The organism is Pseudoalteromonas sp. 2CM28B (assembly GCF_023161935.1).
On the sequence record NZ_JALNTH010000022.1, the window covers coordinates 1 to 115,343 of the forward strand.

Sequence of the window (115,343 nt, forward strand, 5' to 3'; positions counted from 1 at the left end):
GGTGCCGACTAACCGAGTCGAACGGTTGACCTACTGATTACAAGTCAGTTGCTCTACCAGCTGAGCTAAGTCGGCACTGCTTTAGTACGGGGCGAGATATTAGAGTAAGGTTTATTATGATGCAACTATAAAATTAAAAAAAATGTAATTTTTTAGCTTAAATGCTCACAATTCATGCAAAAGTGCTTAATTTTGCTGTTTTTCGTCGTTTTTACTTAGCTCATGCCAATAATTTAATCCTTTCATAACCAATAAAGAATCAAAAATACTGCCACTTATTTGTTGCTGTAACAGCAAACCGTAACCACCGGCGCACAAAATTTGTGGTTTTTGTTCGCCTGTTACGTGTTTAAGTTGGTATTTGGCCTGTTCAATAGCGCCTAATGTTGCCACCAGCGCGCCATTTTTTAATCCGTTGGGTGTGTTTTTACCTAGCTCGTTTAAAAAGGGGGTATTGGCATCATCAAACACGCGCTGAGTATTTTGTGTTAATGAGCGAGTCATTAAATCAAGGCCGGGTAATATCCAGCCCCCTAAGTGCTCGCCTTCGCCGCTCAGTACATCAATAGTGGTTGCAGTGCCAGCATCAACAATAATACTCGCTCTATTTGGGTAAAGTGTAAAACCTGCCACCAGCGCAAGCCAGCGATCAATACCTAAATTGCTAACCTGTTCATATGCGCAGCTTAAGCCACTGAGATTTTTACTAACATGCGCCTCAAAACACGGAATGCTTTTTTTGGCGGCTAATGTGAGCGCGCCATTTAATAATTCACTGTTACCTACACAAGCATACACAACCTCAGTTATTGCTTGCCACGGCACGTCGCTCATAGAAACGGGCGTTGCTTGTTGCTCGCGCCATAAGGCCGCTTTTAATGACGTATTACCTACATCTATTAGCAGTTTCATAATTCGGCCTTTCTTAACGAGATTTCGCCGCCATAGTAACTTTTAACTTCGCCGTCTTGGCGAATACGTATTCCACCGTGCTGATCAATACCTTCACAAATACCCCGCCAGCTTCTGTGCCCCGTATTTAGCTCTACGCATTCTCCTGCAAAGGCGTTTAGGGCGTTCCACTGTGCGTACATACTGTTTAGCCCGTCTTGCTGGTAATCTGCCAAACGCAGCTCTAAATAAAAGGTAAGCGAAGCAACTAACTGGTTTTTATCAAGCGCGGTGGTGTGTTGGCTTAAATCAGTCCATGCTTGGTCAATGTGTTCGCTGGTGTTTTGCGGCATGTGTAGATTTATGCCAATACCAATGACTAGCTGACAAGGGCCTTGCGGTTGCCCATCTAGCTCAACTAATACTCCGGCAAGTTTTTGCTTATTTATGTATATGTCGTTTGGCCATTTAAGTTCAATGTCTATATCGTAAAGTGCTTTTATAGCATCGTATACCGCAAGCCCTACTGCAATTGATACGCCCATAGCAGCTTGCAGGCCATCATCTAAGCGCCAAAAATAACTGTAATATAAATTGGCGCCAAATGGAGATTGCCATACCCGCCCTCGCCTTCCGCGCCCGGCTTGCTGCATTTCGGCAACCACAACAGTGCCAGACTCAAGCGCGACTTTATTTTGAATACGGCGCATTAGCTCGCTGTTGGTTGAATCTATAATAGGGTGTACTTCTACTTGGGCTGTATTAGCACCTAATGCATGGTAATGTTTGGTTATATCGGCTTGGTTTAGCAAACCCACCGCATTGTTTAAACTGTAACCTTTACCCGTCACTTTAAATATATCGAGCCCCATGTCTTGCAGTGTTTGAATATGCTTACTCACTGCAGCGCGGCTTATACCTAGTTGCTCGCCAAGGGCTTGGCCCGATACAAAGCCACCTTGGTTAAGTGCATTTAATATAGCTAGTTTATTTCCATCTGGTGCTTTCATTACGCGTGCTCCGTAGTAATATGGCATTCACTATTTGTGTTTATAAGCCTTACTTCGTGCTCTAGCATTATGTCGTAACGTGCAAACACCGTATTTTGTATATGCGTGATCATAGTGATTAAATCGCTTCCTTTACTATCACCATGATTAACTAATACCAGCGCCTGCTGCTGATGCACCTCAATCCCTGCTACTGTAAAGCCCTTCAAGCCCGCTTGGTCAATTAGCCAACCTGCCGCCACTTTGTGATGGCTTTCCCCATAGGGGTAATGCGGTAAATCACCAAACCGCACGAGCAGCGCTTCTACACGCGCATTGCTAATAATCGGATTTTTAAAAAAACTACCCGCATTGGCTAAAGTGTATGGGTTTGGCAGCTTAGCGTTACGAATTTCAATAACCTGCTCAAATACCATTTTAGGGGTGGGATTTTGCAATACTTTGAGTGGGCCATAACTTAAAACTGGCTGCCACTTTTTAGGGAGCGCTAAATTAACTTGTGTGATCACCGCTTTGTTTTTCAAAGCATGTTTAAAAATAGAGTCACGATAAGCAAACTCACACTGTGCGTTAGTTAAAGTCACTTTGGTTTTTGTGGCTATATCAATGTATTCAACCGACTCTACAAATTGAGCGAGCTCAACACCATAAGCACCAATGTTTTGTACCGGCGACGCCCCAACGGTGCCCGGAATAAGGGCTAGGTTTTCAAGCCCTGCAATATTTTTATCAAGTAAATAGCTTACTAGGTTATGCCAGTTCTCACCCGCAGCTGCACTCACTAATACGTCATTTTCACGCTCGGTAATAGTAATGCCCTTAGTGGCCATTTTAATTACGGTGCCTGCGTAGTTTTCTAAAAATATTGTGTTGCTACCTTCCCCTAATAAACAAAACGGAGCACTAAAACGGTGTGCTTTAAGTTGCTCAACCGAGGTTATTTCAACAAAATGCTGGCATTGATTGTTTAGTGCAAAGGTATGTAAAGGTTTTAATGAGTGCGCCACAAAGGTCTCTGAGTGTACTGGTAACTAATCGCAGTAGTTTACCTTATTGTCGCAAAGAATGTAAAAATCACTCAACCCGCTGTATCAATCATGATATAAAACCTGCACTTATTATTAGTGTTCAGGGTATTTTATGAAAATTAAACCTCTTTTTTTAAGCCTCGCTATGGCCGGTATGTGCTCGCAAGCAATGGCAAACGCGATTGATCAAAACTCATACGCCAACCTAGATGATGTGGTAACAACACACTTAAACCTTGATTTAGATGTCGATTTTGCCGACAAGCAATTAGAAGGTTTTGTTGAGCACACGCTAAAGTGGAACAATGACACAAGCAAAAAGCTGGTACTTGATACCCGCGACTTAGACATTGATAAAGTAATGTACCAAGATACCTCGGGCGATTGGCACAAAGCTAAATTTACACTTGCAGATCGCGATGATGTTAAAGGCTCAAAACTAACAATTACTTTAAAAAGCCAAGCGCCAAAAGTACGTATTTACTACAACAGTCGCCCAGAAGCATCTGGCCTGCAATGGTTAACACCAGAGCAAACAGCCAGCAAAACGCACCCGTTTATGTACAGCCAATCGCAGGCTATTCACGCTCGTAGCTGGTTGCCAGTACAAGATACCCCTGCCATGCGCGTTACTTACTCTGCCCGTATTCATACACCAAAAGATATACGTGCCGTAATGAGCGCTGATAACAAAGACGCACTATACAAAGATGGCGACTACCACTTTGAGATGCCACAAGCTATTTCGCCGTACTTAATTGCGATTGGTGCAGGTAATTTAGAATTTAAAGCCATGTCAAAACAAACTGGTATATTTGCCGAGCCTGAAATTTTAGACGCTTCGGTTGCCGAGTTTAACGACACCCAAGCCATGATCGACAAAACCAACGAAATGTATGGTGAGTATGCATGGGGCCGTTACGATTTATTAATGTTACCGCCTAGCTTTCCGTTTGGTGGCATGGAAAACCCGCGTCTTTCGTTTATTACCCCTACCGTAGTTGCTGGCGATAAAAGCTTAGTAAACCTTATTGCCCATGAGCTTGCACACTCTTGGTCTGGTAACTTAGTTACCAACGCTACGTGGGAAGATTTATGGTTAAACGAAGGTTTTACCTCTTACGTTGAAAACCGCATTATGGAAGAAGTGTTTGGCCGCGACCGCGCCGTAATGGAGCAAGCTTTAGATGCAGCAGGCTTACGCGCGCAACTTAAAACCATTGATGCACCCGATACGCGCCTTAATTTAAAACTTAATGGCCGCGATCCAGATGATGCATTTAGCTCAGTGCCATACACTAAAGGTCAGCTATTTTTAATCTACCTAGAAGAAAAATACGGCCGTGATAAGTTTGATGACTTTGTTAAGACCTACTTTAATGAGTTTGCATTTAAATCGCTGACTACTGCGCAATTTGTTACTTATTTAAAAGCTAACTTAATTGAAAAATATCCAGGCGTTGTAAGCATGGATAAAGTGAATGAGTGGATTTTTGAGCCAGGTTTACCAAGCGATGCACCTAACCCAACATCGGATGCGTTTGATAAAGTAGATACAGCAAGCGCAGCATGGTTAAAAGGTGAAACAAGCGCAGCACAATTACCTACGGCTCAATGGACAGTGCACGAGTGGTTACACTTTTTAAATAACCTACCACGTGATTTAAGCTTAGATAAGATGAGCGAGCTTGATAAGCAATTTAACTTAACGCAATCAACCAATGCAGAGCGCGCGTTTGCATGGTTTATGTTAGCCGTAGGTAATGGTTACCAACCTATTTACCCAGCGCTTGATAAGCACTTATCAGGTATAGGCCGCCGTAAATTAATTGTGCCGTTATACAAAGCACTTATTAAAAATGATAAGCGTGAGTGGGCACATGATGTATACATCAAAGCACGCCCAGGCTACCACCCGCTCGCACAAGGCACCATTGACGCTTTATTTGATAAATAAGCAACCTGTGCTACCCCTAAAGGTGTTCACACCTTTAGGGTAAAACAACAAAACCATTAAAAAAGGCCGATTTATCGGCCTTTTTTAATACTGTAATTTTCTCAAGCTAAAAACTATAACTAAGTTCAGCGCAGTTAGCACTTAAAATCAGTAGCTTGAGATAAGTTTATTATTCAGCGCCTTGGTTCGTTACCTTTTCTAAAAAGGCCTTTCGCTCAGCAATCGTGGCTTGCTGCCACCAAAATTCTAGCATTTGCGGTGCACTTGGCATGCCTTTGCCATTAATAGGCGCAATAGGCTTTATAGGTTGGCTTGGACGCGTTGGACCCGCTGGCACCGTATTTTGTAAAGCAGGCTTTTGACTTGCAAGCTGTGTATTTGAAATAACACTAAGCGGCTGTGCCACAGACGCGCCCTTTGCTTTTAAACTTACCTGTGGTGCCTCAGCAAATATTTTCGCTGATACCGCGTTATCGGCACGATTAAACACCATGTCGTAGTCTTTGTTATCGTCAATAGTAATATCGACCCAAAACGGTTCAGACTCTATTACCTCATGGTCGTCAAAGCCTAGCTCGTATAAATCGGTGTATTTTAATTTTAATCGATAAGACCCTGGGGCAAGTTCAATGTCGTCAACGCGGCTAAATAAAGAGCTTTCAATGACTCTTTCGCCGACTTGTAAAGGCACTAACTCTTCAGGAAAGTGAATATTTCCGGCACTTACTGACATACTTATCAATAGTCCCGCAGCTGCAGTTATTAACATTGGTTTACGCATAAAAACTCCTTTATTTGTTTTGAGTTTGACACTGCAAACAAAATTTGTCATTAGTGACTTTAAATTCAACCCTTACACTGAAACGATTATGAGCACAGAAACAATATTTACAAAAATTATTAACCGCGAAATTCCTGCCGACATTATTTACGAAGACGACACCACCCTTGCATTTAAAGATATAAACCCGCAAGCCCCTTTTCATGTATTAATTATTCCAAAAAAAGCAATTGCCACTATCAATGATATTAACAGCGAAAACTCACATTTAGTTGGAAATTTATACGAGGTTGCTGCTAAATTAGCCAAGCAATTTAACTTTAGTGACGATGGCTACAGAGTAGTAATGAACTGCAATAAACACGGCGGGCAAACCGTGTATCACATACATTTACATATACTTGCAGGCAAAGAAATGGGCTGGCCTCCGTATCAAGAAGCTAAAAAATTAAAAATTTAATAATAAAAATTCAATGGAATTATTAGTATTTAGCTAGTTACAAATGTTATGGTTTATCATGTATATAAAGTGAAAAACAATTACTTATTTGCAACATTTTATGTTTAAATAATCGTAAAATCGTACTTGTTCACAAGGCGAAACCCGACTTTCTAATACAAAAGGTGTGGAAGTCGTGATAAACTTAACTAGTCAGCTTTATAAAAAGAGTATAAAAACATGAGCAGTTCAGCCTTTTTGTTATTAGATCAAGAGCCAATTAACACCATTGGCATTAACGTTTTAGAACCTTTGTTAAAAACGCAAGGCCTTGACGTAACCACGGGTACAAATATTTTAGATGTACCAGAAGGGACTCGATTACTGTTCATTGAAACATCAAGTAACGATGCATGGGGTAAACTAAAAGAACAGCTAGTTAACCTGCGCACCAAGTGCGATATCGTATTATTTAACCTAGACGAAAACCCAGAGCTCGCTAACCGCGCGCTGTTGAGCGGTATTCGTGGCGTGTTTTATACGACAGATAACGCTGATGTATTAATGAAAGGTATTCGCTTACTTTTAGAAGATCAGCTTTGGTACAGACGTGACATTATGTGTAATGCATTAAACCGCATGCTGCAGTTTAATAAAGACGCACTACACAAGCTGACCGAAGGCGATATAGAGCCAATTAAACTCACTAAACGAGAAAAAGCAATAATCTCGTTAATGAGTAAGGGTTCTAAAAACAAAGAAATTGCTGAAGATTTAAGCATCAGCCCGCACACAGTTAAAACACATTTATACAGCGCATTTAGAAAAACTAAATGTCGTAACCGTATTGAGCTACTATCTTGGGCTCAACAAAACATTCCAGACGAAATTCGTTAATCAATTTCGTAATTTAAAAACAGGCACTTATGGTGCCTGTTTTTGTTTATGCTGCATGCTTGTTAAATTAATCGCTTTTTATTACTCTATTTAAAGTACCCATTGCTGGAACCTCTATGCTCGACTCATTTACCCTCTTTTTTGCCAGCATTGCCGTTATTATTGTAATGACCCTTCTTAACTTTTTAACATGGCGTACCAACAAAAGTACCCCAGGTACTCTGCTTTATATTTTTTACCCGGTTTTATTACTAGGCGCAGTAATTGGCTTTACGCTTATTGGCAAAACGCACAACCTTATTGTGATTAGTATTGCCAGCAGTATGATGTTTGGCGCATCAATTGTGCACAGCTTGGCTATATGCCAATTTTTAGATTATAGGGGTATTGGCTTTAAGCTACTGTGCTCCTTTACCGCGTTTAGCGCCGTAATGTTGGGGTATTATTCTTTTATTGACCCTTCTTTACGCGAGCGTATTTACGTCTCGGATGTACAGCACATTGCAGAAGCCACTTTTTTGCTGTTTTTATTTATTAAATATGCCCGAAAAACCTACCCAAATGGCACCATTGTTTACATTTTAATATTAACTTTAGTTGGCCTGAGCTTTATTAGCCGCTCACTATTTATGGTTAATATTGAACAACCCCTGCTATTGCAAAGCCCATGGTTTAGCAGCTTACTGTTTTTAAATGGCGTTATTGCACCTATGTTTTATGCCGCCGGTATGGCGCTTTTGTGTAATGAACGCAGAGAAAAAAACCTTAACAAGCTGGCCGACAAAGCCCAAAAAGATCTAGAGATTAGAGGCCTGTTTTTATCAACGATTAGCCATGAAATTCGCACCCCCCTTAATGGCATATTAGGCAGCGCCCAATTGGTTATGAACCAAAGCACCGACACCCGCAATAAAGCCTATTGTGAGGCCATCATTAATTCAGCCGAGTCATTAAATTTACTGGTTGATAAAGTGCTTGACTACGCAAGCCTAGATCAAAGTGATGAAGCACTTTACGAAGAAGACATTGAATTTAAAACCTGGTTAAACAATTTATGTTTATTACTCAGCCCATTAGCGGAGCAAAAGCAGCTTAAGTTTGAACTGGTATGTAATATCCCTGAACAAGCCTGTTACTACTGCGATCAGCAAAAATTAAGGCAAATTATTATTAACCTTGTTGGTAACGCCATTAAGTTTACCGACCACGGTATAGTAAAAATTCAGGTTGATTTAATAAGCGACAGGCAACTTGAGCACACCATAAAAATTAGCGTTAAAGACTCAGGCCCTGGTATCGAAAAAGACGAAATAGCCTACTTAACCGAACCCTACGTACAAAGTAGCGCCGGCAAAGAAAAAGGCGGCACCGGCCTTGGGCTTGCCATCACCAGCCGCTTACTAGAAAAGCTAGGCAGCCGCTTAGAAATAACCAGTCAACTAGGCACTGGTAGCGTATTTAGCTTTACTACCACCTTTACGCTAGGGGAGCTTAGTTTGGTAGAGCAGCGACATCAAAACAAAGACTACTTAACCGGCCTTGAAGTACTGCTAGTAGAAGATTTAGATTTAAATCAAAAAATTGCCATTGAATTTATGGCCGAAGATGAGCATAAAATAAAGCTCGCCAAAGATGGAAAAAGTGCTATTGAACTGCTGCAAACGCATCACTTTGACGTTATTTTACTGGATATGAACCTGCCAGACTTTACCGGCCAAGAAGTATTAAAACGACTGCAGCGTTTGGAGCATAAAAACCAGCGCACGCCCGTACTGGCTTTTACAGCAAGCTTAAGCCCTGACGAGGTAAAAGAATACTTAGCTCTGGGAATAAAAGACATAGTAGGCAAACCAATTAAGCAGCAAAAGCTTCGCCAAGCACTGAGTGATTCACAATCCAATCAAACTGCAAATATAGCTGTAGAGCTAGTAGACACCTTATACGACGAAACCGCAGCAGAAACGCTAACTAGCTCATTTAGTGAGGATGAAGTGTCGTCGATTTACAATGAATTTGTACTCTCAGCACGGACTAAACTAACCCGATGCCAAGAACTTATTAACCAGCAACCAGAGCAGTGCATTAAATTATTGCACCGCCAAGCAAGCACCGCGCTGCAATTAGGCTTTAACCGTTACGGTATTGAGCTTAAAAAAATAGAGCGCCGCCTGCTTGATAACAAACCCCATAACAACCTGCTAGATGAGGCGTTAGAGCTATGGCAGCGCAGCCTAGAACAATACTTAAAGTATGTGCGCGGGCAGTTGAGTTAATGGGCTTTTCAATTGCAGATTAAGCTGTTTACTCTCTTCCATACTTATCATCAAAACGCTCTATGTCACTTTCATCTAGTACGGCGCCAGTTTGTACTTCAATGACAATTAGCGGCTCTTTTTGATTGTTCGCTAAGCTGTGTATTTGTTTTGCTGCAATGTAGCAAGATTGGTCATGGCTAAGTGTTAATGCTTGCTTATCAATACGTACATCGGCAATCCCCGATACCACCACCCAATGTTCTGCACGATGCTGATGGCGCTGCGTTGAAAGTTTAGCACCGCTATTAACGGTTATTTTTTTAACTTTAAAACCACCACCTTCAACCAAAGTGCGGTAATTACCCCATGGCCGATACACAACCTGATGGTGATTGAGTTTATCGCTTTGGCTAACCGCTAATTGCTTGAGCAATAAAGGCAGACCATCGAGCTTGTTTTTATTGGCAACGAGGGTGGCATCGTGGGTATGAATAATAGCTAAGTCGCTAACTCCAAGGGTAGCAACGCTGTGATCGTTTTCGCTTATAACAAAATTATTAGTACTATTTTGCGCGGTATGGCTGTCGTTTTCATTATTGCCATGTGCATCTTTTTTAATAAGGCTAGCCAAGGCACTAAAGCTGCCTACATCACTCCAATTAAGAGCAACAGGCAGCACTGCTACATTATTACTGCGCTCTAAAATAGCGTAATCGATAGAGTCACTTGGGCAGTTTTTAAGTGGCTCACTTACCGGCCTTGTAAACCCTAAATCGTCAGAGAAATTAGCCGCCGCGCTTACACTGTGTGCAATTTTTGGGGCAAAGCGTTCTAGCTCATTTAAATAGGCTTGTGGTGTAAATAAAAACATGCCGCTATTCCAGCTATAACCGCCTTGAGTTAAATAATGCTCAGCGTTAGCCAAGCTTGGCTTCTCTTTAAATTCAGCCACTTTATAGCAATTTGAGCCTGCTATTTTACTACCTTGCTTAATGTAGCCAAACCCAGTGTGGGGCTGTGTTGGTGTAATTGAAAACGTGACCAACATACCTTGCTGGGCTAATTCAATTGCATCGTTTAGTTTAAGTGTGAGCTCAGTAAAGTTGGATATATGATGATCGGCAGGCATCACCAGTATTGGCCCAGTTATGCCTTGCTGTAAAGCGTAGTGTGCTGCCAGCGCAATAGCCGGCGCGGTATTTTTACCCTGGGGCTCTAACAAAAGTGCATGAGGAGGGGCCTGTGCACTTTGCTCAGCAGCAATAAAACGGTGCTGTTCGTTACAAACAAGTATTGGCTTTGCAAACCCCTTGCCCGACACACGCGCTAACGTGCTTTGTAATAGTGAGTGTTTGTTATCAAGCAGAGGTAAAAATTGCTTAGGCATAGCTTGGCGAGAAAGCGGCCATAACCGTGTGCCAATGCCGCCCGCTAAAATTACCGGTGTAATAAGGGTTGTATTCATAAAGCCGCCAATAAACATATCAGCGGCTATTTTAGCACTTTATTGGCTAGGCGCTAATGCTTAGCGATTTATACCAAGGTAAACGCGTCGGCATCTAAATAAGCAGGAAACGAAGCTTTAAAATCATCGAGCGGTGCTTTTTCAAGTGTTACGGTAAGCAACTCTTGTATATTGTCTTTTGCTTTGGCGATTGTATCGCCTTTAAAGTCGTACACGGCCGTGCCGCCATTGTGCGCAACACCATTGCCATCGTCGCCAACACGGTTAACGGCTACTACATAACATAGGTTTTCCATAGCACGCGCCATTAATAGCGTATCCCAAATATGGCGACGAACCGCAGGCCAGTTTGCAACGTTTATCATTACATCGTAATCATTATTGTTGCGCTGAAAAACCGGAAAGCGCAAGTCGTAACATACTTGCGGCAGTAACTTAAAACCGTTAATTTCAAACGTTTTACGCGCTTGTCCTGCGACAACGTAATCGCCCTCACTGCCTAAGCGAAATAAATGACGTTTATCGTAATAATTTACCTCGCCACTTGGGGTCACCCAATAAAAGCGATTCGCTTTTTTATCGCCTTGAGCAACCAAAACCGAACCTGCAATAACGGCTTTATGTTTATGTGCTTGGGTTTTTAGCCAGCTCAACACTTTGCCATTTTCGGGTTCTGCGCAATCAAGATTAATAGCAAAGCCTGTGGCGAAGGTTTCGGGTAGTAAAATTAAATCAGGTTGAGCGATCATCGCTGCTAATTTTTTATCAAACATGGCTAAATTGGCGTCTTTATCAAGCCAATGCAGCGCACTTTGAACGAGTGTAAGCGTTAAAGTTGACATAATATTTGCGCGGCCTCTATTAAGGTTTCATCGTTTTTAGCAAAACACAGTCGAATCACTTTATCATTTGAAGGTTGCTTATAAAACACACTTAAAGGAATAGCAGCAACCCCAGCTTGCTCTACTAACCAGTGGCAAAAATCCACATCATTAAGATCAGACACCTCACTGTAATCGAGCAATAAAAAGTACGTACCTTGGCTTGGTAAAATATTAAAACGGCTGTCACTTAAGTGCTGCGCCAGTAAGTCGCGCTTTTGCTGATAAAAATTACTCAGCTCATCGACATGCTCGCCTTGTTGTTCAAGCATGTCGGCCAATGCGTGTTGTGCAGGTGTAAAGCTTGAAAAAGTAACATACTGGTGTATTTTTCTAAATTCAATAGCAAGTGGTGCAGGCGCAATACAGTACCCCATTTTCCAGCCGGTACTGTGAAACGTTTTGCCAAAGCTTGATATAACAAAGCTTTTTTCACGCAGCTGCTCATCACAAAGCATGCTTAAGTGCTTATCGCCATCAAAGGTAATGTGTTCGTAAACTTCATCACTTATTACATATAAATCGTGGTCGCTTACTAACGATTTGAGCGCGTTTATATCATGGCTTTTAAGTATTTTTCCGCTTGGATTGTGTGGCGTATTAATAATTATAGCGCGCGTGTTTTTGCTCACTGCACTGCGAACCGTTTGCCAATCAATAGCGTAATCGGGGGCATGCAATGCAATATGAACTGTTTTACCGCCAGCAAGCTCAATGGCAGGCTGGTAAGAGTCATAAGCGGGGTCAAACACAATGACTTCATCATCGGGGCGTACTATAGTTTGAATAGCCACAAATAATGCTTCGGTGGCGCCCGACGTTACCGTAACTTGCTCAGCTGCATCAATATTAGCCGCGTATTTACGCGAAACTAAATTTGCTATTTGTTGCTGTAAACGGGGCACACCACTGGATGGCGAGTATTGATTAACCCCTTGCTGAACATAAAAATTTAGCTGGTTTTTCAGTAGTTCTGGCGCATCAAACTCAGGAAAACCCTGCGATAAATTTATTGCCGAATGCTGACTTGCCAAGCCACTCATTTGGCTAAATATACTAACACTTAAATTTGGTAATTTACTTTCAAACACGACAGGCCCTTAATGATGGTTTTGCGCTTAAAGCGATGCTATCATTGCTTAAAACAGAAGTATAGCCGTCTAAAATTAAATAGCTTTATATCAATTTGCTTAATTAACTGAGTTATTTTGAGGTAGCAAAAACGCAGCTCGCGTATGGTTTAGCGCCTCAAACGCATTAAGTATTATTACGCATTGGTATTACACTCATTGGTGAGGAATGTATGCACAACAATACCGCTATTTCGCAACTTATTGAAGCCGGAAAATGGATCAGTCAAAAAGGCTGGGTTCCCGCCACCGGCGGAAATTTTTCGGCGCGCACCGCAACAGGGTATGTGGTTACCGCTAGCGGCTTTGATAAAGGTCAACTCGGTACACACACATTCATTGAGCTTGATCATCAAGGTAATCGCACTAAAGGTGCTGGCAACCCATCGGCCGAAACGCAACTGCACCTTGGCATGTATAAGCTTATTCCGCACGCAAACGTGGTACTGCATACTCACTCAGTAGCAGCCACCGTACTATCGCGTGTAATTAAAAGCCATGCATTAAATTTAAGCGGTTACGAAATGCAAAAGTCACTCAGTGGGGTAACCTCGCATTTAGATACGCTCAGCATTCCCATTTTTGAAAACGACCAAGACATAGACCGCTTAAGCTTGCTGCTTAGTGATCACCACTTACATTCACCCATTGAACATGCAGTGTTAATTCGTGGGCATGGCGTTTATGTAGTAGGGCGTAATTACAAGCAAGCACTTCGCCATTTAGAAGGGTTAGAGTTTTTATTTAGTTGCGAGCTGGAACGGTTAAAAATAGAAGGTATTGGGGCACAGCTATAATGATAAAAGCAATTTTAACTGATATTGAAGGCACCATAACACGTATCTCATTTGTAAAAGAGGTGCTGTTTCCGTATGCAGCTAAACAACTAGCAACGTTTATGCGCTTAAACGAAAATAAAACCCATATCGCTGAGCAAATAGCGGCTGTTAAAGCCATTATTAATCAGCCAGATGCCGATATAGAAAATGTCATTAGCGTGTTACTAAAGTGGATTGAAGAAGATAAAAAAATTACCCCTTTAAAGCAAATACAAGGGCTAATTTGGCAAACGGGCTACGAGCACGGTGATTTTAAAGGCCACCTATACGCAGATGCGTTTGAGTTTTTACAAGCTCAGCATGCTCAAGGCACCGCACTCTATGCGTATTCATCAGGCTCGGTAAGGGCGCAGCAGTTACTCTTTAAATACAGCGACTATGGCGATATATGCCCTCTGTTTAACGACTTTTTTGATACCAAAGTCGGCGCAAAGCAAGAGCAAGCAACCTATAACACTATAGTTAACCAGCTCCCCTTTAGTGCTAACGAAATCTTATTTTTAAGTGATGTGGCAGGTGAGCTTGATGCTGCCAAAGCAGCAGGGCTTAAAACCTTGCACTTAATACGTGATGGCCAAGCACATAGCGCGCACCCATACGTACATGACTTTAGCACAGTTAAATTGGAGCAATTTGCATGAGCCAATTAACAATTTATGCTAACAACAATCCGAGTAATGCGCTGGTAAACACCTGCGATTTAAGCGAAATTACTCAGCAATTAGCAAAGGTAAATGTACGTTTTGAACAATGGCAAGCAACCGCACCCATTAATGAGCACACCACAAATGAGCAAATTATTGCAGCGTATAAAAATGATATAGCGCGCTTAAAAGCGCAAAATGGCTACCAAACGGTGGATGTTATTTCACTTGCAAAAGGTAATCCTGCAGCGGCACAAATGCGAGAAAAGTTTTTATTTGAGCACACTCATAGTGAAGACGAAGTTCGTTTTTTTGTAAAAGGCCAAGGGTTATTTTGCCTACATATTGATGCCAAAATTTACCAAGTATTATGCCAGCAAGGTGACTTAATTTCGGTCCCAACCCTTACACCACATTGGTTTGATATGGGGAGCGACCCAGAGTTTACCGCCATTCGATTATTTAATAATACCGAGGGCTGGGTTGCAAAAAGCACCGAATCTGAAATTGCGAAGCAGTTTCCGTTGCTCGCATAGCAAACGTAATACGCTCCACAAAGGGATAAGTGGAGCGATATTTAAAACTACTTAAGCGCTGTTAACGCGCCACTCTCTACATCACTTTTATTGTAAACACCGGTATCTAACACCCAAGCTGTTATTAGTTTTGCAGGTGTTACATCAAATGCGGGATTATACACATTGGCATTAGTGGGTGCCCACAGCGCCTCACCAAAACTGCCACTTACGCCGCGTACCTCTGCGCTATTTCGCTGCTCTATTGCTATATCGCTACCGCAAGCTGTTTGTGTATCAAGCGTAGTTAAAGGCGCGACAACATAAAAGGGAATATCATGAAAATGGGCCAATACAGCTAAATTATAAGTTCCCACTTTATTAGCAAAGTCGCCATTAGCAGCAATACGATCGGCGCCTACCACTATTTTATCTACCTTGCCTGCGGCCATTAAACTTGCTGCCATATTATCGCAAATAAGCGTATACGGTACTTGCCAGCGCTCAAGTTCGAACGCGGTTAAACGCCCGCCTTGCAACAAGGGCCGCGTTTCATCAACCCACACATGTATATTGCCGTGTTGTTGCTGCGCTTTGTAAATAACGCCTAATGCTGTACCAATACCAGCAGTCGCTAATGCGCCGGTATTACAATGGGTTAAAATATTGTCGCCGCTGTTTATAAGCTCAGCTCCGTGCGTTGCCATGCGCTCACATAGGGCAATGTCTTCAATAAAAAGGCGCTCTGCGCTGCACACCACTGCTGCTACAAAGTCATCGCTTTTAAGGGCCTCTCTTAATGTAGCCATACAATGCATTAAATTAACAGCGGTTGGCCTTGTGGCTTCAAGCTCATCAATTGCTTTTGCAAGCGCCGCTTGAGTTCCCCCCTGCTGCGCTAAATGAGCAACCAGCAAACTCGCACCTAAGCCTATTAATGGTGCGCCACGAATTTTTAAACTGATGATCAGCTCCTTCATCGTCTCAACACTATGGCATTCGTGCCATACCTGCTGATGAGGAAGTAAATACTGGTCAAGCACACTTAATGTGCCGTTTTCATATTTTAAACTGCTTGCGATTAGGTTTTGCATGGTGAGGCTGCTTAAATAAAATGCGTAAGGGTATTTTACATCAGTTTGAACAACTCTCAAGTTAGACTTGTAGACATCTAAACATTTAAAGGTATAGAATGCCCAAAAAGGTTATTTGAGAACTCACTATGGCTAACTATGTCGCGTTTGATGCGCAGCGCGCAATTGAATATGTAAATTCGCTAATTGACTCTAAGCAGTATGATTTTTTTAATACTGGCGCACACTTAACTGCGTACGAATTTGGTGACGGTAACCTTAATTTAGTATTTAGAATTAGCGATGAGCACCATAACAGCATTATTTTAAAGCAAGCACTGCCTTATGCTCGTTGTGTAGGTGAATCATGGCCGCTCACGCTTGATAGAGCCCGTATTGAGGCGCAAGTGTTACTTAACCATGGGGCTATTTGCCCACAAAACACCGCTAAAGTACTGCACTATAACCAAGCTTACGCACTTACTATTTTAGAAGATTTAGGTCACTTAAAAATATTGCGCGCGGCGCAAAATAACGCGGAGCAATTTCCTAAGTTAGCCGAGCACGTAGCTACGTATTTAAGCCATACCGGGTTTTATAATTCAGATTTTTACCTAACCGCCCAGCATAAAAAGGCCCTCGTACAGCAATTTACTAACCCTGAGCTTTGCCAAATTACAGAAGATTTATTTTTTAGCGATCCGTATACAGATCACGAACGCAATCACTTTGACGAGCAACTTACTACACATGTACACGCTTTGCGTGATAACACGGCACTTAAGTTAGAAGTTGCGAAATTAAAAGCTAATTTTTTATCTAACCCGCAAACATTGCTGCACGGCGATATGCACAGCGGCAGCATTTTTGTAGATACCAATACCACTAAAGTGATTGACCCCGAGTTTGGCTTTTTTGGCCCTGTTGGCTTTGATATAGGCTCTTTTATTGGCAATTTACTATTAAATTACTGCGCACAAGCAGGGCATATTGAAGAGTTTGTAGCACGACGAAACTATCAAACGCATTTACTTAGCTGCATTGTTGAAAGCTATAACTTATTTGAGCAACAATGGTTAGCTTTAATTGCCAACCACAGCACAGATCACACCCTTAATACCGACGGCTACCCACAGTACTTTATGAAAACCGTATTACAAGACGCCATAGGTTATTGTGGAACAGAACTAATTAGGCGCACCATAGGGCTCGCGCATGTGGTAGATATTGACAGCATTGAAGATGAAAATACGCGCCTTGCAGTACAAAAACAAACGCTGAGCTTAGGTGAGCAACTTATTTTAAATGCCAAAAACTGCGACAGCAAAGATGCCTTTTTTAGTTTATTAATAAGCCAGCTAAATTAAAAAAGGCGCCAAAGCGCCTTTTTTACTACCAATACCGTTATTGGTAGTTTTCGTAAATTTTATCGAGCGGCTCCGACAGCCCACTTTCTTGCACTATACGCACGTGTTTACGCCTTAATTCCCGCGCACTCGTTACACCACATGAGTGGGCAATTAAGCCAGCACCGTAATGAATATATTTATTATAATTGGCAACCCGCTGGGCTTTATCGGCAACATTTAAACCACGCTGTAGCCGCTCGTTATGGGTAGTAACACCGGTTGGGCAGGTGTCTTTATTACATTGCATGGCCTGTATACAGCCTAACGCAAACATATGACCACGCGCAGAAACAACAAAATCAGCACCCAAAGCAAGCGCCCATGCCACCTTAGAGGGCACAATTAACTTACCCGATACAATGACTTTTACCCGCCCTGTTAAGCCATGTTTTTCAAGCATATTAACAACCAGCGGTAAGCTTTCGCGCAGCGGTAAACCTACCGAATCTAATAAGGGTTGTGGCGCTGCGCCCGTACCGCCATCGGCACTATCAATAGTGATAAAGTCCGGTGCTGATTCAAGCCCGCGATGGTTTATTTCTGCAAATAGTGTTTCTAGCCAAGTGTAATCACCAATAACGGCTTTAAAGCCGGTAGGTTTGCCTGTGGCGTTTCGCACTGTGGCAATCATATCTAATATGTCGCTTGGCTTTTTGATCTCTGGGTGCCCATTTGGGCTAATTGAATCTTTACCCTCAGGGATGCCCCTTATTTTAGCAATTTCAGCATTAACTTTTTTACCTGGTAACATACCGCCTTTACCTGGTTTGGCACCTTGGCTTAATTTAAGCTCAAACATTTTTACGTTTTTATGCGCCGCAATTTCTTTAAGTTTATCAATACTTAGATTTCCAAGCTCGTCGCGCACACCATACTTAGCCGTACCAATTTGAAACACCAAATCGGCTCCGCCCTCTAAGTGATAAGGGCTTAACCCGCCTTCGCCGGTATTCATCCAGCAGCCGGCTAATTTTGCCCCTTTTGATAACGCTCTAACAGCCGGTTTTGAGAGCGCACCAAAGCTCATTCCCGATATATTAAACAAGGAGTTAGTGGTGTACGGCGTTTTACAATAAGGGCCTAACGTTACATTACTTGGGTCCAACGCCTCTTCATCTAAGGTAGGAAAAGCACAGTTCATAAACATCACTGTACCTGTTACCTCTAAGCTTTGCGTGGAGCCAAATGCAGCGGTACGATCGACATCTTTTGCAGCCCGATACACCCAGCTGCGCTCTGCTCGGTTAAACGGCATTTCTTCTCTATCGAGGGCAAAAAAGTACTGCCTAAAAAACTCGCCTTGGCGCTCAAAAAAGTACCTAAAGCGGCCAATAACCGGGTAATTTCGCCTAATTGCATGCTTTGTTTGAGTAATATCACGAAAATAAAAAACAATAATGGTAAGTACAATTAATCCTAATGCAACAATAAAAATACTCGCAAATACATCAATACTAAAAATTATAAAATCGCTCATCCAAGGCCCCTTGATGGCTGTTTTTAAAAATAAAAAAGGTGTTGCGTCAAAATGACACAACACCTTTCGTTGTTCAAGGTTTATACCTTTAGATAATTAGCTTTGTGCGTTTTCAAGCTCAGCTTTTATATACAAACGAACTTGCTCTTCAAGCACTGATAACGGCACAGAACCATGACGCAATACTTGATGATGAAACTCACGAATATCAAAACGTGGCCCAAGCGCTTGCTCGGCCTCTGTGCGTAAACGCTTGATAGTCAGCTCGCCAATTTTGTACGACAAAGCTTGCCCCGGCCACGAAATATAGCGGTCGGTTTCGGTTTTAACATTATGTAATGAAAGCGCTGTGTTTTCGCTCATAAAGTTCATAGCGCGCTCGCGGCTCCAGCCGTACATGTGCATACCTGTATCAACCACTAAACGAGCTGCACGCCACATTTCATAGGTTAAACGGCCAAATCGGCTGTATGGGTCTTGGTAAAAGCCTGCTTCTATACCTAAGTATTCAGAATAAAGCCCCCACCCTTCACCAAAAGCCGAAAGGTAGGCATCACGTCGGTAGCTTGGTAAGTTTTCAAGCTCTGCATTAAGCGATATTTGTAAATGATGCCCTGGTACGGCTTCGTGTAAGGTCAGCGCCTCTAATACATACAACGGGCGCTTATCTAGCGCATATGTATTTACCCAATAATAACCCGCTTGATCGCTTCGGCTCGAGCCAACATAGCGACCGGTTGTATATTTAGGGGCTATATTTGCAGGTACAGGTGCAACGCCATAGGGCATACGTGGCAATGTATGAAATAACTTAGGCAGCTGCGCGTCCATTTTTTTAGCTATATAAGCAGCTTCTTTTAATAGCTGCTCTGGAGTGGTGGCGTAAAATTGCGGATCGGTACGTAAAAAGTGGATAAAATCGGCAAACGTGCCTTCAAATCCTACTTCTTTAATTATTGCCTGCATTTCACTGCGGATACGCGCCACTTCAGATAACCCCAGCTGATGTATTTCATCAATGCTCATATTTGTGGTGGTGTAATACTGTGCGCGGTTTTTATAAAACGCCTTGCCATTAGGGGTTTGCGAAATACCAATCGTAGTGCGTGCACCTGGCTGATATTGCGTAGTAAAAAATGTTAGATACGCTTTGTAAGAGGCAATAACATCATTTTTTATGATGCGTTTAGCTTTTTGCTGTAACGCTTTAAAGTCGTTTTCGCTTAGCCCTGCTGTGTTCGTTTTAAACGGGGAGTAAAAGTCTGACTGCGTTACATCATCCACTATGTAAGCACTTATTGAATCTTCATACCCAGCTAATACCGCTTGTGGTTGAGTAAGTCCCGTTTCGAGCCCCTTTTTCATCCAATGTATGTTTTGCTCAAAAAAGCGCGGCACTTGTTCAAGGCGGGCTAAATACGTTTCTAACTGTTGCGGTTGCTTGTACTGTGAACTACTAATCATATAAGACAAGCTAGAATGGAACCCATACTCAGAAGTTAGCGGCATGTAGTGCGCATTAAATACGTATTCATCAACACTGTTTTGTACTTGCGCACGAATAATACTGAGGTTAATACTGTTTTCACTTGAAAGCTCATCGCTATCAATTGCATCTAAACGACTTAATAATGCTGTTTTTTCCTCATATTGCTGCTTTAAAAATTCAGCCGATAAATTAGGTAATAAATAGCCATCAACCCCTTTAGGCTGTGTGTAGGGATTTACACGTTTGCGGTAATCAACAATACTTTGCGCCACTTGTTCAAATTGTGTGTTTGCGTTGGGGCTTGTTAATGTACATGCGCTTAGCGTGCCAAAAAGTGATAGCACAAGCAGTGTGCGGCAAATTCGCGGGGGTAAGGAATAATTCATTTTAGTTTTACTTAACCATACAATAGATTTCACAAAACTATCGTAGGCTGAGTAAATAGCAAGATAAATGCGATTAATCTCAATAACACACGCTTAATTGGAGCGGGTAAAATAAGCTGAACCCGCCTAAATTAAGCTAATTACGTGCTCTTTGATGATAAAATCAGCTATTAGGCAGCAAAAGTAAAAATTTAAGTTCACTAATACTGGTTTTTACTTTTAAATAGCCTGGTTAACGATTATTGTAGTAAAAAAATAATAAAGCTTGGATGCATTGCCGCCTCATTGAAGAGTTATTTTAATGTGTAATTTAATGCGTACTTAGTTGGTAGTTAAAATGATGTTCCATGATTCCATGGCTGTAGCTCAAGAAAAAATGACGAATGTATGCCTGTTTTTAGAACGTCATACGCTGCCTCCCTCTCCGTTAAATTACCACGTTGCCTATACCTATATTAGTAAAGTAAATCCTCAGCTAAATAACGCCATAGACGAGGTCATTACTAATAAAGCCCAAATTGATAGTATTTTGATTGAGCAGCTCTACTTTGAGTTTTTAAACGAAGGGCATACCACGCAAGTGGCAATGATTAATAACGTAAATGGGGTTATTGATTCACTGTCGCGCAATGCGCAATCAACCGAAAAACAAATTGTTAGCTTTGCCGGCCAAGTAAGTGAGTGCATGCACACGCTTGATGAGAATAATATAGAGCAAAGCCGCCAAGCACTCGATACGTTAAACACGCAATCAGCCACGTTACTTGAGCAACACAAGCACTTCAAACACGAGCTACATAAAGCTAAAAAGTTACACGAAAAAACCCAAAAACAGCTGGCGCAATTACGTAAGCAGCACATTATTGACTCACAAACGGGGCTGTATAAACGTCATTATTTAACGCAGCAAACCCAACTATGGAGCAACCAAGACAAATCAATTTGCGCAATTGCAATTCAAATAGATAATTTAGATCATTTTGTAGATAATTACGGCGATATAATTGGCGAAGTTATTTTGAACAAAGTAGCTAAACAAGTAAAAAAATATGTTTTTCAAAGTGGTTTACCTGGGCGCACAGCAAAGGACCAATTTACCGTATTACTGCCAGATATAGACCCCGAAACCGCCAATGTTATTGCTGAAAAAGTGCGTAATGGCGTAGAAAAACTTCGCTTTGTTAGCTCAAAAAGCGGCACTAAGCTGCCTGGCATTAACTTATCTTTAGGCATAGCGCAGCAACTCAAAAATGATGACTTTAACATGTTAGCTAAAAAAGCCTCGCAAGCGGCATTTAAAGCACGCTCACTGGGGCAAAGTAGCTTTACAGCTGGCCACTAGGTTTTACGCTAAATTACCTGATAAATCATATTCAAATTGCACCTGCAGTATACAATCAAGTACACTAGTCTTTATTGCCACGATAGAGACTAACCATGAACGAAACAGAGCAAAAGACCACGCATTTTGGCTATAAAACCGTAGCCGAAAACGATAAAGCCTCAATGGTTGCAGACGTATTTCACTCGGTTGCAGCAAAGTACGATGTAATGAACGATTTAATGTCTTTTGGTGTACATCGATTATGGAAACGTCAAACTATAGCCAGCTCAGGTGTTCGCAAAGGCCACCACGTCCTTGATTTAGCAGGCGGCACTGGCGACCTAACAGCAAAATTTAGCCAGCTAGTCGGTGACACCGGCCAAGTAGTTTTAGGCGACATTAACTCATCAATGTTAAAAGTAGGCCGTGAAAAGCTACACAACTTGGGTTTAGTCGGCAATATCGACTACGTGCAAATGAATGCCGAAATGCTGCCATTTCCAGATAACAGCTTTGATGTGATCACGATTGCCTTTGGCCTACGTAATGTAACCGATAAAGACAAAGCTCTTCGCTCTATGTACCGTATTTTAAAGCCAGGTGGACGTTTATTAGTATTAGAGTTTTCCAAACCTGAGCATGAAATTTTAAGTAAAGCGTACGATTTTTACTCGTTCAATCTATTACCAACTATGGGTAAAGTAGTGGCGAACGATAGCGAGTCATACCAATACTTAGCTGAGTCGATTCGTATGCACCCAGACCAAGAAACCTTAAAAGCAATGATGGAAGAAGCAGGCTTTGAACAAACAACGTATCAAAACCTAACCGGTGGTATTGTTGCACTGCACCGTGGTTTTAAATATTAAGGCAGGCAGTTATGGCGTTTGAGCAAAAAAGCGAAAATGTGATCGCAGCAAAACCCGATTCACAGTTTTTTATGTTACCTAATTTTGTACTTTCGCTTATAGAGCGAGTGCTTAATAAGGTACTGCAACTCGACGCCACCTTAATAGATAAGCTCGGTGCCGTTAAGCACAAACCATTAAAGGTCGAAATCCGCAATTGGCAGCAGCAAATAGTATTAACCTTTGATGGTAAACTATTACACCTTTACAGTGCCAGCGTTAGAGATAGCGCAGAGTGTATGATCAGCGCAGATATAGATACACTCATGGCGCTTAAAGACCCAGCCATGCTTACACAGCTCATTCGTCAAGATAAGCTAGACCTGCAAGGCGACTTAAACGTCGCTCAGGCATACAGCGCCGCATTTTCTGGGCTAGATATAGATTGGCCTGAGCAACTATCGCACTATATTGGCGATGCGCCCGCACAACAACTTTACATACAGCTAAACGCTTTACGCAGTAAAGAGCGTAAAGCGCGTCAGCAAATTAGCACCACATTAACCAGCCTATGCCAAGATGAGCTCGCTGTAACTATTCACCCTTTAGAGCTTGAACAATTTAAACAACAAAACCGAGTGCTAAAAGGGCAAGTGGCCGCTATTGAACAACGCATAAATGCATTAATCAACTCTTCTAACACCAACAGCCGCTAAGGATTTTTTGTGTCGACTGCTCGATTGTATTACATCACTAAAACATTACTTAGCTACGGATTAGATGAGTTAATACCAAAACAAAAAATACCTTGGTACGCTAAAATTGCGCGTGGTAGCTTGTTTTGGTTACGTAACCAGCACAAAAATAAACCAGCGGGCTTGCGCCTGCGCTTAGCCTTGCAAGAGCTTGGCCCAGTGTGGATTAAGTTTGGCCAAATGCTTTCTACCCGCCGAGACTTACTTCCTCACGACATTGCGTTAGAGCTTGCTTTTTTGCAAGACCAAGTCGAGCCTTTTGAGGGCGAACTTGCCCAAAAAATAATTGAAAAAGCGCTCGAAATCAGCGATATAAACCAGTTATTTAGTGAGTTTTCGCAAACCCCATTGGCCTCAGCGTCTATTGCGCAAGTGCATACTGCTAAGCTAGTTGATGCCCATAACAATACCCAAGATGTTGTTATAAAAGTGATTAGGCCAAACATAAAAACACAAATTAATGCCGACTTAGCACTTATGGAAAAGCTCGCTAAAGTGCTTGCCAATGTACACAGCGAAGCAAAAAGGTTACGCCCTGTCGAGGTGGTGAAAGAGTATAAAAAAACCTTGTTAGATGAGCTCGATTTAATGCGCGAAGGCGCAAATGGCATACAACTTAAGCGTAACTTTGAAGGCTCTGATTCGTTATATATCCCAGCTGTTTATAGCGATTATAGCCGCAGTAACGTTTTGGTTATGGAGCGTATTTACGGAATTCCGGTCTCAGATACCGAGTCGTTAATTGCGCAAAATACCAATATGAAATTACTCGCTGAGCGCGGTGTAGAAGTGTTTTTTACCCAAGTATTTAGAGACAGTTTTTTTCATGCTGATATGCACCCTGGCAATATATTTGTCTCTCGCGAGCACCCTGAAAACCCCATGTATATTGGTATCGACTGTGGCATTGTTGGCACATTAAACAAAGAAGATAAACGCTATCTCGCAGAAAACTTTATCGCCTTTTTTAATCGTGACTACCGCCAAGTTGCTCAGCTACATGTTGACTCGGGCTGGGTTCCGCCCGATACCAGCATAGAAGAGTTTGAATTTGCAATTCGTACCGTGTGCGAACCTATATTTAATAAGCCGCTGGCTGAGATATCGTTTGGCCATGTACTCGTTAATTTATTTAACACCGCACGCCGCTTTAACATGCAAGTACAGCCGCAGTTAGTATTATTACAAAAAACGTTATTATACGTTGAGGGCTTAGGGCGTCAGCTTTATCCTCAGCTTGATTTGTGGAAAACCGCTAAGCCATTTCTAGAAGATTGGGTAAAACAACAAGTTGGACCGTTATCAGTAATGAAACAAATGTATGCTAACTTGCCATTTTGGGCTGAAAAAATGCCAGAACTACCTGATTTAATTTATCAAAATTTAAAACGTAGTCCGCAAATGCAGCATTCTCAGCCAAGTAAAGTGTCACACAAAGCGCTAGTACTTAGCCTATTTGGCAGTGCTACACTGATTGTATCGGCACTGTGTTATCTGCAGCACGACCTCATAGCGGCAGGCGTAACATTAGCGGCGTCTGCAATTAGCTTTATTGTGGCGTGGCGTAACACATAAACTAAGTGCTATTTATGCCACAGGGCGTATAATTAGTACTTAAAATAAACATTTAAGCATTTATCAGTTGGAGATAACCATGGGTTTAGGTGGCATTAGTATTTGGCAATTATTGATTGTTTTAGCGATTATCGTACTTCTTTTTGGTACTAAAAAACTACGCGGCATGGGTGGTGATTTAGGCGGTGCAGTAAAAGGGTTTAAAAAAGCCATGTCTGATGATCAAACTAAAGAGACTGAAAGCGAAAAAGCAGAGCAAATCCAAGAGTCTCAAAAAGCAGCGCCAACACAGACACAAAGCACTGAAAAAACCAAAGACGATACTAAGGTTTAAGCAATATGGGAATGTGGGAGCTCGTTGTTGTTTTTATTGTTGGCCTAGTGGTACTTGGCCCTGAGCGGTTACCGGTTGCCATTCGCACCGTAATGCGCTGGGTAAAAACCGTTAAGTCGATGGCCAACTCAGTTAAAGCAGAAGTGAGTGAAGAGCTACGCATACACGAGCTTCACGAAAACCTAAAAAAAGCAGAGCAACAAGAGCTTAAAGATTTAAGCCCTGAGCTACAACAATCGGTTGATGAACTGCAAAAAGCAGCGCAGTCGGTTACTCATAGCTATAAAAACACTTCAAGCACGTCATCTAACGAACAACTCGATGAAAAAAAGTGAAATTAATTCCCCTATTTGTGGTCAACTTATTACGTGGTATAAAAAATAATGTCTGAACAAGCTAAATCAGGGTTCGTCGCTCACTTAATTGAGCTGCGCGATCGGCTTATTAAATCACTTTTTAGTATTTTAGTGATATTTATTGGCCTAGTGTATTTTGCCAATGATATATATGAGTTTGTAGCCGCCCCTTTAGTCGCACATTTGCCAAGCACTGCCACTATGATAGCTACCGATGTTACGGCACCGTTTTTTGCACCGTTTAAACTAACGCTATTTGTTGCTTTGTTTGGCGCTATTCCGTGGATATTGCATCAAATTTGGGGATTTATAGCACCTGGCTTATACCAACACGAAAAACGCATGCTAATGCCAATTTTGGCCTCGAGTATTTTGCTATTTTATGGCGGTATCGCTTTTTGCTACTTTATAGTGCTCCCTATTATATTAGGCTTTTTTACTAGTGTAGGGCCGCAAATGATGACCCTAGCACCGGATATTAGTAGCTATTTAGGATTTGTACTTAAGCTATTTTTTGCATTTGGTGTGGCGTTTGAAATACCCGTAGCCATAATGTTGCTATGTTGGAGTGGCGCTACAACCACGCAGAGTTTAAAGCAAAAACGCCCTTATATTGTGGTTGGTGTATTTGTTGTGGCGATGTTTTTAACACCGCCCGATGTGTTATCACAAACACTATTAGCACTTCCTATGCTGCTTTTATTTGAGCTAGGGTTAATTTTAGCGAAATTTTATAGCGCTAAAGAACAACAGGAATCTGAGGAATAAAATGAAAAAACAACTACTCTCACTACTGGTTTTACTAAGCGCACCGACGTTTGCAGCGCAAGAAATTAACGTGCAAGCTTTGCAAGCATGTAGCTTTATTGAAAACGACTTTAACCGTTTACTATGTTATGACAACACAGTGGCAGGTAAACCGCTTACTAAACCTAGTGAGAAAAAAACCCTTACCCCACCAAAAGCCGTAACCAATGTATCGCCAAACGTAAGTGCACCTGTTGCAGCTGTTTCTAAAGCAGCGCCTGCTGCTAAAGCAGATGATTTTGGCCTTGAGCATAAAGAGATCACTAAAGATAAAGACGAAAATATCACAGCATTAGTATCATCAGTTAGAAAAGCTCCTTATGGCGAGCTCATTATTACCCTTGATAACGATCAGCAATGGCGTCAAATTGGTTCTGACAGTCTTAAATTAAAAGAGTCTGATACAGTGGTTATTAGCCGCGGTGTATTTAATTCTTTTTTACTTCGTAAAGATGGTCAAAACCGCTCAATCCGTGTGAAGCGCACTCAGTAATGACCTACACGTTAGTTGATGCAGGCGTTAATTTAACCAATCACCAGTTTGAAGGTGAGCATCAGGCCATTATTGCCCGCGCAAATGCCGCGGGCGTGCAAGCTATGTTACTTATCGGCTGCGATGTGCCTAGTAGCGAACAATCGCTTACATTAGCAAAACAATATAATCAGTTTTCTACTGCTGGCGTGCATCCACATGACGCTAAAGACGCCACCGATGAACTTGAAGCCACTTTAACGCAGCTTGCTAGTAACGATTGCGTTGTGGCCATTGGTGAGTGTGGGCTTGATTATAATCGCGATTTTTCTCCTCGCGATATTCAGCGCAGCGTATTAAAACGCCAGTTAGCGTTAGCTGAAAAACTAAACCTACCTGTTTATTTACACGAACGTGACGCAAGCGAAGATATGCTAAATATTTTGGCTAACTATAACGTACGTGGTGTGCTGCATTGCTTTACAGGCAATGCCCAAGCACTTAAAGATTATTTAGAATTAGGCCTTTATATTGGCATTACTGGGTGGGTGTGTGACGAGCGCCGCGGTAAAGCATTGCAACAATTGGTGCCAAGTATCCCGCTTGAGCGGTTATTAATAGAAACCGATGCGCCTTTTTTAATTCCACGCACAATAACCCCTAAACCAAAATCACGTAAAAATGAGCCCGCCTATCTTAGCTATGTGTGTGAAACACTCGCTAAGCTTTATAACGTTGAACCAAGTACTATTGCCACCCATAGTACGGCTAACTTTTATAGCTTATTTGATATAGCAGGTCGCTAATGACAAGCCCAAAGGCGCTATTTAGCCTATTTATGCTCCTTTGTTCATTTTGCAGTGTTGCAAACCCCGTAATTTCTGAAAATTTTAAATCAATAAAAATAGACACCCTGAGCTATTCGTTTACGCCCACCACAGCAAACAATGCCTACCATGAGGTTAGCGACTGGCAAACAGTAAGTGATAAGCCATTAAATTTAGGGTTTGAACAACGCCCTGTATGGGTCAAGTTTACAGTTAAAAATACCTTAAATAACAATATAAGCCCTATTTTATCGCTCGATAACCCGCTGTTAAATGAAGCGCAAATTTTTCATTTTTATAATTCAGCACTGCTCTCACACATGCAAACTGGCGATAACTTTAAGCTCTCATCACGGCTAATAAAAAGTGAATCTTTATTAGCAACCTTGAGGCTGCCGGCAAATAGTATTAGCACCGTAATAATGAAGGTTAACAACAGTGCTGGGCTACGCATCCCGCTGACTTTATGGCAACCAGATGCCTACCTAGCGCATAAAGGTAAACTTAATTTAATTTATGGCTTACTCATTGGTTTTTTATTTTCATTGGCCATAAGTTGCTTGGTTTTGTATGGGTTTTCGCGCAAGTTGTATTTTGCTTATGCAGGCATTATTACGCTGACCTTAGGTGTGCTACTGGCTTATTTATGCGGTTTTGGCGCTCGTTATTTTCATCCAAATTCGCCTTCATTACAGCAAGTAATGATACCTGTTTTACTAATGCTCACTACGCTTGCTTTTGTGCCGCTACAAAAACAACTGTGCCAACCTAAAGCCTCTAAACTACTAAAATGGCAAACCATTGTTGCTAATATTTACGCAATTAGCCTGCTGTTTATGTGGGCTTTACCTAGCACAGTGTTTACCCCATTTAGCTTACTGGCGAGCCCGATTGTTATTATTTATTGCTTGGTAAGCGCCTACATCTGCCAGCAAAATGCGCCTTCAAAACCAATTCAAGCACTACTAATTGCACTCATGCTATTTTTACTTGTTATGGTGTACCTTATTGTTGCGGTATTTGGCTTATATCCTTTAGGTAGAAGTAGCTTAGCTTTTGTTTTTATATGCTTTTTTGGTAGTACATTTTGCCTATGTTATGGCGTTATGAAGCGCTTTATTTTAGAGCGTGATGAACAAGTTATTGCTCAACAAACCTTGATTGCTGAAAATGCAGCCCAAGATACACTATTAAATGAGCGACTCGCGCTGCAAGCCCAAACACAAAAAGAATTAGAGTCGTTAGTTGATGAGCGCACCTTTGAGTTACAAGTCACTTTGCGTGAACTAGAAGATAAAAACCGCGAGCTTGAGCTACTTAATATGGAAGACGCGCTGAGTGGCGTTAAAAATCGTCGCTTTTTTGATAAAAAATTAGTGATGGAACTGCGTCGCTCTCGGCGTGAACAAACGCCTTTGAGTATGATTATGCTCGATATAGACAGGTTTAAACGCGTAAATGATAACTACGGGCACTTAACCGGCGACCAAGTAATACGCGCTGTAGCCGACATTATAAAACAACATTTAAAACGCCCGTTGGATGAAGTGGCTCGCTACGGCGGCGAAGAGTTTGTTGTTTTGCTACCTAGCACTCCAAAAGAGGGGGCTGTTGATATTGCTGAAAAAATTCGCCAAGCCGTAGAGAGTAATACCGTAAACGTAGCCGGAACATCCGTAAAAGTAACCATTAGTGCTGGCGTAAACAGCGCTGTAGTAAACGATATTAGTAACCCTGAGCTATTTACAGACGACGCAGATAAAGCGCTCTATTTCGCTAAACAACATGGCCGAAATCAAGTAATTAGTTTTCCAATTCCACAGTAGGAGCTTAGTAACATGGCCCAATCAGGACTCGACCTTTTCCCATATACCCGCATGCGTAGAATGCGCCGCAGTGATTTTTCTCGCCGTCTTATGGCCGAAAACCAACTATCGGTGAACGATTTAATTTTTCCGGTATTTGTGCTTGAAGGTAAAAACCGCCGCGAAGCAATTGAATCAATGCCAGGAATTGAGCGTTTATCAATTGATTTATTGCTTGAAGAAGCTAAAGAGCTTGTAGATTTAGGTGTACCTGCCGTCGCTATTTTTCCGGTAACCCCTGCTGACAAAAAGTCTTTGATGGCCGAAGAAGCCTACAGTGAAGATGGCTTAGCACAACGCACTGTTCGTGCTTTAAAAGAAGCTTTTCCTGAGCTTGGGGTTATTACCGATGTAGCCCTTGACCCATTTACTACTCATGGCCAAGACGGCATTATTGATGATGAAGGTTATGTAATTAATGACATAACCACTGAAATTCTTGTGAAGCAGGCGCTTTCGCACGCCGAGGCAGGCGCAGATGTGGTTGCGCCCTCTGACATGATGGATGGCCGTATTGGTGCTATTCGCGAAGCACTTGAAGCAGATGGACATATTCACACACGCATAATGGCTTACTCAGCTAAATATGCCTCTAGCTATTACGGGCCGTTTAGAGACGCTGTAGGCTCTGCAGGTAACTTGAAAGGGGCCGACAAAAAAACGTATCAAATGGATCCTGCCAACTCTGATGAGGCAATTCGTGAAGTGGCACTTGATTTACAAGAAGGCGCCGACATGGTGATGGTGAAACCCGGTATGCCGTACCTTGATATTGTTCGTCGTGTTAAAGATGAATTTGGTGTACCTACTTTCGCATATCAGGTCAGTGGCGAATATGCAATGCACAAAGCGGCAATCGATAACGGCTGGTTGAGTGAAGAGGCCACAATTATGGAATCTTTACTGGCATTTAAACGCGCCGGAGCGGATGGTATTTTAACGTATTTTGCCAAGCAGGCCGCGCAATGGCTGCAAAATAAGTAAACATGTTATCAAAGGCGGTACGCCGCCTTAATTTTTTTACAATCATTAACATATTTGTATTCTTTTTGTCATTTAGATTGCCTAAACTGGTGTCCCATTTTGGGATTTAAATACACGGGAATAATAAAAAATGTTAAAAACGAAAATAACGCCACTGGCGCTTGTATTAGCAAGCCTCAGTGCACCAGCCTCCGCCGATCTAATCATTTCTGAATACATCGAAGGCAGCAGCAACAATAAAGCGATTGAGCTTTATAACAATGCTGATACCGAGCTTTCTCTTGAAGGTTATACTTTAGGACTTTATTCAAATGGTAGTAGTTCGGTAGGTAACTCAATTGATTTATCAGGCACATTGGCTGCCAATACCACCTATATCATTTCAAACTCCGGTGCAGACGCTGCCATTCTTGATATTGCAGACATAACCAGCACAGTAACTTACTACAATGGTGACGATGCCCTTGTTTTAACTAAAGATGGTGTGGTAGTTGATAGCTTTGGCCAAGTGGGTGTTGATCCTGGCTCTTTTTGGTCTGATGATACCGTACAAACTCAAAATAAAACCTTACGAAGAAAAAATAGCATCACAACGGGTCGAACTGACTCAACTGCAACTTTTAATCCTAGCGATGAATGGGAACAGTTTGATATTGACACCTTTGACGGCTTAGGCTCGCATGCTGGCGATGGTGGTACGGCTCCTGCGCCAGACCCTGAGCCAGAACCATTAGAACCGCTTGTATGTGGCGCAGATAAAACGCTAATTAGCGCTGTGCAAGGTTCTGGTGAAGCAAGCCCGTTAGTAGATACCCTTGTTGAAATTGAAGGTGTTGTCACTGCCGATTTTCAAGGTGAAGATGGCTTAGATGGTTTCTTTGTGACCTCGCTTGCTGCAGATGTAGATAACGATCCAATGACCTCTGAAGGTTTGTTTGTTTACTTTACTGATACCGATGTAAATGTAGGTGACCACGTGCGCGTACAGGGCACAGTTGATGAATACTATGATTCAACACAACTTGCAGATGTAACACAAATTGCAGTATGTGGTACTGACGAAGTGGCCTCTGCAACCTCAATAAGTTTACCTTTAGAGAGCCAAGCTGACCTAGAAGCTTATGAAGGTATGCTAGTAAGCCTAGATCAAACACTTGTAGTTACTAACAACTACGGCTTAGGTCGCTATGGTGAAGTAGAACTAGCCACTGAGCGTTTATACCAAGGCACTCAAGTTGCATTGCCAGGTGATGCAGCCAATGCTGTTGAAGCGGCTAACTTGACTAAAAAAATCTTATTAGATGATGGCTCTACAGCTCAAAACTCAGATCCATCGGCTTACCCAGCGCCAGGCCTATCGGCAGAAAATACTCTACGTACCGGCGATACTGTAAATGCGGTAACAGGGGTAGTTACATACAGCTTTAGCACGTATCGCATTCACCCAACAGTTACACCACAGTTTATAGCGACTAATGCGCGTGAAGATGCGCCTGAGCAAAGTGAAGAAGCCGATTTACGAATCGCCAGCTTTAACGTACTTAACTACTTTAACGGAGATGGCCAAGGCGGTGGTTTCCCTACTAGCCGTGGTGCAGACTCAGAAGAAGAGTTTGTACGTCAAGAAGCAAAACTTGTAAGTGCTATTAGTGCAATGCAAGCTGATGTTGTTGGCTTAATGGAAATTGAAAATGATGGCTTTGGTGAGTTCAGTGCTATAGCAAGTTTAGTAAATGCATTAAACGATGCTGACAGCGCTAACAACTACGCGTTTGTAGATTTTAACGTAGCCCAAATTGGTACCGACGAAATCACCACAGCCCTTATTTACCGCGCAGATAAAATAGAAGAAGTAGGCACAGCCGCTATTACTACTGATTACCCGTTTGATTACAGCAACCGTGCACCAATTGCACAAAGCTTTAAGTCACTTTCAACAGATGAAGTATTTACTGTTTCTGTAGCCCACCTTAAATCTAAAGGTAGCTGTGGTGATGATAACAACGACGACCTAGGTGATGGCCAAGGCTGTTGGAATGAAATTCGTACCGAAGCTGCTGATGCGTTTACTGATTGGTTAGACAACAAACCTACTGGCGTAGATGACGAAGATATCATTCTTGTTGGTGATATGAACGCTTATGCAATGGAAGATCCAATCCGTAAGTTTGATGAAAAAGGCTATAAAAACGTAGTCGCAGAGCTTGATGGCGATACACTAAGCTACTCTTATAGCTTCTCTGGCCGTGCAGGTAGCCTTGACCATGCTTTAGCAACCGAGTCTTTACTAAGCAAAGTTGTTGCAGCAAATGATTGGCATATCAATGCTGATGAACCTATCGTGCTTGATTACAACCTAGAGTTTAAGAGCGAAGGTCATCAATCTACGCTATACGCAGAAGGCCCATACCGTGCATCTGATCACGACCCAGTTATTGTTGATATAAAATCTGAAGTAGTACTTACCCCTGAAGAGCAAACACCGGTAATTGCACCTGATCAAATATTCACAGTAGATGAAAACAGCGCTGTAGGCACTGTGATTGGCACACTTGATTTTAGTGACCCTAACGCTGATGTATCACCTGTGGTTAAATTTATCGTATCAGGTAACGATTCTGTATCAATTAACGAGCAAGGTCAGTTAATTGTTGCAAGCGAAGTAGATTACGAGTTTGAAAATCGTATTACCCTTACAGTACAAGCAGAGGATAGTGTAGGTAACGTATCTGAAGCACAAACGGTTGTAGTAAGAGTAAACAACCTACGTGGTGATGACGATAACGACTCAGGCTCATTGCTTTGGTTATCTCTTTTATTAGCGCCACTTTCATTAGTGCGCAGGTTTAAGAAAAAATAACGAGTGATTTGTTTTAAAGCCGCATTTTTGCGGCTTTTTTTATGCTTATAAAAATGTAATTCAGACAAGCTTCAGTAAACAACCCTTAATATCTTCCATACCGTTTATTAACTATTAATAGAATTAGCCGCGCAACAAATACATTAAATGAGTATTTTTTACACATAAGCCGTAGTTAAAACCCTTTTTAATAAATTTAACTGTTGAAATGTAAACACTTTATTTACGGATTAAAAGTTGCACTATAAGTTCGTCACCCTTGTGTAGTAGTTAAGTAACAAACCCTAAGCGTAAAAATAAGTCGTGTTTTTATAAAGGAATGGAAATGAAACAATTAACCCAAACACCTCCTACTTGGCAGAAAAAAGCAACGCCATTATTGGGTCTACTTTTTATTTTTTCTGGCTGGGGCTATAGCACGCAGGCAATAGCAGCAAGTGTTGATGCAGCAATTCCGCAAGAAAGCCTATTTGAAGTAATAAGCGCCCGCGCTAAAAAACTAGCCGAACAAGAATATGCACCTCCAAAAAATATAGAGCTAGAAGCATTAAATAATATTGATTACCAAGATTACCGCTCAATTCGATTTAAGCAGGACAAATCAGTGTGGAAAGATGAAGGCCTGTATGAGCTACAACTCTTTCACCCTGGTTTTTTATATAAAACTCCGGTAACAATTAATACCGTAGAAGGCGACTCAAAACGTAATCGCCTACCTTTTAGTACTGATTTTTATCAATACGATGGCACAGCCGCCCCTTTAAAAGACGAAATAGCAAAAAGCGTAGCCGGCACGCAACTAGGCCATGCAGGCTTTCGCTTACATTACCCAATTAACACAAACGAATACAAAGATGAGGTAATGGTGTTTCAAGGGGCCTCTTATTTTAGAGTTGTTGGTCCTAATCAAGTATATGGTTTATCAGCACGCGGATTAGCAATCGATACCGCCGAAACATCGGGTGAAGAGTTCCCTATGTTTAAAGAGTTTTGGCTTGTTAAGCCCCAGGCTGAGCAAACTAACATCACTATTTTTGCATTGCTTGATAGCCCTTCGGTATCAGGCGCTTACAAATTTGATATTGACCCAACAACCAGCATGTTAGTTGATGTTGATATGCAAATTTTTGCCCGTAAAGATATTAAAAAGCTAGGCGTAGCCCCTTTAACAAGTATGTTTTACCACGGTGAAAACAGCACTAAGTTTTTTGATGACTACCGCCCAGAAGTGCATGATTCAGACGGCTTGTTAACACAGTCAGCTGATAACAAATGGGTATGGCGCCCGCTTAACAACCCAACACAGTTAAGCGTTACCTCGTTTTCGTACACCAACCCTAAGGGGTTTGGTTTAGCACAGCGTGACCGTGACTTTAACAATTACCTAGATACTGAAGCGCACTACCACGACCGTCCAAGCCTGTGGATAGAGCCAAAAGGTGAATGGGGAAATGGCCGAGTTGAGCTAGTAGAAATACCAACAGATACAGAAACGAACGACAATATAGTGAGTTACTGGGTGCCTGAAAAGCCAATGAAAGCTGGTGATTCATTAAAGCTAAGCTACAAAATGAGCACCTTTAACGCCCATTTAACTCAACACCAAAAGGCGCGTGTAACACGCACACGTATTGGTAGCGCAGCGCTGCCAGGTGAAGATAATCCACCACCGCAAAGCCATCGCCAGTTTACCGTCGACTTTGCAGGCCCCGATTTAAACAACCTGTCTGAAAAGCTAACACTTGAAGCCGACATTCAGCTTACAACAGGTGAAGTAAGAGATGTAACAGTGCAAAAACTTCCTAAATCTCTTGGTTGGCGAGTAGCGTTTAAAATTGCACCACAGGACGATCAACCCGTAGATATGCGTTTATCGTTAAAACTTCGTGATAAAGAAATTAGTGAGGTATGGAGCTATGTTTGGTACCCAAATGACATCAAGTAATAAAGGAAAGGGCACACCAATGCCATTCAAAACACTGCGCGTATGGTTGTTTGCTATTGCTGCACTCACTGTTTCAGGGTACGGCATCTCCATTATGTTTGAAATTTTAAGCTCAAACGGAATGACCTTGCTTGAATATGCGCTATTGGTTTTATTTTCAATAACCTTTGCATGGATTGTTACGGCATTTTGTAGCGGCACGATAGGATTTGTACTGCAATTATTTCGTATTGACCCGCTCACCCTAAGACGCATTAAGCCTATTGAGTTTGACAATACCGCGCTTGCACAGCAAAAAACCGCGGTAGTTATGCCTATTTATAACGAAGACACGCACCGTGTTATTGCCGGCTTTGAAGTGAGCTTACAATCGCTAAAAGAGACAGGGCAACTTGCCAATTTTGACTTTTATTTACTTAGCGACACGCAAGACCCTGAAATAGCACAAAACGAGCTAAGCGCATGGCATGCTTTATGTGAGCGTTTAGGCGATAATGCAAAACAGGTTTTCTATCGTCGCCGCGAAGATAATAAACACCGTAAAGTAGGTAACTTAACCGACTTTTGCGAGCGCTGGGGCAGCCAATACGATCACATGATTGTACTTGATGCCGACAGCGTAATGACGGGTAAATGTATGCTAGAGCTGACCACAAGCATGATCAACAACCCGCAAGCTGGTTTAATTCAAACTATCCCTATTCCAGTTCGTCAAGACACCTACTTTGGTCGTTTTTTACAATTTGCCTCTGTGCTTTACAGCCCAATGCTGGCAACGGGGTCTGCTTTTTGGCAAACCGACAAAGCTAATTATTGGGGCCACAATGCCATTATTCGCGTTGAAGCATTTATTAACTATTGTGGTTTACCTACGCTTGAAGGCAACGCCCCCTTTGGTGGCGAAATTTTAAGTCATGACTTTGTAGAAGCTTCACTACTGCACAGTGCAGGCTGGGATGTTCTATTACTTAGCGATATTGAAGGTAGCTACGAAGAAGTACCAAGTAACATTTTAGATTATGCCATACGCGACAGACGTTGGGTTCAAGGTAACATTCAGCATCTTGGTTTATTAGGCTCGTCTAAATTAAAGTTAATGAGTAAGTTTCACTTTTTATTAGGCGCAACCGCTTATATTTCATCGCTTATTTGGTTATCTATGCTGGCACTAAGCACCATAGATGCGGTAACACGTGCATTAAATAGCGATGTGTACTTTAATCGGGTTTATCAGTTATTCCCAACGTGGCAAATAGCTAAAACAGACCTAATTGATTCACTACTTTATTTAACCATTATTATATTATTGGTGCCTAAATTAATGGGTGTAATTGTCACGCTAGTGCACAGAAATAAGCGCTTTGGCGGCTCGTTTAAATTAATACTAGGCTCAATAATAGAGACTGTATTTGCCATTATTGTGGCACCACTTATGATGGTGTTTCATGCTTACTTTGTAGTGTGTGTATTTTTAGGTAAAAAAGTTAAGTGGGATGCACAACCGCGCGAAGGCCGCATGGTACCGTGGAAAGAGGCGTTTAATTACACACTATTTTCTACCTTGGTTGCCATAGTATGGGGTGCTACAGCCTATTACTTTACGCCAGTGTTCTTTTGGTGGTTATCGCCTATATTACTCGGTCTATTACTTGGAGCGCCAATAATACGCTACACCAGTAGCATTAAGTTAGGTGTGCAACTGCGTAAAATGGGAATATTTATTTGCCCTAGCGAAGTTGATAACGACCCTATGCTAAACAACCTTAAAGTACATTTAAAAGAGATTTCGGTACCAGAGCCTGGGCAATACCCTAAAACGGTGCCAGCCCTGCCAAAAGAGCATTTAGTGGTTATGCCAATACAAAGCTTTAATAAGCCTCGCCAGCCAAAGATGAAAGCGCTAAGAGCTAAAGCGATTAAAAAGTTTAATTAGCGCAATGTACTCGTATTAAATATAAAAGGAGCATGAACGCTCCTTTTTATTTATAAAACGCCAATTATACACAGTTTAACATCACGCTCTGCATGAGCTATTATAGTGGACTTTACAATCTACCTTATTTTCATATAACCTAGCTATATTCGCTTTTTCATCTGCTGATAATCGCCAATTGTAAAAGTGGTAACTTTTACCATTTTCTAGCTCAACCTTAAATATGGTACTAATAAATAATGATTTAAATGAAATAGACTTTATTTCTTCGCTATTTATATATTGTTCGCGCATAAAGCGCGTATAGTTTATACCTGCTTGGTAACAGTGTAAGAATCGAAGGTGGATAAAATTAAAGATTATTATTACTCCTATTAACGGTAATAATAATAGAAAAGCCGCTTTTAGAGTAATCGCAAACACGCTTTTTATAACAAACAAAAGTACGAGTACCACAGCACACTTTGTAAATTGCAGCGGCCAGTTAGGGGTAAGTTTAATCGAGTTCATGAATTTACGTCTTATATAAAATGAAATATAGTAAACGCCTCTTCTTCTGAGACTTCCTTATCAACTTTTAGATTACTCATCTAAAAGTGCCGGTATTCTACATTAGACACTTGCACACGGCAATAAGTCTAAATAAATACAACAAGTAATAACCAATAAAAAATACTACTTTAATTACAACAATTTACGTTTGTGCATAATAAGTTAATAAATAAGGCACTTCATTTACTAATCTTATAGAATTATTAATTAAGCTAGACCCAATACTAAAAAACTATAACTTTAGGCAATAAAAAACCCGCAACATGTGCGGGTTTTTTTAAAGAGTTACAGAGCTAATTACTTAGCTGCATTTTTCTCTTTTTCTGCAGCGATTACAGTGTCAGCAACGTTTTGTGGACATGGTGCGTAGTGTGAGAACTCCATAGAGAACTGACCACGACCAGATGTCATTGTACGTAGTGAACCGATGTAACCGAACATTTCTGATAACGGAACGTCTGCTTTAATACGAACGCCTGTTAAACCAGCTTCTTGGTTGCTTAGCATACCACGACGACGGTTAAGGTCACCGATTACGTCACCCACGTGATCTTCTGGAGTGAACACGTCAACTTTCATGATTGGCTCAAGAAGCTGTGCACCCGCTTTAGGGATAGACTGACGGAAAGCGCCTTTAGCAGCGATTTCGAATGCGATTGCAGATGAATCCACCGCGTGGAAGCCACCGTCGAAAAGCTCTACTTCAACGTCAAGTACAGGGAAGCCAGCTAGAACACCTTCACCCATCATTGACTTAAAGCCTTTCTCAACTGCAGGCCAGAATTCTTTAGGTACGTTACCACCAACAACTGATGAAGAGAAAGTAAAGCCAGAACCCACTTCACCTGGCTTAATACGGTAATCAATTTTACCGAACTGACCAGAACCACCAGATTGTTTCTTATGCGTGTAACTATCTTCGATTTCACGAGTGATAGTTTCGCGGTAAGCAACCTGTGGTTGACCAACAACAAGGTCTACGCCGTAAGTACGCTTAAGGATATCTACTTTGATATCTAAGTGAAGCTCACCCATACCTTTAAGGATAGTTTCGCCTGAATCTTCATCAGTCTCAACTTGGAAAGACGGATCTTCTGCAACCATTTTACCGATAGCAACACCCATTTTCTCATTACCGCCTTTATCTTTAGGCTGTACTGCAATCGAGATTACTGGCGTTGGGAATACCATTGGCTCTAATGTTACTTTGTCTTTCGGATCACAAAGAGTGTGACCTGTTTGAACGTTTTTCATACCTACGATTGCAATGATGTCACCAGCTTGTGCTGAAGTTAACTCTTTACGATCATCAGCTTGCATCTCAACCATACGGCCAACACGCTCTGTTTTACCAGTAAACGAGTTAAGGATAGTGTCACCCTTGTTAAGTTTACCAGAGTAAATACGTACGAAAGTTAATGCACCAAAACGGTCATCCATGATCTTAAATGCTAATGCTTTAAACGTTTCATCAGCAGATACGATTGCATGCTCACCTGTTTCGTTACCTTCTTCATCCATTAGAGGTTGAGGATCAACTTCTGTAGGAGATGGTAAGTAATCAACAACAGCGTCAAGAACTAGTTGAACACCTTTGTTTTTGAATGCAGAACCACAGTATGTAGGGAAGAAAGCAAGATCACGAGTACCTTTACGGATACAACGTTTGATATCTTCAATAGAAGGTACTTCACCTTCCATGTACGCTTCCATTAGGTCATCGTCTTGCTCAACAGCAGTTTCGATAAGCATCTCGTGGTATTCTTCAACTTTGTCTACCATATCGGCAGGAACGTCTTGAATTTCGTAGTTTTCAGGAAGACCAGTTTCATCCCAAACGTATGCTTTTTTCTCTAGTACGTCTACAACACCAACGAAATCGTCTTCGATACCGATTGGTAGAGTCATAACTAGTGGAACAGCACCAAGTACTTTACGTACTTGCTCATTTACACGGTAAAAATCAGCACCCATACGGTCTAATTTGTTTACGAAGATAATACGTGCAACACCTGATTCGTTAGCATAACGCCAGTTAGTTTCTGATTGTGGCTCAACACCACCAGAACCACAGAATACACCAACACCGCCGTCTAATACTTTAAGTGAACGGTAAACTTCAACGGTGAAGTCAACGTGTCCAGGAGTATCGATAACGTTGAAACGGTGATCTTTCCAGAAACAGCTTACTGCCGCAGACTGGATAGTAATACCGCGCTCAGCTTCTTGCTCCATGAAGTCAGTAGTCGATTCACCATCATGTGTCTCACCGCTTTTATGGATAGTACCTGTAAGCTTCAGGATACGCTCAGTAGTCGTGGTTTTACCCGCATCAACGTGCGCGAAAATACCAATGTTTCTGTACTTCGATAAATCTGCCATTATTTTACTCTTAATAAAGTCGATAAATTATTCGGCGGGAGTATAGCATTACTTAAAGCGAACATCACCATGCAAGTCGCTTAAAATGCAATCAATTCAATAAAATTTTTTAAGATTTACATTCAGCACAGGCTAAATAGCACTGGCCAATATGTAACCTATTAAAAATGTTATATTTTATTCTTTTTATCTACAGTTCCTTAGTTACTTAATTATTTTTTGTAACTACCTTCATGATGCACAATGTTGCCGCCGCTCTATTCTGCCAACAACGTGTTATTTCTAATTAAACACATTCAAAAGCTTTCCATATATCATCTAACAGCGGCTATTTAATTATTTTTCCTTAAATCAAAAAATACCTTTCTCATAAACAACATTCGCCGATTTCTGATTTTAGCAAATCAAACCCGCTCCTGTTTATTTTATCTATCAATGAGAATTTTTTAACGCAGATAGCGACACGTTTAACCCTTAAAAATGATTAAGTATTATTGCGGATTGGTATTAGACGCCGACTGTAATTGTAAACATAGCTACTGAAGATTTATCGCTGAGTTTTAATAAACTAGTGAGTTTGGTTACTTGAAGTTTAAAAAGTGGTTGAAGCACAACGGTGTAGGGTTAGCTTTGATTCAACCGTACTTGGTTTAGGGCAGCATGAGAGCATTTTATTTATAAAACGCTTAGTTAAAGCTGGATAATTTATTTTACAACAACTTAAATAGTGATACCCCATACTTTATAGTTATGGGATATCACTAGTTCTACCTTTGTCGCTACAATTGCTAAATCTGGATTAGCTGTTATGAAAGCTTGTCATTAATAAGGTTATCGATTGCTACTTTGCCCGCCCCCGAAAAACCTAAAGATATACTAGCAGCAAGTAGTGAATTCATTGAGACCTATTTTAAAGCATTCTACTTGGTTGAAAATTAGTAAGATACGAACCAATAGTTCTTTTAAATAGAATGAAAGAGGTAGTATTAATGCCTGTATAATATAAACTCCTAGCTTATAGCTATTAAACAATTTAATTTTATTGTAGTACCCATATGTTTACGTAGTTAGTAAGTTATTTGATTTCTTTGTAAGGATGCTTATTTTGAAGTAGTTGATATGTTACAGCTTGAGGGTAAGGTATTCAGACTTACTTGAACGCAGATTAATGAACTAATCTCACATAAGAATGATTAAAGCTACTAACAATTAGTTCGCTGCTTAACGTCAACCTATGAAGTAATGCACTACTAATATAAGCGACTAGGACTATGTTCAATTACTCTTTGGATGATTTAAGGTACTTTTGTACTGTAGTAAAGTTAGGTAGTTATAAAAAAGCATCTGAAAGCCTAGGTGTGTCGTTATCTACCTTGAGTCGTAAAATACGTTTTTTAGAGCAAAACCTTCAATTAACTTTATTAAATAGAGACTCACGAAGAATAACACTTACTAATATTGGTGAGCTATATTACGAACGTTACGGTAAATTGTTCGATGACGTAGCTTGTATAGAGCAAGAACTTTCAGATCAAAAGCATAAGCCCGAAGGGCTAATTAGGATCACAGCACCAATATTTTTAGGTAAACACTTTTTAAGCCCAATTTTTTGTGGTTTTTTAAAGCAATACCCTGAGATTAAATTAGACTTACGCCTCACTAATACGCAGCTCGATCTCGAAGAAGAAGGGATTGATATTGCTTTTAGAGCAAGAAACTCGACGCTAGATAATTGGATAAGTAGAGAGCTTAAGCCCACACACAATATCTTATGCTCACATCCAAAGAATTCAAATCGTTTACTAACACATCCCAAGCAATTAGATGAACACGATAAGATTATTTGTTTAGGCCTAACTCCTTGGGAATTAAAAAATAAACTTACGAATGAGAAATATAGCTACCAGCCCATTAAGCAAGTTAGGTTTGAAGTTGATGAAATTGAAATGTTGAGGGTAGCTATTGAGTCGGATATAGGTATAGGTTACATACCTGATTACGTTGCACATCCATTAATTGAGGCTGGAGAGCTTGAGCAAGTTCTCCCCGAATGGCAAAGTGAAGCGCAATCTTTTTCTATGCTATACCTTAATAGGAGCCAGATACCTAAACGCGTGAGGTTATTAATTGAGTATACACTACAGTATTTTCAGTAAATACTGTAGTGTAGGGTTGTATATTAATCTCAACTAAGCCTAAGTAAGATTACGCCTATAAAAGCAGCTGATAAGCCCCAAACTTCCTGACGGCTGAATGTTTCTTTTAGAACAAGTCGAGAGTAGAGTAAAATAATTAAAATATTCATCCCTGAAATAGCAGAGACTAACCCTGTATTGCCAATAGCGAATGCAGAGATTATCGCTATCATTCCCGTCACATTTGCTAGTCCTATTAATAACCCGTAAGAGAAAGTCTTTACTTCGGACCAAGTAGCCGCTGCAGATGTATTATATAAATGATTTCTTTTTCGTTTTGCTAACCAACTAACAGCAAAAAGCATACTGCCAAAGCCAAACATAGAAGTTAACGTTGCAAGTATATCTGCGCCAATAAGTGTTGATTGCTTACCCATTAAATCATTGAAAGCAAAAAACAGTGCAGCAAGTAAGCCCCACTGAGCACCTTTTAAATTATCAATGGAAATATCTGACGAATATCTAATGAGGCAAAGTCCACAAAAAATAATAAAGAAGCCTAACAATTGAATGCCCGTTAAGGTTTCCTTCCACAATAAAAATGCAAACATTAATACAAATAAAGGTGTCAGTCCTGAGAGCACACTAATCAGTGAAGCCTTTCCTTCAGAAAAACCTTTGTGCAGACATGCATTAGCCGCAAAAGAACCAATCCCAAGCCCTAAGCCAACCGCAATATCTGACCATCCATACCAGTGCTGGTTAAATAGTAGAACCCCCAAGATGCTAATTATAAAGCCAGTAAAAAACACACCAAATAAGAGAAGATCCCGATTTAGATTTTTCTGAGATGTCCATTGATACAAAATGCCCCGTAAACCAAAAAAGAATGTCGCAAGCAATGCAAAAATAATCCACATAATTAATGAGTTCCATTTTTTACTTTCTTAATTTTTGATACAAAAAGTTGTTTATTATTTTAATTTTCTTCATGCATTAAATTAAAAATAGCAGATGTTATATTTTTAAGGTAGTGACTTGATATTTAATTAAACACCAAGGTTTAACTGGTGAGTTATTGTATTGAAAATTAAATAAAATTAAACCGCCATAAGTGAAAGGTTAAATATCAAAAATGACGGTTGACTTAATATTTATAAACCATATGATTGTTTTAAATAAAAGAGGAAGTCATGTCATTAAAGTATAGTTTTTTTCATAAAACGAATCTCACCTTCGGCATTTAAGCCGAGTGCAACCCCTGCACTCGGCAGTTTTATTGTATTTATATTTTAACTTTACTTAATCTGATTAAGGGCTCACCCATGTTTCCTTTTGTAAAAGATTATAAGAAACCTTATTTATTGAAAAGTGAATTTAATAAAGTGTCAACGTTAATGCAGCCATTAAAGTTGTTGTATTTATTACAAGAAATAGAATTTTCTCAGCGTCCTTTATCTAAATTTAATCCACATGTCCAAATTGATAGTGAAGTAGTTATATGGAATATTGCCACAGGTGATAGACGCCGTATTAATTTGGTTTCACCATTTGAAAAAGAAACAAGTCCAAATGCAGTGTCCTTTAGTTCACAACTTGGAGTTGCACTTTTAGGACATAAAATAAACCATATAATAGAGTGCACTGAAGGTGAAGTAAGTACCCTTTGGAAAATTATAGCAATTAATATTAAGGAGAAAATATAGAATAAATCATTTCAGTTTTTTATTTTTATATATTTTATTGGAGTTATTTATTGTGAGTAAAGAAAAAGCTAAAAAGCAACCTAAAAAAAACACTTAAAGAAAAAAGAAGAGATAAAGAGGAGAAATTAAAATTAAAATAAGTTAATCGATAAACTCTCTTAAAAGTCGCAAACTCGGGGTATATAACCCCGAGTTTTATAGTTATTCTATACAGTAAAAACCCACAATACAGCAAATACCATCAATACAGAAAATAAAATACGTAATATACGCCCTTGGATAGGGTTATTCATAACAGGAGTTATTAATGTGCCTAACCAAAGCCAACCAAAATCGATCATCGCTGTAAATATCAAACATATTAGTGCTGTTACAATAATTCCCAAAAACGCTGGTGTTATAGGTAATAGAAATTGAGAAACTATAGCTAAAAATGCTGCATAAGCTTTAGGGTTCAACATGCTTAATATAAGGCCGTCTCTAAATTTAGGCACATGGTTATGTAATTGTTGATTAGCAATAATAGGTGAGGTAGCTATCTTAAGAGCCAAATAGCAAATGTAGATGCCGCCTAGAAGCTGTAAAGTGCTCTCCAGACTCGGAAATTTGTCAAAAAGGGTTACTACACCAAATGATGCGAAAGCGAGAACTAATATTAAACCTATTAAATTTCCAAAATAAAATGGTAATCCTTTCTTTATTCCAAATGTTGCTCCTGCCGCAGCTAAAGCTAATGGGGTAGGACCAGGTGACCCAATTAAAACGATCGTGCTTAATACCAACGCAAGGATTGCTTCTATCACTCAATACTCCTAATTAGATCATTTATTTACATATAAGTATTCTAAAAAATTGGTTTAGACGTACGGAGCCAGTGATGGACCCGTACAATAAACCTAGCATTAATAATTTTTAGACTACTCCTTGCTCAATCATTGCATCTGCAACTCTTCTAAATCCTGCAATGTTAGCGCCTAAAACTAAATTACCTTGCATACCAAACTCTTTACTCGCCTCGTTACTTCTTATAAATATGCCTTTCATAATTTGTTTAAGCTGATCATCAACTGATTTAAAAGTCCATGATTGCATACTTGCATTCTGAGCCATTTCTAGCTGACTAGTTGCAACCCCTCCCGCATTTGAAGCTTTAGCCGGAGCATAAGCAATACCTGCTTCTATAAACAGGCTAACCGCTGCGCGACTTGTTGGCATATTTGCTCCTTCACTTACTAACTTACAACCATTTTCTAAAAGTAGTTGAGCATCATTTTCAGTTAATTCATTCTGAGTTGCACAAGGGAAAGCTGCATCTGCAGTGTAGCGCCATACAGCATGGCCATTCTTTGGATAATCCGATGTGGGCGTGAATTCAGCATCGGGGTATGTTTCAAGGTATTGTATAAGGCTTAATCTTTGAACTTCTTTTATTCTCTTAAGCAACTTTAAATCAATACCTTTACTATGGTAGATAGTGCCCGTTGAATCGCTACAGGTAATAGGTAAAGCACCAAGTTGATATAGCTTTTCTATAGCATATATAGCCACATTTCCTGCGCCAGAAACCAAACACTTTTTGTTAAGTAGTGTGTCGCCTCGTTCGTTAAGCATAAAATCAGCAAAGTAAACAGTTCCATATCCTGTAGCTTCTTTTCTAACCAATGAGCCACCCCAGGCTAGACCTTTACCTGTAAATACACCTTCATAACGACCTGTTAGCCGTTTATATTGGCCAAACATATAACCTATTTCTCTGGCCCCAACACCAATATCCCCTGCAGGAACGTCAACCACAGGGCCCAAATGACGATAAAGCTCATTTATGTATGATTGGCAAAAGCGCATAATTTCGCCATCAGATTTTCCTTTTGGATCAAAGTTTGCACCCCCTTTAGCGCCTCCTAGAGGTAGGCCTGTTAGTGCATTTTTAAAAATTTGCTCGAAGCCTAAAAACTTAATTACACTGGCATTAACCGAAGGGTGGAATCTCAATCCCCCTTTATAGGGGCCCAATGCAGAATTAAACTCTACTCTGTAGCCTTTGTTAACTTGAATTTTGCCCATGTCATCGACCCAAGGAACTTTAAAAAAAATCTGGCGTTCTGGTTCTATAATTCGTTGAATGATAGATTGAGCTTTATATGTGTCATTCTTCTCTAAAAGTGGTGACAATGTAGTTAAGACTTCTTCAACAGCTTGATAAAATTCAGATTGGGCGGGGCTGCTAAGCTTTAATTGTGAAATTGTATCCTGTATATATGTCATTCCGTTAACTCCTTATTATTAAAAGCGCAGTTATACTCTGCGCTTAAGTCATGCTAATTAATTTGTTTTTACTTCAATAACTTCCACTGTTTGCATTACCCCTTGAACTTTCCATTGTATTTTCTGTCCAGTGCTTAGACCTATAATTGCCGAGCCTATAGGTGCAAATATGGAGATTCCATCTTCATATTTATTTATATCTTTTGGTAAACATAAAGTTTTTGTAAAAGAGCGATTTGTTTCAATTACCTTAAAGACAGCCTTGCTGCCCAAAGCAACTACATCGTTTGGCATTTCTTTATTAGGAAGAATTGTTGCTCGCACAATCTCATCTTCTAAAGCATTAGCTATTTCAATAGGTAATTTTTTACTTTCAAGCTGATTTTCAATTTCAGCAAGATCTGTAAGTGAAATAAAAATTTCAGGTTTATTTTCCATTTTTCATCTATCTATAAAAGTTACGTGGGATGTGTTTCTTTTGAATCACTAAAAATATTCAATCTATAAAAAGTCTTATCTAAAATAGTCACTACCTCCTTCGTAAAACAGGTTTTTATTGTTAGCGCTCAAAGTTTAGTGAGGCCAATTTTCATTTATTCATATCCATAGCATCAAAAAATGCAAAAGATAAAAGTGGTGATTTCTCTATTTTCCACGGCAAAGAACTTCTACAAGTTTTGAGCTTTTTAGCTTACTTATAAAATTCAGAACAAACGTTTATTAGCCGATAAAATGTCAGGTTTGGTTTTATATTGAATATTTAGATATGCAAAATGACACTAAGCTGGTGATAAAAGCAAAATGGCGAAAGTCGCTGCAAATCTACGAAAAGATTTACCAAATACTGAAATATTTAAATTGAGAAATAGAATTTCTGCCGAGCGTAATGGGTACGCTCGGCTTAACTTGGGAAGGTAAGAAGATTACTCTTAAGAATGTTGATTGTTTGTTTTCTAGACATGAGATCCCTTAAATTAGAAAATTTAGTATACCGATTAAACAAATTAAAACAATATGAGATCACGCCAACTGATAGCGGTTAATGCTTTATTATTAAAAATAATCATCTTGTACATAAGCAAACTATAGCGCAAAACTTACAATTGAATTTTAGTAAGTAGGCTATCAAGAATAATTTAACTACTCTTTTATTAATTATTTCGTCACTAATTAAAGTTTAACGAGCCTTTGTATGTCAAACCTAGTCGCATGGAGCGAGTAATGTAACCTTCTCCTAAACTATTAGACTAATCATTTCTTAGCAAAACTCGGCCCTATTTTTTTGAGTGTTATTTCATTTTTAAATAGTTACTTTCTTTTAATACAAATTTCAATTTCTAGTCAATATTTGCTTATGATAGTTAGATTTTTACCCCATCAAAAGCTTTCAATTTATGTAACACAGACCAACCCGCATTAAAGAGAGAATAAAAAACGCACGAAATAAAATAAGAATTATTTGCATTTGGGTGTTGACAGTTTATTAGATCTAACTGATAATCAATATCAACAAGGCGGGAATGCATACCCTCTTGTGACGGAATGAACTAATTTGTTTCTCGACCCTGAAACAACGTGTGGCGCACGTAAACAGCTATGGTTACTTGTTATGAACCGCAACGCCCCTTGATGTTGATGATGAGTAACCGCCCTACTATTTTACTTGCTACATTGCTCATATCGGTGACGGTAGATATGAAACTAAAAAAGCCCTTACGGGCTTTTTTTATGTCTGTAATTTAGTGAGCAACATGCTCACATAAATTAATCCATTAACGGCGGTTTTTGCGTGCACGTGCACGGCGCTGTTTTTTCTCTTCTTCTTTAGCGGCTTTTTTAGCTTCTGCCGCGGCGCGAAGACCGGCAACCATTATTTCTTCTTCTTCACGCATGGCAGGGGTTTCCATGGTGATGCGGCCAATAATGCCATCACGAAGTTCATTTATGAGTATTTCAGACATTTTGTAAGTGTCTATTTGGTTACCACCACGAATGCAGCCGCGCTTTTTACCGGCCATTTCAACAAATTCCCAATCACTTTCTGGCAATTCATCAATTTTGTAGCGTGCTTTTAAAAGTTCAGGATAGGCTTTCAATAAATATTCTGCCGTATAGCTTGCCACATCTTCGTATTCAAGCGCTGTATCACGTATTGCACCGGTGGCACCTAAACGATAACCCGAGTTCTCGTTTTCTACTTTTGGCCAAAGCATGCCTGGCGTATCGTAAAGCATAATGCCGTCTTCAAGCTTAATGCGCTGCTGCGCCTTGGTAACCGCAGGTTCATTTCCTGTTTTTGCCACTATACGACCGGCTAGTACATTAATTAATGTCGATTTACCCACATTTGGAATACCCATGATCATGGCTTTAATTTGCTTATCAGCACCTACTTTGTGTGGCACCAATTTTTTACACAGCTCATTAATGCGGTGCACCTCAGCAGCTTTATCATGACCAAACGCAATCGCTTTAACGCCACTTTCTTGCTCAAAATAGTCTTTCCACGCTTGGGTCATTTTAGGGTCGGCTAAATCAGCCTTATTTAAAATTTTGATGACCGGCTTGCCTTCACGAAGCGTGGTTACCATCGGGTTTTCACTACTGTAAGGAATGCGTGCATCAAGCACTTCAATGATCACATCCATTTGCGGCATTATTTCTTTAATCTCATTACGGGCTTTATTCATGTGCCCAGGGAACCACTGGATAGCCATTTTTAACTCCTAACATATAATTTGACGCTATTTTAACTGGCAATTCATTTAATTGCGCTATACTGGCGCAAATTTTTTTAGATTAGATATTATGGCTCTTAAATCTACCATTATTAAAGCGCAATTATCGTTAAGCGATATGGACCGCCACGTGTACCAAGATTTTAATTTAACGTTGGCACAGCATCCCTCTGAAACCGAGCAACGGTTGATGATTCGCTTATTAGCCTATGCGCTAAATAGTTGTGATGGCTTAGAATTTACCAAAGGCTTAAGTGCCGACGATGAACCTGAGCTTTGGCATGTAAACTACAGTGAAGAGATAGAGCTGTGGATTGAGCTGGGCCTGCCAGATGAAAAGCGGCTTAAAAAAGCCTGCAATAAAGCTAAAAAAGTGGTGCTTTATACCTATGGCGAAAACAACCAAGCTATTTGGTGGCAAAAACATCAACCTAAGTTGTACGATTTTAAAAACTTAAGTATTTTTAGCCTTGATTACGCTGCTACTCAGGCACTTGCAGATTTAGCCGACCGCAATATAAAACTTACCATTACCGTTCAAGATGGTGATGTGTGGGTCAGTTCTGATACGGCTAATATCGAAATAAAACCACAACAGTTAATGTAAATTGTAGGTAAGGGCGTATGAAAATAAACCACGTTATTGTATTACACGGCCTTTATATGTCGGGCTTTGTTATGCGCCCGCTCTGCTCTCGTCTTGAACAGTCTGGAGTTAAAGTACTGAATCTCACTTACAATACGCTCGACCCTAACTTAAGCACCATATTTAAACAAATTGATGAGTTTATTGGTGATGAGCCCTCTGCATTAGTATGTCACTCTATGGGCGGATTAATTGCCCGCGCCTACTTAGAGGCAGGCACGCCAGCGAGTCACCATGTCACTAAAGTGATTACGCTTGGCACACCCCATCAAGGCAGCCACATAGCGCAAAAGATGAAGCAAAAAGGGTTTGAAACCTTTTTAAAAAACAGCGTCGAGTTTTTACTCACTAAAAATGGTAACTGGCCGTTTAAGGCCAAGCTTTACAGTATTGCTGGCGATTTGCCCATTGGTTTAATGCCGTTAATTGTCAAAGGCAGTCAGTCCGATGGCACCGTTTTACTAGACGAAACCAAGCTTAAAGGCATGGCTGAGCATAAAGTATTTCATTTAAGCCATACCAGTATGATTTACTCTCGCCAAGTGCTTGAGTACATTATTAAGTGCCTTAACGAAGCAGCCTAGTCTTCGCCCGCCTCTGCTATTTTATAACTGATTAAGAATATCACCCCTAAAATAAGTGGCATGGGTGCGGCAATGTAGCCAAACGTGTCGGCATTGGCAAAACTTGCGCCTGCTAAATGCGCCACCAGCCCCAATACAAATGCTATAACGGCTATACCTACCACTATTAACTCTGCTTTATTTTGTTTTACTGTTTTTGCATCCATAATCGCTCTCCAATAAATTTAAGATATTTATTTTGCTTGAGTGAATTATGCGCTACTGCCATAAGCATTTACTGATTTAGATCAATACATCAAATAGCCAATATTCAACCTTGTAGAAAACTTGTTTTAGATCATAATTTATCCATGTTTTGTCTTTATTTTATTGTTAAGGGGTAGAATTTTAATAAATTCAACCCATCTATATTGTATGAGTGATTTATTGCGCTGCACGTTATTAATAGTTAAAACCTATTGCATTGACTGGTTTAAACAATTTTACTAATTAATAGCACTGAGCAATAATGATCATCAGTTCATAAATAAACGGTTCATCAAGGAGCAAGGTATGTCACAGGTAAATGCAATTGGTTTAAACAGCGCAAAAAGCGAAGACATTGTTAAGTCACTCAATACATTATTGAGCAGCTACCAAATTCAATACATGAATGCGCGCGGTTTTCATTGGAATATTAAAGGCCGTAACTTTTTTGAATTACACATTAAATTTGAAGAGATTTACAATCTTCTGCTTGAAAAAGTAGATGAAATTGCTGAACGTATTTTAACGTTAGATGGCGCGCCACTACATGCGTTTTCTGATTACTTAGAAGTAAGTGAAATTAAAGAAGCTAAAAACATTAGCGATGGTACCGCAGCCGTAGAAAACCTATTAGCTGGCTACAGCACACTAATTAAAATGCAACGTGAAGTACTTACTCAAGCAGGCGATGCAGATGATGAAGGTACAGCGTCATTAATGGGTGATTATATTTCAGAGCAAGAAAAACTAGTATGGATGTTAAAAGCGTACTTAGACTAAGCTAAAAAATAAGCCCTCAAAAGGGGAGGGCTACAAATAGGGAGAATCGTAAATTTCTTTGCGATTCGGATACTATATTAGCGCCCCCTATTGACTAAACAACGCCACTGTTACCAGTGGCGTTGTTTTTGGTTTAAGCGGAGCATAAATAATTTTAAAGCAAACTAGCCCACCCTTTTCGCGCTTGCATTAAAAAGTCCCAGCAACGGCTGGGGCTTTTGTTAATACCAGCTCCTTAATTAAGTGAAGCTGGAAAAACTACAATTGTGCAGTATTAACTGCTTAAAATTTACTTCTAAAACCAATATAGAAGGTTTGTCCGATTGGGTCATACGTACCTGCGTCGGTTTCAGTGCCTGTGCTTGAGCCACTTACACCTGAAAGTATACGTGGAGGCTCTTTATCAAATAAATTGTTAGCGCCGGCGTATAGCTCTACCGCGTCACTTATATGATAGCTTGCTTGTACATCGTGGTAGGTTACTGAGCCAATACCCACGCCGCCAGCAGGTATACCAAAGCCACTTAAGAATTGATCATCAAAGTCAGCAGCCCCTATGTAGGTCATGCTCCAGTTAAAATCAAAGTCATCAAGCTTATAGCCTAAGTTCCAGTTAGCTTTGTGCTCAGATGCGCCAATTTCACCTGCAAACTCATCTTTATCCGCACCCGGTAACGGAATAGTGTAACCGTCAATCAAGTAAGTGTATGCAAGGCGAGTTCTAAATGCGCATGGACCAATATCGGCAGAGTAAGTTAGTGTTAAATCAACACCTTCAGTTCCTAAGCCACCACTATTTGATACACCACTGTCAATAAACTCAAGTGACCCTGCGCTATTATTACCAGAAGGGCCGCTACGACGAGTTATAAAGCTACAGAAGCTATCATCACCACCGCCATAACATTGGTCTAGAATAAATTGGCGCGGTGTAGATACAATCGCATCAGTGATTTCTATATCAAAGTAATCAAGGGTAACGTCAAGGCCCGAGATTAACTCCTCTGGGGTAAATACCACACCCACAGTCACAGAGTCGCCCACTTCTTCTTTTAAGTCTGGGTTACCACGGTTAAAACCACTAATACCCTGTAAATCAGACTGGTTAAGGGTAAACTCACCGTTTGTTGCAATATTATTTGTAACACCCGCATCGGCACGACACGCATCACCTACAGCGCCACCGCCACTGTTTGTAACACCTATACATGGATCGTTTAAACCACTTGGGAATGTTTGCGAAGGCGGTGAAAATAACTCATCAATATTAGGCGCACGTGTAGAACGAGCACGGGTAGCACGAAGGCGTAAGCTATCCATCACTTCCCAATCAACACCTACGTTCCAGCTTTCTGTATTACCTACTGTTGAGTAGTCAGATAAACGGACTGCGGCGTTCATTGTTACCGCATCCAGCACTGGAATGTTAGCCTCAACATAGTATTCAGTTACATCAAAAGAACCTTCGGTTGCAGGAATTGCATTACCGGCATTTAAGCCTGCTTGCTGTAGGGCATCAAATTCACTGCGAGAAAACTCTTCGCGGTATTCAAAACCAGCCGCAATACCTACCATACCCGCAGGCAGCTCAAATAAATCACCTGAGACATTACCGCCAATAATTTCTTGCTCTACCGACGTAGAAAGCGTACTTGGCGCACTAACAAAGTCAATTGCACCTTGCGATAGTGAATTAAATCCGTAAATGTTTACTGGCGCACAATTAAAGCCACGCGCTGTTGCATCAATACAAATCGCTTCATCGGTAATGCCATCCGCATCTAAATCTTGGCTATCAATTACCGCCTCTAAACCTTGGCGAAAGCTTTGTACATTTACTAAGCCACCTGAAACTTGCGACTCTTTCGTTTTACCGTACACATAGTAGGTATCGTAAAACCAGCTGTCGTTAATCTCACCCTGAAAGCCCACAGCTAAGCGGAATGTATCACGCTCTGCACGGGCACCACGGTTACCTACATCACTTAAACGTTTTGCAAAAAAGATATCTCTAGCACCATCACCGTCGGTGTCTGTTGCTGCATTGTAAATATCATCTGACACAAAGGCATTTCTGAGCATTTCGCCATTTACGTCAAACTCAATTGGCACGCGGCCATTGGCATAAATGTCATCTGAGGCTAACGGAAAAGGCTCTAACTCTGAAATAGTGGTACTAGATGCGTACGTCCCTTCAAAAAAGAAGCTGTGTTTATCTGTTAGCTCGTAACTACCATTTGAGGCAAATAAGTAGCGCTCTGTTGGTATAGCAATGGTACGTACGCCGCTTCGGTTAAAGCCGTTGGCATCTATACCGTCACCGCCATTGGTGCTAAACGAGTCCTGTAAGTTGTTGTTTGGATCGTAAGTAAAGCGTGTATCGCCCGCATCAAAACGCCCTTGTGGCGGAAATGATGAGAAAAACGGATTAACGGCTTCAAAAATAGAGCCCGGGTTTGCCGCCGGATCGCCTTCAAAATAAATACCTGAAAATTGGTCTACTGCAGAGCGCTCACGATCGCGTGAAAACACAGCTCCTTGGTCTGAGTAGCCTAAGTGGAACATGGCTTGACCTTTGCCATCACCCGTAGTTAAACCCGAGGTAAAAGAAAACTGGCGCGATTCATCATCGCCTTCGCTTGATTCGCCGTATTGGCCTTCAAATTCTACGCCTTCAAAGTCATCTTTTAGTACAAAGTTAACTACACCTGCAACCGCATCAGAGCCATATACTGATGATGCGCCACCGGTCATAATTTCCACGCGCTCAATAAATTGACTAGGAATGGTATTTAAATCAACTGCCGAGCTACCAGGTACACCCGATACATAACGGCGCCCATTCACAAGTACTAAAGTACGGTTTGAACCTAAGTTACGCAAATCAACAGTAGCTACACCCGCGCTTGCAGTTGAAAAGTTAGAGTTAGTACGGCTAATAGCTGGAGAACCAAATGCTGGGTTTTCTAGCAGTAGGTTTTGAATGTTTAAAGAACCCGATGCATCAATTGCCTCGCCACTTACAACCTGTATAGGTGCAGATGACATCGCCTCGGCTGAACGAATACGAGAACCCGTTACTTGCACGCGTTCTATTTTTTCTAGTTCGTCTTCTTCTGCGGCTATACCTTGAAAAGAAAAGCCAGCAAGCACTGTCGCACTAAGTGCTAAAGACAATGAAGATTTTTTAAATGTACGACTATCTAAGTTATTTATTTTTTTCATACTATAATGCCCCTGAAATGTTATTTTTGTAACTGGTTGGTTACAAACATTTCAACATTAAGTGGAATAATTTTAAGACACTATGCGCATTATTTAATAGGCACTTAGTCAGGTACAAGCAGCAGGATATATGGGATGAAGGTACTTATCCCAGATTGTTATAAATTAGATTAAATTTTTTAACATTTTTTATTAAATACACGGTCTTTATAACTACACACTCTAGAGATGGATTTTTTATGATTACTTACTTTCATGCACTAATTAGAGTTAGCACGAGCAAATTTGCAACATTCTTAACTCAGCAGGTGCAAGCTCACCGTCACTTTGATTCGCAAACGCAACTGCCCGAGCAGCGTTTAGATCAAATAGATACCTCTCGTTTTAATGTGCTTTTTTACGAATTATCTAATTTAAATGATCCTACTCAAATAGTGCACCTAACTGAATTGGCTAAAACAATGAAAGTGGTGGTGATTGCTAGGTCGGCTGAATTTGCTAATTTTGCGTTTGAAGTCGGCGCAGTCTATTTTTTAACCGTCGATGCAACCGCTTCAAGGCTTGAAAAATGCTTCGATAAGCTTATTCATTTATGCCCATTAGCCACACAAGCCGAGCGCTTGTTTAAAGCCGCATCTGAAAACGAGCAACCCATTGCTGCACATATTGTTGTTAAAGATGTAGGTAAGGTACGTTTAATAGATATTAACGATATTGTATGGATAAACGGTGCGGGTAATTATGTAGAGCTGCACTTTAATGGTAACAGCGCCCCCGTTTTACACCGTGAAACCATGAAAAACATTGAGCAACAGCTAGAGCCTGAAGGTTTTATACGTATTCACCGCTCCACGCTAGTTAGAAAACATGCCATAAAAGAGCTTATGTCAACAGACAGCGGTGACTATAAAGTGAAGCTTAAAAACAATATCTCGTTAAATTTATCAAGAAGGTACAAAAACTGCCTAGAGAGCATTATAAGCCCCGTAGCATAGGGGCTTGTAATTCTATTTACCAGTAGGTTTTAATGTATTCATCGTCTGGGTGTTGATGTAGGTAACTTTCTGAGTCTTTATAAAAGTTAACTTCAATATCGCTGTTGTTCCAGACCTTCTCGAACATATTTTTAGCAATAATGTTTGCATATAAGTAATCTACGCGTTCGTAGCCACGCTCTTTTACGCTGGCAAAGTACGCCTCTAACGAGTCCATGCTATCTACAGTTATTAACTCAAATTCTTCTAAATTAACCACAACACACTTTAGTGCGCCTTTGGGGTGCATACTTAGTTCGTTCACCACGCCATTAGTTAGTAAAGTAATTCCTTCATTATTAAAACTACCCATTAGCTTTAAATACATGGTGGGTGGCTGAGAGCAAATATAAAACTCTCCATGTGCTCTAAACATAAATAACCTTTTATATATCAGTGCTTCATTAAAGCTTAATACATTTTGCGTATTTTGCAGTTAATTTATAAGCGCAATAAAAAAGGCCATTTCGAGGGCTTTTTCTTCAAGGCTTTTAAAACGCCCAGATGCGCCGCCATGCCCTGCATCCATGTCGGTTTTGAATACCAGTATATTGTTATCGGTTTTGAGTTCTCGCATTTTTGCTACCCACTTCATAGGCTCCCAATACTGTACTTGAGAGTCGTGCAAGCCTGTGGTGACTAAAATGTGCGGGTAATCTTGGGCGCTAATATTATCGTACGGCGAGTACGCGGCTATTACATCATAAAAGTGCTCATCGTTTGGGTTGCCCCATTCATCATACTCGTTAGTGGTAAGTGGAATACTTTCATCTAGCATGGTGGTTAACACATCTAAAAATGGCACATGACACCCTACACCTAAGTAAAGCTCTGGCGCTTGGTTTAATACAGTGCCCATTAACAAACCACCTGCACTGCCGCCAGAGGCAAATACTTTGTTTTTATCACCGTAGCCTTGCTCTACAAGAGCCTTTGTAATATCAATAAAGTCGCTAAAGCTATTTTGTTTATGCTCTTTTTTACCTTGCTCGTACCAATGGCGTCCTAGCATTTCGGAGCCTCTAACATGTGCAATCGCATACACAAAACCGCGATCTAGCAAACTCAATGAGGTACTCGAAAAGCTCGGATCTATCGTGTAACCATATGCACCATAGCCATATTGAAACAGTGGGTTAGTGCCATCTTTGGTAAAGGTGTCTTTTCTATAAACTAATGAAACAGGTACTTGCACGCCATCGCGTGCTGTCACGAATAAGCGCTCAGAGGCATAAAGTGCACTATCAAACCCGCCCAGTACTTGCTGCTGTTTTAACAATGTTTTTTTGCCCGTGGCTAAATCAACATCGTACAACGTTCCTGGCGTGGTTAGACTTGAATAATAAATACGTACCGAACGCGCCTGTGGCTCGGGGTTCATCGCCACAGCGGCATAGTAACATGGGTCGCTAAATTCAAGCGCCATGCGCTCTTGAGCTTGGTTAATAACAACAAAGCGAGCTTGACCTTGCTCGCGCTCAGTTAATACTAAAAAGTCGTCAAATATCTCTACGCCTTCAAGCAATACATGCTCACGGTGCGCGGTGTGCTCTTGCCACTGCGTTTTATCTGCAATCGTTTCGCTTGTTGCCGTCATCAGTCTGAAATTTTTAGCTTGCCAGTTAGTTACTATGTAATAAGTATCGCCGTGTTTATCTATATCAAACTCATGCCCTTCTTCGCGCGGTAGTAATGCGTTAAATTCTCCTTGCGGGTTATTGGCATCAAGCACCCAGGTATCGTTTGTTTCGGTGGTGGCCAAATCTATAATAATAAGGCTCTCGTCACGGCTTTTACCCAAGCCCATAAAAAAGCTTTTATCGTGCTCTTCATACACCATGACATCTTGGCTTTGCGCTGTGCCTAGTTCATGCCTAAACACCTGAAAACCCAGTAACGTTTGTAAGTCTTTTTTAACGTAAAATACGGTTTTATTGTCGTTAGCCCAAACAACTTGCCCTTCAGTGTTTTCTAAAACATCGCTGAGCATTTCACCTGTTTGCAGGTTTTTAAAATGTACACTGTAAATTCTGCGCCCTTCGGTATCTTCGCTGTATGCCATTAATTGCTCGCATGGGCTTAGCGCGACTTCACCTAGTTCGTAAAATTCATGGTTTTGAGCTAAAGCATTTACATCAAGTAGTAACTGCTTGTTATCGGTGTTAATACTTGTGCTTCTGTAATGACGCGAATACTCATCGTCACCACGTACCTCTGAGTGATACCAGTACTTACCATCTTTAACCGGCACCGTGTTGTCATCTTTTACGATACGCCCTTTTAGTTCTTCAAAAATACTGTTTTGAAGTGGTTTTATTGCGGCTAGTTGCTCATCGCAGTATGTATTTTCGGCTGCTAAATGGGCGAGTATTTCTGGGTTTTCGCGCTCATCATCGCGCATCCAGTAGTAGTTATCGGTGCGCGTTTTATTGTGCATAGTTAATTGATGAGGTTGCTTTTTAGCAACAGGAAAACGAGCTAATGATTGAGAAGAAAATTCACTTAAAGACACAGCAAAACCGTATAAAAAATAACAATGCAGGCAGTTTATCATAAAAATAAAAAAGCCCACTCATAGAGAGTGGGCTTGAGGTATAAGTCCAAATTTTAAAATTACTGCAATCTTATTCTTGTCATTACACCCATGGGAAGATGGTTTTTATTTTAAAAGCGTTAAGAGACCTTAGTCCAGGCCATTGCCCAGCTTTTTCCGATACCAGGCTCAAAGCTTGGATCTTTATTAGTTCTGCAAAATTGGCTAAATGGCCATGCCTTACATTGGTATATATAACCGGTTTTAGGCTGCAGTACGCGAGTCCCCGCGTTGTATTGTTCACCCCCATTAGGGTATACAAAATCATATGCTTGGTTGGCGCACTTAGCGGGGGTATCGCACTTTGCAATGCAATGAAAATCAACCTTTGCCTTGTTAATACCACTACTTTCTAGGGCAAATATTTCGTTATCTCTATAGCCAACAACCAACCCTTGCTTGGTCATTCTACCTGCACTTACCAGTGGCACATGCACGTTTATATACTCAGCAACTAAGCGTGGCCAAGCATGAGGCTCACCTTGTTCTAAAGAGGTAATTTTATAATCAAACGATAAATCAACAAGCACTCCTTGCATGTCTGAAAAGGTTACACTAACCACATCCCCAATGAATAATTGAGTATGATGGTTTAAACAACCTATAGTTGACCATTTTCCACAGGCCAACGACGTATGCATAAACACAGTAACACCTTAAGAGTCACAAAATTTTATCCATATCATATGGATACACAAAAACGACACTGAGGGCAAGCAATACCGTATAAAAATCATGCAGCAGCCCCGCTATCGTAGTTTACACCTTAGACCGGAAACTTTGCGTCTTAGCCTTTCGACTAATTTGCCAACAGAAAAAAGTGATTATAAAACGTGCGCAAAGCTTATTCAAACAAAAGAATGTAACCGAGATTTTTATATAACCCTAAATAACTAAAAAGCCAACTTGTTAAAGTTGGCTTTTAATAGTTTAAGAGGTTTGGTTTATAGGGGCTTTTCGCCTAAATACTTTTCGAAAAGCCATTTTAAACACGCCGCCAATATCGCCTAAAATAATGTACAAGCACGGCACCAATATAAGGGTGATTAGTGTTGCAAACATTACCGCAAAGCCTAGCGCTACTGCCATAGGGATTACAAACTTAGCTTGTAAGCTGGTTTCAAACATTATGGGCAAAACCCCTGCAAAGGTTGTAATAGAGGTTAATAATATTGCCCTAAAGCGTGCACAACCGGCTTCTATTACCGCGTTTTTAACGCTTACACCCTCTCGGCGTACTTGGTTTACGTAGTCGGTCATTACCAGCGAGTCGTTTATTACTACGCCGGCCGCGGCTATTAAACCAAAGCCCGACATTAAGCTAATGTCTAAATCAAACCAAAAGTGCCCCCAAATAGCCCCCGTTAAACTAAACGGAATAACCGACATAACAATAAGCGGCTGGGCATAACTTTTAAGTGGTACAGCAAGCAATATATAAACTAAAATCATGCCGCCTACAAAAAACAGCAGCTGCTCATTAGCTTGCGCTTGTTGCTCTTCTATTGCGCCACCTAGCTCTGATTTAACACTTGGGTATTCTTCTTTAAGTTGCGGCAGTAAGTTTTCTTTTACTTGCGAAACCACTTCGCCTGGCTCTATAACTTCTTCATCAATACTGCCGTACACATAAACAGTACGATAACCGCCCTCACGGCGAATATAGCTAATACCCGGCGTTTCGGTTAATTCAACCACATCGCCTAAAAGTACTTCACGCCCTTGCGGTGTAGTAACTACAGTGTGTTTTAGCGATGAAAACGCTTCGCGAGTCAGTTTAGGGTAACGTACCATTACTCTTACTTCTTCGCCGTTACGTATTACACGCTGCGCTTCGCCACCATAAAAACTAGCGCCTACTTGGTTTGCAATGTTAGCAAGGTCGAGCCCTAAATCGTAAGCTACAGGTTTTAAGCTCATTTGCACTTCTTTGCTAGCAGGGTCAATGGTCGAGCTTATATCAAACAAGCCTTTTTGTTGCTGCAATAGCTGAATAAAACGACGGCCTGCCGCATTAAGCGTTTCTATATCAGAGCCAAACAGTAAATAACCAAATTCGCCTTCGCCGGTGCCGCCACCGCCGCCAACATCATCTTCAATAGTGAGTGATTTAATACCGGCAATGGTTGGCATAGCTTCTCGCCAGCGGCGCGAAAGTTCAAACGCGTTATAAGGGCGTAAATCTTCATCAACCAACGGCGCAAGTAACTGAGACTCCGTTCTGCCTTGGTTAAATACCAGTACATCACGAATTATTTTTTGGCCAAATTCACGCTCTGTTTCTTCATCAACTCTTAACACCATGGCTTCTACTTCACGAATAGCTGCAATAGTTTGTAAATCAGACACATTGTCATTCATTTCTATTTGAATTTGCGGAAAATCATGCGGCACTTTAGGAGTGGGTACAGTGCGTACTTTATTTGATGTGATCAGCGCAATGCTTATAAAAAACATAGCAATAAAGCCAAACAATACTGTCCAACGCCAATCTACACAACGCGATATAAAACGCTTATAAGGGCCATTTACAAAACCAAAAAAGCGGGTATTAAACCTATCGCGCCAGCCCCCTTTTTTAATAGGTGAAAAGTGCGTGTGGGCAATGTGCGCCGGTAAAATAAGTTTTGATTCAACTAAGCTAAATACTAAACACAGCATAACTACTACAGCAATACCGTAAAAGAAGGCGCTTTCTGGCCCGCTTGAAAGTGTAAACGGGGCAAACACTGCAATGGTTGTTAGTACACCAAATGTAGCAGGGGTTGCTACACGGTTAGCACCACGGACGACGTTTTCAACTCCGCCTCCGCTTTTTTCAACCTCAGTATAGGCGGCCTCACCTATTACTATGGCGTCATCTACCACAATCCCGAGCACCATAATAAAAGCAAACAACGAAATAATATTAATGCTTATACCAAATAAAGGCATTAGCATCATGGCGCCTAAAAAGCACACTGGTAAGCCAATCATTACCCAAAGCGCTAATTTAAAGCGCAAGAATAACGAAAGCATAATAGCGACTAATATTGCTCCTTGAAACAAGTTAGCTTTCATCATATCAAGGCGCGCATTTAGGTAGTACGTCATGTCCATTAATGGCTCTAACCTAACGCCCGGTGGCAGCTGGGTATTTTTTTGCTCAATAAATGCTTTAACCGAATCGGCAACGGGGATCATGTTTTGATCTTGCGTTGCCTTTACCGACATATACACTGCGTTTTCGCCATTAAATTTAAAGTAGCGCTCGCCTTCGGTAAATTGGTCTTTAATAACAGCAATGTCTTGAAGCAATACTTTAGCGCCGTATTCGCCTATTTTTACCGGAATTTGCCTAAACTCATCGCCGGAGTAATACTGGTTTTCAACCCGAACAGAAATAATCCCTGCATCTGTTGTTAGTTGCCCCGCCGAAAAATTAGCAGAGTAATTACGCACAGCGGTCATTACATCGCTTAGGGTTAAGTTGTATTGGCGCAAAGTGTCTGGTTCGATTTCAATGGCAATTTCATCAAGCGGCACATCGTTTTCTACCAACGACACGTTTGATAGCTGTAATAGCTCATCTTCAATTTGATTGGCAATTGGTTTGAGTTCTGTCAGCGGCAAATCAGCAACTAAGGTCATCCCTATAACATCTTGTCTAAACTCAATCTGACTTATGGTGACAGGTTCCATACCTGCAGGAAAGGTTGCAATACCATCAACGCGCAGCTTTACCTTATCAAGTACATCGGTAAGCTCTGCATCGGTGTTAATTTCAAGGCTTGCTCTACCGCCATTTCTAAAGGCGCGGTACACGCCCTTTTTAATTTCGGTCACATCCTTTAGTGATTCTTCAATTTTTATAAGAATGCTTTCTTCAATTTCTTGTGGTGAGGCACCGGGGTAATTTGCCTCAACATTAATGTAGTTAATTTCTACATTAGGAAACATTTGGCGCTGAATGGTTAAGTAACTAATAATCCCCATGATGATGATAAAAACCATCATTAGGTTGGCTGCAACAGAGTTTTTAGCAAAATAAGCTATTAGCCCTGTTTGTTTTTTTTCAATTGATTCGCTCATTAATTTACACCTTACAACTGTTGCGCATCAGCGCTACTTTCGGTGTTTGTATTAGCGTTACTTGGCTCGCCCATGCCAGCCACTTTAACCTGCATGCCTTTTTGTGGGTACTCAGGTAACGTGGTAACCAACTTATCATCGGCGTTAAGTCCGCTGCTAATATAAAAGTACTCGCCTTCTTCTCTCACTACGGTTACTTTGCGCGGTTCAAGCTCTTGGTTTTCGTTAACTATCCACACCGTTTGGTTATTAACTAATGATTGCGGCAAACGGTAAATATTATTAAGCATGGCACCTGCAAAATTAACCTGCACGTAGCTGCCAAATTTAATAGCCGGTTGCTGTGTTTTTAAGGCGTAAGGGTCTTCAATACGTACCACTAAGCTGCTCATGCGCGTCGCGTTATCTACAATACCTAAGTCGCGGTCAATCACGCCTTCACGTGTAAAACTGTTTAAACCTTTTTGAATAATAGTGGCCTTAATGCCCTTAATTCGCTCCGGTAAAAATACGCTATCAAAACCAGCAATAGGAATAATAACCTCTGCTGTTTCTATATTATTTAAATCGGCCACTTGTGCGCCCATAGCCACAAACTGGCCTACCCCCACATTGCGGCTTATAACAAGCGCATCGTAAGGTGCTTTTATATCGCAGTTTTCTAAATCGCGTTGCGCTCTTTTTAATGCGGCTTGCGCCGATTTAACCGCGGCTTGGGCGCTTAGCACCTGCGGTTTACGTAAAAACAAGTCAGTACGTGCCTTACTCGGAAAACGCTTTGCTTCGTCTTCGGCTACTTTTGCCTGCGCTTGCTCTTCAATTAAGGCCGCTTTTGCGCGCGCTAAATCGGCTTCGGCTACCAATACGGCTGCTTCGTAGTTGTCTTTTTCAATGCTAATAAGTGTATCGCCACGAGAAACCACGCCACCCGCTACAAAGTTAGGGTGCCAGCTAATTACTTCGCCCGACACCTGCGCCGCCAACTGCGTATTTTCTAATGGTTTTATTTCGCCATAGCTGTTTATTATTACTTGATGATTATTAGCTTCTACAGGCTCAACTTGCACGGTGGGGCGTGTATCTACTGCTGTTTTACTTTGATCTTCTTGTGCAATAGCGTTTATTCCCATAAAGCCCACTACACCAATGGCTAATGCTACAAATGGGAACACCCATCTCAGTGAATTTGATTGCATATCCTAATTACCTCATATTTCTACTAACACTATAATAACAGAGCGCAATAAAACATTAACCTGACATTTGTAAGCAACTGTTACAAATCAAATTGGGAACTAAATATAGCTGTGTACCCGTTAACAAACACCTGCTATTCATCGCATTTATTATATTTTGTTACAAACTTTTACTATTTAAAATCAACAAATTACAGGTTTAAGCTATTATTTCATCGAGAAGGTGTGCGAACAAATTTTAATTTACGTACAGTCACACTAAATAAATAACAGCGAAAAAGATTATTACAATGAAATTAACAACCCTTGCGCTAACACTTAGTGTAGCGCTTAGCGGCCACGCATTGGCTAGCGATAAAAAAGAAGACAAAAAACCACCAACCCTAAGCGAAATGGTCGAAGGGCAAACCGAATTTTCAGGTATTTTTAATTTATACCAAGACCCAAAAACCGGTGAGCACTTAATGGTGATCACCGAATCGCAGCTTAATACCCCTTTTGTATACTTTGCCCATACAGTCGACGGTGTCACTGATGCTGGGCATTATCGCGGTGCCTATAGAGAAACCAAGCTTATTGAGTTTAGAAAATACTTTGACCGCATAGATATAGTTAGCAAAACCCCTCGCTATAAATTTGATCAAAACAGTGCCATTGCCAAAGCAAGCAATGCCAATATTAGCGAAGCCGTTTTAGCCAGCATTAAAATAGAAAAAGAAGAACAAGGAAAAATAGCCTTTAAGGTCAACAAGCTATTTTTAAGTGAGGCGCTACACAAGGTATCGCCAACGCCAAACCCAGCCGATAAAAAAGCTAAAAAACGCTTTAAAGTGGGTAAATTAAACAGCAAAAAGTCGCGTATTGTTAAGCAGCGTCCTTACCCAAATAACTTAGATGTGGTTGTAGATTACGTATTTAGTAATGCCAGCCCCACCGTGCGTGGTACAAGCGCAGTAAGCGACCCGCGCAATGTCTCTGTAAAGGTGCAGCACTCTTTTGTTGCATTACCAAAAAACGACTATAAACCACGTAAAGATGACGCGCGCATAGGCTATTTCACCAATCAATTTGATCTAATGACCTCGACCGATTGGGCACCGTATGAAGATGTTATTAAACGCTGGGACCTACAAAAGAAAAACCCTAGTGCTGAGCTTTCTGAGCCAGTAAAGCCAATTACCTGGTGGATAGAAAATACCACCCCAGTAGAGTGGCGCGACACAATACGCGATGCCGTACTTACCTGGAATAGCGCTTTTGAAAAAGCCGGTTTTAAAAACGCACTAGAAGTTAAAGTACAGCCCGATGACGCAACCTGGGATGCTGGTGATATTAACTACAACGTATTACGTTGGACATCATCACCTAAACCGCCATTTGGTGGCTACGGGCCGGCTCTTGCCAACCCGCTAACAGGTGAAATACTTGGCTCAGACATTATGCTTGAGTTTGTGTTTATGAAAAACCGCTGGATTTACGACACGCTTTACACACAAGGCACAATGAGCCACGGCGAAAACCTGCACACAAGTGGCGATTTAAATTGCTCACTAGGCCATGAAATTCAACAAAACCTATTACTTGCTAAAGGCTTAGCAACAGGTGCCTCGATTGATGACAATGAAATGATTCGCCAAGGTTTAACTCAGTTAATTCTTCATGAAGTAGGCCATACACTAGGCTTAAACCACAATATGAAATCGTCTATTTTGTGGGATGAAAAAGAGGTTCATGATAAAACCAAAACCCAAGGCATAGTTACAGGCTCAGTGATGGATTATGCGCCGGCCAACATAGCACCCATTGGTGTGCAGCAAGGCGATATTTTTCAAACCAAGCCAGGCCCTTATGACGACTGGGCTATAAACTATGGCTACAGCACAGCCCTTGAAGATGAAGCCGCAGAGCGCGCACGCCTAAATACTATATTAGCGCGCTCTAGCGAGCATACGCTTGCCTTTGGTAACGATGCCGACGACATGCGCGCACCGGGTCGCCATATAGACCCACGGGTAATGATAGGCGACCTTTCATCAAACCCTGCAGCCTATGGCGCCGACCGTATGGCGCTAATTAATAAGTTATTTACTGAGCTAAAAGATAAAGCCACAGTAAAGGGTGAGTCTTACCAACAACTGGTTACCTCAGCTAATAGTTTATTTGGCCAATACCGCTCGCAAGCGGGCATTGTTTCTCGCCAAATAGGTGGCGTATATGTTGAACGTGCAGTTGTGGGCGACAAGCATGCTGATAAACCCTTTACCCCAGTACCGCTTGAGCGCCAAACACAAGCAATGAACATACTTGCTAAATATGTATTTGCGCCAGATGTACTCACTAGCATGCAACCACTGTATAACTATTTACAGCAACAGCGTCGTGGTTTTAGCCATTATGGTAAAAATGAAGACCCTAAAGCGCACAAAATGATTTTAGGCATGCAAAAAACAGTACTTGCGCAATTGCTGCACCCTGCTGTTATGCTGCGTATTTCAGACACCGCGCTGTACGGTAACGAATATAGCCTAACGCAATTTATGGACGACCTAACTGCCAGTATTTTTGTTGATAGCAAAGAGAGCACGTCTGTTAGCCGCAATCTACAAATAGAGTATGTAAATCAGCTTATTGCTATTGCAGGCCTAGGCAAAGCCAGTAAACACGACAATTTGGCAAAAACTGCCGCGCTCTATCAGCTAACACAAATAGCTGATACAAGCGTAGGATGGGGAGCCGATACAGCAACTAAAGCGCATAAAAAGTATATTGATCACTTAATAGCTAAAGCGTTAGAAGCTTAATTAACTAAATCAAACAGGCCACGTAATACGTGGCCTGTTTATTTATAAATAAATTGTGCCTTTTAAATACCGCACAGCGTTACCGGTTAAGGTCACTGTATTTTCGCCTACTTCGCATTGTATAAAACCACCACGGCTTGAAGCCTGATACGCATTTAATTTATTTTTACCTAATTGCTGCGCCCAGTAAGGGGCAAGGCCGGTATGAATAGAGCCCGTAACAAAGTCTTCTTCGCCGCCACTTGCTGGCCAAAAATAACGAGACACAATATCGTACTCAGCAGAGCTCGCTGTGGCGACCACATCAAGTGGATATAAGGCTTTTAACAAATCAGACTCAGTGGTCAAATCATTAATTTGTTGAGCATTTTCGTATATAGCAAAATATGCTTGGCGATTTTTAAGCACCTTAACTGGTTGTATAGACAACCCTTTCAATAGCGCATCGGGTACCGCTTGTACTTCATCTGGCGCTTGTTTAGGAAAGGTCATAGCAAAACTGCCATCGCTATTTTTATTAACAATAAGCTCCCCTACAGCCGCGGCGTTAAAGCGCACTTGGCTAAGGTTGTGCTGCTCGCATAAAACATACGCGGCAGCGAGCGTAGCGTGGCCGCAAAAATCTATTTCCATTAATGGCGAAAACCACCGTATTGCAAAACTGCCATCTGCCAAAGGGCAAGTAAACGCAGTTTCAGAAACATTATTTTCAGCGCCAATATTAAGCATTAACTCATCACTAAGCCACGACTCAAGCGGGATCACAGCCGCGTAATTGCCTTTAAATAACTCGCTGGTAAACGCATCAATTTGATGGATGGTGAGTTGCATAGGTTCCCCCCTAAATTAGTTATAAACAAGCCGAAGGTAATACATCTTTAGGTACTGTCGTTTTATTTTCACCCACAGCTTGCATCCCTACAACAGGTTCATCAAAACCACATAACCATGCAATAGGACTTGTGGGGCTATTAGTAACGACTGCGGGTCTAAAAGTTAAAACTGTATTTTGCAAAGGCTGCGAGGCTTTATTCCCCAAGCTAATGTTAATTGCACCGTTTTCTATGGAAATACCTGTCACTCGATTTCCTATTAAATATTTACTTTCAGGCACGTTTGCTTGTTTATTATTTTTAGGAAACTCTCTGTTTTCAATGTAATACGTAGTTACGTCTTCTCTAATTACTGCGGCCATAGCAAGCGGATCAACAAGTTCAGCTTTTTGCATATATTTACTGTATTGAGGTAAAGCAACGGCCGCCAAAATACCAATAATAGAAATTACGACCATCAATTCAATTAGCGTAAATCCTTTTGACTTCATAACACTTCTCCTAGCATAAAAATTGGTTGATAAGCCGCTTTCACAAATAAGTAAATTGACACAACAATGACTAATCCATACAGAATAACTAGCTTATTTATAAAGCCTTTAGCCTGCAAATTAAATTGTTCCAGCAGCTGCTCAAGTAACACTTTAAACTCTTCATGAGTTTCGTAGCCTAACGAATCACACTTAGCCAAATGTTTAGTTTCGACTATTGCGGCGTTTTCATCCTCTTTGAAATTTACCGCAAAGTTAAGCGTTGTCATTAGGCGATCGTATTTCTTAATTAAACTGCGGGGAAGTAAAGCTTTTGATAAACCAATAAAAGGCTGCGAGTCGGTTAAAGCGCATGCATTTTTAATTTTAAAAATTACTATAAAAATAATGCTTTGCAGTAAAACCAATAGAATAATTGGCACATACCAATAAGAAAAGTAATCACCTAAGGTGTGCGCGGAAGAAGCCATATGATTGCTATATATCTCTACAAATGTAGGAACAACAAAAGACTGATATAAAAGCGAAGAAAAAACATAAATAAAAAAAACAGCAGTTAAATAGCTAAAAATGCCTTTGTGCTCAAATTTATACCCGCTAACTAGCTGCGGTACACATTGATAATGCAGGGCTTGTTTTTGCAAAATACCTGCATCTTGCAGGGCAAATTTTGCTGCAAGGCAATTGGCTAATTTACTGTCTGCGTATTTATTAGCATAAACGGCTAAATACGATTGTGTGGTTAGCTCTTCTTTTTGTGCGGCACTTAATGTTTTAGAACTATAGACACGGCAAATGTAGCCAAACTGATTCCAATTCATACTTTATCCTTTTATTTGATAAAGTAACTTGCCACATATTTAGCACAATATAAATAGAAGACGATTGTTTTTTAAGCCATTGCGGGGCGCATTTTATAATATTGCATACATGCAAATTGCACGGCATTTGTAAGTAGTAGCATAACAAACATTAAAATATGCGAGGTGCTGGGCATAGCACTGCTTAGCTCTACAAATAAGCCACAGGTACCTGCTACAAACTGCAAGCTAAAGTAGCGGGCGCTTAAATTGCTAATATTGCCACTGCGTAAGGTTTTGTACGTTTGCGGCATAACCCGCACTGAGCTCATTACCAGCCCTACGTATGTAAGGGCGTTGAGCACCGATGATGTTTCTAAGCTTTTATTTAACAGCAATAAAAAAGGTAATAACGAAAAGCCAAGCATAGCCACAAGCTGTATACGTTCTGCTTTTGCGGCGTTATAGCGTGCAAAGTAATATAAAATTAAGCCACTTAGCGCCCCAGTTACAAAAAATGGTAAAGCAATAAAGTAGCGTTCAAAATAAATATTGTAGGTAATAAAGTAGAGGCTTTGCGCTAAACCAAAGGTCATCATTAATAGTGATAACCCCGACACACTGCGATTCTTTCTAATTTTGCTCAATAGCGGTAAAAAGCTAAAAACTAAAATAAAAGCCGACAAAATAGGTAGATAGTGCGCCAAAACAACCTCGCTCGTTACTTAAATGTTAATATAAAACCCGCCTGAAACAATAAATAAACATATGTTTTTAAAAGGGTTTTAAAGTGAGCGCGCATTGTAATGATGAATACATTTTACTCAACAAATTAGCGTAAACCTATATTAGGCACTGGCAAGATAGCTGTACAAAAAGCGTTACTTTAAGTGAACACCAGAGCCTCTTTGCATTTAAAAGTTACCAACCTTACACCACAGCTTAAACACATTTTACTCTAGAGATCGGCTCGCTCTAAAACAATTATTGTGCATTCATCGCACAACTATGAAATAGAACTGATAATTGTTATCATACGCAGGTCCGTGGCAATTACACAAAAAATAAACTATGAGAAAAACACTTTTTAAAATTCACAGCTGGGTAGCCCTTATAGCGCTTATTCCGCTGCTTGTTATCAGTATAACTGGTAGCGTTTTGGTATTTAAAAGCGAGATTGACGGCTTACTAATGCCAGACAGTCACTTTGTTGTACAACAACAAGCCAACCGCTTACCTATTGATACACTTATAACAAAAACTCAAAAAACCTACCCTGAGTATGTCGTAGGTAGCTGGGAAATATTTAACGATGATACTGCTGATCGGGTTTATTTAATTAAACGCGGTACAGAGGACTGGTATAAATTTCATTTAGATCAATACACGGGCAATATTTTATCGGAGCCAGTAGGCACTAGCCATTACTTTACCGACTGGTTTTTAGACTTGCATTACACCTTTTTACTTAACGATTTAAAAAGCTTACCAGGGCAAACTGGCACTGTTTTAGGGTTCTTTTTTGCGGTGTTTTTTTTAGTACTGGGTATTACAGGTCTTATTATTTATCGTAAGTTTTGGCAGCGGTTATTTAGCGTACGCTGGCGTGCAACTCTGCAAATAGTACTTAGCGACATTCATAAAATGACCGGTGTAATTGGCTCGCCAATTATTATAATTTTAGCCATCACCGGCGGCTACTTTAATGGCGCGGTGTGGTATCACGAAGTAATTGAACACGCAGAAGAAGAGCACTTTGTATTAACTAAAAATTTATACAATGAAGAGATTTCTTTTCAGCACGTACTTGATGACAGCCAAAAGCAAATACCCACCTTTAATGGTACGTTTTTAGTAATGCCGCTTGAGCCAGACGAAAACATAACGTTATTTGGTGAGGTTGATACCAGCAACCCGCTTGCCAGTGAATATGCCAATACCGTGACTTACAATAAGCTAACGGGCGAGCATATGGCTAACTGGGACATTCGCGAAGTGGGTGTAGGTTGGCAAGTAATTGATAGCTTTAGAAAACTACACTTTGGTTATTTTGCAGGGCTCATTAGTAAAATAATTTGGTGTGTTATTGGTTTAAGCCCCGTTTGGCTTGGCGGTACTGGCTTTTATTTATGGTTTACTCGCCGTAAGCGTAAAAAACAGTCTCAAAAAAACCGCTTAAGTAAACACCGCACTGTAAGTGCTTGATTAAAAAATCACCTCACTGTAATGTTAAAAATCACAGTGAGGTGATATATGAAATATTTAGTTTTTACACTTAGTTTATTGCTAACTGCTTGCAGTAGCACCCCGCCCGAAGCGCCAATTAAAAAAGTACAACTTACCCATATAATAAATCACTCGCTGTTCGAGCAGGTTAAAACACCTAGCGAGCACAGTATTTTTGAGCTGTCGGAGCCTGAAAAAAGCGCGTTTTTAGCCTACGCACACTCACGTTTAAGCAATGTTCGCGCTGATGAAATTATTTTTAATTACCTGCAAAACCAGCTCACCAACTTTAAGTATGATGGCGCCACCCTCACAGCCCAACAAGCGATTGAACGCTCAGAAGGTAACTGCATTAGTTTAGCCATACTTACGCAAAGCTATGCGCAGCTTTTAAATCTCGAAACCAGCTTTCAAGAAATGACGAGCGAACCTGTGTATGCCAAAGAAGGCAATGTAATTTATGTTGCTAACCACTTTAGAACGAAAATTTACGCCCCAAAAAAAGAAACAGATGAAGATATTATTGTAATAATTCGCGCAGGCACGTTAATTGATTACTTCCCCACACGCGGCAGCTTTTATTCAGGCAGCGCTACGTATAACGATTTACTCTCTAATTTTTATAGCAACTTAGCCGCCACGGCACTAGCCGAAAACAATCTCAATAAGGCTTACTCTTTAATTATGCAAGCCAACCGCTTTACCCCAAACGATGCAGAGCTGTTTAATATAGCCGGCGTGCTGCACCGCCGTGCAGGCGATTTAAAAAGCGCTCACATGATTTACCAAACCGCGCTTGATAGAAACGATATAAGTATAAATTTAATTAATAACTATCGAATATTAGCAAAAGAGCTGGGAGATAAAACACTAGAAAAACGCCTTACAAGCCAGCTTGTTGATAAAGAAAAAGATCCCTACGAGCTACTCGTTATTGCTAAAAATAACTTACATCAGGGCAAGGTCACTCAAGCTAAAAAACAACTCGAACTTGCCATTGCAAAAGCCCCTTATATATCGGAGCTCTATTTAGAGCTGGCTAAAATTCGCTACCAACAAGGTAACACAGCGCAAACACAAAGCTTGCTTGAAAAAGCCATCCAGTATGAGCGCAATAAAGAAAGGCTAAACGTATATCAAGCTAAGCTTGCGTCGCTAAACAAGCACAATTAACCACCTTTATTTTAAATTAGTTTAAACGCGGCTTTTGCTAATGCACTTATTACACAAGTGCATTAGCGTGTTATAGCAATTTACTTAAAGCGAGTAGTAAAAGCTAAACCAGCCGCGCATTTCATCCTCAAAGCTATCGCCTTCTACGCGGGATAATCCCATATTAAAGGTTAAATCGTTCACACCGACTGGGCCTAATCCAAAGCTAAAATTGCCTTGATACTTTAAACCATAACTTTGTGCGTATACCGCATCATCTACCTGATGCTGTTTGTAATAAAGCCATGGCATGCCTTCTTTAAAACTAAAACCACCGCCATAACCCATGTAGCGCTCAGCAGTTGTGCTATAAAATGGCAGCTCTGATGAAAGCACAAACTCACTATTTTGGTGCTCGCTAATTAGGTTTGAGTTAAACCCGCCTAGCGCTAAGCTGCTATCATCGCGCTGCTTTTGAGTAAAATTAATATAAAGCGGCACATCAAACGCTTTACCAAATACTTTGGCCGCTAAATCATAGCCATCCCAATTATTGTTTTTACTGCTGCCATCGTAATACTGGGCATTAACACTTTGCCCTATAGCAAATGCTTGGCGGTCGTACTGCCAGCTTTGTGTAATGCCTATACGTGCCCATTTATTATAGTCTTGCTTATAATCGGTATAGTTATAAGCCAGCTCTGGCGTTATGCTAAACGCCGCGTATTTAATCGGGTAACTTAAGGCTGCAAAACCACCTCGTGCAGATACATCTGCATTTTCGCTCGCTTGGTATTGTTTTGCGGTATTTAAATCATAATCAAATACACTCAATTTAAGCTTAACTGGCAGTGCATTGTATTTTGCCTGGGCGTATCCGCCATGCAAAGCATCATCATTTAAATCAACACTATAGCCCGCTTGAAGGTCTAACTGTTTAAGTAAGTCACTACTTTTAATATTTATATTTAAAGCACTTGAAGCGGCCGAGTAATACTGTGCGCCTAGCGCTAGGCTCGCATGCTGATCAAGCACATCGTAGCTGCTTTGTTTACCTACATTTTCGCTATATATTTTTGCTTTAGGCAAAGTGTACTGATCAACCAAAAGCAGTGGCGCGCTATTATCAAGTGCTAAATCAGTGATTATTTCACCCTCTAGCGTACTCGGTAGTCGCTTTACATTAGGCCCATCAGCAGTAATAGATAAATAAAGTAATGCTCCTTCGTTTGTTTCTAGCGGGTGGGCAACGGCTTCTTGGCCCTGGGTAAATTTAGTTAATGTGCTACTTGCAATATGGTAGCTATAAATATCAGTTGAGCCTTTTAAGCCGGCTACAAAGTAAATTTTTTCTCCGTTTTTACTAAAGCTGGGTTGGCTAAGGTATTGATACCCATTTGGCATAGGCACGGCTTGGCGAGTATTATTGGCAACGTCTTGTATATACAATTGCCAATTCTCATTTAAATTGGCTGATACATAAGCTAATTGGGTTTCATCAGGGCTAAAAGTTGGGTAGTCGTAAGCTGTTTTTAAGCTTTTAGTAAATAAAGGGGTAATGGTTTGTGTTGTTAAGTCTACTTTTACTAATTCTGAGTAGCCACCACGTACTTGCTCGGCGTAAAGGGTTTCTCCATTGTTTGTAACACTAAAGCGGCGTAAGCCAGCAAGTTTAGTTAACTGCTCAACTTTTCCGGTTTCGGTGTTATAACTAAAAATATCAGACACTTTGTTATAAATACCCGTCTCTTCACGTGTATAAGCATTAAAGTAAAGTGTACTGTTATTTACCCATTGTGGATTAGCAATTCCCGCTCTGTTTATTTGATTTAATACGTGCTTTTTCTCACGTTTAAATACACTCGGGGCGTTATCGGGTATATCCAATGCATCGTTTTCTAATAGCGCTTTTTGTGCTTTTGTAAATTCATCTTCAGCTTTAGTATTATCCTGCGTACTATAAATAATAAGCTTAGTTTTTTTATCTTTATCGCGCTCAACAATCGCAAGTTTACTGCCATCTTTTGAAAGCGCAGGGTTGCTTGCGTATAAGTTAAGCTTTAACCACAGCTCGCTGTTAAGCGCAGGCTCATGCTGTTCTTTTGCCATCGCTTTATAGGTATATTGTGCAATAAAGCGGCCATATAACTTAGCCGCACTTTGGCCAAATATCCCAGTAAAGGCCTCGTTAAAATCACGCTTTTTAACTGCCTGCATACGTGTCCAAACGGCATCGAGCATTTGCGCTGAATAAGTTTGCTCTAGCCAATTTAAAAACCGGCTGCCCATTAAGTACGCCATAGAGCCAGCCATAAAACCGCCCTCTGTATCGCTTAGCTGGCTATAGCTAGGCAATGCCCCCTGCTGAGCAAACTCAATTAGCATTGACTCAGTGTAGTTATCAAATAGTCGCCCTCGGCCCGTCATTTTTGACTCAAGTAAGGTTGCATAACCTTCGGCTACCCAGCGCGGCATATCACTGTAAGTTAAGTCGTAAATATCCCACACACCCCGTATTTTTTGCTGCCACGTGTTGCGTGTGGGCTGCGCTAAATGCACTAAGTGAATATATTCGTGCAATATCAGCAATTGCTGCCAGCCACTAATGTTAGAAACCACCGTATCTGATTGCGGGGGCGTGGTAAAAAGGGCCATTAAAGGATTATTAGAAGTAGGTAAAGCAAAGCCGTTGGGCGCATTTAGGGGATCAAACACCACCACATCAACTACTTTATCGAGCGCTCGGTTTTGCTGCTCAAGCACTTTGGTGCGCACTATTTCAAGTTCGACCGCTGTCGATTTAGCATAATCGGCGTTTTCGGTGCTGTAATGCACATTAAAGTGCTCGGTATGAATAGTTTGCCAATCAGCAGCTAAGGTAGGTGTGGCTAATAACAAAGAGGCAGCGATGAGTGATTTTTTCATAATAATCCTTTAAATGATTGATACCACTTAGAGTATTATTAAACCAACTAATGTTGCAGTAAAAAAATGTAACAAAGCTTATGAAAGTGTATAATTTATAAGCTTTTAAATTTAGCAATGCCTTGTTTTACATGAAAAATCAATAACGCCGTTAACGCTTTATTTGGCAACCTAAAAAGGCTAAATATGTAAGTCGATTGGTATAACTACATCCAGTTGCGCTGCGTTGACTCCGCCTGATAAAGAGTAAAATCAATTATGTAATCAGCATCTTGCTGCTTTATATAGGGCATAAAGGCAAACCCTGATGCAAGTTGTATATACAGGCTTTTAAGCCCTGCGCGGCGCATAAAGTAGGTACTAATACTGCGTGCACTTTGTGCTTTATACAGTTCAAACACACGGTAATGCACACCTATCATACCTTTGCGTACCACCATGTAAAAACGGCCGCTGTCTTCATGCAAATAATAGCCATAACGCTGATAAGCAAGCGTTACTAATCCCGCTAAAATAAGTAATACTCCCAAGCTAAGCCAGGCATTAAAGTCGCCTAAATAACAACCTAACAGCACAATAGCGCTTGGAATTAAGGCATAAAAGCTCAAGTTTTTATAAAGTAAGGCACGTTCTGCGCCGTTAAACTGCAATTTTTTGCTATTAAACCACGGGTAAATCCATTGGCAAACGCTATCTACTTGCTCGCTATTTAAAACGGGTAACACTAAGGTTTGTTTATTTTTTTTAGCAGCCACGCCCGCCGCTATCCCCCCGCTACTAGCTTGTAAGCACTCAACGGTAAAACGCTTTAGTAACCGCCCCATTAGGTTTTGTTTTATAACTATAGATTGCACTTTATCCATGCTCATAGACAACTGATGGCGCTCTAATAAGCCGGCAATACGTTTAAATTTTTGGCCTTTAAAGTAAAGCTCAAAGTTATAAAAACGAATAAGCGACATACCTACCGACAACATCACAGCCGTTAAAACAAGCAAAGCAATAAGCGTTATCATGGCAAAGGTTGCAGCACTTGCCAGTAAACCAAGCTCTTGCTGATAAAACCCCTCTACCTTAGCAATAATTTGCTGCTCTAAAAAATCAACCAACACATTTATAAAAGGCGCAATAGCGGCCATTGCTAATATAGCCATATTAGACATTAAGCCAAATTTAGCGATTTCTTTATTACTGATACGTAAGCTATTTTCTGCTTCAAAATGCTCGCTTGAGGGTGTTTGCTCGTCGGGTTGCTGCTGCGCTTTAAAGGCAAAAATTTGTTTACGCATTTGCTGTGCATAGGATTTGGTAACACCTGGCAATACCGCCTCTTGGGTTACGCTGCCTGCGGCATCAAAAATACAATTAACCAAATTAACGGGCGTAAAATAAAAGGGCTCTGCAATATTAACGTTTTGCACGCGCGAAAATTTTAGCGTTAGGCGCTCTTTTTTAAACACCCCTTTGTTAAGCAAAATTTCGTGATCGTCGCTAATGCAAAACTTAAAATTTATGTAATATAAAATTGAATATATTAGCAGTGTCACTATCGCAATAGCACCTGCAACTTGCGCCCAAAACAGCTTGTTTTCTACTTGTGTTACAAACACCACAAGCATAGGCAGCAGGTTTAAAAGCCCGTCTTTTACAAAGCGCACACTAAAATACACCACAAAATACAACACCGCCCAAGGCGATACTTTTTGCCAATGTAGTGAGCTACTTTGCTCCTGGCTAATGGTATTACTCATTTGCTAATTCAACCTGCGCGGGTGTGTCGTCTTGGCGATAATTTTGTACAAATTGGCGTATGTTTTTGCACTGCGCGTGGGTTAAGCCACTTATTTGTAAATCAGCACTGACCCCGCCGGCACTAAATAACTTTAAGCTGGCTAACTTTAGTTTTCGCTCAATGGGGCCTTGGTGAATTTCCATATGCTGTACGCGCGCGAGGGGCAAAATCGTTATTTGCTGCCAAATAACCCCTTTTTTAAAGGCAATATCGTGATTGCGCAGCGCAAAGCCCTGCAGCTTAATACTCAGGGCGTTATAAAGCATTGAAACCAATATTAAAATAGGCACGCCTATCAGCAAGTAGGTTTGTGCTTTGTTAGCAAACGCTTCGTTAAAGTAACAAACAGCAAACAGTACCGCGCAAAAAGGAATGTAAAACGCCAGCCAATTAAGTTGCACGTGTAGTAACGCTTTATCGGCCAAGGGATTGAGCTGTATTTCGCTATGCTTTGGTAAATCCATTACTTGCTGATTATCAAACACGATTTTAAGTACCTTTCCTATTTACTGACTGTTAAGCCCAGCTGATTGTAGTAACTAACGTATGGCTTTGTTTAGGCTCAAGTGTCACGTTATCTTCTAACACATTGGCGGCTTCTAAACACACCATGCTCAGGTATTCATCGTCAGCAAAATTAGATAAACGCTTAGATTTTTCTATCCATGGGTTCCACAGCACACACGAGCTTGAGTTCTCGCGGCTTACATTAATAATCCCATCTGGGGTGTGAATGTGCTGCTGCTTAGCGGCCTGGGTATAAACCATATCGGTTTCGCGGGTAAACTTCACTGGCGCGTTTTGCGCAAACGGCCCTTCGCCAAACTCAATATATTGCGCGCCTTGTAAACCTTCTACATGGGTGTGATTTATATCTGAGGTAGGAAAATAGCTGTGCAAAGCCTGCGTATAGCTAAAAGGGCTATTACTTAAATTAGTGGTTGTTAAACGCACCTGTAATTGCTCGCTCAAAACAAACTCAACCTTTAACGCCGATTGATGCGGCCAATACGTTGGGTTAACTAATTTCATGGGTAAGTTTAAGCTAATTGTAATGTGCTCATCATCTTCATGCACAGCATCAGCTTGCCATAAACTGGTACGTGCAAAGCCGTGTGCTGGCCAATCTTGGTTTTCATGATTACCAAACCAAGGCCAACAAATAGGAATACCACCGCGAATGCTCACCCCTTCTTGAAACGACTCGTTTTTAGAGATCCAAATAAGTGGCTTGTTATTTTTTGGAATAAACTCGGTAATTTGCCCGCCTTGCAAAAATATTTTTGCATCACACTTTGAGCTCGCAACTTTTATAAACTCTAGGCCGGTTTCGCTTTGTTCAATGCTAACTGATGGCGATAATTTCATGTTTTTCCCTACAATGCTGATATTAAAGATTTTTAACATGTGCATATAAACAATAATGCATGTGCAAAGTATACGCTATACTCACTAAACATTGCGTGCATAATTTGTTCATTGGCGATTAATACATACACAGCTAACTTACAAACAATTACCAATTAATAACAGCTGTTATAAATAACGTTAATGCGTATAAATATTGGCCATGCTTTAAGGCAGTAAAACCGCGGCTAAGCTTAGGCAAACGCATGTTAAATTTATTAAGGTATTAATGCAGGTGGGTATAATACTAAAGTCTAAACCATAAGACTTGCCAATCATTCACAACATACGTAGTGTGCGCACCACAATGCAAACAATATGCTAATAACATTTAATAAGTTTTAAACAAAATTATACTATTTTAGTTTCTGCTCAAACTAATAAAAACCAATAAACAGGGGCTAAAGCTTAATTTATTATTTGAATTCAATTTATTTGATGTGTAACATTTCGCGATTACGGCACACCTTTGGCCCATCGACGAGATAAGCAAATGCAAAAATATGACGAATTATTAGTTTCTTTACGTAAAGTAATCCGCGCGATTGACTTACATTCTAAGCAGCTAAATAAAACATCAGGTTTAACAGGCCCACAATTGCTTATAATGCAAGAAGTAGCGCACACCGATGGAATAACAGCAAGCCGTATCGCTCAGAATGTTAACTTAAGCCCGGCTACTGTAACTAATATTCTTGATAGAATAGAAAGCAGAAACCTTGTAACACGCGTTCGTAGTCAAATGGATAAACGCCGAGTGAGCTTATACCTCACCGAGCAAGGGAAAGAGTTACTAGAAAAAGCACCTCAGCCACTGCAAGAACACTTTATTGAAAAGTTTTCTGCACTTGCAGAGTGGGAGCAAAGTTTATTGCTTTCATCTATGCAACGCGTTGCAGCAATGATGGATGCTGATAAGTTAGACGCATCACCTCTATTAGAGGTAGGCGCGTTAACTCAAACACCAAATAAATAAAAAAAATAAAAAATAAATTTAAATTAGTTCTTACATCATTCGTAAGGGGCTTTTGGGCACCTTGAATTTTTTTATTTTTTAATCAAAACCTGAGCATCAACAATGACTAAACTCTCAAAATTAACGCTAGCACTAATGCTTGGCGGTGCAGCAAGCACTGCTCATGCAGCCGATCTCGACACACTGCAAAGCCAATTAAAGCAGCTTAAGCAACAAATGCAGTTGCTTGAACAGCAGCTTGCTGATGAAAAATCAAAGCAAAGCCAAATCAACAAGCAACACGAACAACAAGTTGCCGAGATCAGTAAAAAGGCCGACAACAAAGAAGTTGTTGTTGCCGCCGCTGCGCCTGAACAAGAAGATGAAGGCATTAAAATTGGCGGTGCCGTACGTTTTAACTACAGCACAAACACCTACGATGAAGACACGCAAGACCGTGGCGGCGATTTAGACTTTGAAGTATTTCGCCTTAACTTATCGGGTGAAATTAGCGATATTTCTGTAAATGGTGATTTTCGTTTTTACGATTACATGACCATTGTTAAGTATGCATACTTAGGTTACGAATTTACAGATGGCTGGGAAGCGCAAGCCGGTATTGCACCTGTACCGTTTGGTAACGGCCCATACAACTCACACAGCTACTTTTTTAGCACCAACTACTACGTTGGCCTAGAAGATGACTTTGATTTAGGTGTAACAGTAAACCGTAAACTTAAAGACAACTGGAAACTAGACCTCGGCTTTTTCAAAAATGATGAAGTAGGCGGCGTTGATGGCAGCTCAGAAGTTAACGAACGTTACTCTTACGATATTGTTGGTAGCCGTGCAACAACCGAAGGCACTTACGACGCACCAGGTTCACGCCTTGGTGAGTACAACACTTTTGCTGGCCGTACAGTGTATCAAATTGAGCACAGTGAAAACGCTAAAACCGATATTGGCGTATCACTACTAAGCGGTGGTTTGCACGACGGTAACGACCGTGCAGGTAACTACGGCGCATGGGCGTTTCATGTAAATAGCCAAATTAACAACTGGAATATTCAATTTCAGCACGGCGAGTACGACTACGACCTAGACGACAACAGCAACCGCTTTGTAGTTGGCGCGTTTGATTACTACGATACCGTATCAAGCGAAGCAACCATGACCAACTTTAACGTAGCTTACGACCTATCGCTTGATTGGGGCCCAGTAACAGGCGTTCAATTTTACAACGATTACGGCATTATTTACGACAAGTCTGACGACAGCCCAGATACGTGGATGAACGTTACAGGCATGAGCGTATCGGCCGGTGCATTATTTACTTACTTTGACTTTATTCAAGCACGTAACCAGCCATTTATTGGTGGCTCTGTTGCAGGTGATGGCGACACAGAACGTCGCTTTAACATCAACGTAGGTTACTACTTCTAAATAAGTAAAACATATTTAGTATTTTAAAAGGGCAGACTTAGTTTGCCCTTTTTTGCGTTTATAGGGTTCGATTTTATAACTATTTGGCCTACAATCCTAACTAACAGCCATTACTTAAAGAGCCTAAGTGAATATAAAAGCAGTATTTATTTGTTATAAAAACTTATGGCTTAAAGCACTTGGGTTATTGTTAGTGGCTCTTGGTATTATTGGTATTGTGCTGCCGGTTATGCCTACCACCATTTTTTTTATTCTTGCGCTTACCTGCTTTACTCGCTCATCACCAGCGCTTGAACACTGGCTACTTAGCCACCCTCGTTACGGCGTTACCTTACAACAATGGCAAGCGCATAAAGTAGTGCCTGTAAAAGCAAAATGCTACGCCGCGATTGGTATGCTAATTGGTTTTGTATTTTTGCTTTACTCAAACGCCCCTGTTTGGGTTATTTACCTTGTTGGCGTAATTGAAATAGCCGTTATGATTTACCTAATTTTAAGGCCCTCGCACCCACCAAGCGCTAAATAACCGCCCTTTTTTGCATGCACACACCGTTTAGCCAAAAATTTAATGTAAAGTTAAGTAAGTAAATTTGTAATAGTTAATGCAAATGATTATCATGTTCTAAATTTAATTTAATTACTGTTTTTATGGCGTTTATTAATAAGCGGGCTTTGTACAGCACAAGCCGTGCGCTCCATATTTATATTTCTACAGCTTTGTTTTTTTTGCTTATTTTATTTTGCGTTAGCGGCATTGTACTTAACCATATTGATTGGCTTAAAAACGACAAAAACAACGGCCAAGTAAGTACCGCTATTCCTCAAGCGTTAATGGCTAAAGCGAATACTCAACTAGATACATTACCCACCCTCTACCCAGACATAGAAGCGTTTTTTGCCGAGCAATACGCGCTCACTAAAGTTAAAAGCATTGAGTGGGAAAAAGAAGACGCGCTGGTTATGCTCGACTACCCACTACCGGCAGGTTTTGCTTACGCAGAGCTTGATTTTACAACCGGTGAGCTAAACCTAGATTACCAAACCGGTGGCTTTTTAAGCCTGATTGGCGATTTACACAAAGGCCGCCACAGTGGCGCCGTGTGGAGCTGGGTTATTGATATTTCAGCGGTATTGATGATTATTTTTTCAATCACCGGGATGATTATTTTATTTCAAAACAGAAAAAAACGCTTAGCAGGAATATGGATAACCGTTTTAGGCATAGCAACGCCTTTGGTTATTTATTTATGTTGGGTGCCACAAATTAAAGGAGTGTCTTAATGTTAAAAGTAAGTACGGTACTAAGTGCAGCACTATTAATGGTTGCCGCATTATTTCAAACAACTGCGCAGGCACAAACGCCACAGCTAGAGATTGAATTAACCCTACCCGATCTTGATGTACAACCTTACCACCGCCCATACGTAGCTGTTTGGCTAGAAACGCCAAAGCGTAAACACGTAACGACGCTTGCGCTATGGGTTCAAAAAGCAGAATGGTTTAAAGATTTGCGCCAATGGTGGCGTAAAGCAGGTAAAACCGACATTAACTTTGACGGCATAAGTGGTGCAACTAAGCGCTCAGGTACTTACACCATTGACTGGCAAGGTAAAGATTTAGACGGCAATGCCGTAAAGCCTGGCAAATACCTTTTAAACATTGAGGTTGTGCGCGAAGAAGGCGGCCGTGATTACAGCCGCGTAGAGCTTGATTTATCGCAAGCTGGCAAAGTGACCATTGAAGGTAAAAAAGAATTTTCGACAAGTTTTGTAACCGTAAGCACTAAGTAGCTGCTACTTAATCATTTGAATTTAAGGAAATACAATGAAAATTAATTTATTAAAAACGGCTTTAATTGGCGCACTTAGCTTATCGGCGCTGGTATCTACATCGGCAAGTGCACATGGTCGTTGGTTATTACCTTCGCACACGTCATTATCTGGTGACAAAGCGCACTACGTAATGATTGACGCGAGTATTTCTAACGAAATGTTTGCACCCGACAAAGCCTTTAAGCCAAAAGAAAAAGGCGCAGAGTACGACGACACTCTACTTATGGCCCTTGCACCAAACGGCGAAGAAGTATCTGAGACCATTCGTGCTTATTACCTAAAGCGTAAAAGCTCAGCGGCGGTAAGCCTAAAAGAAGAAGGCACTTACCACATTGCCATGACGCAAAAGCCAATGTACATGACCTTCTACAAAAACGAAGAAGGTAAGCGCAAGCGCGTATTTGGTAAAAAGTCAGAAGCTAAATTACCAAGCAATGCAAAAGATGTAACCACAACTAAAGTTATATCTACAGTAGATACATTTGTAAGCCGTAACGGTACTTCTAAGCCTGCACAACTTGGCTTAGGCCTTGAGCTTAGCGGCCCAACGCATCCAAACGATTTATTTGTTGGCGAGCAAGCGCGTTTTCAGTTACTACAAGATGGCAAGCCAGCGGGCGAAGGCATTGAAGTAAGCATTTTAAAAGGCGATACACGCTATCGTAACGAACGTGGCGAAATAAAAGTAACTACCGATAAAAATGGTATGTTCACAACTACGTGGAAAGAGCCTGGCTTATACTTAATAGAAACGTCTAACGATGTTGAAGTAAACGAAGAAGGCGTAGACGCTGGCCGTTATGCTTTATTTACAACACTTGAAGTAGCACCTGAATAATTTTTTGCGTAATTTATAAAATAAATAAAGGCCAAGCACTCGCGTGGCCTTTTTACTTTTTAATAACTTTTACTCACACTCCCCTTGAATTCGCAACCATTCGACACAAGATTGCAACTCGAGCGTTCTAAACGTCTATAGCGGGCGTAAACTGTCATTTTAGTTGTTAACAACTTAGAATAACTTAGACAGTTTTTATCTTTGCACACAGGTAGAGCCTTCTATATTATGCGCTCCTTTGAAAAATCAATAGTCAGCAGCCCTTAAGGGAATCAACATCATGTTAAAGCAATTATCAGCCAAAAAAGTAGCACTTAGCCTGGCCGTTACCTCTGCGCTTGGCGCGTCTTATTCTCCTGCATTTGCTGCAGAACAAGACACTCAAGCACAAGAAAGTATTGAAGTGATTTCGGTTACCGGTACCCGCAGAAGCCTGCGCAGTATTGCCGAAAGTACCGTACCTGTAGATATTATTACCAGTGGTGATATGCAAAGCACGGGTCAGCTAGAAATTAGCCAAATACTGGCCAACCAAGTACCTAGCTTTAACTACCCAAGCGCCACCATGGGTGATGGTACAGACCACGCTAAACCGGCTGTATTACGTGGTTTAGCACCCGATCACACCCTAGTGCTTATTAATGGCAAACGCCGCCATGCTGGCGCGCTATTAAACTTAGCGGGTGTTGTTGGCCGTGGTTCTACCGCTGTTGACTTAAACATGATCCCAACATCAGCCATTAAACGCGTAGAAGTACTACGTGATGGCGCAGCAGCGCAGTATGGCTCAGACGCCATTGCCGGTGTAATTAACATTGTACTTAAAGATGCCTCAGAAGGCGGCAGCGTAAGCGTAACCTACGGCGAGTACGACACCCAAATGGCTGGCGTACCTCAGCTAGAGAGCACCTACGCAGATGCCGATGGCAACCTTGCCTTTAATACCGGTGCCGACCGCGAAGTAAACGACGGCGCAAGTCGTACAATCAGCGCAAACTCTGGTTTTGAGCTTTTAGATAACGGCTTTGTGAACGTATCAATTGAGTATCGTGATAACGACTCTACGCAGCGCTCAGGCTTTGACCCGCGCGAGCAATACGACCGCTTAGAAGATGGCAGCCTAGACCCACGCGAATTTACCATCGACCGTTACAACCACCGCTTTGGTAAAGCAAAGCTTGAAGACTACGCATTGTTTTACAACATGGGTTACGACTTTGATAACGGCTATAACCTGTACTCGTTTGGTAGCTACTCAAAACGCGAAGGTAACTCAGGTGGTTTTTACCGCCGTGCAAAAGACAGCCGCAACGTTTTAGAAGTGTATCCGGATGGCTTTTTACCGCAAATTGAAACCGACGTACAAGATTACTCATTTGCCCTAGGCCTGCAAGGCGAAACTGGCGAATGGACATGGGATGTAAGTACCAACTACGGCCGTAACGACTTTGGTTTCGGCGTTGTAAATAGTATAAATACATCTCTAGGTGCCGACAGCCCAACCGAATTTGACAACGGTGCATTGGTTTACGATCAGTTTTTAGTAAACGCTACGGCAAATACAGTGCTAGATTTTGGCTTGCCAGATGACGTATTTTTTACTGTAGGTGCAGAATACCGCCACGAAAGCTACAAAATTGAGCAAGGCGAAGAAGCTTCTTACATTACCGCTTTAGATAGCGATGGCAATCCAATTGCTGCCGGTGGCGCACAAGTATTAGCTGGTTTTGGCCCAGAAAGCATAACCGATGAAAGCCGCCATAACGTAGCTGTATTTGTTGAGTTTGATACTTACCTAACAGAAGACTGGAACCTTGTTTTAGCGGGTCGCTACGAAGATTACACCGACTTTGGCGATACATTTACATCAAAGCTTGCGTCGCGTTACAGCATTAACGAAAACCTATCACTACGTGGTGCAATTAGCACAGGTTTTCGTGCTCCATCACTTGCGCAAAGCTCGTACCGCCAAATCTCTACCGTACTTGAGAACAACCAACCGTTTGAAGTAGGTTTATTCCCTACCGATTCAGCGGCAGCGCAAGCGCTAGGTGCTGAACAATTAGATGCCGAAGAATCAGTCAACGTAACGGCAGGCTTTATGTACACACAAGGCAGCTTTAGCCTAACTGTAGACGCCTACCGCATTGATATTGATGACCGTATTGTATTGTCTGAAAACCTAGAGGGCGATGCTGTAGTAGAAATACTGCAAAATGCCGGCGAGCTAAACACAGAAAGCGTACGTTACTTTACTAACGCTATCGACTCGCGCACGCAAGGTGTTGATATTGTTGCTACCTACAACTTAGATTTAAGCGATTTAGGTGACTTACGCTTAAACGTAGCGGCTAACTTTAACGATACCGAAGTAACGCACGTAGACGACAACCCAAGCGAGCTAAATTCACTAGGCGATGACTACGTTGTATTTGCACGCCGCGAAGTAGGCCGCTTTGAAGAAGGGACGCCAGATAGCAAATGGAACCTATCTGCAGTGTGGAACTTTAACGAATGGCAAACCACCCTTCGTGCAACGCGCTACGGTGAAGTGGCTGATATTTCAACTACCGCCGATCGCGATGAGTACATTGACCCTAAATGGATCACCGACCTAGAAGTTGCCTACCGCCCAGACGAATACTGGAAGTTTGCAGTAGGTGCAAACAACTTGTTCGATCAGTACCCACAAGCAACGGTAGATAACATTGGTTACTCTGACTTTGGCCAAATATTCCCGTACACGCCATATGCACCGTACGGATTAGACGGGCGCTTCCTATACGGTAATATTACTTACAGCTTTTAATAAATAACCTAAAAGCAAACACTTAAAAAGGATGCCATGTGCATCCTTTTTTAATTACTTCTTAGTGTATTTAACCACTTATTAGTAAATCCACTTTTCATAAATACATCTCACCCCAATAAAATCAATGACTTACAATTGGTCTCGTTTTTGCTCTACTATGCTTATACAAAACAAGCATAAATAACAAACACAAAGGACTAAACATGAGCTCACCAACTGTATCTAACATTACAAAACCACTTTCACTTATTGGCGGCATTTTATTATTAAGCGGCTGTGTGTTTCATATATCGCCAAGCGTTGCCTCAGTAAAACAAACTCAGCAGTTATCACTGCCAAGTAATAACCTAGAATACTTAAACGTATTAAGCGGTGCAGGCTCTCTTGAAATAAAAGGCTCGCCCAATGCCACCAGCATAAGTGTAGATGCCACAATTTTTACCGCCGACATTGAAGACGAATACACGCTTACCCTTGAGCAAAACGGCAAACAAGCTACCTTAGTTGCAAACAACAATACTGCCAGCGGTATGCGTTTTTACAGCGGCCAATCGCCACACATTGATTTAGTGGTTACCGTGCCTAGTAATTTAATGCTCGATATTAATGATGGCTCTGGCGACATTGCAATAAGCGCCATGCAAAATAATATAGATATAGAAGACGGCTCAGGCAGCTTATCTATAAACAGTGCTAAAAACCTCACCATTGAAGATGGTTCTGGCGATATAACCCTTGAAAACATCACCGGTAACTTAACGCTTACCGATGGCTCTGGCAGCGTAAATATTAATAATGTTAGCGGCAACGCCGAAGTTGATGATGGCTCGGGCGATATGCGTATTAGTAATGTGCGCGGCACGTTAACTGTTGAAGACGGCTCAGGCAGCATGGCTATTAATAACATTAATGGCGCAGTAGATGTAGACGATAACTCTGGCGATTTAGTCATTGAGCACGTGCAAGCAAGCGTAACCATTGAAGATGGTTCGGGCAATATTCGTGTAAACCACGCTAAGGGGCTTACCATTACCGAATCGGGCTCAGGCGATGTAAGCATTGATAACATTAACGGCCCAGTAAAAGTAGCCGATTAATTATGACTAAATGATCCATTTTCAGCCACATGACCCATTGTATTTTTAAAGCCACTAAGCCATGCTAAAAGCCTTGATACTATTAGGATATACGCGTGTTAGAAATAGCTTTAATTTACTTAGCGGCGGCCATAGTGGCTGTACCTATTGCCAAGCGAGTGGGACTTGGCTCGGTACTTGGTTATTTAATTGCGGGCATACTAATTGGCCCTTACGCCCTGGGTATTGTGGGGGATCAAACAGATGTAATGCACTTTGCCGAATTTGGCGTAGTGATGATGCTGTTTTTGGTTGGCCTTGAGCTACAACCAGCCCGTTTATGGAAGCTTCGCCATTCAATATTAGGGCTTGGCGGCTTACAGGTCGTACTTACCGCCGCGGCTATTTTTGCGTTTTGTTATTGGGTTTTTACCATGCATTGGCAAACCGCCCTCGCCATTGGCTTAATGCTGGCGCTGTCATCAACCGCTATTGTACTGCAAAGCCTTGAAGAAAAAGGCTGGCTAAAGCAAGAAGCCGGGCAAAATGCATTCTCGGTTTTGCTGTTTCAAGACATCGCCATTATTCCTATTTTAGCGCTCCTACCACTATTGGCTTTTGCGCCGCAAAGTAGCTCAAAAGACATTAGCGACTCAATTATTGCAAGCTGGCCGGTATGGCAGCAAGTTGGCGTATCGGTAGCGGTTATCGCCGCTATTATTGCCGGCGGTAAATATGTGTCGGCCCCGTTATTTAGATACATAGCGCAAACCCACATGCGTGAAATATTTACTATTTTTGCGCTGTTTTTAGTGGTGGCGATTGCCCTTGTAATGCAAAGTATTGGTTTATCTCCGGCACTCGGTACATTTTTAGCCGGTGTAGTCCTTGCCGAAAGCGAGTTTAGACACGAGCTAGAAGCCGATATAGAACCCTTTAAAGGCCTACTGTTAGGGCTGTTTTTTATCACTGTTGGCGCATCAATCAACTTTGAATTATTAGCGGATGAGTTTACAACCGTTATTGCACTCGTTGCGCTGCTTATTGTAGTAAAAGCCTGTATTTTATTTGCCCTTGCTATCACCTTTAATATTAGTAAAAAGCAGCGTTTGCTGTTTGCACTAGCGCTGGCACAAGGCGGCGAATTTGCTTTTGTACTTTTAAGTGTAACCACTACATTAAGCATATTAACGCCAGAGCAAACAAGCCTAGTGACGTTAGTGGTGGCTGTTTCAATGTTGGTTGCGCCACTGCTATTAATGGCTTACGAGCAGCTACAAAAACGCACCAGTAACAGCGCGCCCGAGTTTGATAAGCCCGAGCAAATTAGCAGTGCTAAACACGTTATAATTGCAGGCTACGGGCGCTTTGGGCAAATTATGGGGCGCTTATTACACGCCCAAGGCTACGACATTACTGTACTTGATCACAGCCCAAGCCAAATAGAACTCCTACGCCGCTTTGGCAATACCGTATTTTATGGTGATGCTGCCCGCCAAGAGCTCCTTGAAGCCGCAGGCGCGCACACCGCACAAATGCTAATTGTGGCAATAGACGATGCAGACAAAACCCTCGAAATTATTAAGCTTGCACATAAAAACTACCCGCAGCTTAAAATTGTTGCCCGCGCTATCGACCGCCGCCACGCGTATCAATTACTTAATTTAAAAGTAGATGCCTTTAACCGCGAAACGGTCGACTCGGCCATTAACCTAGCGGTAGATGCATTAGAGTTATTAGGTAACAATAAAGAAGATGCCCAGCGCGCCGGAAAACTATTTAGAGACCACGACCGCGCTGCCGTATTGCAACTAGCCGAATTGTGGGGCGACGACGCCAGCTACGGCGTAGCCGTGCGCCAACGCATGGAAGATTTAAAACAAGTACTGCAACAAGACAAGCAGGCACAAAGTGATTTAAATACCTGCGACAGCGGCGACTGTGAAGACGGCCTAACAGAGCTAGCTGATAGACCCAAAAAGCCTGATGATTCTCATATTGAGTAGTTTAAGCCAGTAGTGTTTTTACAACTAGTGGAGGTTAGATACCTCCACTAGTTATACGCTTATAGATAATCATACAAAGTGTAATGTAATTCATCAGGAAGAGTGTGCTCACATTCGTCAAAGGTTAAGTACGCGTGACAATTTACCTCAGTACACATTAAGGGTTCAACATGTTCAATGAATAACTCACCGTATTCATCGAGATCTATTTTTTTATCTTCTAAACTTTTATTTGATAAACAAATCTGAAACCAATTACGATCGTCTGTTAATGAACTATATACTTCATAGCCTCTGTTAATCCAAAAAACAGCAGGTCTCCCTGGAAAATCTAATTCATTAAGAAAGTTCATCTCAGAGTTATGCGCCTCATAATCCCTATCAATTTGAACAGATTTGGGAATTGCTTTACCTGCTCTAGGTTGTTTTAGCACACATACAACTACGTTCTTTTCAACTATTGTTCTTTGTTCGAAACTCATAGAACCCTCAAATAACGATTTGCTAAACGGCTAATGGCAATATATGGCGACACGAATAACTGCTAGCTGTTTATGTTCGTTTAGCCAGCGTATTTGAATCACCAGTCCTAATTCTTCTGTGTATTTCTCTTTCTGCCGAGCTGACAGCATAAAGGTAATCACCGCCCTTCACAGTAGAAACAATTTTATGATTACAATTTTCACACACGAAATGAGTTTGTTTCTCTTCGAATGACGACCGCCTACAAGAGCTATCATCGTATACCAATGTTGCATCGCAACTTGGGCAATAACACCATAACCCAACAATCTGGTTATCTAGCCACTCCCACTTCCATTTGGCATCATTGATATAATCTTCTGTATATTTTATAAATTCAGGGGCTTCTTTTTTTTTGTATCAACGCAATATAGATATTAATTGAACCAATAAATGCCAAAGTAAATAAAATAGCCAATACCCAGCCAGGTAAAGAATATGAGCTTGTTATAACCTCTCTGCACCAGATAAAAATAGACCATAACCATTTAGCAGCTTGTTTGAGATAATGCAGTGAATCAGGAATAATTAAAAGAACAACTCCTCCTACTACTGTCGCGATTACTCCATTTCGAATTGTTTTTGCTGAACTATCACTCATAACTCCCCTTATGCATTATCCTGCGACACTTTCATAAAACGTCCCTATTGTATGAACTCTATTAATAACAAATAGTATAAATTTTTACCAACTATTAATAGTTTTCGGCAGGTGGTGTTTATTTATAAAAAGAGGCATTACTTAGGCGAGAATTTTTTAAATTAACTTTATTTTAAACAAAAATTTGTAGCCCATAACCGCTTGCTGATTAAAGTATAAATTACCTACCAACACAGCAAGCTCGTTTTACGCCACATTAAAACTCAACTAAAACCTAGTGGTGGTGTCCACCTTGAATTGCTTTACCTTGCTGGTTATAAAACCCCGTTGCGCCGTGTTCTATAAAACCTAGGTTGATCATTTTTGCTAAAAACGGGTCGTTTTCGTTATCGCCTATGTCGGCGTAGTCGGTGGTTTGAAAGCGATCCCATTTGGCAAACTGTGCGGTTATTTCTGCTTTATTACTGTTTACCTCGTTAAGGCTTAGCAAAGTATGGGTATCGCTTTTTTTATTGGTTACGCTAAAGCTTTTAACCAAGTTTGATTTGGTAAATAAAGCGAGTTTAAATTGGTTGTCGCCCTCAGAAAGTGTGTAGTTTTTTACTTCATCGCAGCCGTTGCCTTGGGTGTTAACTAGGGTCATTTTTTCAATTAAATGCGTATCCACCAGCTGATTTTTAGCGCTCCAACTTTGTACACCGCGTACCTCAGATGGCTGATACTCAATACCGCGTTGCTGGGCATTAAAATAACGAATTGGGCGAATTTGTTTGTTAGCTAAGTGCTGCCAAAGCTCAGTAATAACTTCACGCTGATGCGCAACTTGTGAGTTGTTTCGCCAAAGCGTAAGTGATTGCGTGCTTTGCTCGTTTTTATGAGTATTGGTAATTTTATAGTCGGCTTTTAAATGCGCGCTATCAATATTACATTGCTGCGCTAGGGTGTTGGTACTGGCAAGTGTTGCCATTAAAAATAATGCTAGTTTCATTAAATTATCTCTTATTTAAACGTCACTGTAATAGGCATTACCATACCCATTTACAGTGGCATTTTTATGACATAAAAAAACAACCCGCATAGCGTACGAGTTGTTTTTAAATACCTCATTTTTAATACGTACTTTATGTGCTGAGCGTACGTATTAAATTACTTATGGCGTTACTTTTTCATCAGCGGTAGTTACTAAGTCTGCTGCAAAGTCCATTACATGGAATAAAAAGCTTTGCTCGTTAGTGCCTGTAACTAAGTGAGCGCCTGGGCCCATTGCGTATACGCCAACATCTTCACCTGCGTGAGTTTCTGAGCCAAGTGGTACAAGTGCCTCTTGGTGAAAGCCCGCTGAAGTTGTATCAACATCGGTTAAATCTACACGCCCTGTAACAGGTGCAAATGCATAACCTGCATCGGCATCGGTTTCATCGCCTAAATCTCTAAAGCCGCCACCGTTGGTGTAGCCAACTGTGGTATATGGCATATCGTCGGCAGCTAGACTTGGCTCGGTTTCTCCTACGGCAACAACTTTACCTAATATTGGGTTACCACGTTTAGGGTAGCCTGCAATAGTAAATACGTGGCTGTGATCGGCAGTTACTACTATTAGCGTTTCTTCTGGGTTAGTGTTTTCCATTGCCACTTGCACAGCTTTTGCAAATTCTACTGTGTCGTTTAGGGCATTGTAGGCATTACCCGCATGGTGCGCGTGGTCAATACGCCCTGCTTCTACCGATAAGAAAAAGCCATTGTCGTTGTTATCTAGTACGTTAATTGCTTTTTCGGTCATTTCGCTAAGCGAAGGCTCGCCCGCTACATCGTTTGCGCGGTCGGCTTCGTATTGCATGTGTGATTCGTTAAATAAACCAAATACTTTAGTGGCATCGTCGCTAATTGCATCAAAACCAGTTTGGTCCATAACGTAAGTGCCGCTTGGGTAAGTTGTTTGCCACTCGGTTACTAGGTTGCGGCCATCAGTACGGTCGCCTTCTACTGCGCTTACTGCATCGGCTGAATTTGCTGCTTCATCTTTTGGTAAAAAGTGACGACGTCCGCCGCCCATTACAACATCAATGCCATCAACATCAATACCCGCATAACGCGACTCTAAGTTGGCTTCAAAGTTAACAAGTTGCGATGCAATATCTTCACAGGCTTCAGTGCCCTCTGGCATATCTGAGTTATCTTCCCAGTTACGGTCAGCCGATTTAGCATACGTTGCTGCAGGTGTTGCATGGGTAATACGTGCTGTTGAAATAAGGCCGGTTGCTTTACCTGCTATTTCAGCAAGCTCTAACGAGGTAACTAGTTCGTTGCCTGTTACCGTGGCACAGTCGCCGCGTTCAATGTCTTCATCTACACCAATTACGCCCACATCGGTTTTAACACCTGATACCATTGCCGTCATTGTGCCTGCTGAATCCGGCGTTTGTGCATCTACGTTGTAAGTTTTAACAAAACCTGAGTACGGCATTTTTTCAAAGCTTAACTGGTAGTCTTCACCTAAACCGCCTTCAAGCTGGCCTGCTAAAATACGTGCAGCTGTTACGGTAGAAATACCCATGCCGTCGCCAACAAATAATATAACGTTTTTCGCTTTGCCAGATTCAGTCACCACTTCGCTATTAGCTTGCTGTGTTGCCGCAAGCTTTGTTTGTGCATCGCCATACCATGCGTTAGTAGTTAGGGTGGCAAGTTGCTCGCTGGTAAGTGACGTAGCAGGTGCATTACACACTAAGTTAGAAGAGGTAACTTCGTCGCTATCTAGCACGCCGTTGCCGTTTGTATCTACGCCAGTTTGGGTTTCTACGCCGCCATTAACACATTGCTCAGAGCCTACTGCAATGGTGTTATCTACCGCGAGAATATTATTTTCGTCTTTGTCGTCGTCACTACAACCTGCTAGCGCGACCATTACTGCTAAAGAAAGTACTGTTAATTTGTTCATGTTAGCCGCCATTATTGCTGAGTTAGTTCAAGAGCTTGATTAATTAAATGAAATACTACGTTTTGCTCAATTACACCTTGAGCTAGCTGTGCGCCTGGGCCTTTTGCATGCAGCGAAATATCTTCACCGGCATGGGTTTCTGAGCCAAGAGGGACAGTGGTTTCTTGGTGAAAGCCAACATTGGTAGTATCAACGCCAGTAAGCTCTACACGTCCAGCAACTGGGCCAGTTGTATATGCTGCATCGGCATCTGTTTCATCAACTAAGTTTCTAAACCCTAAACCATTTGCATAGCCTACTGTGGTGTAAGGCATATCGTCGGCAGCAAGGCTTGGTGTGGTTTCACCTACGGCAACTACTTGGCCTAAAATTGGGTTACCGCGTTTAGGGTAGCCAGCAATAGTGAATACGTGACTGTGATCGGCGGTTACTAAAATAAGGGTTTCTTCTGGGTTGGTATTATCTACCGCAGCTTGCACGGCTTTAGCAAATTCAATGGTATCGTTAAGTGCGTTGTAGGCATTACCCGCGTGGTGTGCGTGGTCAATACGGCCCGACTCAACGGTTAAGAAAAAGCCGTTTTCGTTTTTACCTAATACATCAATTGCTTTGCTGGTCATTTCGCTCAGCGATGGCTCACCGGCAATATCGTTTGCGCGGTCTGCTTCGTATTGCATGTGCGATTCGTTAAATAAGCCAAACACTTTAGTGGCATCGTCAGCAATGGCATCAAAGCCTGCTTGGTCCATAACATAAGTACCTTGTGGGTATTGTGTTTGCCACTCAGTAACTAAGTTACGCTCATCAGTACGATCGCCCTCTACAGCGCTAAGTGCATCTGCTGAGTTAGCTGCTTCATCTTTTGGTAAAAAGTGACGACGTCCGCCACCCATTACGAAATCAAGGCCGTCTACGTCGGTACCTACAAAACGTGCTTCTAGGTTTTTTTCAAAATTAACTAATTGCGATGCAATGTCTTCACATGCAGTTTCGGTTTCTGGCATGTCTGAGATATCTTCCCAGTTACGGTCTGCCGATTTTGCATAGGTTGCCGCTGGCGTTGCATGGGTAATACGCGCTGTTGAAATAACACCGGTTGCTAGGCCTTTAATTTCAGCAAGTTCTGTTGCTGTTAAAAGCTCATTACCCGATACAGTTGAACACACACCGCGCTCTATGTCTTCGTCTACACCAATAACGCCTACATCGGTTTTAACCCCTGAGATCATCGCGGTCATTGTGCCTGCAGAATCTGGTGTTTGTGCATCTACGTTGTATGTTTTTACTTGTGCTGAGTACGGGAACTCTTCAAAGCTTAAATAACCTTCTTCACCTAAATCGCCCGCTCTTTGTCCTTTTAAAATACGTGCTGCGGTAAGGGTAGATACACCCATGCCATCGCCTACAAATAAAATAACGTTTTTAGCTTTTGTTGTTTGCTGGCTTTGTGCAAGCGCAGTTTTTGTGGCGAGTGTGGTTTGGGCATTTGTATACCAGTCATTGTCTGTTTGGCTTTGTGGTAATACATCGGCATGACTTGCAGCACTTAACATAAACGTTAAGCCAACTGCCGCAGCAACTTTTTTAATTTTCATCCTTTATTATTCCCATTGTGTAGTGGTTATTTTTTGCTTGAAGCGTAAACCTCAAATAAGTAACCGCTGCACTATAGAAAATAGATGTGACCTCTAAGAGTACTTTTAATTAAAAAACAATGACTAAACCATGACAAAATTAAGACACAAAAAAGCGCAGCGGGTTAAACGCTGCGCTTAGCACAATTTTCACAAGGATATATTTATAAAATTAAAAACGTGCCTTAAACGATACACCAAAGTAGCGCTCTGCATCACGCGGAATTTGGTAACGGAAGTTGTCGCCACTGTAGGTGGTTACGTAGCTTTCATCGGTTAAGTTTTTAGCAATAAGCGATACTCTAAATGCATCATCTTTAAACGATAAACCCACACTTGCGTTTAAAATACCGTAATCTGGCAGTAACGCTGCTGGGTTAAACTCGCCTACATTGTTTGGTAGGTCTGAGTATTGCTCGTCGGTGTAAATGTAAGAGCCGTTTATATGAATATTAAAGTCTTGCTCGGTTTCAATAAAGTAATCAGCACTTAGTGAGTATTTTAAATCTGGCGAAAACGGGACATCTAAGCCAGAGCGGTCAGTACATGAGCCTGCTTCTACTTCTGCCGGACAATTAAACTCGTCAATTTCGGCCTGAATGTACGCAATACCACCAGTTAAAGTAAGTGAGTCGGTAGCTGCCCACATAAAGTCAACCTCAGCACCTTGTGTACTTACATCACCGGCATTGGTTAAACGGGTAATACAAGTGCCGTCTGAACAGTCAAAGTTATTGGCTTGAAAGCCTTCAATTTCGGTTCTAAATACGGCAAAGTTAAATACAAAGTCGCGGCTTGCGTATTTGTAGCCTAACTCGTATGCGTCTGACTCTTCTGGCGATATTTCGCGGCTATCGTTATCTGGATTAAAGTTGTAGTACACGTTAAAACCAGGGCCTTTATAGCCTTGCGAGTAAGTACCGTAAACCATTTGGCCATCACCTAGGTCGTATTGCATACCTAAACGACCCGACACATTGGTTTCTTCTGCACTGCCTGATTCGTCAGTATTTAGTGCTGCTGAGCGTACACCTACACCGGTGCGACCAAATTCGTCATTGCTTACGCGGCGGTGTGTGTACGACACTTCATCGTCGGTATAACGAATACCAAACAGTACACGTAAGTCTTCAGATAAATCGTAAGTACCATCGGCAAAGGCTGCCCAGTTGTTAAACTCGGTGCTCATGTACGCGGTTGCCGATACAATATCGTTAGCATTACAGCTTACACCTAAGCTTTGTGTGTAGGCGTCTAAGTCGGCCAATGCGGCATCAAGCTCTGCACCAGTTAAGTTATTTTGTGCGTAATACGCCATTGCAGCGTCTAGTTGGCCACCGTTATTTTGACAACTCGCGTCACGGGTAAAGTTACGTTGTGAGTCCATGTTCCAGTAAAATAAGCCAGCCACATAGTTAAACGGACCCGCTAGGTTTGAAGTAACTCTAAATTCTTGCGAAAACTGATCCCACTGCTGAGCACCTAAATCGTGTAATTGAAAGGGCGCGCCAAATACAGGTTCGTTACTGTCGCCAGCAATTGAGGTAAAGTCGCCTTCGCGGTATTCGGTGTTATCCCACGAGCGCTGCGCAGTAATAGAGGTGTATGTGTAGTCGCCAATGGTTTTATCAACCTGTACCGAAAACGCGCTGTGTTCGTCAATAGTGCGCGACTCATAGTCGTGATCAACTTTGCGCTGGTCTAGGTCAATATCGGCCACACCATCAACAATACCGTTGCTGTTAGGGGCTGCGTCTGAATCTGGGTTACGGCCACTTGGCAGGGCTTCTAAATCGGCACAACAGTCGTCGTCGGCGTTATAAAATTCGGCAATAAATTTAACGTTTAAGTCATCGCTTGGCTCGTATTTAAATACAGCACGTGCGCCTTCACGGTCGTAACCGTTTACTTTTTCGTTGTTGTAAACGTTATCAATGTAGCCATCAAACTTACCTTTAAACACGGTTAAGCTTGCTGCTAAGTCGTCGGTTAAGCCGCCGCTTACCACGCCTTTAAAGCGGTATTCGTTGTCTTGATAAAACGAGGTTTCTACGCTGCCGGTGGTATCGTACGAAGGATCTTTGGTTGTAATGTTTACCACACCCGCCGAAGCATTTTTACCAAATAGTGTACCTTGTGGGCCGCGCAGTACTTCAATGCGAGATACATCGTATAAATCGGCAAAGGCTTGACCAGAGCGGCCAAGCACCACGCCATCAACTACGGTTGCCACACTTGGCTCAGCAGCAATACTAAACGAAATAGTACCAATACCACGCACTGTTAGCGCTGAGTTACGGGTTGTGGTGCCTTTTCTAAAACTCACCGAAGGCACAAGTGACTGCAGGCCTTCCATGTTATTAGCAAACGCCGAATCAATCTGGTCGCTATTAAGCACAGACACCGCAAGTGGTACTTCGTTTAGGCTTTGCGTTCGTTTTTGTGAGGTAACAACAATTTTTTCAAACTGGTCGTTATTGTTTTGCTCTGCTTGTTGTTCAGTTTGCTCTTGCTGCGCATGTGCTTGCGTGCTTAGTGCTAAACCCGTTGTCATTGCTAACGTGACTGCCAAGCTTAAGACGGACTTTTTAGCTCTCATGTCATTCTCCAAATTGTGCGTGTGTGCTGTTAAATTACCGCGCTAGCAAGTGTGTGGGTTGCTAAAAAGCGGTGCCAGAGTGTTGTAGTTATTTTCCTTATATCTCTTATGTCTTATATAAGAGATATAAACTTAAACAAACTTATGTTCTATTGCAAACATTATGTGAATAAAATGTGATTTAAAATTTGTATAAAGAATATAACGGCGCATTATGTCGCCTTAGCAACGCCGATATGCGCCAAGCTGCTTTGGTAACGCTTATGCCATCGGCGTACGCTCCACCAGCTAAGCACAAAGGCGCTAATCCAAACAGCAATTAAGCTTGGTACAAAGTACACGCTGGTGCCACCCACCAATCCAAGCGGAGAAAACAGTATGTACAAGCTTATAATTAAGCTCACTAATACAATCGCGCAAGGCAGTGCGTATTTCCACGGGCTTAGGTTTACCTCGGCTTTGCGGGTAAAGTTCCATGGTGTGGCAAGAGGTTTGTAGTAGCCAATACCTAACATAATGGCCAGCTCAATAAAGAATAATATGGCGTAAATATGGATAAAGTTAATATCTACATCCCACACAAATTTAAGCAAAGTGTAGGCAATAACATGAAAAACAATAGCCACTTTAGCGCCCAGTGCAGGCACTTTGCGAGTAAATAACCCCACGAGCACAATTGTGATGACCGGAATGTTGTAAAATCCGGTAAATACACGAATTATGTGCCATAAACCTTCTGGCGCAAACATCAGTAATGGCGCGGTAATAAACGATAAAACAGCAATTACAATACTGGTAATTTTGGCCACTTTAATCAGCTTTTCGTCGCTTACTTTGTCTTTTTTCATGGGTTTGTATACATCTAAACAAAACAACGTGGCGGCACTATTTAGCAGTGAATTAAACGAGCTAAATACCGCACCTAATAGCACCGCTAAAAAGAACCCAGATAAGTACTGAGGCAGTACATCTTTAACTAAATGTGGGTAAGCTAAATCTATGGTTTGTAAGCTTTCGTGCTTATAAAGGTGATACGCAATTACGCCTGGGATCATCATCATAAAGGGTACTAGTACTTTAAAGTACCCTGAAAACAACACGCCCTTTTGGCCTTCTACTAAGTTTTTAGCGCCCAGTGTACGCTGGATCACGTACTGATTGGTGCCCCAATAAAATAAATTAGCGAGGATCATACCGGTAAAAATGGTGCCAAATGGCACGGGATCGTCACTGCTACCAATGGCGTTAAGCTTTTCGGTATCGGTGTTTACCAATGTGCTTAGGCCATCGGCAAAATTGCCATCGCCAAGGGCAATAAGACCAAGGGTAGGCACTAAAATACCAATAATTAATAACCCAACACCGTTAATGGTATCTGATACCGCAACCGCCTTTAAACCGCCGAACACCGCGTAAATAGCGCCCACAGAGCCCACAATAATAATGGTGACAATTAAGCTTGCTTGATAGCTTAAGTTTAATAAGGTGGGCACATCAAACAGCCTAAGAACGGCAATTGATCCTGAGTACAAAACAGAAGGGATCGTTATAAAACAATACCCTACCATAAATAAGATCACCGTCATACGGCGTACGGTATCGTCAAAACGATCCCGTAAAAATTCAGGCAAGGTAGAAAACGCGCCGGCTAAATACCGCGGTAAAAAGATCAGCGCCATTATAATGGTAGATATCCCAGCTGTTACTTCCCACGCCATAGAACTTAGGTTGTAACCATACGCTGACCCATTTAGGCCAATAAGTTGCTCGGCCGATAAGTTAGTGAGGATCATCGACCCCGCTATAAATGTACCTGTTAAACCACGCCCCGCTAAAAAGTAGCCGTCTTGGGTATTAACTTCCCCTTTGGTTTTTTGGTACGAGATATATCCTACCAGCGCCATAAACGCTAAGCACGATAGCAGTGTCATGGTAATGTTCATACCTTCCATCTTGCGCCCCTTTTAGCTTACTTTACTCGGTAAAAAGTAAGCTAATATCTTTATTATTGTGTGTTACGTGTGTTGTGTGTGTGTTTGCTATTAACCGAGTTTTATTTTGGCCATGCTGTTAGCTGGCTCATGTCTTGCTCTGTGTGTTGAACCTCTGGGCCTAGCATGAGCGTATCGCCTTTACGAACAAATACGGCCATTTGTGTAAGCTCAAGTGTTTCTTCGTAATACTTGCCGCCTTGGTACGCCTGCCCATCAGAGAATCGCACCCACTCGCCTTGTGGTAAATAAAATTTAACTTTACCGTTTGGTACAACACATGGCACCACAAGGAGTTTTTCGCCGCACATAAATTGCTGATCAAAACTATGTGCCAGTACGTCATCAGGAAACGCCAATGCCATAGCACGCTGAATAGGTAGCCCTGTTTGCTGCGCTTGCTCTGCACATTCTTGTAAGTACGGAATTAACTGATAGCGTAATTTAAGCGCTGCAAATACTGCGTCACTTGCTTGCTCGGTGTATGACCACGGTTCGCGTGGGCCAATACCATGTAAGCGCATATGTGCACTAAATATCGACGCTTGCGCCCAGCGTACATAAAGCTCTGCATCGCGGGTGTCTTTGTAAAATCCGCCAATATCGGTTGCAAAAAATGGCCCGCCCGACATGCCCCACGCTAAGCTGCCGCGAATGCTCGCCGCTAAACCTTGCCAATCGGCCTGTGGGTCGCCGCCCCATTGTGCTGGGAAACGTTGGCTGCCTGTCCATGCTGAGCGGCTAAACAAAAATGGCCCTGTTTTACAGTATTTTTCGGCGGCTTCATAAACGCAGCGGTTATACAGCATGCTATAAACATTGTGTAGTCTAATGCCGCTGTCGCCACTGTGCGATACCATGTTTTCGTCTTCTAGCTGTTCGCCAAAGTCTGCTTTTATCATATCAACGCCAAGCTCAAACAGAGGCTTGTGCGACTCCAGCCAGTATTCGTAAGCATCGGGATGAGTAAAATCTAAAATACCCGACTCTGGTAATGGCGTAAGTACTTCGCCAAATGGGCTTAAATCCCACTCGTATTGATACGCTTTACCTGTGCGTTTGTCTTTTATTAGCCAGCCGTTTTCGGCCGCTTTAGCAAATAATGGGTTGTTTACCGAGATCATTGGGTATTCCCACACACAAATTTTAAAATCCATGGCTTTTAATTCATCAAGCACAGGTTTTGGGTCGGCGTAACGTGTTGGGTCCCATTCAAAGGCAAAGCGGGTGTCGGTGTCTTGCCATGCGCGGCCATCAAGGGTAATTACATCGCACGGCATATTTTTAGCGCGTACTTCGCGGGCGACACTTAATAGCTCGTCGGCATCTTTGTAATATGCTTTTGATAAAATAACACCAAAACTCCATTGTGGTGGTACCGGTGCAAAACCAGTTAGCTCGCAGTAGCGATTAATGCTTTGTGCAGGCGTTTGCTCTTGGTATAAAAATACATCTAGCGCGTCGTCTTCTACTAAACACACATAAGCACGTTGCGACCAAAGTGCGTAACCTACGCCATGTGTAACGGGCGCCGGCGTGTGTACAAATAAATTCCAGCCCTCTGGGCTCCATGCGTATGGCGTATTTTTATAAGACTTTTCGGCGTTTACGCCCAGCGCATCGTGGTTGTATGAACGAATAAGTTGGCCGCGTTTATCAAGCTTGCCCCATTTTTCGCCAAGGCCGTAAACGGCTTCGTCGTAATTAAGCTCTAGGCTTAAAATCCAGCCGTTATCGGTTTTGGCCAGTGGCGGTAAACGGTGCTGGCGCACAAAGTGGCCATCAGTTGCTGATTGCTGTACTAATTTATCGTTTTTATAAAGCTTAAAGTAAAAAGGGTCGCTGTAAAATTCTAAGCGGTACTCACCGGCGGTGGCTGCAAAGCCTTGGTCTAATTTATTAAGTGATAGCGGTAAGTTTGAAGGGGTGGTGGTTAATATTTTAAACGTCTCGTCATGCGTGGAGCCTGCATTTAAACGTAAACCAAACTGGCTTATGGTAACGCTGACCTCGCCAAATTGAGTTGGTAAAACTAGCACATGGCCTTGTAATTTAGGCTCTGCAGTTAAGCGTGCTGGCTCTATTGCGTTCCAGTCTGGCTCACGTAATTCAAATGCATTCATGGGAGTTCCTTAACCAATTATTAGTCTTGTATAAGACACAAGTTAAATAATTGTAATCCCCATGTCAATGTAAATAACCCTAAGATGAATTATTTACATCGTTACTTTTAAAATATGCCCGGTGCCGATGTTGCCACCAGCGAAACGCCACTTAGGCCAAGCAATGCGATTGCTATTATACGAATCCATTTTGCATCAACGTAAGGCGTTAATTTACGAGCAAATTGCGTTACTAATAATACCAGCGGTATGGCCGCTGCAATTAAAAACATAATGTCGAGCTCGGGTAAGGTGCCAAATAAGGCAATACCAACGCGGACTAAGCCACCAATGGTAAATACCGCAAGTAAGGTGCTACGAATGGCCTCAATAGACCAAGCTTGTTTATAGCACTGAAACACCAATGGCGGCCCCGACGTTGAAAACAGCCCGCCCAGCAAGCCACTTACGCCACCGGCAATTAAAAACGAGCCACGCCCGCTTTGCTTATTTGCTCTATCACGGCCAATTAGCATTAAGCCACAACATAGCAAAATACTAATACCTAAAATAAAGTTTAAAAACTGCGTTAAATGCGCCGACATATATTCAAGCAATATAAAACCTAACAGCATTAGCGGAATACCGGTATACAACATAAGTTTAAGCTCGGGCACTTTTACTGTACTGCGATTTTTAACCACCACAGTGGTTGAGTTAACCAAACCCAATAAACTCACTAAAAAGGTGGTGGCAGTGAGCGGTAAAACATCTAGCAACGTAAAGCTTGCAACCACCAGCAACCCAAAGCCAAACCCGCTAAGCGTTTGCATTATGGTGGCAAGGCTTAGGCACAACGCCATAAGCAAGATGAGTTCTAACGAAATACTGAGCACTTTAAATATCCTACGTGTGCGCTATTGTAGTGTAACGATTTGTTTTTAGGCATAATGTAAAAACAAACTGTATTTCAATAGTTCACAATTAATTGAGCTTGCGCAAAACTGCGCAAAAAGTTTCACCTATGATATAAATACAGGTGGATTAAATTTAATGGTAAATAACAATGAGTAACTCTATGTTTGATCACAAATTAAGTGGCCCAAGCTTGGCTTTTCAACCACTTTACTTACAAGTGGCTGATTATATTAAACAGCTCATTGTTGAAAGACGCTGGGTACCTGGCGAAGTATTACCGAGCGAGTTTCGCCTTGCTGAAGAGTTTAACGTAAGCCAAGGCACTGTGCGTAAAGCGCTTAATTTATTAACCGACGATAAAATAGTTACTCGCCGCCAAGGTGTTGGTACGTTTGTATCTGAGCATACCGCGCAAGATGCCCTGTTTAGGTTTTTTCCGCTACAGGCCGACGGTAAAGGCGCCGACCTACCTAAAGCCGAGCTATTGTCGGTTGAGCTTTGCCCTGCACCACAAGATGTTATTGATGCGCTGCAACTTAATAAAAAAGACAAAGTTACTAAGCTGGTACGCAGACGCATTCTCGATAACGAATTTTGTATGAGCGAAACTATATATCTACCACAAAGTTTCTTTCCTGATATACATCAAAGTAGTGATATTCCACACACATTGTATCATTACTACCAAACCAAATTTAACCAAACCGTGCATAAAACCCAAGACAGCATTAAAGCCGTTTTAGCAGATGAAACCGACGCTAAACTGCTCGCTATTAAAACCGGTGACCCTTTATTGTTGGTATCGCGCATTACCGAATCCATCGAAGGTAAACGCATTGAATACCGTTTAAGCAAATGCCGTAGCGATCATTACCACTACCAAATAGAACTTGATTAATTAACCGCGCTTTAGCCGCGTGTAAGTTATATTAGCGCATACTTATTAAATATTTTTTAAAGGCAGCAAACGCTGCCTTTTTGCTGCCTGTAGGTTTTTTAACACCTTTCATTTATTCCCTTGTGGTTAACACAGTGTTGACACTGTTAGATTCGTATAATAACTTATGTCTTATACAAGACCAAAGTCATTATGCAATTTTAACAGGAATTCCCAATGAGTTCATTAAATAACATCCCGCCAGTCGGGTTCGGTTTATGGAAAGTAGCACAAGAAGATTGCGCGCAAACGGTGTACCAAGCTATTAAAGCAGGCTACCGCCATCTTGATTGCGCATCAGACTACGGTAACGAAGAACAAGTAGGCGATGGCATTGCTCAAGCAATAAAAGACGGCCTATGTACCCGCGAAGAATTATGGGTAACATCAAAACTATGGAACACCTTTCATGCGCCAGAGCATGTAGAGCTTGCCATTGATAAAACCTTGAGCGATTTAAAGCTCGACTACCTCGACTTATACTTAATTCACTTTCCGATTGCGCAAACGTTTGTACCAATCGAAACGCGCTACCCACCAGAGTGGTTTGTAGACCCAGATGCACAAAACCCACAAATGGAGCTGGCAAAAGTGCCGCTGCATGTAACGTGGCAAGCAATGGAAGAGCAAGTACATAACAACAAAGCAAAACGCATTGGTGTGTGTAACTACTCAAGCGCGCTTATTCACGATTTAATGACCTACGCCACCATTAAACCCGCCATGCTGCAAATTGAGTCGCACCCTTATTTAACGCAAGAGCGCTTAGTAAGGCTTGCCAAACAGTACGATATTCCGGTTACGGCGTTTTCACCACTGGGTGCGCTTTCGTACCTTGAGCTTGAAATGGCCGATCAAACTGAGTCGGTGCTTGAGCAAAGCGTGGTAAAAGCTGCGGCGCAAAATCATGGCAAAACACCAGCACAAGTTGTACTGCGCTGGGGTGTGCAACGCGGCACCGCCATTATTCCTAAAACCTCTAAATTTGAGCGCATGAAAGAAAACCTCGCGCTGTTCGACTTTGAATTAACAGAGCAAGAAATGGCGCAAATTTCTGCGCTTAATAGCAACCGCCGTTTTAACGACCCTGGGCACTTTTGTGAAGCTGCCTTTAACCGTTTTCACCCTATTTACGATTAGGATAATAAAATGTCAGCTACCGAACTTAACTATGCCCAAGTGCCTACTCAATTAACGTTTGATGACTCGGTTTTTCCGTGCATTGTAGTTAATAACAATAACGCCAGCACCGTTGAAGAAGCGGTAGCTTTTATTCGCGCTAACAAAAGCGAGTTGGCTAAAAAACTACGCAGCTCAGGCGCTGTATTGTTTAGAGGCTTTCCTGTTGATAGCGCCGAAACCTTTGATACGTTTTCAGCGGGGTTTGATTACGACAACTTTACGTACCAAGAGTCGCTATCTAACGCGGTACGTATTAATTTTACCGAGCGTGTATTTACCGCTAACGAAGCACCCAAAGATGTAGAAATTTACCTTCATCACGAAATGGCACAAACACCTATTTCGCCAAGTAAGCTGTTCTTTTTTTGTAAATCGGCAGCTGAGGAAGGCGGCGCGACACCGCTTTGTCGCTCAGATAAATTATTTAGCGCATTAAAGCGATTTGATAGCCAATTAGCCGATGACTTTGAGCAAAAAGGCTTAAAGTACACCACTTATATGCCCGCAGCCGACGATGCTACATCGGGCCAAGGCCGCAGCTGGAAAAGCACCCTAAGTGTTGAAACCAAAGAAGAAGCACACAGCAAACTTACCGAGCTAGGTTACGAGTGGGAATGGCTAGAAGATGGCTCTTTAAAAGCAATTACTCCGGTTTTACCTGCAGTAGTTACCCTTGAAAACGGCGTACAGGTTTTTTATAACCAACTTATTGCCGCTTACATGGGCTGGAAAGGCGTTCGCGAAAACCCATCGGTTGCTATTACCTTTGGCGATGGCAGTGCCATTCCTAAACAAGGGCTTGAAAAAATTGTTGAGCTATCAAAAGAATTTACCTTTGATTTAGCGTGGCAGGATGGCGATGTAGCCTTAGTTGATAACGAAATGGCTATGCATGGCCGCCGCCCATTTACTGGCGAGCGTAAACGCCAAGTGCTTGTTGCGCTAACAGCAGCTAACGCCTAATGCAAAGCTTAACCGGTGCATTAAAGGTAAAAGTTTCCCCGTTATGGCAAGGGGCCAGCATTGCTGCAATGACTGGCCTTGCTGCCTTATTTTTAAGTGAACACTATGGCGCGCCCGCTATGTTGTTTGCTTTATTATTGGGGATGGCGGTGTCGTTTTTATATCAAAGCGACAGCCCGTGCGCTAAAGGCATAGACTTTACTGGCACTACGGTTTTACGCGTAGGCATTGTTTTACTTGGCACCCGTATAGCACTGGGCGATTTGGTTACACTGGGCTGGCAAACAGCGCTAATGCTAGCTGGCGCTATATTCACCACCATTATTTTAGGGGTTGTACTTGCCCGGGCATTTGGGTTACAAAAACGCTTTGGCGCACTCACCGGTGGCTCAGTTGCTATTTGTGGTGCATCGGCAGCACTGGCTATTTCATCTATTATGCCAAACAGCGAGCATAAAGAGCGCGATACACTACTTACCGTAATTGGCGTAACGGCCATGTCGACCATTGCAATGATTTTATACCCTATTGTGGTTAACTACCTTGAATTTGATGCACATAACGCCGGGGTATTTTTAGGTGGCACCATACACGATGTAGCCCAAGTAGTAGGTGCGGGTTATTCGGTATCGCCCGAAACTGGCGATATAGCAACGCTTACCAAACTAGTACGCGTGGCTATGCTATTGCCTGTAGTACTTATTATGATGGTGGTTATTAATCGCTCAAATAAAGGTAACCATGGCGAGCTGCCAAAAGTACCGGGGTTTTTAATTGGCTTTGTAATTTTAATGATTATAAACAGCACCTTTAACCTACCCGCTATTGTGCTTGAAACCACAAATGAGCTTTCTCGGTTCTTTTTAATTGCCGCTATAGCCGCCATTGGTATGAAAACAAATCTAGGCAAACTCACCGAGGTGGGCTTAAAACCAATAATTATGATTGTTGCTGAAACCATTTGGATAGCACTGTTAATACTTGGCTTTGTATTGTGTAGCTAAGTTGAGTAGCTAAGCATTAAACCTTGAGCGTATTGAGTGGATTGCCTACAATAGCGCATCACTTTTTAATAAAGATTAAAACCATGACCGATTCAACAAAACCAGCATTACCTGATCAGCTTTCGATTAACCCACGTAGCAAGCATTACGTAGAAGAAGTGTTTGAACACGAAATTGGCGTAAGCTTAAATGGCAAAGAACGCTTTGACGTAGAAGAGTACTGCATTAGCGAAGGTTGGATTAAAATTGCCGCGCCTAAAGCGCTAGACCGCCGCGGCCAACCTTTACTTATGAAAGTAAAAGGCACGGTAGACGTATTTTATAAGTAAGGTTTAGCCTACTTAAATAAGCGACTCTCTTGCGAGATGTCGCTTTTTTTATGCCTGTAAAAAAGCATTGAGCTTTTTTCATGTTAAAGGTGACGAAGTTTCATTATGAATCTAAAAAAATTATGGTTGAATAGCGCCATATTGTTTAGTTGTATAGAAATCCTTTATGAATAAAGTAACTATTTTAGATGGCGGCATGGGACGCGAGCTTAAACGCATTGGCGCACCATTTACCCAGCCACTGTGGAGTGCATAAGCCCTAATAGAAGCCCCACATTTTGTAACGCAGGCTCACCAAGGTTTTATTAATGCAGGCGCTGAAATAATTACCGTTAATAATTATGCCTGTGTGCCCTTTCATTTAGGTGAAGCGCTATACCAAGCTCAAGGCGCAGCCCTTGCGCAGCAAGCAGCCGTTATTGCAAAAGACGTAGCTCAAAGCGCTAAACAAAATGTATTAGTAGCAGGCTCATTACCACCCGCCTTTGGCTCTTACCGCCCAGAGCTATTTGAGAGCGAACGCGCTTTTACTATTTTAGATACGCTATACAAGGCGCAAGACGAGCACGTAGATGCATGGATTGGCGAAACCATATCGAGTATTGAAGAAGCGCACGTTATGGCAAACGTACTTAAAGGATCAAACAAGCCATGTTATTACGCATTTACCTTAAATGATGTGGTAAGCGAGCAAGCGACACTTCGCTCTGGTGAGCTGGTAAGTGACGCAGTAGCGGCTTTGCTTGAACAAAATGTTACTGGTATTTTCTTTAACTGCTCAATACCTGAGGTTATAGAGCAAGCCTTTAGCGATACCAACGCTGTATTAGCTAAACAAAATAAAAGCGTTGTTTTAGGCGCGTTTGCTAATGGCTTTACACCTATCGCAAGCGATTACAAAGCCAACGAAGGCTCGCAGGCGTATCGTGATATTTCACCTGCAGAATACCTAGATTTTGCAAAAACGTGGTACAGCCAAGGCGCAAGCATTATTGGCGGCTGCTGTGGCATAGGCCCTGAGTTTATTGAAGTATTAGTAAACTGGAAACAGGAACTTGAAAGCGCTTAAGCTTTTAGTGCTTTTATAAATATTAGGGCTTATTTGCTGTTACCCAATCAAGCCCTTGTATTGCTGTAGTAGGAAATGCCGTTGCATGGCTCGCCCCTTCAACAACAACGCTTTTTAATTCAATATTTTCACTGCTAAGTGCATTAATTTTTTGCGTTAATTGCTTTGCCCCTGCCACCATATTTTGCCCTTCACCAAAGCTTGGGGTTTCCTTTGCCCCTACCGATATATAAACCTTTGTAGGCACTTTAGGCTTATGTGCTTGTAGCGCTAAAATCGCATTGTTATTAAACCAAACTGATGGGCTGCCAATTATATAATTGTTAAATAAATCGGGCATCGTAAATAAAATAGTCACGCCAAATAAACCGCCTAAAGAATTACCTATATAAGTTTTTTGAGTGCTACTTGCTCGGTAGTTACTTTGTATAAACGGCAATACCGTATTTTTTAAAAACAGCGCGTGGTTTTGCGCGTTACCGGTTTGTTTTTTCCAGCTTTTAGCCTTGTTTGGGGTGTAGTCTCTAATTCGACTATTAGACCCTCTAGAGCCTTTTTCGTAGCTAATGGCCACTATAATAGCCTGTTGCATTTTTCCGGTATTCATAGGAAACCGTGTAGCACCTGCCACAATAGGGAACGTATACGGTGCATCGGTTAAATAAATAACTGGATATATTTTTTCAGGGTGCTTTTTATATGACTTAGGGAGCTGAATAAAAACAGGATATACCCGATTGGTCATAGGCTCATTGAGTTCAATAACACTACTTCTAGGGATTTGGTACGGAGTATTTGCGCTTAATTTAAAACACATAAAAGCGCAAAGTAACAGCAGGGATTTTAAAGCAGTATTCATTAGGGCGTGTTGATCCTTGATGGTTGAATTTGCAGCAGTATGTTTGGTTTTTAGGCAAGGCAGAGCCTATGAAGTGTGGTTACTCCCCATAAATAGGTGATAACGCAGCATAAATGCCAAACATGCGCTGCCCTTCGGGTTCTGCCTAGGGGCGATAAACTCTTTGTTGCCTACATGGATGTAGGTAAGGGGCGTGAGCAGGACGCGGAAGCTTTACTCGGTTTTTACTTAGCCCACTAGGTTGCAAACCTCGCGCCGCGATTTAATCGCCCCTAGATTGAACAAATTTCAATCCGCAAAGATCAGCACGCCCTAACCTAAGCCAAGCGTAATAAACCAATATTAGATGATTACTTTAACTCACTTTTAGCTTTAGGTTATTAAAAAATTTAAACACTAGGGGATTAATTTAAAGTGCTACACGTTAGTTGTTTGTAGCACTAACAACGCTAAGCTACCTGATCAGATTCAGTGCTTGAACACGGGCACTTTTCGTCATTATGTTTAAGGCATTGTTGGTAATTAAACCAATGAGCCGCAGCAATAAAAGCCGATCCAATTAAAGTAAACGCTTTTTCGGCAATCTCATGCCCTAGCAATACCGCACATATCATAAAGGCTAACCCAATAACGCCGCAGGCCATGTAACGCTTACGCTTATGCTTTTTACAGCCTAGGCTCAATGCTAATAAACTGGTGGGTAATACCGCTGCAAGAATCCATAAATGAAATTGTTCACTATCTATTTGCAGTACAGCAAAGCTTGGCAATAACGCTAAAATAACCGGGGTTGCAAAACAATGTACGGTGCACATTAACGATAATCCAATCGCCATACGATCCATAACACTTTGACTCGACTTCATTATTTCCTCTACTAAATTAGTGCCTCTACTCAAAAGCGTTACTTTTAAAGAGACATTTTAGTAACAACAGTTAATTACTATTGATACATTATAACATTTCTCGCATAATTGATATAATATAACATCTAACAAGGTAGTCAAATGAAACGTAGATCACAATTAGCTGTGCTCATAGCAGCTTTATTACCTGCAAGTGTGCTTGCATCCACAATAGAGGGCGTTGTTTTAAACAACAAAGGTAAAGTAGTTACCAATGCAACAGTAGAAGTTGAAGGTTCAGACCTTAAAGTCACCACCGATGAAAACGGTAAATTTGTAATAACCGAGCTAAACAATGGCTTAAAAGAGCTTCATGTTGTGGCGCCAGGTTATGCCCACCTTCATCGCGATATAACAATAACAAACGATGAAAACCTGTCGGTTACGTTTAATTTAAAGCGCTCGCCTATTGAAGTTATTGATATTGAAGCGACCCCTATTCATATGTCGGCAATGGAATCTGCCTCACCTGTTAGTGTTTTATCTGGCGAACAACTAAGGCGACAACAAGCTGCAACACTTGGCGACAGCCTTGAAAAACTTCCAGGCGTTAATACTAACTTTCACGGGAAGGTAGCCAGTACACCAATTATTCGTGGTTTAAGTGGCCCGCGTGTACTTATTACTCAAAATGGCCTTGATGTAAGTGATGTGTCGCGCGTTGGCCCCGATCACTCTGTTGCATCAGAAGCGTCTACCGCACAACAAATTGAAGTATTGCGCGGCCCTGCAACACTGTTTTATGGCAGTGGCGCCATTGGTGGCGTAGTAAATGTGGTAGATAACCGCGTACCAACCGACAGCACAACACGCGGCGAGTGGAACCTAGAACATGACTCTGCTGATAACCAAAAAGTGGCCTCGTTTAATGCCACCACAGGCACAGACTCGGTAGCTTTTTACGCCGACGCGTTTTGGCGTGAGGCCGACGACTACGAGGTGCCTGTAGCTGCCGATATAGATAGCGATGATGAAGAGCATCGCGGCGATTACACTGTTGAAAACAGTAATGAAGAGTCTGACGGTTTTACTGTTGGCGCTAGCTATTTAATGGATAACGGATTTATTGGCTTAGCAGTAGAGCAATTTAATCGTCAATACGGTATTCCTGGTCATACGCACGGTGATGAAGAGGAAGAACACAGCGACGAAGAAGAAAGCGTATTTGCTGATTTAGAACAAACTAAGGTGCAATTATTAGGTGAGTACAACCTAGATAATAAATGGCTAAACAAAGTAAACCTTCGCGTTGGCCACACCGACTACGAACACGCTGAAATTGAAGGTGGCGCTGTAGGCACCACATTTAAAAACGAAACAAACGAATTACGCATAGACCTACTACATAACCAATTTAGCGAGTGGAATGGCGGCATTAGCTTTCATTACAAACAAAGCGATGTTGAAGCACAAGGTGAAGAGGCCTTTACGCCTCCATCAGAAACCGAAAGCTTTGCTGTAGCGCTAATGGAAGAAAGGCACTTTGGTGATTTTTTAGTGCAAGTAGGTGGGCGTATTGAGCGTGTAACCATTGAAGCAGGCGACGTGTTACTGCCAAATATTGACGCTCATGCACACGATGAGGCGCAAGAAGCCGACGAGCATGATCACGACCACGAAGAAAACGCAGAAACCACTCGTGTATTTGACGTAGAGCATGAATTTACGCCAATCAGTTTATCTGCAGGCGTAGTGTGGGATTTTACACCTAACTATAATTTAGGACTTTCTGTATCGCGCTCTGAACGTGCGCCTTCTGCTTCTGAATTGTTATCGTTTGGGCCACACATTGGTACTGGTACCTACGAAGTAGGCGCACTATTTGATTTAGATGAAGACGGCCATTTAGGTTTATCTAGTCAAACAATTGACCTAGAAACAGCCAATAATATCGATTTAACCCTGCGTAAAACCCAAGGTGATGTTGGCTTTATTTTAAATGCCTTTTACAACCAAGTAGATAATTACTATTACCAAATAGACACCGGTTTATTCGCCGAAAGTGGCCACGACCATGGCGATGAAGAAGAAGGGGCTGACGAACACGACCATTCATCAGAACTGCCGGTTTATTTATTTAAAACAGACGACGTAATTTTACACGGGTTTGAAGCGCAAATTGCGTGGCAATTAACCGATGAATTTAAAGTAGATTTATTCTCAGATTACGTTCGTGCAAGCCTAAAAGACGGCGGCGATTTACCCCGTACTCCACCGCTTCGTTTTGGTAGCGAGTTAAGCTATCAAACAGATAAACTCAGTGCACATATTCACGTTACTCGCTATCAAAAGCAAGACCGCACAGCCCCACAAGAAACAGCAACTGACGGCTACACATTGGTTGATGCAAGCATCTCTTACGACCTTTCAGTATTAAACCAAGATATGTCTGTGTACCTGCGAGGCACCAACTTAACAGATACAGAAGCACGCGTGCACAGCTCGTTTGTAAAAGATATAGCACCACGTCCAGGACGTAGCTTTGCGCTAGGCATTCACGGTTATTTTTAAGCATTAAAAATTATAATTAAAGGAAATAAACATGAAAAAACTATACAAATTAAAGCTTATTGCTCTGGCTATTAGCACTACATTTATTACAGCCTGTGGCGATGCCCAGACCAATATTGTAGAAAAAGACCCTATTGTTGTAGAAGACGAGCACGATCATGACGATGATGATCACGACCATGATGATGGCTACACAATTGATTCATTGGGCAGATTAGCTGTGCTTGCAGGCGATAGCAACGAAGCCAGCTTTTATGACCTAGATGACAACGCTTTACTTGAAACATTTACCCTGACGAATGATTCAAACACGCTATCGTCATCACCTGATTTTCGTTATGCCGTTATTGCAAGCCGCGCACAAGATTACTTAGGCTTTATTGATGGTGGTTTATGGCGTGAAGACCATGGCGAGCATTTACACGACTACGAGCAAAGCCCAGCGGCTAGCAGTTATGAGCTAACAAGTGGCAGCCGCCCTACTCACCTTGTAAAACATGACGGCCAATTAGCTGTTTTTTATGATGGTGATGCAGAATCAGGCACGGTTGCCTCTGTTGAAGTATTAACAGATAACGACATAACCAGCGCAACAGCAACGCTACCGGGTATTAGTTACGAGATTAATATGCACGGCGTAGCAGAGCCACGCGGTGAGCATTTATTATCAACACTTCGCCGTGATGATAGCGAAAGCACATCGGTTGCTAAAGTACTGCCAGACCAAGTAGGTGTTTATCATTTTCATGATGGTGAATACGAGCTTGAACAAACCTTAGACCTTACGTGCCCTGATTTACACGGTGCTGCACAAAACCACGACTACGTGGCATTTGGTTGTAGCGATGGTGTGTTATTAGCCCACCAGCACGATGATGAATACGAAGCTGAAAAAATAGCGAACATTGCAGCCGTTGGCGATTTACGCATTGGTAGTATTTATGGCCACGAAGATAGCAAGACCTTTATTGGCGTAGCATCTGGCCATGGTGGCGGCGAAGCCGTAATTGTAACTATTAACCCAGCAACAGCACAAATGGAAGAACTAGAATGGCAACTAGCCGATGGCGCAAGTGCTGTGTCGTACTCTTTTTCTGCCCATGGCGAGCACTTTTTAATATTAGACAGCTTAGGCTTTTTAAATGTATTTAGTGCACACGACCATGATGGCGAAATGCATTGGGAGCTTGAAGGCCAAGTTGATATTACCGAGCAAGATGTATCAACCATGCCAGAGGGCATGAGCTTTAGCATGACAGTGGCGCAAAATGGTCAGTTTGCTTATGTAGCCGACCCTATTGCTCAGCAGGTTGTGCAAGTACACCTTGAAGACTTAGAAATTGAAAGTGAGGTTGAGCTTACTTTTGCTCCTAGTGCAATTACTTGGCTTGGTATTGCGCAAGAGGAAGAAGACGACGATCACGACCACTAATTTCACTCTTTAAAAAGAGTGCTCCCTTGAAGGTTGGCGTTTTAATGCCAACCTTTTTTTATTCACATTTTGTAACAGACCTTTTATCGCAAGTGCATCGCTATTTATAACCTTATTGTTATGATGTAACAGCTATTAATATAGGATGTAATCCCATGAAAAAATTAACAACATTGGCGCTTGCCTTGGCTGCGGTTATTGCACCGAGCGTATCGGCCTATGAAACTAAAGACACTCGCTTACTACGCTTTCCTGATATTCATAACCAAAACGTGACCTTTGTTTACAGCGGCGATATTTATATTGCTAATACACAAACCGGCGAAAGCAAACGTTTAACCGACCACATTGGTTTTGAAACATTTCCTAAATTTTCTCCTGATGGTAAGCGCATTGCGTTTTCGGCTGAGTATAACGGCAGCCGCCAAGTTTATGTAATTAACAGCGATGGCTCAGGCCTTAAGCAGCTTACATACTACAACGATGTTGGCCCAATGCCGCCGCGTGGTGGCTTTGATTACCGCGTTTTAGATTGGACCGCCGATGGTAAAAATGTGGTGTTTAGAGCAAACCGCACACCATGGGGCAAACGTATGGGTCGCCCATATATGGTCCCTGCAGACGGTGGCCTTGAGCAGCCTTTAGCCATTCCAGAAACTGGCGGCGGTATGCTCTCACCTGATGGTAGCAAGTATGTTTATACGCCCATTGACCGTGAGTTTCGTACCTGGAAACGCACCCGTGGCGGCCGTGCCCAAGACGTATGGATTTACGATTTAGAAAATAACACTTCAGAGCAACTTACCACTAACCGTGCAACCGACCAGCAACCTACCTGGGTTGGCGACAATATTTATTTTGTATCTGACCGTGATTACACACTAAACCTTTACCAATACCGCAAAGGCAGTGAGCCTAAAAAGCTCACCAACTTTAAAGACTTTGACGTACTTTGGCCCTCAGCAGGCCCTAATGCGGTTGTGTATGAAAACGGCGGTTACTTATATCGCTTTGACGCAAAAACACAAAAAAGCACTAAGCTGAGCATTAACATTGCCGGTGTGCGCCAATACGCTATGCCGTACAGCAAAAATGTAAGCGACTTTATTGATTCTATGTCGATTTCTCACGATGGCAAACGTGCTGTATTTACAGCCCGTGGCGAGCTATTTAGTGTACCTGTTAAACAAGGCCCTACGCGTAACTTATCGTACACAGATAAGAGCCGTGAAATAGACGCAAGTTGGTCGCCAAATGGGCGTTACATTGCTTACATGAGCGATGAAAGCGGCGAGTACGAAATTTACTTAAAAGATCGCAGTAAAAATAATGCCATTAAACAACTCACTAGTAATGGCACTATTTGGCGCTTTACGCCTATTTGGTCACCCGATAGCACTAAGCTGTTGTTTGCAGATAAAAACCACACACTGTGGTGGTTAGATGCAAAATCGGGCAAGCAACACAAAATTGATACCGGCATTTACGACGAAGACGGCATTACTCAGTATACGTGGTCGCCTAACAGCCAAGACATTGTGTATGTTAAAAATAACGAAAACCGTTATGCCTCACTGTGGCACTACAACCTTAAAAAAGAAAAGGTAACGCGCCTAACAGACGAAATGAGTAACGAGCAAAACCCAACCTTTTCGCCAGATGGCCAATACCTTTACTTTAGCTCTGAGCGCGACTTTAACCTTGCGTTTAGCAGCTACGAGTTTGACTACATGTTTAACCGCGCCACCCGTATTTATGCGGCTGCAGTAAACGACAGTGTTAAACCGCTTATTGCCTTACAAAGTGATGAAACCACGATTGTAAAAGACGATGACGACGAAAAAGAAGACGACA

At 41.6% G+C, this 115,343-nt stretch carries 90 protein-coding genes, 1 tRNA gene, 1 pseudogene and 1 riboswitch (1 of these 93 running past the window's edge); of the genes and pseudogenes, 49 read left to right on the plus strand and 43 right to left on the minus strand.

Features of this window, described 5'->3' with window-relative positions; genetic code table 11:
- Positions 1–2 precede the first annotated feature (2 nt).
- The 4 genes from MTN96_RS23145 to murB form a co-directional block, all read right to left on the minus strand.
- Positions 3–75: transfer RNA gene (locus tag MTN96_RS23145), tRNA-Thr, on the minus strand.
- Between the two features lie 111 nt (positions 76–186).
- Positions 187–912: a type III pantothenate kinase gene (locus MTN96_RS23150; RefSeq protein WP_248532839.1), complete on the minus strand. Its 726-nt coding sequence runs from the start codon at positions 910–912 to the stop codon at positions 187–189.
- Positions 909–1,901, minus strand: a complete 993-nt coding sequence (gene birA, locus MTN96_RS23155; protein WP_248532840.1) for a bifunctional biotin--[acetyl-CoA-carboxylase] ligase/biotin operon repressor BirA — start codon at positions 1,899–1,901, stop codon at positions 909–911. The genes MTN96_RS23150 and birA overlap by 4 nt, the downstream gene beginning before the upstream one ends.
- Positions 1,901–2,908 (minus strand): UDP-N-acetylmuramate dehydrogenase, encoded by a 1,008-nt coding sequence (murB, locus tag MTN96_RS23160; RefSeq protein WP_248532841.1) that lies wholly within the window; start codon positions 2,906–2,908, stop codon positions 1,901–1,903. Before murB ends, birA begins: the two co-directional genes overlap by 1 nt.
- Positions 2,909–3,041: 133 nt before the next feature.
- On the opposite strand from murB, the gene MTN96_RS23165 reads away from it, so the two are divergent.
- Positions 3,042–4,886, plus strand: coding sequence for a M1 family metallopeptidase (locus MTN96_RS23165; protein ID WP_004587495.1), 1,845 nt, complete (start codon positions 3,042–3,044; stop codon positions 4,884–4,886).
- A 169-nt stretch (positions 4,887–5,055) separates the two neighbouring features.
- On the opposite strand, the gene MTN96_RS23170 is transcribed toward MTN96_RS23165, so the two are convergent.
- Entirely contained in the window at positions 5,056–5,667 is a 612-nt protein-coding gene (locus MTN96_RS23170; RefSeq protein WP_004587494.1) for a DUF2057 domain-containing protein, read from the minus strand.
- A gap of 88 nt (positions 5,668–5,755) precedes the next feature.
- Between MTN96_RS23170 and MTN96_RS23175 the strand changes: the two genes are divergently transcribed.
- From MTN96_RS23175 to MTN96_RS23185, 3 genes are all read left to right on the plus strand, one after another.
- Positions 5,756–6,127, plus strand: coding sequence for a histidine triad nucleotide-binding protein (locus tag MTN96_RS23175; protein WP_248532842.1), 372 nt, complete (start codon positions 5,756–5,758; stop codon positions 6,125–6,127).
- 219 nt (positions 6,128–6,346) lie between these two features.
- Positions 6,347–7,003, plus strand: a complete 657-nt coding sequence (locus tag MTN96_RS23180) for a response regulator transcription factor (RefSeq protein WP_004587492.1) — start codon at positions 6,347–6,349, stop codon at positions 7,001–7,003.
- A 116-nt stretch (positions 7,004–7,119) separates the two neighbouring features.
- Positions 7,120–9,276, plus strand: a complete 2,157-nt coding sequence (locus tag MTN96_RS23185) for an ATP-binding protein (protein ID WP_004587491.1) — start codon at positions 7,120–7,122, stop codon at positions 9,274–9,276.
- 28 nt (positions 9,277–9,304) lie between these two features.
- Here MTN96_RS23185 and MTN96_RS23190 read toward each other — a convergent pair whose 3' ends face one another.
- From MTN96_RS23190 to MTN96_RS23200, 3 genes are all read right to left on the minus strand, one after another.
- Positions 9,305–10,723, minus strand: a complete 1,419-nt coding sequence (locus MTN96_RS23190) for a mannose-1-phosphate guanylyltransferase/mannose-6-phosphate isomerase (RefSeq protein ID WP_248532843.1) — start codon at positions 10,721–10,723, stop codon at positions 9,305–9,307.
- Positions 10,724–10,791: 68 nt separating this feature from the next.
- The gene (locus tag MTN96_RS23195; protein ID WP_248532844.1) at positions 10,792–11,565 is read right to left on the minus strand and encodes an amidohydrolase; all 774 of its coding nucleotides are present in this window, start codon (positions 11,563–11,565) and stop codon (positions 10,792–10,794) included.
- Positions 11,553–12,695: a methionine aminotransferase gene (locus tag MTN96_RS23200; protein ID WP_248532845.1), complete on the minus strand. Its 1,143-nt coding sequence runs from the start codon at positions 12,693–12,695 to the stop codon at positions 11,553–11,555. Before MTN96_RS23200 ends, MTN96_RS23195 begins: the two co-directional genes overlap by 13 nt.
- A gap of 212 nt (positions 12,696–12,907) precedes the next feature.
- On the opposite strand from MTN96_RS23200, the gene MTN96_RS23205 reads away from it, so the two are divergent.
- The 3 genes from MTN96_RS23205 to MTN96_RS23215 are packed head-to-tail and all read left to right on the plus strand — an operon-like array spanning position 12,908 to position 14,753.
- Positions 12,908–13,531, plus strand: coding sequence for a methylthioribulose 1-phosphate dehydratase (locus MTN96_RS23205; RefSeq protein WP_248532846.1), 624 nt, complete (start codon positions 12,908–12,910; stop codon positions 13,529–13,531).
- Complete coding sequence (gene mtnC / locus MTN96_RS23210) at positions 13,531–14,214, plus strand: acireductone synthase (RefSeq protein WP_248532847.1); 684 nt, start codon at positions 13,531–13,533, stop codon at positions 14,212–14,214. The genes MTN96_RS23205 and mtnC overlap by 1 nt, the downstream gene beginning before the upstream one ends.
- Positions 14,211–14,753, plus strand: a complete 543-nt coding sequence (locus MTN96_RS23215; protein ID WP_029772882.1) for an acireductone dioxygenase — start codon at positions 14,211–14,213, stop codon at positions 14,751–14,753. Before mtnC ends, MTN96_RS23215 begins: the two co-directional genes overlap by 4 nt.
- Positions 14,754–14,800: 47 nt before the next feature.
- Here MTN96_RS23215 and mtnA read toward each other — a convergent pair whose 3' ends face one another.
- Positions 14,801–15,826 carry an S-methyl-5-thioribose-1-phosphate isomerase gene (gene mtnA / locus MTN96_RS23220; RefSeq protein ID WP_248532848.1) on the minus strand — a complete coding sequence of 342 codons (1,026 nt, stop codon included), beginning with the start codon at positions 15,824–15,826 and terminating at the stop codon, positions 14,801–14,803.
- 128 nt (positions 15,827–15,954) lie between these two features.
- Here mtnA and mtnK point away from each other — a divergent pair, with 128 nt between their 5' ends.
- Positions 15,955–17,172 carry an S-methyl-5-thioribose kinase gene (gene mtnK, locus MTN96_RS23225; protein WP_248532849.1) on the plus strand — a complete coding sequence of 406 codons (1,218 nt, stop codon included), beginning with the start codon at positions 15,955–15,957 and terminating at the stop codon, positions 17,170–17,172.
- Between the two features lie 37 nt (positions 17,173–17,209).
- On the opposite strand, the gene MTN96_RS23230 is transcribed toward mtnK, so the two are convergent.
- Together MTN96_RS23230 and MTN96_RS23235 are read right to left on the minus strand one after the other, a co-directional pair.
- Entirely contained in the window at positions 17,210–18,691 is a 1,482-nt protein-coding gene (locus MTN96_RS23230; protein ID WP_138685038.1) for an FMN-binding glutamate synthase family protein, read from the minus strand.
- A 96-nt stretch (positions 18,692–18,787) separates the two neighbouring features.
- A complete protein-coding gene (locus MTN96_RS23235; protein ID WP_248532850.1) occupies positions 18,788–20,566 on the minus strand; it encodes a DUF885 family protein in 1,779 nt (592 codons plus the stop codon).
- Positions 20,567–20,921: 355 nt separating this feature from the next.
- Between MTN96_RS23235 and MTN96_RS23240 the strand changes: the two genes are divergently transcribed.
- From MTN96_RS23240 to mdoH, 14 genes are all read left to right on the plus strand, one after another.
- Positions 20,922–21,908, plus strand: coding sequence for a GGDEF domain-containing protein (locus tag MTN96_RS23240; protein WP_248532874.1), 987 nt, complete (start codon positions 20,922–20,924; stop codon positions 21,906–21,908).
- 95 nt (positions 21,909–22,003) lie between these two features.
- The gene (gene ubiE, locus MTN96_RS23245; RefSeq protein ID WP_004587478.1) at positions 22,004–22,759 is read left to right on the plus strand and encodes a bifunctional demethylmenaquinone methyltransferase/2-methoxy-6-polyprenyl-1,4-benzoquinol methylase UbiE; all 756 of its coding nucleotides are present in this window, start codon (positions 22,004–22,006) and stop codon (positions 22,757–22,759) included.
- Positions 22,760–22,770: 11 nt separating this feature from the next.
- Positions 22,771–23,454: an SCP2 domain-containing protein gene (locus MTN96_RS23250; protein ID WP_248532851.1), complete on the plus strand. Its 684-nt coding sequence runs from the start codon at positions 22,771–22,773 to the stop codon at positions 23,452–23,454.
- 9 nt (positions 23,455–23,463) lie between these two features.
- Positions 23,464–25,068: a ubiquinone biosynthesis regulatory protein kinase UbiB gene (ubiB, locus tag MTN96_RS23255; protein WP_029772890.1), complete on the plus strand. Its 1,605-nt coding sequence runs from the start codon at positions 23,464–23,466 to the stop codon at positions 25,066–25,068.
- Between the two features lie 79 nt (positions 25,069–25,147).
- Positions 25,148–25,402, plus strand: a complete 255-nt coding sequence (tatA, locus tag MTN96_RS23260) for a Sec-independent protein translocase subunit TatA (RefSeq protein WP_004587475.1) — start codon at positions 25,148–25,150, stop codon at positions 25,400–25,402.
- 11 nt (positions 25,403–25,413) lie between these two features.
- On the plus strand, positions 25,414–25,737 hold the full coding sequence (tatB, locus tag MTN96_RS23265) for a Sec-independent protein translocase protein TatB (RefSeq protein WP_232423994.1): 324 nt from the start codon (positions 25,414–25,416) through the stop codon (positions 25,735–25,737).
- 48 nt (positions 25,738–25,785) lie between these two features.
- Complete coding sequence (tatC, locus tag MTN96_RS23270) at positions 25,786–26,526, plus strand: twin-arginine translocase subunit TatC (RefSeq protein WP_004587473.1); 741 nt, start codon at positions 25,786–25,788, stop codon at positions 26,524–26,526.
- Between the two features lies 1 nt (position 26,527).
- Entirely contained in the window at positions 26,528–27,058 is a 531-nt protein-coding gene (locus tag MTN96_RS23275) for a hypothetical protein (protein ID WP_054983614.1), read from the plus strand.
- Positions 27,058–27,843 carry a TatD family hydrolase gene (locus MTN96_RS23280; RefSeq protein WP_248532852.1) on the plus strand — a complete coding sequence of 262 codons (786 nt, stop codon included), beginning with the start codon at positions 27,058–27,060 and terminating at the stop codon, positions 27,841–27,843. The genes MTN96_RS23275 and MTN96_RS23280 overlap by 1 nt, the downstream gene beginning before the upstream one ends.
- Positions 27,843–29,690: a diguanylate cyclase gene (locus MTN96_RS23285; protein WP_248532853.1), complete on the plus strand. Its 1,848-nt coding sequence runs from the start codon at positions 27,843–27,845 to the stop codon at positions 29,688–29,690. Before MTN96_RS23280 ends, MTN96_RS23285 begins: the two co-directional genes overlap by 1 nt.
- A 12-nt stretch (positions 29,691–29,702) precedes the next feature.
- Positions 29,703–30,713: a porphobilinogen synthase gene (gene hemB, locus MTN96_RS23290; protein ID WP_029772896.1), complete on the plus strand. Its 1,011-nt coding sequence runs from the start codon at positions 29,703–29,705 to the stop codon at positions 30,711–30,713.
- A gap of 130 nt (positions 30,714–30,843) precedes the next feature.
- Positions 30,844–33,573 carry an ExeM/NucH family extracellular endonuclease gene (locus MTN96_RS23295; RefSeq protein ID WP_248532854.1) on the plus strand — a complete coding sequence of 910 codons (2,730 nt, stop codon included), beginning with the start codon at positions 30,844–30,846 and terminating at the stop codon, positions 33,571–33,573.
- Positions 33,574–33,898: 325 nt separating this feature from the next.
- Positions 33,899–35,518 carry a glucan biosynthesis protein gene (locus MTN96_RS23300; protein ID WP_054983610.1) on the plus strand — a complete coding sequence of 540 codons (1,620 nt, stop codon included), beginning with the start codon at positions 33,899–33,901 and terminating at the stop codon, positions 35,516–35,518.
- A complete protein-coding gene (mdoH, locus tag MTN96_RS23305; protein WP_248443730.1) occupies positions 35,490–37,451 on the plus strand; it encodes a glucans biosynthesis glucosyltransferase MdoH in 1,962 nt (653 codons plus the stop codon). The genes MTN96_RS23300 and mdoH overlap by 29 nt, the downstream gene beginning before the upstream one ends.
- An 849-nt stretch (positions 37,452–38,300) precedes the next feature.
- On the opposite strand, the gene fusA is transcribed toward mdoH, so the two are convergent.
- Positions 38,301–40,385: an elongation factor G gene (fusA, locus tag MTN96_RS23310; protein ID WP_248443731.1), complete on the minus strand. Its 2,085-nt coding sequence runs from the start codon at positions 40,383–40,385 to the stop codon at positions 38,301–38,303.
- A gap of 1,271 nt (positions 40,386–41,656) precedes the next feature.
- On the opposite strand from fusA, the gene MTN96_RS23315 reads away from it, so the two are divergent.
- Complete coding sequence (locus tag MTN96_RS23315) at positions 41,657–42,541, plus strand: LysR family transcriptional regulator (RefSeq protein ID WP_248443733.1); 885 nt, start codon at positions 41,657–41,659, stop codon at positions 42,539–42,541.
- Between the two features lie 29 nt (positions 42,542–42,570).
- On the opposite strand, the gene MTN96_RS23320 is transcribed toward MTN96_RS23315, so the two are convergent.
- On the minus strand, positions 42,571–43,440 hold the full coding sequence (locus MTN96_RS23320) for a DMT family transporter (RefSeq protein ID WP_248443735.1): 870 nt from the start codon (positions 43,438–43,440) through the stop codon (positions 42,571–42,573).
- 405 nt (positions 43,441–43,845) lie between these two features.
- Here MTN96_RS23320 and MTN96_RS23325 point away from each other — a divergent pair, with 405 nt between their 5' ends.
- Positions 43,846–44,226, plus strand: coding sequence for a GreA/GreB family elongation factor (locus MTN96_RS23325; protein WP_248443737.1), 381 nt, complete (start codon positions 43,846–43,848; stop codon positions 44,224–44,226).
- Between the two features lie 206 nt (positions 44,227–44,432).
- Here the strand turns inward: MTN96_RS23325 and MTN96_RS23330 are convergent, their stop codons facing one another.
- From MTN96_RS23330 to ylqF, 4 genes are all read right to left on the minus strand, one after another.
- A complete protein-coding gene (locus MTN96_RS23330) occupies positions 44,433–45,029 on the minus strand; it encodes a LysE family translocator (RefSeq protein ID WP_248443738.1) in 597 nt (198 codons plus the stop codon).
- Positions 45,030–45,138: 109 nt separating this feature from the next.
- Positions 45,139–46,491 (minus strand): NADP-specific glutamate dehydrogenase, encoded by a 1,353-nt coding sequence (gdhA, locus tag MTN96_RS23335; protein WP_248443739.1) that lies wholly within the window; start codon positions 46,489–46,491, stop codon positions 45,139–45,141.
- Positions 46,492–46,548: 57 nt separating this feature from the next.
- Positions 46,549–46,929 (minus strand): GreA/GreB family elongation factor, encoded by a 381-nt coding sequence (locus MTN96_RS23340; protein ID WP_248443740.1) that lies wholly within the window; start codon positions 46,927–46,929, stop codon positions 46,549–46,551.
- Positions 46,930–48,263: 1,334 nt separating this feature from the next.
- Positions 48,264–49,208 carry a ribosome biogenesis GTPase YlqF gene (ylqF, locus tag MTN96_RS23345; protein ID WP_054983594.1) on the minus strand — a complete coding sequence of 315 codons (945 nt, stop codon included), beginning with the start codon at positions 49,206–49,208 and terminating at the stop codon, positions 48,264–48,266.
- A 91-nt stretch (positions 49,209–49,299) separates the two neighbouring features.
- Between ylqF and MTN96_RS23350 the strand changes: the two genes are divergently transcribed.
- Both MTN96_RS23350 and MTN96_RS23355 read left to right on the plus strand, forming a co-directional pair.
- Entirely contained in the window at positions 49,300–49,836 is a 537-nt protein-coding gene (locus tag MTN96_RS23350) for a YaeQ family protein (RefSeq protein WP_024033976.1), read from the plus strand.
- Positions 49,837–49,853: 17 nt separating this feature from the next.
- On the plus strand, positions 49,854–50,459 hold the full coding sequence (locus MTN96_RS23355; protein WP_004585990.1) for an alpha/beta hydrolase: 606 nt from the start codon (positions 49,854–49,856) through the stop codon (positions 50,457–50,459).
- Here MTN96_RS23355 and MTN96_RS23360 read toward each other — a convergent pair.
- Positions 50,456–50,665 carry a hypothetical protein gene (locus MTN96_RS23360; RefSeq protein WP_024033977.1) on the minus strand — a complete coding sequence of 70 codons (210 nt, stop codon included), beginning with the start codon at positions 50,663–50,665 and terminating at the stop codon, positions 50,456–50,458. The two genes, MTN96_RS23355 and MTN96_RS23360, sit on opposite strands and share 4 nt — an antisense overlap.
- Positions 50,666–51,011: 346 nt before the next feature.
- Between MTN96_RS23360 and MTN96_RS23365 the strand changes: the two genes are divergently transcribed.
- Complete coding sequence (locus tag MTN96_RS23365) at positions 51,012–51,485, plus strand: Dps family protein (RefSeq protein ID WP_004585992.1); 474 nt, start codon at positions 51,012–51,014, stop codon at positions 51,483–51,485.
- A gap of 282 nt (positions 51,486–51,767) precedes the next feature.
- On the opposite strand, the gene MTN96_RS23370 is transcribed toward MTN96_RS23365, so the two are convergent.
- The gene (locus MTN96_RS23370) at positions 51,768–54,710 is read right to left on the minus strand and encodes a TonB-dependent receptor domain-containing protein (protein ID WP_248443757.1); all 2,943 of its coding nucleotides are present in this window, start codon (positions 54,708–54,710) and stop codon (positions 51,768–51,770) included.
- Between the two features lie 239 nt (positions 54,711–54,949).
- Here MTN96_RS23370 and MTN96_RS23375 point away from each other — a divergent pair, with 239 nt between their 5' ends.
- On the plus strand, positions 54,950–55,705 hold the full coding sequence (locus tag MTN96_RS23375; RefSeq protein ID WP_248443758.1) for a LytTR family DNA-binding domain-containing protein: 756 nt from the start codon (positions 54,950–54,952) through the stop codon (positions 55,703–55,705).
- A gap of 16 nt (positions 55,706–55,721) precedes the next feature.
- Here the strand turns inward: MTN96_RS23375 and MTN96_RS23380 are convergent, their stop codons facing one another.
- The 5 genes from MTN96_RS23380 to MTN96_RS23400 all read right to left on the minus strand — a co-directional run bounded on the left by MTN96_RS23380 (position 55,722) and on the right by MTN96_RS23400 (position 63,604).
- On the minus strand, positions 55,722–56,120 hold the full coding sequence (locus MTN96_RS23380) for a hypothetical protein (protein WP_004585995.1): 399 nt from the start codon (positions 56,118–56,120) through the stop codon (positions 55,722–55,724).
- 60 nt (positions 56,121–56,180) lie between these two features.
- Positions 56,181–58,298, minus strand: coding sequence for a S9 family peptidase (locus MTN96_RS23385; protein WP_282448131.1), 2,118 nt, complete (start codon positions 58,296–58,298; stop codon positions 56,181–56,183).
- Positions 58,299–58,417: 119 nt separating this feature from the next.
- Positions 58,418–58,978, minus strand: coding sequence for a chitin-binding protein (locus MTN96_RS23390; protein ID WP_248443760.1), 561 nt, complete (start codon positions 58,976–58,978; stop codon positions 58,418–58,420).
- A 95-nt stretch (positions 58,979–59,073) separates the two neighbouring features.
- A riboswitch (cyclic di-GMP riboswitch) is annotated at positions 59,074–59,156 on the minus strand.
- 111 nt (positions 59,157–59,267) lie between these two features.
- Positions 59,268–62,408 (minus strand): efflux RND transporter permease subunit, encoded by a 3,141-nt coding sequence (locus MTN96_RS23395; RefSeq protein WP_004585998.1) that lies wholly within the window; start codon positions 62,406–62,408, stop codon positions 59,268–59,270.
- An 11-nt stretch (positions 62,409–62,419) separates the two neighbouring features.
- Positions 62,420–63,604 (minus strand): efflux RND transporter periplasmic adaptor subunit, encoded by a 1,185-nt coding sequence (locus MTN96_RS23400; protein WP_004585999.1) that lies wholly within the window; start codon positions 63,602–63,604, stop codon positions 62,420–62,422.
- A gap of 290 nt (positions 63,605–63,894) precedes the next feature.
- Between MTN96_RS23400 and MTN96_RS23405 the strand changes: the two genes are divergently transcribed.
- Positions 63,895–66,405: a zinc-dependent metalloprotease gene (locus MTN96_RS23405; RefSeq protein ID WP_248443761.1), complete on the plus strand. Its 2,511-nt coding sequence runs from the start codon at positions 63,895–63,897 to the stop codon at positions 66,403–66,405.
- Between the two features lie 42 nt (positions 66,406–66,447).
- On the opposite strand, the gene MTN96_RS23410 is transcribed toward MTN96_RS23405, so the two are convergent.
- The 4 genes from MTN96_RS23410 to MTN96_RS23425 form a co-directional block, all read right to left on the minus strand.
- Positions 66,448–67,236, minus strand: a complete 789-nt coding sequence (locus MTN96_RS23410) for a PhzF family phenazine biosynthesis protein (protein WP_248443762.1) — start codon at positions 67,234–67,236, stop codon at positions 66,448–66,450.
- A gap of 19 nt (positions 67,237–67,255) precedes the next feature.
- On the minus strand, positions 67,256–67,729 hold the full coding sequence (locus MTN96_RS23415) for a pilin (protein WP_004586002.1): 474 nt from the start codon (positions 67,727–67,729) through the stop codon (positions 67,256–67,258).
- Complete coding sequence (locus tag MTN96_RS23420) at positions 67,726–68,550, minus strand: hypothetical protein (RefSeq protein WP_138577363.1); 825 nt, start codon at positions 68,548–68,550, stop codon at positions 67,726–67,728. The genes MTN96_RS23415 and MTN96_RS23420 overlap by 4 nt, the downstream gene beginning before the upstream one ends.
- A 71-nt stretch (positions 68,551–68,621) precedes the next feature.
- On the minus strand, positions 68,622–69,236 hold the full coding sequence (locus MTN96_RS23425) for a PQ-loop domain-containing transporter (RefSeq protein WP_029773076.1): 615 nt from the start codon (positions 69,234–69,236) through the stop codon (positions 68,622–68,624).
- Positions 69,237–69,600: 364 nt separating this feature from the next.
- Here MTN96_RS23425 and MTN96_RS23430 point away from each other — a divergent pair, with 364 nt between their 5' ends.
- Together MTN96_RS23430 and MTN96_RS23435 are read left to right on the plus strand one after the other, a co-directional pair.
- Positions 69,601–70,734: a PepSY domain-containing protein gene (locus MTN96_RS23430; protein ID WP_024033989.1), complete on the plus strand. Its 1,134-nt coding sequence runs from the start codon at positions 69,601–69,603 to the stop codon at positions 70,732–70,734.
- 48 nt (positions 70,735–70,782) lie between these two features.
- Positions 70,783–71,928, plus strand: coding sequence for a lipopolysaccharide assembly protein LapB (locus tag MTN96_RS23435; RefSeq protein WP_055255440.1), 1,146 nt, complete (start codon positions 70,783–70,785; stop codon positions 71,926–71,928).
- 84 nt (positions 71,929–72,012) lie between these two features.
- On the opposite strand, the gene MTN96_RS23440 is transcribed toward MTN96_RS23435, so the two are convergent.
- The 4 genes from MTN96_RS23440 to MTN96_RS23455 all read right to left on the minus strand — a co-directional run bounded on the left by MTN96_RS23440 (position 72,013) and on the right by MTN96_RS23455 (position 77,992).
- Positions 72,013–74,832, minus strand: coding sequence for a hypothetical protein (locus tag MTN96_RS23440; RefSeq protein ID WP_248443763.1), 2,820 nt, complete (start codon positions 74,830–74,832; stop codon positions 72,013–72,015).
- A 206-nt stretch (positions 74,833–75,038) separates the two neighbouring features.
- Positions 75,039–76,583: a PH domain-containing protein gene (locus tag MTN96_RS23445; protein WP_248532855.1), complete on the minus strand. Its 1,545-nt coding sequence runs from the start codon at positions 76,581–76,583 to the stop codon at positions 75,039–75,041.
- Entirely contained in the window at positions 76,576–77,109 is a 534-nt protein-coding gene (locus tag MTN96_RS23450; RefSeq protein ID WP_248532856.1) for a PH domain-containing protein, read from the minus strand. The genes MTN96_RS23445 and MTN96_RS23450 overlap by 8 nt, the downstream gene beginning before the upstream one ends.
- Before the next feature lie 31 nt (positions 77,110–77,140).
- A complete protein-coding gene (locus MTN96_RS23455; protein WP_096740330.1) occupies positions 77,141–77,992 on the minus strand; it encodes a D-hexose-6-phosphate mutarotase in 852 nt (283 codons plus the stop codon).
- A gap of 532 nt (positions 77,993–78,524) precedes the next feature.
- Between MTN96_RS23455 and MTN96_RS23460 the strand changes: the two genes are divergently transcribed.
- From MTN96_RS23460 to MTN96_RS23500, 9 genes are all read left to right on the plus strand, one after another.
- Positions 78,525–79,007, plus strand: coding sequence for a MarR family winged helix-turn-helix transcriptional regulator (locus tag MTN96_RS23460; protein WP_004586011.1), 483 nt, complete (start codon positions 78,525–78,527; stop codon positions 79,005–79,007).
- A gap of 102 nt (positions 79,008–79,109) precedes the next feature.
- A complete protein-coding gene (locus MTN96_RS23465) occupies positions 79,110–80,429 on the plus strand; it encodes a hypothetical protein (protein ID WP_024033996.1) in 1,320 nt (439 codons plus the stop codon).
- Positions 80,430–80,556: 127 nt separating this feature from the next.
- Positions 80,557–80,955, plus strand: a complete 399-nt coding sequence (locus tag MTN96_RS23470; RefSeq protein WP_096740331.1) for a YbaN family protein — start codon at positions 80,557–80,559, stop codon at positions 80,953–80,955.
- Positions 80,956–81,077: 122 nt separating this feature from the next.
- The gene (locus tag MTN96_RS23475; RefSeq protein ID WP_248532857.1) at positions 81,078–81,710 is read left to right on the plus strand and encodes a PepSY-associated TM helix domain-containing protein; all 633 of its coding nucleotides are present in this window, start codon (positions 81,078–81,080) and stop codon (positions 81,708–81,710) included.
- Positions 81,710–82,219: a DUF2271 domain-containing protein gene (locus MTN96_RS23480; RefSeq protein ID WP_248532858.1), complete on the plus strand. Its 510-nt coding sequence runs from the start codon at positions 81,710–81,712 to the stop codon at positions 82,217–82,219. The genes MTN96_RS23475 and MTN96_RS23480 overlap by 1 nt, the downstream gene beginning before the upstream one ends.
- 34 nt (positions 82,220–82,253) lie before the next feature.
- Positions 82,254–83,099: a DUF4198 domain-containing protein gene (locus MTN96_RS23485; protein WP_248532859.1), complete on the plus strand. Its 846-nt coding sequence runs from the start codon at positions 82,254–82,256 to the stop codon at positions 83,097–83,099.
- A gap of 280 nt (positions 83,100–83,379) precedes the next feature.
- Entirely contained in the window at positions 83,380–85,908 is a 2,529-nt protein-coding gene (locus MTN96_RS23490; protein ID WP_282452098.1) for a TonB-dependent receptor, read from the plus strand.
- 206 nt (positions 85,909–86,114) lie between these two features.
- Positions 86,115–87,008: a DUF4097 family beta strand repeat-containing protein gene (locus tag MTN96_RS23495; RefSeq protein ID WP_248532860.1), complete on the plus strand. Its 894-nt coding sequence runs from the start codon at positions 86,115–86,117 to the stop codon at positions 87,006–87,008.
- 95 nt (positions 87,009–87,103) lie between these two features.
- On the plus strand, positions 87,104–88,993 hold the full coding sequence (locus MTN96_RS23500) for a monovalent cation:proton antiporter-2 (CPA2) family protein (protein ID WP_121638168.1): 1,890 nt from the start codon (positions 87,104–87,106) through the stop codon (positions 88,991–88,993).
- A gap of 59 nt (positions 88,994–89,052) precedes the next feature.
- Here MTN96_RS23500 and MTN96_RS23505 read toward each other — a convergent pair whose 3' ends face one another.
- The 9 genes from MTN96_RS23505 to MTN96_RS23545 form a co-directional block, all read right to left on the minus strand.
- Entirely contained in the window at positions 89,053–89,475 is a 423-nt protein-coding gene (locus tag MTN96_RS23505) for a hypothetical protein (RefSeq protein WP_248532861.1), read from the minus strand.
- A gap of 377 nt (positions 89,476–89,852) precedes the next feature.
- Positions 89,853–90,116 carry a hypothetical protein gene (locus tag MTN96_RS23510; protein ID WP_248532862.1) on the minus strand — a complete coding sequence of 88 codons (264 nt, stop codon included), beginning with the start codon at positions 90,114–90,116 and terminating at the stop codon, positions 89,853–89,855.
- Positions 90,117–90,390: 274 nt separating this feature from the next.
- Positions 90,391–91,104 carry a hypothetical protein gene (locus MTN96_RS23515; RefSeq protein WP_248532863.1) on the minus strand — a complete coding sequence of 238 codons (714 nt, stop codon included), beginning with the start codon at positions 91,102–91,104 and terminating at the stop codon, positions 90,391–90,393.
- Positions 91,105–91,266: 162 nt separating this feature from the next.
- Positions 91,267–93,054, minus strand: coding sequence for an alkaline phosphatase (locus MTN96_RS23520; protein ID WP_024034005.1), 1,788 nt, complete (start codon positions 93,052–93,054; stop codon positions 91,267–91,269).
- A gap of 11 nt (positions 93,055–93,065) precedes the next feature.
- A complete protein-coding gene (locus MTN96_RS23525; RefSeq protein ID WP_055255433.1) occupies positions 93,066–94,649 on the minus strand; it encodes an alkaline phosphatase in 1,584 nt (527 codons plus the stop codon).
- 211 nt (positions 94,650–94,860) lie between these two features.
- Complete coding sequence (locus tag MTN96_RS23530) at positions 94,861–97,287, minus strand: TonB-dependent receptor (RefSeq protein ID WP_096042505.1); 2,427 nt, start codon at positions 97,285–97,287, stop codon at positions 94,861–94,863.
- A 212-nt stretch (positions 97,288–97,499) separates the two neighbouring features.
- Positions 97,500–99,239: a solute:sodium symporter family transporter gene (locus MTN96_RS23535; RefSeq protein WP_174694616.1), complete on the minus strand. Its 1,740-nt coding sequence runs from the start codon at positions 99,237–99,239 to the stop codon at positions 97,500–97,502.
- A gap of 101 nt (positions 99,240–99,340) precedes the next feature.
- Entirely contained in the window at positions 99,341–101,401 is a 2,061-nt protein-coding gene (locus MTN96_RS23540) for an alpha-xylosidase (RefSeq protein WP_096042506.1), read from the minus strand.
- Positions 101,402–101,508: 107 nt separating this feature from the next.
- The gene (locus MTN96_RS23545) at positions 101,509–102,276 is read right to left on the minus strand and encodes a sulfite exporter TauE/SafE family protein (RefSeq protein WP_004586028.1); all 768 of its coding nucleotides are present in this window, start codon (positions 102,274–102,276) and stop codon (positions 101,509–101,511) included.
- A gap of 170 nt (positions 102,277–102,446) precedes the next feature.
- On the opposite strand from MTN96_RS23545, the gene MTN96_RS23550 reads away from it, so the two are divergent.
- The 6 genes and pseudogenes from MTN96_RS23550 to MTN96_RS23575 all read left to right on the plus strand — a co-directional run bounded on the left by MTN96_RS23550 (position 102,447) and on the right by MTN96_RS23575 (position 107,782).
- Positions 102,447–103,196 carry a GntR family transcriptional regulator gene (locus MTN96_RS23550; RefSeq protein WP_096042507.1) on the plus strand — a complete coding sequence of 250 codons (750 nt, stop codon included), beginning with the start codon at positions 102,447–102,449 and terminating at the stop codon, positions 103,194–103,196.
- Positions 103,197–103,412: 216 nt separating this feature from the next.
- Positions 103,413–104,375, plus strand: coding sequence for an aldo/keto reductase (locus tag MTN96_RS23555; RefSeq protein ID WP_248532864.1), 963 nt, complete (start codon positions 103,413–103,415; stop codon positions 104,373–104,375).
- A 9-nt stretch (positions 104,376–104,384) separates the two neighbouring features.
- Positions 104,385–105,380, plus strand: coding sequence for a TauD/TfdA family dioxygenase (locus tag MTN96_RS23560; protein WP_248532865.1), 996 nt, complete (start codon positions 104,385–104,387; stop codon positions 105,378–105,380).
- Positions 105,380–106,384 (plus strand): YeiH family protein, encoded by a 1,005-nt coding sequence (locus MTN96_RS23565; RefSeq protein ID WP_248532866.1) that lies wholly within the window; start codon positions 105,380–105,382, stop codon positions 106,382–106,384. Before MTN96_RS23560 ends, MTN96_RS23565 begins: the two co-directional genes overlap by 1 nt.
- A gap of 83 nt (positions 106,385–106,467) precedes the next feature.
- The gene (locus MTN96_RS23570; RefSeq protein WP_024034014.1) at positions 106,468–106,713 is read left to right on the plus strand and encodes a DUF3297 family protein; all 246 of its coding nucleotides are present in this window, start codon (positions 106,468–106,470) and stop codon (positions 106,711–106,713) included.
- A gap of 166 nt (positions 106,714–106,879) precedes the next feature.
- Positions 106,880–107,782, plus strand: a pseudogene (locus MTN96_RS23575) (homocysteine S-methyltransferase family protein).
- Positions 107,783–107,804: 22 nt separating this feature from the next.
- On the opposite strand, the gene MTN96_RS23580 reads toward MTN96_RS23575, so the two are convergent.
- Entirely contained in the window at positions 107,805–108,641 is an 837-nt protein-coding gene (locus MTN96_RS23580; protein ID WP_096042510.1) for an alpha/beta hydrolase, read from the minus strand.
- 449 nt (positions 108,642–109,090) lie between these two features.
- The gene (locus MTN96_RS23585; protein ID WP_096042511.1) at positions 109,091–109,507 is read right to left on the minus strand and encodes a MerC domain-containing protein; all 417 of its coding nucleotides are present in this window, start codon (positions 109,505–109,507) and stop codon (positions 109,091–109,093) included.
- Between the two features lie 141 nt (positions 109,508–109,648).
- Here MTN96_RS23585 and MTN96_RS23590 point away from each other — a divergent pair, with 141 nt between their 5' ends.
- The 3 genes from MTN96_RS23590 to MTN96_RS23600 all read left to right on the plus strand — a co-directional run.
- Complete coding sequence (locus MTN96_RS23590; protein ID WP_248532867.1) at positions 109,649–112,057, plus strand: TonB-dependent receptor; 2,409 nt, start codon at positions 109,649–109,651, stop codon at positions 112,055–112,057.
- A 31-nt stretch (positions 112,058–112,088) separates the two neighbouring features.
- Positions 112,089–113,489, plus strand: a complete 1,401-nt coding sequence (locus tag MTN96_RS23595) for a 5-methyltetrahydrofolate--homocysteine methyltransferase (protein WP_248532868.1) — start codon at positions 112,089–112,091, stop codon at positions 113,487–113,489.
- Positions 113,490–113,644: 155 nt separating this feature from the next.
- Positions 113,645–115,343: the 5' portion of a S41 family peptidase gene (locus MTN96_RS23600; RefSeq protein WP_248532869.1), read on the plus strand. It continues 1,523 nt past the right edge of the window; only the first 1,699 of its 3,222 coding nucleotides appear in the window; the start codon lies at positions 113,645–113,647; its stop codon lies beyond the right edge, outside the window.

Bases quoted from the DNA above. Each gene is read 5' to 3' on its own strand.
- birA (WP_248532840.1), bottom strand. From the start codon at position 1,901: ATGAAAGCACCAGATGGAAATAAACTAGCTATATTAAATGCACTTAAC.
- MTN96_RS23555 (WP_248532864.1), top strand. From the start codon at position 103,413: ATGAGTTCATTAAATAACATCCCGCCAGTCGGGTTCGGTTTATGGAAA.
- MTN96_RS23240 (WP_248532874.1), top strand. From the start codon at position 20,922: ATGGCTGTAGCTCAAGAAAAAATGACGAATGTATGCCTGTTTTTAGAA.
- MTN96_RS23485 (WP_248532859.1), top strand. From the start codon at position 82,254: ATGAAAATTAATTTATTAAAAACGGCTTTAATTGGCGCACTTAGCTTA.
- MTN96_RS23170 (WP_004587494.1), bottom strand. From the start codon at position 5,667: ATGCGTAAACCAATGTTAATAACTGCAGCTGCGGGACTATTGATAAGT.
- MTN96_RS23465 (WP_024033996.1), top strand. From the start codon at position 79,110: ATGACTAAACTCTCAAAATTAACGCTAGCACTAATGCTTGGCGGTGCA.
- mtnA (WP_248532848.1), bottom strand. From the start codon at position 15,826: ATGCAAAACCTAATCGCAAGCAGTTTAAAATATGAAAACGGCACATTA.
- MTN96_RS23585 (WP_096042511.1), bottom strand. From the start codon at position 109,507: ATGAAGTCGAGTCAAAGTGTTATGGATCGTATGGCGATTGGATTATCG.
- MTN96_RS23440 (WP_248443763.1), bottom strand. From the start codon at position 74,832: ATGAAAAAATCACTCATCGCTGCCTCTTTGTTATTAGCCACACCTACC.
- MTN96_RS23215 (WP_029772882.1), top strand. From the start codon at position 14,211: ATGAGCCAATTAACAATTTATGCTAACAACAATCCGAGTAATGCGCTG.
- MTN96_RS23250 (WP_248532851.1), top strand. From the start codon at position 22,771: ATGGCGTTTGAGCAAAAAAGCGAAAATGTGATCGCAGCAAAACCCGAT.
- MTN96_RS23495 (WP_248532860.1), top strand. From the start codon at position 86,115: ATGAGCTCACCAACTGTATCTAACATTACAAAACCACTTTCACTTATT.
- tatB (WP_232423994.1), top strand. From the start codon at position 25,414: ATGTGGGAGCTCGTTGTTGTTTTTATTGTTGGCCTAGTGGTACTTGGC.
- MTN96_RS23510 (WP_248532862.1), bottom strand. From the start codon at position 90,116: ATGAGTGATAGTTCAGCAAAAACAATTCGAAATGGAGTAATCGCGACA.
- tatC (WP_004587473.1), top strand. From the start codon at position 25,786: ATGTCTGAACAAGCTAAATCAGGGTTCGTCGCTCACTTAATTGAGCTG.
- tatA (WP_004587475.1), top strand. From the start codon at position 25,148: ATGGGTTTAGGTGGCATTAGTATTTGGCAATTATTGATTGTTTTAGCG.
- gdhA (WP_248443739.1), bottom strand. From the start codon at position 46,491: ATGACATATATACAGGATACAATTTCACAATTAAAGCTTAGCAGCCCC.
- MTN96_RS23350 (WP_024033976.1), top strand. From the start codon at position 49,300: ATGGCTCTTAAATCTACCATTATTAAAGCGCAATTATCGTTAAGCGAT.
- MTN96_RS23230 (WP_138685038.1), bottom strand. From the start codon at position 18,691: ATGAGCGATTTTATAATTTTTAGTATTGATGTATTTGCGAGTATTTTT.
- hemB (WP_029772896.1), top strand. From the start codon at position 29,703: ATGGCCCAATCAGGACTCGACCTTTTCCCATATACCCGCATGCGTAGA.
- MTN96_RS23185 (WP_004587491.1), top strand. From the start codon at position 7,120: ATGCTCGACTCATTTACCCTCTTTTTTGCCAGCATTGCCGTTATTATT.
- MTN96_RS23550 (WP_096042507.1), top strand. From the start codon at position 102,447: ATGAGTAACTCTATGTTTGATCACAAATTAAGTGGCCCAAGCTTGGCT.
- MTN96_RS23165 (WP_004587495.1), top strand. From the start codon at position 3,042: ATGAAAATTAAACCTCTTTTTTTAAGCCTCGCTATGGCCGGTATGTGC.
- MTN96_RS23430 (WP_024033989.1), top strand. From the start codon at position 69,601: ATGAGAAAAACACTTTTTAAAATTCACAGCTGGGTAGCCCTTATAGCG.
- mtnK (WP_248532849.1), top strand. From the start codon at position 15,955: ATGGCTAACTATGTCGCGTTTGATGCGCAGCGCGCAATTGAATATGTA.
- MTN96_RS23195 (WP_248532844.1), bottom strand. From the start codon at position 11,565: ATGTCAACTTTAACGCTTACACTCGTTCAAAGTGCGCTGCATTGGCTT.
- MTN96_RS23355 (WP_004585990.1), top strand. From the start codon at position 49,854: ATGAAAATAAACCACGTTATTGTATTACACGGCCTTTATATGTCGGGC.
- MTN96_RS23535 (WP_174694616.1), bottom strand. From the start codon at position 99,239: ATGGAAGGTATGAACATTACCATGACACTGCTATCGTGCTTAGCGTTT.
- mtnC (WP_248532847.1), top strand. From the start codon at position 13,531: ATGATAAAAGCAATTTTAACTGATATTGAAGGCACCATAACACGTATC.
- MTN96_RS23505 (WP_248532861.1), bottom strand. From the start codon at position 89,475: ATGAGTTTCGAACAAAGAACAATAGTTGAAAAGAACGTAGTTGTATGT.
- MTN96_RS23525 (WP_055255433.1), bottom strand. From the start codon at position 94,649: ATGAAAATTAAAAAAGTTGCTGCGGCAGTTGGCTTAACGTTTATGTTA.
- MTN96_RS23595 (WP_248532868.1), top strand. From the start codon at position 112,089: ATGAAAAAACTATACAAATTAAAGCTTATTGCTCTGGCTATTAGCACT.
- MTN96_RS23360 (WP_024033977.1), bottom strand. From the start codon at position 50,665: ATGGATGCAAAAACAGTAAAACAAAATAAAGCAGAGTTAATAGTGGTA.
- ubiE (WP_004587478.1), top strand. From the start codon at position 22,004: ATGAACGAAACAGAGCAAAAGACCACGCATTTTGGCTATAAAACCGTA.
- MTN96_RS23175 (WP_248532842.1), top strand. From the start codon at position 5,756: ATGAGCACAGAAACAATATTTACAAAAATTATTAACCGCGAAATTCCT.
- MTN96_RS23520 (WP_024034005.1), bottom strand. From the start codon at position 93,054: ATGAACAAATTAACAGTACTTTCTTTAGCAGTAATGGTCGCGCTAGCA.
- MTN96_RS23300 (WP_054983610.1), top strand. From the start codon at position 33,899: ATGAAACAATTAACCCAAACACCTCCTACTTGGCAGAAAAAAGCAACG.
- MTN96_RS23405 (WP_248443761.1), top strand. From the start codon at position 63,895: ATGAAATTAACAACCCTTGCGCTAACACTTAGTGTAGCGCTTAGCGGC.
- MTN96_RS23320 (WP_248443735.1), bottom strand. From the start codon at position 43,440: ATGTGGATTATTTTTGCATTGCTTGCGACATTCTTTTTTGGTTTACGG.
- MTN96_RS23420 (WP_138577363.1), bottom strand. From the start codon at position 68,550: ATGAATTGGAATCAGTTTGGCTACATTTGCCGTGTCTATAGTTCTAAA.
- MTN96_RS23475 (WP_248532857.1), top strand. From the start codon at position 81,078: ATGGCGTTTATTAATAAGCGGGCTTTGTACAGCACAAGCCGTGCGCTC.
- MTN96_RS23460 (WP_004586011.1), top strand. From the start codon at position 78,525: ATGCAAAAATATGACGAATTATTAGTTTCTTTACGTAAAGTAATCCGC.
- MTN96_RS23445 (WP_248532855.1), bottom strand. From the start codon at position 76,583: ATGAGTAATACCATTAGCCAGGAGCAAAGTAGCTCACTACATTGGCAA.
- MTN96_RS23235 (WP_248532850.1), bottom strand. From the start codon at position 20,566: ATGAATTATTCCTTACCCCCGCGAATTTGCCGCACACTGCTTGTGCTA.
- mdoH (WP_248443730.1), top strand. From the start codon at position 35,490: ATGTTTGGTACCCAAATGACATCAAGTAATAAAGGAAAGGGCACACCA.
- MTN96_RS23570 (WP_024034014.1), top strand. From the start codon at position 106,468: ATGACCGATTCAACAAAACCAGCATTACCTGATCAGCTTTCGATTAAC.
- MTN96_RS23380 (WP_004585995.1), bottom strand. From the start codon at position 56,120: ATGTTTAGAGCACATGGAGAGTTTTATATTTGCTCTCAGCCACCCACC.
- MTN96_RS23455 (WP_096740330.1), bottom strand. From the start codon at position 77,992: ATGAAATTATCGCCATCAGTTAGCATTGAACAAAGCGAAACCGGCCTA.
- MTN96_RS23150 (WP_248532839.1), bottom strand. From the start codon at position 912: ATGAAACTGCTAATAGATGTAGGTAATACGTCATTAAAAGCGGCCTTA.
- MTN96_RS23480 (WP_248532858.1), top strand. From the start codon at position 81,710: ATGTTAAAAGTAAGTACGGTACTAAGTGCAGCACTATTAATGGTTGCC.
- MTN96_RS23190 (WP_248532843.1), bottom strand. From the start codon at position 10,723: ATGAATACAACCCTTATTACACCGGTAATTTTAGCGGGCGGCATTGGC.
- ylqF (WP_054983594.1), bottom strand. From the start codon at position 49,208: ATGGCTATCCAGTGGTTCCCTGGGCACATGAATAAAGCCCGTAATGAG.
- MTN96_RS23285 (WP_248532853.1), top strand. From the start codon at position 27,843: ATGACAAGCCCAAAGGCGCTATTTAGCCTATTTATGCTCCTTTGTTCA.
- MTN96_RS23395 (WP_004585998.1), bottom strand. From the start codon at position 62,408: ATGAGCGAATCAATTGAAAAAAAACAAACAGGGCTAATAGCTTATTTT.
- MTN96_RS23385 (WP_282448131.1), bottom strand. From the start codon at position 58,298: ATGATAAACTGCCTGCATTGTTATTTTTTATACGGTTTTGCTGTGTCT.
- MTN96_RS23295 (WP_248532854.1), top strand. From the start codon at position 30,844: ATGTTAAAAACGAAAATAACGCCACTGGCGCTTGTATTAGCAAGCCTC.
- MTN96_RS23365 (WP_004585992.1), top strand. From the start codon at position 51,012: ATGTCACAGGTAAATGCAATTGGTTTAAACAGCGCAAAAAGCGAAGAC.
- MTN96_RS23415 (WP_004586002.1), bottom strand. From the start codon at position 67,729: ATGAAGTCAAAAGGATTTACGCTAATTGAATTGATGGTCGTAATTTCT.
- MTN96_RS23590 (WP_248532867.1), top strand. From the start codon at position 109,649: ATGAAACGTAGATCACAATTAGCTGTGCTCATAGCAGCTTTATTACCT.
- MTN96_RS23540 (WP_096042506.1), bottom strand. From the start codon at position 101,401: ATGAATGCATTTGAATTACGTGAGCCAGACTGGAACGCAATAGAGCCA.
- MTN96_RS23205 (WP_248532846.1), top strand. From the start codon at position 12,908: ATGCACAACAATACCGCTATTTCGCAACTTATTGAAGCCGGAAAATGG.
- MTN96_RS23435 (WP_055255440.1), top strand. From the start codon at position 70,783: ATGAAATATTTAGTTTTTACACTTAGTTTATTGCTAACTGCTTGCAGT.
- MTN96_RS23400 (WP_004585999.1), bottom strand. From the start codon at position 63,604: ATGCAATCAAATTCACTGAGATGGGTGTTCCCATTTGTAGCATTAGCC.
- MTN96_RS23490 (WP_282452098.1), top strand. From the start codon at position 83,380: ATGTTAAAGCAATTATCAGCCAAAAAAGTAGCACTTAGCCTGGCCGTT.
- MTN96_RS23280 (WP_248532852.1), top strand. From the start codon at position 27,058: ATGACCTACACGTTAGTTGATGCAGGCGTTAATTTAACCAATCACCAG.
- MTN96_RS23340 (WP_248443740.1), bottom strand. From the start codon at position 46,929: ATGGAAAATAAACCTGAAATTTTTATTTCACTTACAGATCTTGCTGAA.
- fusA (WP_248443731.1), bottom strand. From the start codon at position 40,385: ATGGCAGATTTATCGAAGTACAGAAACATTGGTATTTTCGCGCACGTT.
- MTN96_RS23375 (WP_248443758.1), top strand. From the start codon at position 54,950: ATGATTACTTACTTTCATGCACTAATTAGAGTTAGCACGAGCAAATTT.
- MTN96_RS23515 (WP_248532863.1), bottom strand. From the start codon at position 91,104: ATGAAACTAGCATTATTTTTAATGGCAACACTTGCCAGTACCAACACC.
- MTN96_RS23565 (WP_248532866.1), top strand. From the start codon at position 105,380: ATGCAAAGCTTAACCGGTGCATTAAAGGTAAAAGTTTCCCCGTTATGG.
- MTN96_RS23180 (WP_004587492.1), top strand. From the start codon at position 6,347: ATGAGCAGTTCAGCCTTTTTGTTATTAGATCAAGAGCCAATTAACACC.
- MTN96_RS23580 (WP_096042510.1), bottom strand. From the start codon at position 108,641: ATGAATACTGCTTTAAAATCCCTGCTGTTACTTTGCGCTTTTATGTGT.
- MTN96_RS23370 (WP_248443757.1), bottom strand. From the start codon at position 54,710: ATGAAAAAAATAAATAACTTAGATAGTCGTACATTTAAAAAATCTTCA.
- MTN96_RS23530 (WP_096042505.1), bottom strand. From the start codon at position 97,287: ATGAGAGCTAAAAAGTCCGTCTTAAGCTTGGCAGTCACGTTAGCAATG.
- MTN96_RS23315 (WP_248443733.1), top strand. From the start codon at position 41,657: ATGTTCAATTACTCTTTGGATGATTTAAGGTACTTTTGTACTGTAGTA.
- MTN96_RS23410 (WP_248443762.1), bottom strand. From the start codon at position 67,236: ATGCAACTCACCATCCATCAAATTGATGCGTTTACCAGCGAGTTATTT.
- MTN96_RS23390 (WP_248443760.1), bottom strand. From the start codon at position 58,978: ATGCATACGTCGTTGGCCTGTGGAAAATGGTCAACTATAGGTTGTTTA.
- MTN96_RS23325 (WP_248443737.1), top strand. From the start codon at position 43,846: ATGTTTCCTTTTGTAAAAGATTATAAGAAACCTTATTTATTGAAAAGT.
- MTN96_RS23560 (WP_248532865.1), top strand. From the start codon at position 104,385: ATGTCAGCTACCGAACTTAACTATGCCCAAGTGCCTACTCAATTAACG.
- MTN96_RS23275 (WP_054983614.1), top strand. From the start codon at position 26,528: ATGAAAAAACAACTACTCTCACTACTGGTTTTACTAAGCGCACCGACG.